We start from the raw sequence: 114,479 nt of genomic DNA, 5'->3' as shown, positions 1-114,479 counted from the left end.
CAATTGGGTTGAAGGACAAGGGCAACGGCAACATGCAGGTCTTGCATCGCCTCTACCTCACCCTGTTTCACGGCGACGGGATCAATCTTCGGGCGGTGTCGTTGAGCGTCACCGCGATCGTGGTGGCCGTCGCCCTCCGCAGGCTGGTCACGCGGTTCGGCTGGCCGCAGGTCGACCTGCTGAGCGTACTCATCGTCACCGGCCTCATCGCGTTCTTGGCGGGCTGGTCGATCCCCGGAGCCGACGGCAAGTCCGCGGTCGCGGTCGCCGCCAAAGTTCCGCAAAGCCTTCCCACGCCGCACATCCCGGCACTGGACGTCGGCTCGCTTGCGCAACTATCGGAAGGCGCGTTGGCGATCGCCTTCATCGGCTTGATCGAAGCGCTGTCGATTGCCAAGGCGATCGCCCATCAGTCGCACCAGAAGATCGACTACAACCGCCAGATCCTCGCCGAGGGGCTGGCCAACATCACCGGCGGATTCTTCCAGGCCGTCCCCGGGTCGGGTTCGCTGTCCCGGTCGGCCATCAACTTTCAGGCGGGTGCCGCGACCCGATTCTCCGGCATCGTCTCTGCCGCTACGGTGGCAATCGCACTCCTCCTGTTCGCACCGCTGCTGCACTACGTTCCGACGGCCGCGCTGGCAGGGCTGCTACTGGTCACCGCTGTGCGCCTCGTCGACTTCCGGCGGCTGCGCGCGACGGTGAAGGCTTCGCGATACGACGCCGGACTCGTCGTGATCACCGCGCTGGCTGGCGTGCTGTGGGATTTGGACAAGGCCGTGCTGCTCGGCATCGCGCTGTCGATCCTGTTGTTCGTTCCGCGCGCGGCGAAGCTGAAAGCCGCCGAACTGACGATCACCCCGGAACGCGTCGTACGCGAACGCCTTCCGGACGATCCGGCAGACCCGCGGACCGTCATCGTCGACCTCGAAGGCGAGTTCTTCTTCGGCGCAGCCCCCGAACTGGACCGCTACTTCGACGCCCTGAGGAGCCGCATCCACGACGACGGTGTCCAGTTCGTCATCCTGCGCCTCAAGCGGGTACGCGATCCCGACGCCGTGTGCATCGAGCGTCTCGAACACTTCCTCCGCGAGGAGAACGGCCACGGCGCCACCATCCTGCTCGCAGGGGTTCGGCCCGACACGCTGAAGGTGTTGAGCAACATCGGGTTCCACGAATGGTTTCCGGCCGAGCAGGTGTTCCCCGAGGAGGACCAGGAGTACTCGGCCACCCTCCGCGCGGTACGATACGCCCGCACCAGACTCGGGCTCGACGAACCCAGCCCTCGAGCCGTCCCGGTCGAACGGGGCGAGGATCCGCTCTACTACCTGGTCTGACATCCGGTCCCTGGCCGCTGCTGAGAACTCATGGTTGACCTTTGCCGAAACTAGGGCGACCATGGCTCGCATGCGCTATGTCGTTACCGGCGGTACCGGGTTCATTGGCCGCCGCATCGTGTCGGAGATCCTGGCCAAACACGACGACGGTGAGGTTTGGGTCTTGGTGCGCCGCGAGTCGCTGTCGCGGTTCGAGCGGCTCGCCGTCGACTGGGGCGAGCGCGTGAAACCCTTGGTCGGAGATCTCACTTCGGCCGACCTGGGCCTCACCGACGCCGACGTCGCCCAACTTGGGTCCGTCGACCACGTCGTGCACTGCGGCGCCGTCTACGACATCACGGCAGACGACGAGTCCCAACGGGCCGCCAACGTCGACGGCACGAAGGCCGTAGTCGACCTGGCGTCACGGGTCGGCGCCACCCTGCACCACCTGTCGTCGATCGCGGTGGCCGGCACCTTCCCCGGCGTGTTCACCGAAGACGACTTCGACGTCGCGCAGGACCTGCCGACGCCGTATCACCAGACCAAGTTCGAGGCCGAGATGCTGGTGCGGGCAGCACCCGGCTTGCGGTACCGCATCTACCGGCCCGCCGTCGTCGTCGGCGACTCCCGTACCGGCGAGATGGACAAGGTCGACGGCCCGTACTACTTCTTCGGACTGCTCGCCAAGTTGGCCGCGCTGCCCCGATACACGCCGATCATGCTGCCCGACACCGGACGAACCAACGTCGTGCCCGTCGACTACGTCGCCCAAGCCGTCGTCGCGATCATGCACGTCCCCGACCGCGACGGCCAGACGTTCCACCTGACGGCACCGAAGTCCATGGGGCTCAAGCACATCTACCGCGGCGTCGCGAAGGAAGCAGGCCTGCCCCCGTTGCGCGGCTCGTTGCCGGGATCGCTCGCGGCTCCAGTCCTAGCGGCGACCGGGCGCGCCAAGGTGCTGCGCAACATGGCCGCCACCCAGCTGGGCATCCCCGCGGAGGTCCTCGACGTCGTCGCCCTGGCGCCAACGTTCACCTCCGACAACGCCGTGGAGGCGTTGCAGGGCACCGGGATACGGGTGCCGGAGTTCGCGTCGTACGCGCCACGGCTGTGGCGGTACTGGGCCCGGCACCTCGACCCGGACCGCGCCCGCCGCGACGACCCCGCCGGAGCACTGGTGGGTCGGCACGTCGTCATCACGGGCGCGTCCAGTGGCATCGGTCGGGCCTCGGCGATCGCGGTCGCCGAACGCGGAGGTCGGGTGTTCGCGTTGGCACGCAACGCCGAGGCGCTCGACGAGTTGGTTGCCGAGATCCGCGACGCGGGCGGCGAGGCCTACGCATTCACCTGTGACGTCACCGATTCGGCGTCGGTGGAGCACACCGTCAAGGACATCCTCGGGCGTTTCGGTCACGTCGACTACCTGGTGAACAACGCGGGTCGCTCGATTCGGCGGTCGGTGTCGGCGTCGACCGACCGGCTGCACGACTACGAACGCGTGATGGCGGTGAACTACTTCGGGTCGGTGCGGATGGTGCTTGCGCTGCTGCCGCACTGGCGCGCACGTCGGTTCGGGCACGTCGTCAACGTCTCGAGCGCGGGCGTACAGGCCAGCAGCCCGAAGTACAGCGCCTACGTCCCGAGCAAGGCAGCACTGGACTCGTTCGCCGAAGTGGTTGGCAGCGAGACGCTCTCGGACCACATAACCTTCACGAGCATCCACATGCCGTTGGTCAAGACGCCGATGATCGCGCCGTCGCGCAAGCTAAACCCGATGCCGGCCATCACCGCCGACCACGCCGCGGCGATGGTGATCCGCGGACTCGTCGACAAACCCGCCCGGATCGACACGCCGGTCGGCACGCTGGCCGAGGTCGGGCACTACGTCGCCCCGGGTTTGTCTAGGCGCATCCTGCACCAGTTGTATCTCGGCTATCCCGATTCGCCGGCCGCGCGCGGTGTGGCGACCCCATCCGACGACCGGACGGGTCACCCGCCGGCGCGACGGCCGAGACGGCCCGCACGCGTGCTGGGTCCAGGGCTCGTCCATCTGCGGACCCCGGGCCCGATCAAGAGGGCCGTTCGACTGGTACCTGGTGTGCATTGGTGAACCCCCCGCCCTAGGGTTGGCGGTGTGACGAACGGTGTGGGTACGGGTTCGAACGTGACGACGCGCGTGCCCGTCTTTGCCGACGTCGACACCGGTGTGGACGACGCGATGGCGCTGGCCTACCTGCTCGCCAGCGACGACGCCGACATCGTCGGCATCGCCTCGACCGCGGGAAACGTTCCCGTCGACCAGGTCTGCGTCAACAACCTCGGACTGCTGGCCTTGTGTGGGGTCGACGACATCCCGGTGTCGAGGGGTTCCGAGCGGCCGCTGGCCACTCCCCTGCGCACCGCGGAGGACACCCACGGCCCGGAAGGACTCGGGTATGCGCAGCTACCCGTCGGGGATCTCCGGCTCACCGACTACGACGCGGCCACCGCATGGGTCCGGGCGGCCCGCGAGCACCCGGGTGAGCTGGTCGGCCTCGTCACCGGACCTCTGACCAACCTGGCGCTCGCCATGCGCATCGAGCCGGGCCTGCCCCGACTGCTTCGGCGTCTGGTCATCATGGGCGGCGCATTCGACTACCGCGGCAACACCACCCCGGTGGCCGAATGGAACATCAGCGTGGACCCCGAGTCGGGCTCGGAGGTGTTCACCGTGTGGGGTGCCGCGTGGGGGCTCGACGAACCCGCCCATCTGCCAATCGTATTGGGGCTCAACCTGACCGAGCACGCCATGATGACACCGGCGATCCTCAGCCGACTGGCGGCGGCCGCCGGGTCGGCCACCACTCCCATGAGCGTGCTCGACGACCGCGGGACCAGGTCGGCGGCGGCCAATCCGCTGATCCGCGTGCTCGAGGACGCGATGCGTTTCTACTTCGAGTTCCACTTCGATCAGGGCGAGGGCTATCTGGCCCACCTTCACGATCCGCTGGCCGCCGCGGTCGCCTTGGACCCCGACTTGGTGACCTACCGGCAGGCGACGGTGGACGTGGAACTGACGGGCACCCTGACCCGCGGGATGACGGTCGCCGACTGGCGGGGGCACTGGGGTCGACACCTCAACGCGCACATCGGAGTTGGCGTCGACCCGGAGGTGTTCTTCGACCGGTTCATCACGCGGGTGGGGCCCTTCGCCGCCGCCCTGGGGTGAGCGTCAGTCGTCGGTCACGACGAGGGTGACGTCGATGTTGCCGCGGGTCGCGTTGGAGTAGGGGCACACCTGGTGGGCCTTCTCCGCCAGAGCCTGGGCGGTGGCGTGGTCGACGTTGGGCAGGGTGATCTCCAGTTCGACCGCGAGGCCGAAGCCGCCGTTGTCGAGCGTGCCGATCGACACCCGCGAGCCCACGGTCGAATCCGAGACGTCTGCCTTCTCCTGCCGGGCAACCAGCCGCAAGGCCGAGTGGAAGCACGCGGCGTACCCGACGGCGAACAGCTGCTCGGGATTGGTGCCGTTGCCGCTGCCGCCCATTTCCTTGGGGATGGCCAGCTGAAAGTCCAGCCGGCCGTCGGAGCTCCTGGCCTGCCCGTCGCGGCCCTCGCCGGTGGCCAACGCCTCTGCGGTGTACAAGGTCTTCATCGTGATTCCTTCCTAGTGCGGGCCTGACTGGCCCGTGGGTCATTCCTGGGTGGTTCGAGGACCCCGTGACGACGCGGTGAGCGCGTCGGCAAGCTGCCGTACCGCGTCGCGCAGATTTGCGGCGTCGCCCTCGGTCATGCCGGTGGAGGAGAAGAGGCTCTCGGGAATGCACTGGGCGCGCGCCTGCAGCTCGAGTCCGCTCTCGGTGAGGGTGACCTCGACGAGCCGCTCGTCGGCCTGCGATCGCCGGCGGCTGACGAATCCGTTGGCCTCCAACCTCTTCAGCAATGGGGAGAGCGTTCCGGAGTCGAGGTGCAGACGTTCGCCGAGGTGGCTCACGGTGACCCCGGCCGCGCCGCCTGGACCCGCGTCGTCAGAGGCCTCGGCGGCCTCCCACAGCACCAGGAGCACCAGGTACTGCGGGTAGGTGAGGTTCATCTCCGTCAAGACCGGTCGATACGCGGCGGTCATCGCCCGTGACGCCGAGTAGAGGGCGAAGCACAGGTGCTGATCGAGGCTCAAGACCGCCATGTCCGAACCGTAGCTCACAATTCAATTGTGTACAACCGTTACGCCAATCCCTACTCGTAGACCCCCTCCAGAAACCACTGCCGCTGCCGGTAACACAGCAGCATCGCCCGGTCGACGACATCTCCCCGACCCCGGGGTTCCTCCACCAACACCTGCACCCGCGCCGTCCGCCCGGCCCTGCCCGACTCCTGCGGGTCCCACCACCTCTCGTCCACCGCCCACGGACCGGCCCACCACCTCAACCGGCCCGGTTCGCGACCGTCCCCGGTCAGCCGCGCCGGATCCGCCGAGAACAACCCCCGCCCCGTCACCCGAACCGGATTGCCCTCGGCGTCGAGCAGTTCCACCGGATCGTCGAGCAGGACGGCCGGTGACGGCTCGGGGAGCTGCCCGGGCCAGGGCTGTCCCGGGTCGGCCCGGGGCACGGGTTCGTCACCCAGTGGCGTGAAGGTGATGCGCTCGGCGGGGCCACGGCCGCCGCTGAGCACCGGAACCTGCACCGAGTCCGGCCCCAACAATCCCTGCACACGGACCAGCGCCCGGCGGGCCCGCAACCGGTCGTCGTCACCGGAGGAACCCCACAGCGGCAGCTGCAACGCCGAGGCCGACACCACCTCCACCGGGTGCAGCCGCAGCATCGTGATCGGGCCACCCAGCCCCGTCTGACCGCCGTCGCGCCGACGGTTGAGCCAGCCGTCGAGCTGCCAGCGCACCCGGTCGGCGGTGGCATCCTCGGTCAGCGGCTCGGCGCACCGCCACACCCGGTGCATCTCCTCACCGTTGGCGGTGACCGCGTGGATGCCCAACCGCGTACAGCCGACCCCCGCCGCCTCCAACCGACGATGCAACTCGCCGGCCAGCGAGCGGCCGGCGAAGGCGGCGGCGTCGACCCGGTCCACCGGCGGGTCACAGTCCATGACCGCGTCGAGCTCCGGCGGCGTGTCCCGACCCGAGGGCCCGCGCATGGACTCCCCGCGGGCGAACCGGTGGGCCGAGACCGCATCGGCGCCGAACCGGGAGGCCACGTCGGTCCGGGAGAGGGCGGCGAACTGCCCCATGCTGCGAATTCCCATGCGCCACAACAGGTCGGCCAAGTCGTCACGACCCGGTGCCGACAAGCTCGGCTCGGTGGCCAACTGCCGGATCGACAAGGCCGCGAGAAAGGCGGCGTCGCCGTGGGGTTCGACGATGCACCCGGCCCGCGCGGCGAAGACCGCGGTGGCCAACTGGTCGGCGATGCCGACCTGACACTCCGCGCCCGCCGCGGCGACCGCGTCGACCAACTTCTCCGAGGCCGACTGCTCCGACCCGAAGTAGCGGGCCGCACCTCGCACCGACACCACCAGCAGGCCGGGCCGCAGCACCTCCGCCCGGGGCACGACCTCGTCGACGGCCGCCGTCACGCCCTCGAAGTGCCTGGCGTCGCGGCCGGGGTCGGCGGTGACCACGTGGACACTGGGGCAGCGCGCCTGGGCCTCCCGACGCCGCAGCCCCCTGCGGACACCGGCCGCACGCGCCGACGCCGAACACGCCACGACGCGATTGGCCAGGGTGACCACGACGGGATCGGTCGCCGGCAGACCCGTCGCGGCCGCAGCGGCCACCGCGGGCCAGTCCATGCACCAGATGGCCAGCACTCGGCCCGGCACGTCATCCGCCCGCTACTCGGGCGAGACCGACGCAGCGACCTGAGGCCTTGGTGGTCAACCGCACCCGGTTTATTCGTCCGCATCCCGGCACGGGCGCGCCGGTACCCGCACCGGTGACCTCGAAGCCGCTGACCCTGGACTCCATTCGTGCCGAGGCGCCGTGCCAGTCGCCGTCGACGACCAGCAGGGTGCATCCCTTCTGCCGCGCCCGGGCCGTCACCGCCCGCGCCCTGGTCGGTGCGACCGACCGGCCGCCCAGACCGAGCACCACCAGATCCAGTCCGTCCATCAGCACCGCGGCCACCTCCACCGGATCGGCACCCGGGTCGGGGATGACCGCAAGCCTGCTCAGATCGGCGCCCATCTCCACCGCGGCGAGCAGGCCCACGTGTGGCTGACCCACGATCGCCGCATGGCCACCGGCCGCCGTCACCGCGGCCACCAATCGCAGCGACAGGGAACGGGCCCCCGACAGCACCGCGACCGAACCCCTGGGCAACGAGTCCGGAAGCAGTTCCGACAGCGATTCCGGTACTGGCAGCAAATTTTCCGAGGCCGGAATCGAGGCCCGGGATGGCATGGAACCGCGGTGCGTCGAACCCGCCGTGGGCGACGTGCGTCCCGACACCTCGGCCATCTTGCGCCGGAGGTGTTCGACCTGTTCAGCACGGCTTTTCCCGGACTGAGTCACATCCATCACGACTGCCACGAGAACACCTTCCGCACCATCCGACTCGTTACCTCATTCGAAAATATGTTCGATTGGACGAGTAAACACTCACCCACCGACACCGTCAAGCAGTCGACCCCGACGGGAAGGCACCACTACGCCCCCAGTGAAATAGCCGGGTGCCCACACCCGTGGTCAGCTAGAGTTTTGGCACCGGAACCCGCTTCGGAATGGGGCTGGTGCGCGCGTCAAGCACCCCGGACGCCGCGGAATCGCCACGCGATTCGCCGAAGACGAGCGTTGGCAATTCGGGGATTAGTGAGGACGGCATCATGACAGCCTCACGAACCAGGCACTCCACGACCTGGCCCTGGCTGCTGCCCGTCATCATGCTCGCCGTGCTGGCCCTGGCCTCCGACCTGAGAGTCACCCCGGGCACCCAGTCGCCCAACGTCATCGACGGACCGTTCGCCTCCCTGCTGGCCGCCTCCGTTGACCTGGGACCGTCCCACGACGAGCACGTCCAACTCACCGCGATGCTGCGCGACGACCGTCGTCCCGCGGCGCTGATGGACTGGGCGAGCCATCACGGCCTCGCCGTGCAATGGCGAGACGACGACAGTTGGGCCGTGCTGGAGGGTCCGCCAGACCACGTGGCGGCCGCCTTCGCCGTCGAGGTCCACGACTATCGCGGTCAACGCGGACAGCAGTTCTACGCCTCACCTCAGCAGCCGCAGGTCCCCGGGCCGCTCCAGGGGGAAGTGCGACAGTTGGGCCGAATCCTCAGTTACACACCACATCACGAATCGCGGCCCGACTTCGTGCCCCTCGACGTTCCCGACCGCGGACTGACGCCCGACGCCCTGCTCAACACCTACAACGCGGCAGGCCTGGCGCGTAGCGGCTTCACCGGCAAGGGCACCACCATCGTCATCTTCGCGTTCAACGGGTTCGCCCAGTCCGACCTCGACACCTTTTCCACCCAGAACGCACTTCCCACGTTCACCCCCACCGTCGTCGGCGACCAACTCAAGGAGCCGTACGGCGAGACCACCATGGATCTCGAAGTCGCCCACGCGATTGCGCCCGACGCCAAGCTGGTCGTCGTCAACGCCCGCCCGACCGTCCAGGGGGACGGTGCGTTCCAGAAGATCGGACAGATGCTCGAGGACACCAATCGCCAATTCCCCGGCGCCATTTGGAGCCTCTCGATCGGTTGGGGGTGCGACAAGCTGCTCACCGCAGCGGATCTGGAGCCGGTGCGCTCCGCACTCGTCGACGCCCACGAGAACGGCACCACGGCATTCAACGCCAGCGGCGATCTCGCCGGCCTGGAATGCAAGGGCGGTGACGACTGGGACTCCCCACCCGGACCGGCCGACGTCGGCCTGGATTCCATTGCCTCCCTTCCCGAGATGACCAGCGTGGGCGGCACCACCCTGTCCACCGACGCCAAGGGCAAGTGGCTCGCCGAGCAGGCCTGGTTCGACGTTCCGCTGTCCCAAGGCACCGGCGGCGGCGTCTCGACACTGTTCGACCGGCCGCCGTGGCAGCAGGTCGCCTCGGGACAGATTCCCGCCGACCGCAACACCGGCAAGCGACTGACACCCGACATCTCCGCCGTCGCCGACCCCTTCACCGGCGTGAAGATCGTGCTCAACGGCGACAACGTCGTCGGCGGCGGCACCTCGCAGTCGGCACCCATCTGGGCGGGACTGACCGCGGTGATGACCCAATTCCTCAAGGAGAACGGCGGTCGCGAGATCGGCGACATCAACCCACTGCTGTACCGGATGGCCCAGGGCGCGCCCCTGCCCGCCTTCCGGGACGTGACACTGGGCGGCAATGCCGTCGACACCGCGGGACCGGGCTACGACCTGGTGAGCGGCCTGGGCACCCCCGACGTCGACAACCTCGCCCGCAATCTGCTGACCATCCAGAGGATCATCCAGTGAGGACCGAGGCATGAGTACCGAGAGCGACGTCGGCAGCCCCACTCCGGGCATGGTCGAGTGCCAGGTGTGCAAGGTCGAGGTACCCGAAGGCGAATTCTGCGGACTGTGCGGCATTCCCCTCAGCGAGCACGACGCCGGCGGGCCAGGGTGGCTGCGGGCCACCGCCTACAGTGCGTCACCACGGGAACACCTCTTCCGCCCCAACATCGTCAGCTCGCTGTTCCCCCACCTGTCCCCCGGATCCCGCATGCCGTTCCTCGTCGGCCTCCTGGTGATCTTCGGCGCGCTGCTGGCCACCAGCATCCTTCGGCTGCCGGCCGCGCTGATCACCGTCGCCGCACTGGGTTTGCCGCTGTTGTTCCTGATCTATCTGCAAGAGTCCGACGTCTACGACGACGTGCCCACCGGAACCCTGGTCGCCACTGCGGGTTTGGGCATCGGCCTGGGTGTGGGGTGGGTGCTGCTCACCGGCGCCGTCGTCGCCCAGGCCTACGACGTCGGCCTGGGCATGGGCATTGCCGGATCCCGCATCCTGCGCGACGGACTCGGCGTCCCCATCGGCGGGGTCGTTCTGATGCTCGTCCCCGTCGTGGTGGTGAGACTGGTGCGGCCCGGATCGCGAGAAGCCCTCGACGGCTTCGCCATCGGCGCACTCGGTGCGCTGATGTTCACCGCCGCGGCCCAGATGACCCGGCTGTCACCACAATTCGCGGGCGGCATGATCGCCAGGTCGCGACCCATGAACGGGCTGATCGTCGAGGCCGGCATTCGCGGAATCGCCGTGCCGCTGACCGCGGCAGCCGTCGGCGGTCTGATCGGCACGGCGCTCTGGTTCACCCGCCCGGAGAACAAGAAGCACCAGCACCGCAACTACGTCCGCCTCGTGGTGGCGGTCTTCGCGCTGGTGGTCCTCGTGCTCTACGCCGGTCTCGGCCTCGTCGACGTGGCCAGGATGCCCCAGCTGCTGCAGCTCACCCTGCATCTCGCCGTGGCCGCGGCCGCATTGCTGGCACTGCGCGTCGGCCTGCATCTGGCGCTGCTGCACGAGGCGCACGACGAAATCCTGTCCGACCACCCGCTGCTGTGCCCGCACTGCGGACACGTCGTGCCCGACATGGCGTTCTGCGTGGCGTGCGGAGCCGCCACCCGGGCGTCGTCACGGTCATCCCGACAAGCCCGGCGTGACACCAGGCCCGTGCGGGTCGACGCCGAGGACGAAACCGGGTCCGACGACGCATGACCACGATCGTCCAGGGCTACTCCACCCACGCGGGTACCTACACCGCGCCGGCGCTCCACAAGACCTCGCACCGCCGACTCCTCGTCGTCTGGGTCGCCGCCATCGGCTTGGTCGCCGCGGGCTTGGTCGCCATGTCGGGCGCCCTGGAGAAACCGTCCGCCCGGTACGTGTGCCCACCGGACTGCGGGCGGCCGCCGCTGGGCCTTCCGGTGACGGTCAACCCCCGATACACCGCGCCCGACGGCGCATTCTCCGTCGCCTATCCAGCGGAGGGCACGGCCTACAACGTCACCACCGGCGACCACGGCGTCACCGCCGACCTCCTCGCAGGGGACGGCGGCACCCTGCGGTTGTTCAGCGAGCCCGCCGGCGGCCGCACGCCGAAGGACATCGCCAACGCGCTGGTCAAGAAGACCTTTCCGGACACCAAGATGGCCTACGAGATTCCCAACGCGATGGTCGGATACCAACCGGGCTACGGCCTGGTCGCCGACTGCTGGCCCCAGGGCTCCAACGCCAGTTACAGCCGGATGCGGTTGGTCGTCATGGTCGCGATCAAGAACGACCTCGCCCTGGTCGCTGGCGCGGTCGGTCCGTATCACGCGTTCGGGCCCGACTTCGGTTCCGGCAAACCGTCGGCGGCCAATCTGCAGATAGCCCTCGACATGGGTAAATACGTCAACAGCTTCCTCTGGCGCGGCGACCCGCTGCGCTGACTCAGCCGTGAGAACCGGTGCGGGCGGAGTCTCCGACGGCAAAAGGTGACATTGACAAATGTCACCAATGGTTGGTGTACTTTCGTCGTGATCATCGACACCATGCCGAGGCGGGGTTCCCGGCGGTCGCGGGCCGCCGCTGCGGTGAGCGGCTTGACCTTGCGACAGATCAGCGCGGTGTTACCGCCCGAGCGCGCCTGGGGATTGTGGACGTCGCGGCGGATCGTCGAGCGGATCATGGACACCTTCGGGCCCTCGCTGGCCGGCACGGAGGTCGACCGGGTCGACGTCCGCCTCGACGACGGACGTCGCGTCGTCGGCGAGTGGGTCAGGGGTGCCGGGGTCACCACCATGTCCGACCAGTGCGTGTACTTCCTCCACGGCAGCGGCTTCGCGCTGTGCTCACCCCGCACCCACCGCAGGCTGACGGCCTGGCTGTCGCGACTGACCGGGCTGCCCGTGTTCTGTCTGGACTACCGACTGGCCCCGCGCCACCGGTTTCCCGCCGCCGCCGACGACGCCCGCGCCGGTTGGGAATGGCTCTGCACCACAGAGGGATTCACGCCCGAGCGCGTCGTCATCGCGGGCGACTCGGCCGGTGGGCACCTCGCCGTCGACCTGCTGCTGCAACCCGACGTCGCGCACCCTGCCGGACTCGCCCTGTTCTCCCCCTTGCTCGACCTGACGTTCGGCCTGGCACGCGCCCGAGAGGAGCTACGCCCAGACCCTGCCATCCGGGCCGTCGACGCCGCGAAGCTCATCGGACTGTATTGCGCCGGAACCGACCTCACGCATCCCCGGCTCACCCTCGACGTCGCGGGTGGCCGGCGGATGCCGCCGACCCTGGTCCAAGCCGGCGGCGGTGAAATGCTGGTGTCGGACTCCCGACGTCTCGCCGCCGACATCACCGCGGCGGGAGGTGACTGCGAATTGCAGGTCTGGCCGGACCAGGTGCACGTCTTCCAAGCCCTCCCGCGGCTGACCCCCGAGGCTGCACCGGCGATGCGGGACGTGGCGGCGTTCATCGCAGAATCGTTGCGGGGCAACGCGGCCGAGCGGGCAGTCGGGTGATCAGGATCATTCCGTTCGCCTCATCCCCTGCGGACCGCCCATCCTGGTGATGGACGACGCTTGGGACGGCATCGAGCACCACCTGGACGTGCGGGCCGAGGCTCAGCACCGTCACGAGGAGCGCCTGACAGCGGTCGGATTCAGCGCCTCGATGCACCCAGGGGTCGCCACGCAGTATCTTCGAGGGATGCGCGACTTCACGCTCGACGACTACGAGGCGGTACCCTCGGGTCCCGGCGTGACCGGGGAGCCCTCGCGGCGGGACGCACCCGTCGTGGGAATCGGTTCGTCGGCCTGACGTGCCGCCCGCCAAGCCGCCGCGGCAACAAGCGGGCGCAATCTCGACGATCCTCAACGGGCTTCGCCGGGCGCCGCGGCAGATTCGGCGGGGTTCGCGCGACGTCATCGAGAACGCGGTGTCGCAGTTGTTCGACGCCGCCGTGCAACCCCATGGCGTCGCGGCGTCGGGTGAGTACCGCATCGACGAGCTGGCGCGGCTGGCCGGCACCACCACACGCAACATTCGGGTGTACCGCGACCGTGGCCTGCTGCACCCGCCGCTTCGGGTCGGCCGCATCGCCCTGTTCAACGACACCCACCTCACCCGGCTGCGGCTGATCACCTCGATGCTCGACCGGGGCTACAACATCTCCCACGTGCACGAGATGCTCAGCGCCTGGGAGGACGGCAAGAACCTCGGCGACATGCTGGGGTTGGAGTCGGCGATCGCGGGCAGCTGGGCCACCGAGAAGCCCGACCGGATGCCGCTCGACGACGCCAAGGCCCTCATCGGCGACGACGCGGCATTCGACCGGATGGTCGGACTCGGCGTCGTCACCGTCGACGACGACGTCGCAACGGTGGTGCGGCCCAAGCTGATCGAAGCCTTCAACGAGATCAAGCAGTATGGCGTCAGCACCGAGAAACTCGTCGACATCCACGAGCAGACCGAACCCCTGATCGACGAGATCAGTGCCATCTTGGTGCAAGCGGGGGTCGAGCACGTCCTCACGCGCATCAACCCTGGCGCGGCCCTACCGCCGGATACCGAAGTGGCAGAACTGATCACGATGCTGGTGCGGTTCCGCACCCAAGCCGTCGCCGCCGTGTCGGCGACCCTGGCCTTCTCGATCGAGTCGACGATCGAGTCCTCCGTCAGTCAGATCCTGGGCGACCTGATCGAGAAGTCCGAAGACCTCTGAGGGCCTACTCCCACTCGATGGTGCCCGGCGGCTTGCTCGTCACGTCGAGGACGACCCGGTTGACCTCGGGTACTTCGTTGGTGATTCGCGTGGAGATTCGTTCCAGCACGTCGTAGGGCACTCGGGTCCAGTCGGCGGTCATCGCGTCCTCACTGGAGACGGGCCGCAGCACGATGGGGTGGCCGTAAGTCCTGCCGTCGCCCTGCACGCCCACCGACCGGACGTCGGCCAGTAGCACCACCGGGCACTGCCAGATCTGGTCGTCGAGGCCGGCCGAGGTCAGTTCCTCCCGGGCGATCGCATCGGCGCGGCGCAGCGTGTCCAACCGGCTCGCGGTCACCTCGCCGACGATGCGAATGGCCAGCCCGGGACCCGGGAAGGGTTGCCGCCCAACGATTTCCTCGGGCAGGCCGAGTTCACGGCCCACCGCGCGCACCTCGTCCTTGAACAACAGGCGCAGCGGCTCGACGAGCGTGAACTTCAGGTCGTCGGGCAGTCCGCCGACGTTGTGGTGACTCTTGATGTTGGCCGCTCCGGTGCCCCCACCTGACTCGACGACATCGGGGTACAGCGTGCCCTGAACCAGGAAGTCGACGTCGCCACCGCCGTCCTCGACCAGCGTCCGCACCGCGCCCTCGAACGCCCGAATGAACTCGCGCCCGATGATCTTGCGCTTGCCCTCCGGGTTGGTCACGCCCGACAGGGCCTCGAGGAACCGGGCCTCCACGTCGACGGTGACGAGGTTCGCCCCGGTGGCGGCGACGAAGTCGCGCTGCACCTGCCCCCGCTCCCCCGCGCGCAAGAGCCCGTGGTCGACGAAGACGCACGTCAGCCGGTCACCGACGGCGCGCTGCACCAAGGCCGCGGCCACCGCGGAGTCCACGCCGCCGGACAATCCGCACAGGGCCCGGCCGTCGCCGATCTGCTCGCGGACCTGCTCGACGAGCGCGTCGGCGATGTTGGCGGGAGTCCACGTCGAGTCGATGCCGGCGAAGTCGTGCAGGAACCGGCTCAGCACCTGCTGGCCGTGCGGGCTGTGCATGACCTCGGGGTGGTACTGAACGCCGGCGAGCTTGCGGGACCTGTTCTCGAACCCCGCCACCGGCGCACCTGCGCTGGTCGCGATGACGGTGAAGCCGTCCGGTGCCTCGGTCACGGCGTCACCGTGGCTCATCCACACGGGTTGGCTCTCCGGGAGGTCGGCGTGCAGCTCGCCACCGGACACCTTGAGGTCCGTGCGGCCGTACTCGCTGGTGCCGGTGTGGGCGACGGTGCCACCGAGCGCCTGGGCCATCGCCTGGAATCCGTAGCAGATCCCGAACACGGGGACGTCGAGGTCGAACAGAGCCGGGTCGAGTTGCGGTGCGCCGTCGGCGTACACGCTCGCAGGCCCGCCGGAGAGCACGATGGCGGCCGGGTCCTTGGCCTTGATCTCGTCGACGGTCGCCGTGTGCGGGATGACCTCCGAGTAGACGCGGGCCTCGCGGACGCGTCGGGCGATCAGCTGCGCGTACTGCGCTCCGTAGTCGACCACCAACACGGGCCGGGGTGATGCCGTTTCCACCCGCTCAGTCTAGTGGCGCACGCCCGCGACCTCGTACCAGCGCCTAGGGCGACCCTGCCCGCCACAGCACCGACACGCCCTCGTCGGTGACGGCGATCGCCCGGATGAACTCCTCGTTGTCGAAACCCGGCAGATCCTGCAGTTCGGCCAGCAGGTCCTGGGCCTCGCCGACCGGCACCGACGTCGTGCGGCCGTCGTGATAGGTCAGGACGAAGAACGCGTCGTCGTCCCCGGTGCCGCTGGACGTGGTCATCAGCGACACCTGGGCGAGCCCGTCGGACGTTTGGGTGTTGGGTTGGGCCGCACGGTGGGCCTCGAGCAGGTCGTCGACCTCACGGCCGAAGGGCTGAAGGACCGCGGGCTCGCGGCCGGGCAAGGTGAATCGGATGGCCCGGTACACACCGAGCTGAACCGGCCCGACCATCCGCTCGAGACTCTCCTCCTCCAGGGTGGTCTGGTTGAGCGGCCAGGATCCGACCAGTCGTTCACCGCGGTCGGGTTCACCGGCGTCGGACTCGACGACGAACAGCCGCGTCGCACCCGCGCCGATCAACGTCCACACCGGCATGCCACCGGCAAGGTCCTGACGACCCGACGCACCAGCCTGCGAGCCCATTCCGGTGCCCACCCAGGTGAAGTTGGCGACGGCAGTCAGCGGCTCGTCGGCGAACGGCTGCGCCCGTTGGATCAGCAGCCGTGCACGGCGGCGCTGAAGGTAGTTCACCGCGTCATTGTCTCAGGATGGGCGCTGAAGCTACAGCGATGTCGGTCACCACACCGCGTCGGTCACCCGGCCGAGGTCACCGGTTCGATCGGCAGGCGCCGCAACGCCGCAGGTGCGTGGGCCGGCACGACGGGATTGCTCGGCGGGATGGGTTCCAGACGCTCATACGGTTGCCCCTGCGCGGGCCGCTGGTCGACCTCACCCTTGTTGGGCCACAGCGACGCCGCCCGCTCGGCCTGCGCGGTGATGCTCAGGGACGGGTTGACGCCCATGTTGGCCGAGATTGCCGCGCCGTCGACGACCGACAGCGTCGGATAGCCGTGCACCCGGTGGTATGGGTCGATGACGCCGTGCTCGGCGGTGTCGCCGATGACGGCGCCACCCAGGTAGTGGGCGGTCAACGGAATGTTGAACAGCTCGCCCCAGGTGCCGCCGGCGACGCCGTCGATCTTCTCCGCGATCCGCCGCGTGACTTCGTTGCCGGCCGGGATCCAAGACGGGTTCGGCTCGCCGTGACCCTGCTTGCTGACCACGCGACGGAAGCCCAGCTTGCTGCGCTTGGTGTAGGTGGTGATCGAGTTGTCCAAGTGCTGCATGACCAGCGCAATCATGGTGCGCTCACTCCACTTTCGCGGGTTGAGCAGGCGCATCGTGCCCCTGGGGTCGGATTGCGCGGCCTGAATGAGCTGCTTCCACCGCGGAACGCCGGTCCCGTCGGGCAGCAGACCGTCGGTCATCAGGGTCTGCAGCAGACCCATCGCGTTGGAGCCCTTGCCGTAGCGGCAGGGCTCGATGTGGGTGTCCTCCGTCGGGTGGATCGACGAGGTGATCGCCACGCCGTGCGTGAGGTCGAGGTCGTCCTTCACGCGCAGCCGGCCCGCTCCGACGATCGACTCGGAGTTGGTGCGGGTGAGGACGCCCAACTTCTCGGACATCTTGGGCAGGCGGCCGGTGTCGCGCATCTTGAACAGCAGCTTCTGCGTACCCCAGGTGCCGCCGGCGACGATGACCTGCTGAGCCGTGTAGGTGGTCTTCTTGCGGCGCAGCTTGCGGCCGGTGCGGACGGTGTGCACCTTCCACGATCCGTCGGCCTGCGGCTCGAGGTCGACCACGGTGGTCATGGGGATGATGTCGGCGCCCGCCGTCTCGGCCAGGCCCAGGTAGTTCTTCAGCAGGGTGTTCTTGGCGCCGTAGCGGCAGCCCGTCATGCAGGACCCGCACTCGATGCACCCGGTCCGGGCCGGGCCCACGCCGCCGAAGTACGGGTCGGGCACAGTCTTCCCCGGCGTCTTCTCGCCGTTCTCTCCGAAGAACACGCCGACCGGGGTGTGCACGAACGTGTCGCCGACGCCCATGTCGTCGGCGACCTCCTTGAGGATGCGGTCGGCGTCGGTGAAGGTGGGGTTGGTGACGACCCCGAGCATGCGCTTGGCCTGCTCGTAGTGCGGCATCAGCTCGGCGCGCCAGTCGGTGATGTGGGCCCACTGCGGGTCGTTGAAGAACGGCTCGTTGGGCACGTAGAGGGTGTTCGCGTAGTTGAGCGACCCGCCGCCGACACCCGCACCGGCGAGGATCATCACGTTGCGGAGCAGGTGGATGCGTTGAATGCCGTACATGCCGAGCTGGGGCGCCCAGAGGAACTTCCGCAGATTCCACGACGTCTTGGCCATGTCCTGGTCTTCGAACCGCCGACCGGCCTCGACGACGCCGACGCGGTAACCCTTCTCGGTCAGCCGCAGTGCGCTCGTGCTGCCACCAAAACCCGAACCGATGATCAAGACGTCATAGTCAGCAACCATTTGCCCATTATGAACTTACCGGCAGGTAACCCGCTAGACAGGAGACCCTAACTTGTAAAGCAGTCGGGTCAGGACCCGACCGTCAAGCCCACCTTTTGGAACTCCTTGAGATCGCAGTACCCGGCCTTTGCCATCGACCTGCGCAAGCCTCCGACCAGGTTCAACGAGCCAAACGGATCGTCGGACGGTCCGGTGAGGACCTGCTCGAGTGACGGGCGCTCGCCGCGTGCGATCTGCAGCATCGCACCACGTGGCAGCGACGGGTGCGCCGCCGCCGACGGCCAGAACCAACCGTCGCCAAGCGCTTCGGCGGCCGTCGACAACGGGGTACCGAGGACGACCGCGTCGGCTCCGCAGGCGATGGCCTTGGCAAGCTCGCCGGAGGTGTGGATGTCACCGTCGGCGAGCACGTGGACGTAGCGGCCACCCGTCTCGTCGAGGTACTCGCGGCGGGCCGCGGCCGCGTCGGCGATGGCGGTGGCCATCGGGACGCTGATGCCCAGCACCTCGTCGCTGGTCGTCACCCCGGAGGTGGAGCCGTACCCGACGATGACGCCTGCCGCACCCGTGCGCATGAGGTGCAGCGCGGTGCGGTGGTCGAGCACGCCACCGGCGACCACCGGCACGTCGAGCTCGGAGATGAAGGTCTTGAGGTTCAGCGGTTCACCGGACCCGTCGCGGTCTCGTGCGACGCGCTCTGCGGAGATGATCGTGCCCTGGATGACGAGTAGGTCGATCCCGGCGGCGACCAGCGCCGGCGTGAGGGCCTGGGCATTCTGCGGGCTGACCCGCACCGCGGTGGTGACGCCGGCCTCGCGGATGCGGGCGACCGCACTGCCCAACAGATCCGGATCCAGGGGCGCGGAGTGGAACTGTTGCAGCAGCCGGATCGCCGCCGACGATTCGGGCTCCTTCGCCGCCGCCTCGACCACCTGGGCGACCTTGGCCTCGACGTCGGCGTGGCGGCCGATCAAACCTTCTCCGTTGAGCACCCCGAGGCCACCGAGCCTGCCCAACTCGATGGCGAACTCGACCGACACCAGCGCATCGGTGGGATGCGCGACGACGGGCACCTCGAATCGGTACGCGTCGAGCTGCCACGCCGTCGACACGTCCTGCGACGACCGGGTGCGACGCGACGGCACGATGTTGATGTCACGGAGTTCGTAGGTCCGGCGGGCGGTTCGGCCCATGCCGATTTCGACCATGTCACGCATATGTCAGATCGTCTCTCTTCGCGCGAGCGCTCATCGGCGACTCCCTAGCGTGCGTAGTAGTTGGGGGCTTCGGTCGTCATCGTGATGTCGTGCGGGTGGCTCTCCTTGAGCCCGGCCGCGGTGATCTGGACGAACTGCGCCTGCTGAAGGTGCTCGATGGTAGGCGAACCGGTGTATCCCATCGCCGCCCGGAGCCCGCCGGTGAGCTGGTGGATCACCGTCGACAGCGGGCCGCGGAACGGCACCCGGCCCTCGATGCCCTCGGGGACCAGCTTGTCCTCGCTGAGCACGTCGTCCTGGAAGTAGCGGTCCTTCGAGTAACTCTTCTGCTCGCCGCGACCCTGCATGGCACCCAGTGATCCCATGCCGCGGTAGCTCTTGAACTGCTTGCCGTTGACGAAGATCAGGTCGCCGGGGGCCTCGGCGGTGCCGGCCAGCAGCGAACCCAGCATCGCGGTCGACGCCCCCGCCGCCAGCGCCTTGGCGATGTCTCCCGAGTACTGCAGCCCGCCGTCGGCGATGACCGGCACGCCGTGGGGTGCGCAGGCGGCGACGGCCTCGAGGATGGCCGTGATCTGCGGGGCGCCGACACCGGCGACGACGCGGGTGGTGCAAATCGAGCCGGGCCCGACGCCGACCTTGACGGCGTCGGCTCCGGCCTCCACCAGGGCCAGGGCCGCGGCGCGGGTGGCGACGTTGCCGCCGACCACCTCCACGCGGTCGCCGGCGACGGTCTTGAGCCAGTGCACCATGTCCAGCACGCCACGGTTGTGGGCGTGGGCGGTGTCGACGATGACGACGTCGACGCCCGCGTCGACGAGGGTCATCGCCCGCTCCCGGGCGTCGCCGCCGACGCCGACCGCGGCGCCGACCAACAAACGGCCGTCGCTGTCCTTGGTGGCCAGCGGGAACTGCTCGGTCTTGACGAAGTCCTTGACGGTGATGAGGCCGGTCAACTTGCCGTTGCCGTCCACGATCGGCAGCTTCTCGATCTTGTGGCGGCGCAAGAGGCCAAGGGCCGCGTCGGCCGTGACGCCGGATTGCGCGGTGATCAGCGGGGCCTTGGTCATCACCTCCGACACCGGCTTGCTGGTGTCGACCTCGAAGCGCATGTCGCGGTTGGTGATGATCCCGACCAGGGAGCCGTGTGCGTCCACGACGGGCAGCCCGGAGATGCGGAACCGCGCGCACATGGCGTCGACCTCGGCCAGCGTGTTCGTCGGCGAGCACGTGACGGGATCGGTGACCATGCCGGCCTCGGAGCGCTTGACCGTCTCGACCTGTCCGGCCTGCTCGGCGACCGGAAGGTTGCGGTGCAGCACGCCCATGCCACCGGCGCGGGCCATGGCGATGGCCATCCGCGATTCGGTGACGGTGTCCATCGCCGAGCTGACCAGCGGCACGCGCAGTCGGATCCGCCGGGTCAACTGGCTCGAGGTGTTGGCGTTGGCGGGTACGACGTCGGACGCCGCGGGGAGCAGCAGAACGTCGTCGAACGTCAGCCCGAGCATTGCGATCTTGGTGGGATCGTCCCCTCCGGTGGACACCGGTACGGCAACGGGAAGGTCGCTTTCAGCGATCGACATGGGTGGGGCCTCCAGGTGGCGCAGGACTAAGGGACCATCCTATCGGGGTCCCGGGCGGAGCTTGGCGTACACGCACCGTTGGCAACGCGGTGGCAACACTCGCGCATCCCCGAAAAGTGCCTGGAATACGGTGCGGACGGCTGGCGCGACACCCGACGTGCTGAGTAGTGTGGAACCGTGCGTGACCATCTGCCACCGGGTTTGCCGCCCGACCCCTTCGCCGATGATCCGAGCGACCCCACCGCGGCGCTGGACGCACTGGAACCTGGCCAGCCGCTCGACTCCCAGGAACGCATTGCCGTCGAGGCCGATTTGGCCGATCTTGCCGTGTACGAAGCTTTGTTGGCCCACAAGGGCATTCGCGGGCTGGTGGTTTGTTGCGACGAGTGCCAGCAGGATCACTATCACGACTGGGACATGCTGCGGGCCAACCTCCTGCAGCTGCTGGTGGACGGCACCGTACGGCCGCACGAGCCCGCCTACGACCCCGAGCCCGACGCCTACGTCACGTGGGACTACTGCCGCGGCTATGCCGACGCCTCCTTGAACGAGGCGACGACGGAGTCGGACGGATATCGCTGAGGGCTTAGCCCTCCCTCGTCACACCACTTACCCGCGCGCCGGTCATCCCGGCGGCACGATGGTCGTCGTCGTGGTGCTCGGCGCGGCGGGGGCCGTCGTCTGCGTGCTGGGCTGAGCCGCGGGCGCCGGGGCCGGTCGGGCGGATTCCACCGGCGGTGCCGCGGGTGCGACCGCTGGAGGCGGGCTCGTCGTCGACTGTCGCGTCACCGTCGTCGTCGTGCTCGGCGCGGTGCTGGAGGCCACCGGCGTGCTGGTGGCCGCCGGCGTGCTGGTGGCCGCCGGCGTGCTGCCGGGGGCTACCGAACTCACCGGGGCGGCGGAGCTCGACGGCGCCGGGGTGCTCGTCGGTGTCGTCGCAGCCGCGGGTGACGTGCTGGTCGCCGTCGGCGCCGAGGTGGACAGGACCGTCGACGACGACGGGAGGGCCGACGGGCTCGACGACGGCGTCGCGGAGGAGCTGTCCGAGGGCGGCGTCGTACTGCTCGACGCCGAGTCGGTCGGCGAGGTCGGCGAGGTCGGCGAGGTCGGCGAGGTCTCAGTGTTGGACGGCGACGTCGTCGTCGACTCGGACGTCGAGGCGTCCGAACCTTGGGTGGTGGTCGTGTCGGAGCTGGGGCTGCTCTCCACGACGGGCACCGGCAGCCAGGTCAGCGGCGAGGACGGCAGGGCGGGCAACGGCTCTCCCGGCGGCGGCAACGTCGCGGCGGGGTCCTGCTCGACGACCTTGTAGGTCAACGCATTCCACTGCTCGACGAGCTGCTGCTTCTGCTCGACCGGTCCGACGTCCTGCACGGTGCTGCTGACCGCGACGAGCTTGCTCTGCGCCTCTTCCCACTGCCCGTCGTCGATGAGCTGCTGGACTTGCTGCAGTTGCGCCGACGCCAGCGACACCTGATCGTCGCGGGTTTGCTCGTGCTGACCGAACAGGGCGGTCCGCATGCCGTAGAGGCTGTCGCCCGGGCCGGCGCCGTAGACGGCCGTACCGAAGCCACCGATGCAGAGCATCGCGGCGGCCACGGATCCGACGACGGCCAGCGATCGGCGCGATCCCCGGTCCTTGGCAAGACCGCCGTTGAGCGCGTCGACCGCGGCCCCCAGCGAGACCGGAGAGGTGATGGGTGCGTCGCGCACGTCGTCACGCAGCTCGGAGAAGAGGAAGGCGAGTTCTGCCTCGGCGTGGTCGGTCGGGTAGGCGGGCTGTTTGGCGGCCAGCGCCTCGAAGAAGCGGTCGGCGCGGTTGATCTCGTTGAGCGAGGGGTCACCGCCGTTGTTCCACCGGCTGGAATCAGGCATCGGCGTGCCTCGATCCGTTCAGTTCGCCTTTGAGTCGCGCAAGCGCCCGGTGCTGAGCCACCCGCACGGCGCCGGCGGTGCTGCCGACGGCCTCGGCGGTCTCCTCGGCACTCATGCCGACCACGACTCGCAGGACCAGGATCTCGCGCTGCTTCTCGGGCAGGATCGCCAGCAACTTGTTCATCCGCTCGGCGGCGTCGGAGTCCATCGCCATCTGTTCGGGACCGGCCTCCAACGAGGGTCGGTCCGGAAGAGTGTCGGTCGCGTCGGCCCGGTTGCGTCCCTGGGCGCGATGAGCGTCGGCGACCTTGTGTGCGGCGATGCCGTAGACGAAGGCCAGGAACGGTCGTCCCTGATCCTTGTAGCGCGGCAGCGCCGTGATGGCGGCCAAGCACACCTCCTGAGCCACGTCGTCTGCTGACAGACCACTGCGTTCCGCTGACCCGACCCTCGCCCGGCAATACCGGAAGACGATCGGCCGGATGGTCTCCAGCACTTCCCGGAGTGCATCTCGATCGCCATTGACCGCTCTGGCCACGACACCATCGAGACTGTCTCCCGAAATTGTCATCGTGGGCAGTATCTCCAGCGTTACGGATGGGGCGGATGTCGGCGGGTGCGCCAGCTAAAGAGTAGTGATCGCTCACTGTCTCGCAGCCTCACCGCGCCGACCATGCACCGCCCCGGTGTTCGACGAGGTCCGCCGACGCATCGCGAACTGCGGCGATCCGTGACGGCGGGTGCACTGAGCTTCCGATGTCGGCGAGCAGGCAGGCCACGGCCCACCGCAACGGCACCAGCCCGTGGCGATCGGTGGCCGCGAGGGCGTCGTCAGCCTGCGCCCGGGAGCCCCCGAGGTCCCCGGCGGCGCACAGTGCGGCGGCCAACACGATCCGCGACTTGGTGTCGTGGCGTACCGAGCCCAGGCCCGTGGCCAGGCCGACCGCGCGTCGGGCGTGGTCGACCGCGGCCGCGCCGTCTCCGGTGAACATGGCGTGTTCGGCGCGTACCCAGGCCAGTCGGACCGGCAGCCGGCCCTCGCGGACCGCGGCTCGGCCCACGACGTCCTCGGCGCGGGCCAGGAGCCGGGCCGAGAGGGCGTAGCGGCCGACACCCAACGCGTCGGCCGCCAGCCCGGCGAGCGCGTCGGCTCCCGCGGTGGCGTCGTCCCCGGCGGTGGCCCATGCCCGGGCGTCCCACCCCCGCGCAACGGTGTGCCCGCCGAGCTGACGGAGGAACGACGCCCGGGTGCTGGCGGCGAGAGAGGCGAGCGCACCGGGAGATCTGGTGCGCTCGAGTGCATCGAGGTCGGCCAGCGCGGCACCGTAGCGGCCCTGACCGCCGGCTGCCACGGCGCGGAGCCACAGCTGCGTCGGGGTGCTCGCCCCTGGCAGGGGCCAGCGGCCGGGTCGGGACCCGAACGCGGCATCGGCGAATTCGGTCATCAGCGGGGACGCTATCAACGCCGCACACTGGTTTCCGCAGGCCCGTCGGCGTGGTCAGACCCGGCGTCGAGGCGAAGTTCCGTTAACAGTGAGTGGTCGCCGCGTTACGTCGACGTCAACCGAGTCGGCGGCGCCCTCGGGCCGAGCTACGCCGCGTCGAGGCACGAGCAGCGCAAATGCGCAGTGACGCCGATCCAGGCGCGAAGTCGAGTAAGCGGTCTCGTTTCGCCCGCGTCGCATGGATGAACGTGATGTAAATTCTCGGCCTGCCGTTATGTGGTTGAGCACATGCGCGGGCTATTGACCCATGTTCACGAGCCCTTCTAGTTTGTGTGCACGAGTAGTCATCGGCGACACGTGCTCGGATCGGTTATACGACTCACGCTTTCGATCGTTCGCGAAAGATGCGCGTAGAGAGGGGTTTTCCTCATGCCACAGCCGCAGCAGTTGCCCGGGCCCAACGCCGACATCTGGGATTGGCAGATGTCAGGACTTTGCCGGGGCGTCGACTCTTCGATGTTCTTCCATCCCGACGGGGAGCGTGGACGGGCTCGCGCCCAGCGTGAAATGCGTGCCAAGGAAATGTGCCGGAGCTGCCCGGTGGTGACTCAGTGCCGGTCACACGCCCTTGCGGTGGGTGAGCCCTACGGCATTTGGGGTGGCCTTAGCGAGTCCGAACGTGAGCTTCTGCTCAAGCGGGGCATTCGCCGCAGCGCCTAGCTAGGACTGCCGTTTGAGGGCGCGGTCGACGGCGTGCGCGGGGTCGACGAATGGGGTGGGCTCGTCTGATCCCACAGTGCGCTGTTGGCTCAGCTTGCGTTCCTGCAGCCGACGCTTGCGCACCTTGAACGAACTCCACTCGCCCAGCGTGACGCCCGCCGCGAGTGCGGTGCCGATGGCCATCGCGCCCAACACCGAGGCGAATCCGACGGCGTGCTGGTCGTTGAGGATGGCGTAGATGCCGTGCAGCAGGGCCAAGCCCGGCAGCAGCGGGACGATGCCCGCAATGGAGACGACCAGCGGCGGCGCCAGGTTGCGACGTTCCATGAGCCTGCCGACCAAGCCGATCGGCACCGCGGCGGCGAAGGAGGCCACCACCGCACCCAGGCCGGCACCCTGCGCCAGCAGGAACACCACCGTGCCCGCGGCTCCGCCGAACGCCGCGGCTACCGCGGAGGTGCGTTCGGCGTAGCAGGCCAGTGCGTAGGCCGCCGCGCTCGCGGCACCGAAGGCCACGCGTGCCGGCACCTCGGCCAAGGCGGGCGGGGCGTACCCGCTGATTGCGACGAACGGCGCGCCGAACTGGCCAGCCAGGTGCAACACCAAGGCCACCCCGGAGATGGTGGCCGCGGTCATCATGACCAATTCGAAGAATCGGGCCGCGGCGGTCACGGGCGCCCCGGTGATGACGTCGCCGACCGAGCCGACCAAGGACAGCCCGGCAAGCAGCACGACAAGGCCTGCGGCAATGGCGACCGTCGGCTCGAAGTCCAGGCCCAGCTTCGGGCTGAGCCAGTAGAGCACCAACGGGGGCGCGGTCGCGATGGCGCCACCTACTGCGTACTGGAAGAAGAACGGCAGGCCGTGCTTGTTCAGCTGGCGGTTCACCCGGTCGATCGTCATGGCGCTCAGCGCGCTGACGAGGCAGGCCAGCAGGCTGGCGCCGAGTGTTCCCGCGGTGGCGAAGGCCAGCGCACCCCAGGCCAGGGTGGCGATCCACCGCTTGTAGGGGTGCGGCGCGGTGGTGATGGCGTCGAGTTCGTCGCGAGCGGTGCTCGGTGACAACTCCCCCGCCCGGATGCGCGTGATGAGACGGTCGACGGCGGCCAGCCGGCTGAAGTCCATCGACCGCGACTGCACGATGTGCAGCGTGCTGGCCGGCGCCGCCGTGGGGCCGCGGTAGGCGGAGACGTGGATCGTGGTGTTGATGACGTCGACTTCGCAGCGTTCCAGACCGTAGGCGACGGTGATCGCGGTGACGTTCTCCATCGTGGCGGTGGCCGGCATTCCGGATGCCATCAAGATCGCGCCGATCGACCCGGCGAGGTCGAGCACCTCGCCGACGCGCGCACTGTAGGCGGCGTCGAGCTTGCGGCTGCTCTCGGTGATCCGGGGCAGGCTGCCGGTCGGGGGGTCGGTCTCGCGAACGATGCGGCTCAGCAGGTCGCGCTGACGCGCCCGCCACTGCTGGCCCGCGTGGGTACGGGGCATGTTCACTGCACTGATCTCCTGTTGACGACTACTCCGACCATTCGTAAAGGCGTTAGTCAGGAGCAAAAGCGATTTTACTCATGGCACCACGAATTTGGCGATTAGCCGCTCGTGAGAATGGGCACATCATGGTCACGAAACGCGTTTTCTAAGCCATCTATTAGGTTGGCTTCCTACTTTGAGGGGCATCCACTGCTCAACGCTTGAGCTCACCGGAAAGGCATCGACGATGACGTCCACGATCGAAGTCGGCACCACGCACTGCCCTAGCTGCGCGGCCCCCCTCAATTTCACCCTCGATGCCGTCGAGGGCGGTGGCCTGCGCTACGACGTGACGTGCGCGCCGTGCCAGCAGGTGTACTTCCACGTCAGCACGGAGGCACCTCAGCTGCCCGCCGCGGCAGCCGCCTGACCCTTCATCCGCTCAGTGCACGCATGTTGACGTGCCGTCTCGACGTTCGAGTTCACCACACGTGCACTCGGCACAACGACGAAAGCGCCCCCGGCCACGAGGCCGGGGGCGCTTGTCGTACAGGTCGAACTAGTGCGAGTGGCCGTGATGCCCGTGGCCGTGTCCGTCGTCCTCGACCGGAGCCGGCTTGTCGACGATCGCGGTCTCGGTGGTCAGGATCATCCGCGCCACAGACGCCGCGTTGAGCACGGCGGAGCGGGTCACCTTGACGGGGTCGACGACACCGTCGGCCAGCAGGTCGCCGTAGGTCAGCGTGGCGGCGTTGAAGCCCTGCCCGGCCGGAAGTTCGGAGACCTTGTTGACCACGACCGAGCCGTCCAGCCCGGCGTTGGTGGCGATCCAGAACAGCGGCGAGGACAGCGCGGAGGCGAACACGCCGACGCCGAGTGCCTGATCACCCGAGAGCGATTCGCGCAGCGCCGGGAGAACGGACCCGGCCTGAACCAGGGCGCTGCCACCGCCGGTGACGATGCCCTCCTCGACGGCCGCCTTGGCCGCGGACACCGCGTCCTCGACGGCTTCCTTGCGCTTCTTCAGGTCGGTCTCGGTGGCCGCGCCGACCTTGATGACCGCGACGCCGCCCGACAGCTTCGCCAGCCGCTCCTCGAGCTTCTCGCGATCCCAGTCGGAGTCGGTGGCCTCGATCTCGGACCGCAGCTGAGACTTGCGGGCCTCGATCGCGTCCTGAGTGCCGCCGCCGTCGACGATGACGGTGCTGTCCTTGCTGACGACGACCCGCCGGGCGGTGCCCAGCACGTCGAGGCCTGCCTCGCGCAGGAGCAGTCCGACGTCGGGGTTGACGACCTGGCCACCCGTGACGACGGCGAGGTCGTCCAGGAATGCCTTGCGACGGTCACCGAAGAACGGCGCCTTGACCGCCACGGCCTTGAGCGTCTTGCGGATGGCGTTGACGACCAGGGTCGACAGGGCCTCGCCTTCGACGTCCTCGGCGATGATCAGCAGAGGCTTGCCAGCCTCGGCGACCTTCTCCAGCAGGGGCAGCAGGTCCGGCAGCGAGCTGATCTTCTCGCGGTTCAGCAGCACCAGCGCGTCTTCGAGGACGGCTTCCTGGGTGTCGAAGTCGGTGACGAAGTAGGCGGAGGTGAAGCCCTTGTCGAAGCCGACGCCCTCGGTGACCTCGAGTTCGGTGTTCAGCGTGGAGGATTCCTCGACGGTGACGACGCCGTCGTGGCCCACCTTGGTCATGGCCTCGCCGACCAGTGCGCCGATGACCTCGTCGCGCGAGGACACGGTGGCGACCTGCGCGATGCCGTTCTGATCGCTGACGGGCGTGGCGGCCGACAGGAGCGCCTCGGACACCGCGTCGGCGGCCTTGGCGATGCCGAGGCCCAACTCGATCGGGTTGGAGCCGGCGGCCACGTTGCGCAGGCCGGCCTTGACGAGCGCCTGGGCGAGCACGGTGGCGGTGGTGGTGCCGTCACCGGCTACGTCGTTGGTCTTGGTGGCGACGGACTTGACCAGCTGCGCCCCAAGGTTCTCGAACGGATCCTCGAGGTCGATCTCGCGGGCGATGGTGACGCCGTCGTTGGTGACGACCGGGCCACCGAAGGCCTTGGCCAGCACCACGTGCCTGCCGCGCGGTCCCAACGTCACGCGGACCGCGTCGGCGAGCTTGTCGACGCCGGCCTCCATGGCCCGGCGCGCAGTCTCGTTGAACTCAATCTGCTTGCTCATGATGGTTCTTTCTGTCTACGTAGATGAGACGCAACGCATGCCGCCCCGGACATCACCCGCGTTGACGGGGATCTCCGGGGCGGAATGGGTGATGCTTACTTGGAGACGACTGCCAGCACGTCACGCGCCGACAGAATGAGGTACTCCTCGTTGTTGTACTTGATCTCGGTGCCGCCGTACTTGCTGTAGATGACGGTGTCGCCCTCGGAGACGTCCAGGGGGATGCGCTTCTCGCCATCCTCGTCCCAGCGGCCGGGGCCAACTGCGACGACGGTGCCTTCCTGCGGCTTTTCCTTGGCGGTGTCGGGGATGACCAGACCAGAGGCGGTCGTAGTCTCGGCCTCATTGGCCTGAACGAGGATCTTGTCCTCGAGTGGCTTGATGTTCACGGCCACGATGGAGCCCTCCACATTGATAGGGGTGCGATCCGGGACGATTCCCGGACCTTCACGGATTTCCTGCAGTTGTCGTGTTGTTCGGCATGCGTCCTGGACCTCGACACCGTCGTCGCGGGAGCCGGAGCGGGGTTTGGCCGTCTGCCACTTAGCACTCTATACACGCGAGTGCTAGTACCTCAAGGGTGGGTGCACGGTGATTCGAATCTAGATCATCGCGGCCCTCAGGGGGGCCGGAGACGTCGGTAGCCTCGGCGCCATGCTGGTGTGGATCAACGGCGCGTTCGGTGCGGGCAAGACGCACACCGCCCACGAATTGCACCGCCGATTGGACGGCTCGCGGGTCTCCGATCCAGAACTGCTGGGGTTCGCGCTGCAGAAGATGCTGCCCGCGGCCGCGCGCGGCGACTTCCAGGATCTGCCGCAGTGGCGGACCGCCGGCGCGGCGACGCTGCGGGACGCGGACGCCGCCTCCGGAGGCCCGGTGATCGTGCCGATGACGTTGGTGCGCGACGACTACTTCGACGAGATCATCGGGGGGTTGCGCGCCGACGGAGTCGACGTGCGGCACTATGCGCTGCTCGCGTCGCCGGAGACGCTGCGGCGACGCCTACGGGCCCGGCTGGCCTACGTCGGCGGGCGCCTGGTCGGCCGGGACGAAACGTGGGCCATGCGGCAGATCGACCGCTGCGTGGCGGCCCTGTCCGATGCTCGCTACGCGACGCACGTGCCCACCGACGACCGCAGCGTCGACGAGGTGGTCGAGACCATCGCCGCCGACGCCCAGCTGGAGCTGACCCGGGGGCGCCTGTCGCCCGTGCGCTTCCAAATTCGCCGACTGGGCGTGGCGGTCCGCCACATCCGGCTCTAGTGGCGGTCCGCCACATCCGGCTCTAGGCGACCTGTCCTCGCACGACCGGCAGCCCCGGATCGGTTGCCGCGGTCAGCGACGACGGCGAGGCTCCCGCGGCGATGAGATGCGCGGCGAACGAGGCGATCATCGCGCCGTTGTCGGTGCACAACCGCGGCCTTGGCACGCGCAGCGTCAGACCAGCTGCGGCACAACGCTCTTCGGCGAGCTCGCGCAGCCGCGAGTTGGCCGCCACGCCGCCGGCGATCAGCAGCGTCGACACGCCGAGCGCGTCGGCGGCCCGAACGGCCTTCTTGGTCAGCACGTCGGCGACGGCCTCCTGAAAACCGGCCGCGACGTCGGCCGTCGCGGCCCCGGGATGGGACTCGACGTAGCGTGCCACCGCAGTCTTGAGCCCCGAGAAGCTGAACGCGTAGGGATCGTCCCGCGGACCGGTCATCCCGCGGGGGAAGACGATCGCATCACGATCCCCGGTGCGGGCCAACTCGTCGAGCACCCTTCCCCCCGGGTAGCCGAGGCCGAGTAGCCGGGCGATCTTGTCGTAGGCCTCGCCTGCGGCGTCGTCGACGGTGCTGCCGATCTCGTCGATTGGCTGCCCCAGCGACCGCACGTGCAGCAGGTTGGTGTGCCCACCGGAGACCAGCAGGCCGACACTCTCGGGCAGCGGACCGTGGTCGTAGACGTCGGCGGCGAGGTGGCCGCCGAGGTGGTTCACCCCGTAGAACGGCACCTCCCAGGCAGCGGCGTACGCCTTGGCCGCCGCCACGCCCACCAGGAGCGCACCGGCCAGGCCGGGGCCAATGGTGGCGGCGACGACGTCGGGGCGAGACACCGAGGCCGCGGACAGCGCGCGGCGCATGGTGGGGCCGAGCGCCTCGAGGTGCGCACGGGAGGCGATCTCGGGGACGACGCCGCCGAAGCGGGCGTGTTCGTCGACGCTGGAGGCCACCTCGTCGGCCAGCAGCGTCACCGTGCCGTCGTCGTCGAGTCGGCAGATGCCGACTCCCGTTTCGTCACAGGAACTCTCGATGGCAAGGATGATCATCGAACTCCTCCCCCGGTCGCCTTCTGGGCGTCGCGGCGCATCGTGTACGCGTCGGCGCCGCTGACCCGGTAGTACCGCTTCCGAACACCCATCACGCTGAAGCCGACGCTCTCGTACAGGGCGATCGCCGCAGCGTTGTCGGTCCTCACCTCGAGGAAGACGATGCCCCCGTCGGCGATGTCCAGCAGTCGCTCGAGCAGCACGCGACCGATGCCGCGACCCTGACACCGGGGGTCGACGCCAATGGTGTGCACCTCGTATTCGAACGGGGGTCTGCGGCCCAGCCGGCTCACGCCCGCGTAGCCGACCAGTTCGCCGTCCTCGCGCGCCGCCACGTAGTGGTTGTGCGCGGAGTCCAGCTCCCGGATGAACGCCACGGCGGGCCAGGGGTCGTCGCCGGGAAACAGCTGGGCCTCCAATTCGGCGCAGCGGTCGGCGTCACCGACGGTCAGCGGACCGTACTCCACGGTCATGGTCGCGCCCGCGGTGGCGTGGCGTCCGGACGCCGAAGGTACAGCGGCAGAAGGGGTTCGGGCTCCCTGGCCCAGTCGGCGGCCCGCACCAGACCCGACGCCGTCGGCTGCGTGACCTCCAGCCGGGGCAGCTCGAACAGCGCCGCGTGCTGCGGGGAGCCTGCGACCGCGGACGCGTCGGCCGGCACGTCGGCCGGGGCGTTCACCGCCGGACCGTCGACGCGGACGCCGTCGCGGTAACGCGCCCAGTACACCTCGCGACGGCGGGCATCGGTGACCACCAGCACGTCGCCGGTGGTGTCCACGCCGATGGCGTCGAGGCTGCACACGCCGAACACCGGCACGCCGAGGGCATGCCCGTAGGCCGCGCCGGTCGCCATGCCCACACGCAGCCCGGTGAACGGCCCGGGGCCGCACCCGACGACCACCGCGCCGAGGTCGGCCATTCGAAGACCGGCATCGGCCAGGGCGCCCAACACGTTTGGGGTGAGCTGCTCGGCGTGGGCGCGAGGGTCGACGGTCACCCGCTCCCCGAGGACGTCGACTCCGGACGGGGTGCGACGGACGACACCCGCGGTGACGGCGGGCGTGGCGGTGTCGACGGCCAGGACGATGGTCACGGGCGCGGATCCTCGGCGTCTCGGTGCCACGTCCAGGTCGCGATGCGGACGTCGGTCTGGCCACCGCGCTCGAGCCGGATGTCGAGATGACGCTCCGACAACCGCTCGGCGAGCCCCTCCCCCCATTCGACCACCACGACGGCGTCGTCGAGATCGGTGTCCAGGTCGAGCGAGTCGAGTTCGGCGAGCAGATCAGCCCCGGCGTGGTCGAGCAGGCGGTAGACGTCGACGTGGACCATGGCGGGCGCTCCGCCCCGCCGGGCCGGATGCACCCGCGCCAGCACGAAGGTCGGCGAGGTGACGGCACCCTCGACGTCCATGGCTCGGGCGATTCCCTTGGCCACCACGGTCTTTCCGGCACCCAACGGTCCGGACAGGACGACGACGTCACCGGCGACGAGGTCGGCGCCCAGCCGGGCACCAAACGCCAGGGTGTCCTCGGCGGTGGGCAACTCCGCGGTGCCCGCGAGAAGCTCAGCCATGAGTGCGCACCCGTTCCCGCAGGCGGCGCGTCATCGCGACCAGTTTCGACGGCGTCGCCCGCTGGACCAGTCGCACCAGTGCGTCGTCGACGATCTCGGGCTGCTCCAGCTCGACGAGATGGCCTGCGCCGCCGACGATGACGAGTTCGGACTTCGGCAGTTCCGCCGCCATGGCCTCGGAGTACTCGTGCGGGGTCAGCAGATCGTGGTCGCCGCAGACGATCAGCGACGGCACCTTCGCCAGCACCGGCAGCGCGGCAGTCTCGTCGTGCACCTCGAGGGCATGCAGGAATCCGACCAACGTGGCGATCGGGGTGTCGTGCATCATCCGCTCGGAGAACGCCACGACGCTCTGACTGATCTTGTCGTCGCCGTAGGACGCGGCCCGTAGCACCGGCCCGATCACCGAACTCGCCGCGCCGCGAGTGCGGTGGACGGTCTTGGGTGCGTAGCGCACGGCGAATCGGGCGGCCTCCAACACCGGGTTCTTCAAGACCTCGCCCAGCGGTGATCGCGAAACACCTTCGGCGGCAGAGGAAATGAGGGCGACGCCGACGATGCGGCTCGGATAGTGCTGCGGATACTGCCGGGCGTGGGACAGCACCGTCATGCCGCCCATCGAGTGCCCGACGAGGACCACCGGGCCGCGGGGAGCCATCACCGACAGCACGGCTTCCAGGTCGTGACCCAACTGGGGGACGGTGTAGGTGTGCGGGGACGCCTCACCCGACTGACCGTGACCCCGCTGGTCGTAGAACACCATCCGGACCTGCGAGCCCCACTGTTCGGTGAGCCGCGCCCGCTGAAAGTAGAAGGCCCCCATGCGCAGACAGAATCCGTGGGCGAACACCACCGTCAGCGACGCGTCCTTCGGTCCTACTTCGCGAACCGCGAGCGGCACGCCGTCCGACGTCGTCACCACGCAGCCGCGGTCGGCGTCGAGCAAATCGAAGTCCTCGTCCCGGTGTGGATCCACGTCGGCGACCCGCCGGGTGAGGGAACGCACGACGGTGGTGCCTGCGAGCCCACCGACGGCGGACAGACCCGCGAGGCCGGCCAGCCACTGTCCTCTGCGCTTGCGGCTCAACGGCTTCCACCAGACGAGTCGACATAGGTCCGTGACACCCGCCCGCGCGGGCTGGTGACGACCTCGTAATTGATGGTGCCCAGCGTCGTCGCCCAGTCCTGCGTGGTGGGTTCGCCACGTTCGCCGGGACCGAAGAGGACGGCGTCGTCACCCACGCCGACGTCGACCGGACCCGGCCCCAGGTCGACGACGAACTGGTCCATGCAGATGCGGCCGACGTTCGGCCGCAGGCGCCCGTTGACCAGAACCGACATCCGGCCGCTCAACCCGCGGAACACCCCGTCGGCATATCCCAACGGAATGAGGGCGACGGTGGTGTCGCGCTCGGCGATCCAGGTGTGGCCGTAGGAGACTCCGTCCCCGGCCCGGAGCCGGCGCACGGCGGCCACGGGGCACCTCAACGTCATGGCGGGACGCAACCCCATGTCCCCCATGGCCGGTATCGGCGTCTGGCCGTACACCGCGATGCCGGGCCGAACCAGATCGAAGGCCAGGTCCGTGCGCGTCATGGCGGCCGGCGAATTCGCCAGGTGATGGACCTCGAACGTCACGCCGGCCTCGAGGGCTCGTCGACGCATCTCGGTGAAGCGCTGCGCCTGGCGGTCGTTGACCGGGCTGGTCGGGTCGTCGCCACACGCCAGGTGCGACATCAGGCCGCGCAACCTGATGGCCTCGTCGGAGACCGCGTTGCGCAGCGCGGCCAGCAGGTCGGGGAACTCGGCGGCGCTGGCGCCGTTGCGGCTCAGCCCGGTGTCCACCTTGACGGTGACGGTGGCCGGACGGCCCGTGCGACGGGTGGCCTCGAGCACCTCGTCGAGCTGCCGAATGGAGGAGATCCCGATCTGCACGTCGTTGGTCAGCGCAGGAACGAAGTCCGTTCCCGGCGGGTGCAGCCAGCACAACACCGGGGCGGTGACGCCGTCGCGGCGCAACTCCAGCGCTTCGCCGACGGTCGCGACGCCCAGTTCGGCGGCGCCGGCCTCCACGGCGGCCCGACCCACCTGAGCTGCACCGTGACCGTATCCGTCGGCCTTGACCACGGCCATCACCTCGGCCGAGCCGGCCAGCTCGCGCAGGAGGCGCACGTTGTGCCGGACCGCGCCGAGGTCGACCACCGCCGTCGGCATGGCGGTCGTGGTCGCTGAGTCGGTCGGATGCACGGTCATGTCGTCTGCGATTGTCTCAGAACGGCCGCGGATGCCGCCGGACACCGGCCTCCCGCCCTAGTGGGCGAAGGGTTGCACCCCGTCGAAGTGGCCGTCGGGCTTGAGCTCGTCGAGGGTCTTGAGGACCGTCAAGGTGTCGTCCTTCAGCGCCCTGGCCAGATCGGTCGAGAAGCCCTCGCGGACCACGATCCGCAGCACCGTGACGTCGGTGGCGTCGTCCGGCATCGTGTAGGCGGGCACCTGCCAGCCGTAGGCGCGCAACGCGTGCGAGACGTCGAACTCCGTGTAGCCGCGGGTGCCCTTGAGCTTGAAGGCCACCACCGGGATCGCCGAGCCGTCGGAGATCAGCTCGAAGTGCTCGCTCATCCGCAGTTGATCCCCGAGCCACCGCGCGGTCTGCGACAGGCAACTCATCACCTGGCCGTATCCGGCCCGGCCGAGCCGCAGGAAGTTGTAGTACTGGCCGATGACCTGGTTGCCACCCTTGGAGAAGTTCAGGGTGAACGTCGGCATGTCGCCGCCGAGGTAGTTGACACGGAAGACCAACTCCTCGGGCAGGTGTTCGGCGTTGCGCCACACCACGAAACCGATGCCGGGATAGGTCAGGCCGTACTTGTGGCCGCTGACGTTGATCGACACCACGCGGGGCAAGCGGAAGTCCCACACGACGTCGGGGTGCAGGAACGGGACCACGAACCCACCGCTGGCGGCGTCGACGTGCACGGGAACGTCCACTCCCCCCTTCGCGGCCAAATCGTCCAGGCAGGCACAGATCTCGGCGACCGGTTCGAGTTCACCGGTGTAGGTGGTACCGAGGATGGCGACCACGCCGATGGTGTCCTCGTTCACCGCGTCCAAGACCTGCTCCGGGGTGATGACGTAGCGACCCTCCTCCATCGGCAGGTAGACGGGCTCGACGTCGAAGTACCGGCAGAACTTCTCCCACACCACCTGAACGTTGGAGCCCATCACCAGGTTTGGCCGTCTGCTCCGCCAGCCGTCCTTGCCGTCGCCGACCTTGCTGCGCCATCGCCAGCTCATCGCCAGACCGGCCAGCATCACCGCTTCGCTCGAGCCGACCGTGGAGACGCCGACGGCGCTGTTGGGGTCGTCGTCGCGAAGGTTCTCGGCGTGGAAGAGGTCGGCGACCATGCACACGCAGCGCTGTTCGATGGCCGCGGTCGCCGGATACTCGTCCTTGTCGATCATGTTCTTGTCGAACGTCTCGGCCATCAGCTTCTCGGCCTCGGGGTCCATCCACGTCGTGACGAACGTCGCAAGATTCAGGCGCGAGCTGCCGTCGAGCATGAGCTCGTCGTGGATGAAGCGGTAGGCGGCCTGTGGGTCCATCGAGTCCTCGGGCATCCGCAACGTCGGTACGGGAGACGTGGACAATCGGCCGGTGTAGGCCGGTGCGATCGAGGCCGACGGGCTGAGCCTGGGTGACATCTGGTGACCCTTCTAGAGATTGGCGACGGACGAACGAATGTGGCCGAGGATTCCGGACGCCGAGGTGGGCGCCGGTCGCGGTCCGGGGCTCTCGGCCGACAAGCCCGCGGCACGCGCGTGGACGAAGGCGGCCATCGCGGCGGCCTCACAGCTGGGCAGCCCGGCGGCCAGAAGGGATCCGATCACGCCGGACAGCACGTCACCCGAGCCCGCGGTCGCCGCCCAGGACTGACCGGCGGGGTTCAGGTAGACCCTGTCGGCGCAAGCTTCCGCGACGACGGTGACGTTCCCCTTCAGCAGCACCGTCGCGCCGTACTGGTCGGCCAACGCGCGCGTCGCGCCCACCCGGTCGTCCCCGGGCGGGTGGCCGGCCAACCGGGCGAACTCACCGGCGTGCGGCGTGAGCACCGTGGGCGCGGTGCGTCCGTGCAGGAGGTCGGGATGGGCGGCCAGCACCGTCAGTGCGTCGGCGTCGACCACCACCGGAAGGTCGGTGCCCAGTGCGAACCGCAGGGCACCCTCCCCGGCGTCGTCGGTGCCGATCCCTGGGCCGACCACCCACGCCTGCACACGGCCGGCGTCCTGCGCCGAGGACGTCGCGATGACCTCCGGCCAATGCGAAACCACCTCGGCGTCAGCGGTTCCCGCGTAACGCACCATGCCGGAGGTGGCGGCGACGGCGGCACCGGTGCACAGGATCGCCGCGCCAGGGTAGGTAGCCGAGCCGGCCAGCACGCCGGTGACGCCCTGGGTGTACTTGTCGTCGTGCGGCCCGGGTGTCGGCCAGCGTCCGGCGACGTCGGCGGCCTCCAGACTGACCAGGTCGGAGTCGGGCAGGTCCAGACCGATGTCGACCAGTTCGACACGGCCGCAGTCACCAAGGGCATGCACGGGTTTGCGACCGCCGAAGGTGACGGTCAGGGCGGCCCGTACGTGGGGTCCGTCGGCGGCGCCGGTGGCGACGTCGACCCCGCTGGGCAGGTCGACGGCCACGACGGGGATGCCCGCGGCCTCGACGGCGGCGAACACCGCCGCGGCGTCCGGGCGCAGGGGGCCGGTCGCGGAGATGCCGACGACGCCGTCGAGCACCAGATCGGTTGACGGCGGGACGGTTTCGACGACTCGGCCGCCGGCGCGACGGAAGGCAGCCAAGCCCTCACCGTGTACGCGCTGAGGGTTGAGCACGATCGCCGAGGCCGAGACGCCACGGCGCCGCAGGAACGTGGCGGCCCAGAGGGCGTCGCCGCCGTTGTCACCGGACCCCACGACGGCACAGACGTGGCGGCCCGCGACGCCGCCGGTACGGGCGTGCAGTTCACGGGCGACCGCACCCGCGAGACCGTGGGCGGCGCGGCGCATGAGGACGCCGTCGGGCAAGCTGGCCAGCAGCGGCGCCTCGGCCGCGCGGATGACATCCGCGGAGTAGTAGTGCCGCACCCGGCCCACGTTACGTCGTCATCCTGGACGGCAACCGTGGAACGCGTCGGCGGCGCGGATGCCGTCTCAATCCATGCCGACACGACCGGGCGTCCAGAAGGGCTTGGTGACGACGTGGCGCCGATCCCAGCCCCGTTCCTCGACCAGAATGCTGCGAAGGCGCTGGACGGTCCGAGCCTCACCGGCGAGGTACGCCACTCCGGGATGGCGGGGCAGACGAAGCCCGCGCACGGCGTCGGCCAGTACCGCGGAGTCGGCGGCCGTTCCGGCGCGTTCGACGTGAGTCAGGTGACGGGACAGGGGTAGCGGGGTGGCACCCGACTCGCCCTCGATGACACCGTGCACCTCGGCCCCGGCGGGCAGCGCGCGCAGCATCGCGGCGAACGCGACCGACGCCGTCTCGTCGCCCGCGAAGACGTGGTGGGACGCGTCCGGGCGGACCACGAACTTGCCCTCGGGGCGGCCGAAGGTCACCTCGTCACCGACGGAAACCCCTGCTGCCCAACGCTTTGCCGGCGTCGAGGGATGGGCGTGATCGAACATCACAATGTCGAGAGTGCCCTCGTCGGGGTCGGCCTGGTAGATCGAGTAGGTGCGCAGCGTGTCCCGCACGCGCAGTCGAATCAGCGACTCGCGAAAGCCGGCCACCTGCACCCTGACGTGTTGACCGGGCGTCCAGGTCAGCCCTTCCAGCCGGGGCCCTCGCAGTCGAATGCGACGCATGGTCGGGGTGAGATGGTCGACGGCGTCGACCCTGGCGGCCAGGACGAGCGCATCGCGCACCGCGGCGTAGAACGGAATCGCGTTGGCGAGTGTGGCCATCGATTCAGGCCGTCCGCACGGAGAGTTCGTTGCCGCGGCCCGCATCGAACGGCAGCGCGACCGAGCGGTAGCCGTTGCGTGGGTCGCGGACGTATCGCAGGTAGTCACCCGAGGCGTTCTCGCCGACCACGAGCGCACCGGGGCGCAGTCGATGTTCGAGTCCGTGGAGCACCGGCAGGTAGAGGCTGAACGCCCCGTCGAGCAACACCAGGTCCACCTCCTCGATGTCGTCGCGCAGCGTCTCCAGGGCGTCTCCGACGCGGACATCGACGAGGTCGGCCAGTCCCGCGGCGGCCAGATTCTCCATGGCCCGCCGGGCCTTGGTGGGCTCCAACTCGGTGCCGACGAGGCGACCGCCGCCGTTGTCGCGCAGCGCTGCGGCGAGGTAGATGGTCGAAATGCCGAAGGACGTGCCGAACTCCACGACGTTCCTGGCCTGCCTGGCCCGCGCGCAGACGTAGAGGAACTGCCCGAATTCAGCCGAGACGTTCAGGTAATTGGCGGCGAATCCGTGGTAGAGCCCGCGGTAGTCGACGGCCTCCCTGGCCAATATCTCGGCCACGGGATCACCGTCACCCCATCCGTCGGCGACCTGCGCCATCAGCGCCCCGTCGGCGGTTGCAGCCTCGTCGAACAAGCGGGTCAACACACCGGCCACCGGGGCCAAGTCGAGAGTGTCCATGCCGTCGCCTCCATCAAGTTAGGTGACCCTTACTTGACGGGACCCTACGCGCCCAGGCGGCCCGCCAGAGGGCTACGTCGGTGGGCTACGTCGCCTTGCCCGCGGCCCGCCCGTAATGGCGCCGCGCCTTCATCCGGTTGCCACAACTGGTCATCGAGCACCACCGGCCGGTGCCGCCACGGCTGCGGTCGAGCAGGAACAGATGGCATTCGCCGTTGGCGCAGGGCCGCAGCCGGCCGGGCATGGTGGACTGCAAGTTGCCCCAGGCGAGGACCATTCGCGCTTCCCAGCTGGCGTCGAGGCGCCACGTCACGACGTCGTCGACGATCTCGGGCGACTGGGTGACGCCGCGCAATCGAGAGCCGAGGACCGTGCCGGCGGCCTCGCCGCGCACCACTTGCTGCAGGTCGTCGCGAAGAGCCCGCACGTCCTGCACACGCCGCGCGGCAGCCCCGTGGGCACGCAGCCAGGCGCCGTCGAGCGTGTCGGTGGGGACGCCCTCGACGACGGGCGTGGTGTTCAACAACTCGAGCAACGCCTCTGACCAGTCCATCTCCATCTAACCATCATAGACGACTTGACAGGTTAGGTCGAGGCGCGTTCACTCTCCCATAACCGGTAAAGACAATCGAAGGGGTTAGACATGAGCAGTTCGGCTTACCGCACGCACCACCGTTACGCCGAAATCGCCGGGCGCCAAATCTTCTATCGCGAGGCTGGCTCACCCGAAGCACCGGCCATCGTGCTGTTGCACGGCACGCCGGCCAGTTCGCACATGTACCGCAACCTCATCCCGGCCCTGGCCGACCACTATCACGTCATCGCACCCGACTACCCGGGCTTCGGGCAGTCCGACCGGCCCACCGTCGACGAGTTCGACTACACCTTCGACGCGCTCGCCGACCACGTCGACGCGCTGCTCGACCACGTGGGCCTGACCCGCTACGCGCTCTACGTGCAGGACTACGGCGCACCCGTCGGATGGCGGCTGGCGTTGCGCCACCCTGAGCGCGTCGCCGCCGTCGTCACCCAGAACGGGAACGCCTACGTCGAAGGGTTCGTCGGCGACGCCATGGAACCGCTGTTCGCCTACGGCCGCGACCGCTCGCAGGCCAACGCCGACGTGCTGCGCGGACTCATCAGCCCCGAGGGCCTGAAATGGCAGTACACGCACGGTGTTTCGGATCCAACCGTGGTCGACCCCGACTCGTGGACCACCGCACACGCCGCGGTCGCCGACACCGAGGACGCGATCGCGATCCAGCTCGAGTTGTTCGCCGACTACATCACCAACGTCGAGCTCTACCCACGGGTGCACGAGTACTTCCGCACCTCGCGGGTGCCGGTCCTGGCCGTATGGGGCCGCAACGACGAGATCTTCGGACCGGCTGGCGCACTGGCCTTCACCGGCGACCTACCCTCGGCCGAAGTCAACCTGCTCGACGGCGGGCACTTCCTGTTGGAGAGCCAGCTCGACGCCGTCGTGACGCTGATGCGGCCGTTCCTGGCCACCCACCTGCGCTAGCGGATCTCCGAGGCGGCAACCCATTCCGTCGGCCGCAACAGGATGATCTCGGGGATGACGCACGCTTTGGACACCCTGGTGGTGAACCGGATGGCCTCGGCGACGTCGTCGGGACTGATCATCTCGACGGCGCCACCGGCTCGATACGGGTCGGCCATCGGGGTGTCGACGAGGCCCGGGCAGATGGCCGTCGCCTTGATGCCCTCGCCGGCCAACTCGTCGTGCAGGGCCTCGGTGTAGCCCACCACCGCGGCCTTGGTCGCGGAATACGTAGCGAGACCGGCTTCTCCGCGCTTGCCCGCGTTGGAGGCGGTGTTGACCACCTGCGCGCTGCCACGGCGGCTCGCGGCGCTGCGCAACATCGGCAGGCACTTGTCGGTCAGCAGGATGACCGCGCGGATGTTCGTCGTCAGGTGCTCGTCGACGAAGTCGGCGGTCTGCTCGCCCACCGGCCGACTCTCCGCGATGCCTGCGTTGTTGACGAGCAGGTCGAGCGATCCAAAACGCGCCGAGTGACGCTCGACGATCTCGTCGAGGAAGCCCTCCTCGGACAACGATCCCGACAGCCAATGCACCTCGGGCCCACCGGGTTCGACGAGGGAGTCGGCCACCGCGCGGAGCTTGTCCGCACTTCGGCCGACCATCGTCACGGCGAAGCCCTCGTCGACCAAGACGCGGGCGATCGCCCGTCCGATGCCCCCGGAGGCTCCGGTCACGACGGCGCTACGCACGTCACTGGACACCGGCAATCCCCTATTCGACGGTGACGGACTTGGCCAGATTGCGCGGTTTGTCGACGTCGTAACCGCGCGCCTGGGCCACCCCGGCGGCGAACACCTGCAGCGGGATCGTCGACAGCAGCGGCTGAAACAGCGTGGAGACCGCAGGCATCTCGATGAGGTGATCGGCGTAGGGCCGCACGGTGTCGTCGCCTTCCTCGGCGATCACCACGGTGACCGCGCCGCGTGCCTGAATCTCGCGAATGTTGCTCAGCAGCTTGCTGTGGAGCATCGCGGCGTTCTTCGGCGAGGGCATCACGACGATGACCGGCAGATCGTCCTCGATCAGCGCGATCGGTCCGTGCTTGAGCTCACCGGCCGCGAAGCCCTCGGCGTGCATGTACGCCAGCTCCTTGAGCTTGAGCGCACCTTCGAGCGCGACGGGGTAGCCGACGTGGCGACCGAGGAACAGCACGGTCTGCGACTGCGCGAAGCGGTGCGCCAGCGCCGTCACCGGCTCCATGCACGTCAGCACCCGGCCGATCAGGTCGGGCATGGCTTCGAGTTCGGCGAACTCCCTGGCCACCTCGTCGGGGTACTTGGTGCCGCGGGCCTGAGCCAACGCCAGCCCGACGAGGTAGTTGGCGGCAACCTGCGCCAGGAACGTCTTGGTCGACGCCACGCCGATCTCCGGTCCGGCCCGGGTGTAGAGCACGGCGTCGCATTCGCGTGGGATCTGGGAGCCGTTGGTGTTGCAGATGGCCAGCACCTTGGCCTTCTGCTCCTTGGCGTGGCGCACCGCTTCCAGCGTGTCGGCGGTCTCGCCGGACTGCGAGATCGCGATCACCAGCGTGCTGCGGTCCAGCACCGGGTCGCGGTACCGGAACTCGCTGGCGAGCTCCACCTCGACAGGCAGCCGCGTCCAGTGCTCGATGGCGTACTTGGCCAGCAGCCCCGAGTGGTACGCGGTGCCGCACGCGACGATGAACACCTTGTCGATCTCACGCAGTTCCTGATCCGAGAGGCGCTGCTCGTCGAGCACGATACGACCGTCGGCGAAGTGCCCCAGAAGGGTGTCGGCGACCGCGGCGGGCTGCTCGGCGATCTCCTTGAGCATGAAGTACTCGTAGCCGCCCTTCTCGGCGGCCGAGAGATCCCAGTCGATGTGAAACGGGCGAGCCGCGGCGTCGTCGCGGTGGCCGTGGAAGTCGTAGATCTCGTAGCCGTCGGCGGTGATCACCACGGCCTGGTCCTGGCCCAGTTCGACGGCCTCGCGGGTGTGCTCGATGAACGCGGCGACGTCGGAGCCGAGGAACATCTCCCCGTCGCCGACACCGACCACCAGCGGGGTGGAGCGCCGAGCCGCCACGATGGTGCCCGGATCGTCGGCGTTGGCGAACACCAGAGTGAAGTGCCCCTCCAGCCGCGGCAGGACGGCCATCACCGAGCCGGTGAAGTCGCCCGCGGTCGGGCCGTGGTGGTACTGCCAGGACACCAGGTGGACGGCGACCTCGGAGTCGGTGTCGCTGGCGAACTCGACGCCCCGGGCCTCCAGCTCGCTACGCAGCGACGCGAAGTTCTCGATGATGCCGTTGTGGACCACGGCGATCTTGCCTGCGGCGTCACGATGTGGGTGGGCGTTGCGGTCGGTCGGCCTGCCGTGGGTGGCCCAGCGGGTGTGGCCCATTCCGGTGCTGCCGGTCAGCCCGTCGGAATCGGCTTCGGCCAGCGCCGACTCCAGGTTGGCCAGCCGACCGGCCCGCCGGCGCACCTCCATGCCGCCGTGCCCGTCGAGCAGGGCTACACCCGAGGAGTCGTAGCCCCGATACTCCATCCGACGCAGCGCGTCGACGACGATGTCTCGGGCAGGACGCTGTCCGACGTAGCCGACGATTCCGCACATGACTGTTCAGGGTAGTGCAAGACGTCCTGCCGACCTGGTGTGAGCTACGGTCATCGGGTGGCCAAGACGAAGAAGCTCTTCGCTGCGTTGACCCGCCGGGGACCGCACCGCGTGTTGCGCGGCGACCTCGCGTTTGCCGGTCTGCCAGGGCTGGTCTACGCCCCCGAGAAGGGGATGAACCTCCCCGGTGTGGCGTTCGGGCACGACTGGCTGGTCGCCGCAGACCGGTACGCAGGAACCCTGGAACACCTGGCGTCCTGGGGCATCGTCGCCGCCGCACCCAGCACCGAGACGGGCTTCGCGCCGTCGGTGCTCAACCTGGCGTACGACCTCGGGACGACGCTGGACATCATCTCCGGCGTACGCCTGGGACCGGGTCAGATCAGCGTGCATCCCACCAAGCTGGGGGTCGCCGGCCACGGTTTCGGCGGCTCGGCGGCCGTATTCGCCGCGGCCGGGATGTCGGGCCGGGTCAAGTGCGCCGCGGCGGTGTTTCCCACCGTCACCAAGCCTGCGACCCAGCAGCCCGCGTCGTCGCTGCGGGTACCCGGCCTGATCCTCTCCGACCCGGGTGATCCGATGTCGCTGCGATCCAACGCCGTCGAACTGGCCAGGGCATGGCGACCCGCGACGCTGCGCCAGGTCGACAAGGTGACCGCGGGTGGTTTGGTCGAGGGCCGTCGCGTGGCCCGGGCGTTCAAGCTGCCGGGCGCCGACAAGGGCACCCAGAAGATCGTGCGTGCCCTGCTGACGGGTTACCTGTTGCACGAACTGGCCGGCGACAAGGCCTACCGCGACTTCGCCGACCCGCAGGTCGCGCTACCCAAGGCCGGCGTCCTCGACCCGTTCGCCGACGATCCGGTGGAACTGGAGAACAAGGTCGTCGCGCTGCTCAAGCCGTAGCAATAGCACTCGGTACCGGCATTTGCGGGCGCTTGGCCGGGGTTGTCCACAGTCCGGCGTTCATCCACAGAACGCCTGTAGCAGAACGCTTTTCGTCGTACCCGCGCCGTAAACTGGGTTCATGTTCGACGACCTGGTGGACGCCACGACCGGCACCCGCGGTGCCGGGGCGCTGTCGACGTGGGCACGGGTGGAGAACGCGGCCTGCGCCCACCGGGTGGCGACGATGGCCGCCATGCTCGACGAGGCACATGCCGCCTCCGGGTCCGCCGACCGCGACCAATGGTGCCTCGACAACCTCGACGCCGTCGCCGCCCACATCGGCGCCGCACAAAACATCACCCCCGGCACCGCCACCCACCAACTGTTGATCGCGGTCGCACTGCACGACCGGTTCCCGAAAGTGGCCGCGGTGTTCGCCGAGGGCCTCATCACCTACGCGTTGGTGAAGACCGTCGTGCACCGCGGCGCCCTCGTGATTGACCCCGACGCACTGCGGGCGTTGGACGGCCTGCTGGCGCAGGCGTTCGGGGACTGGGAGCCGCGGTCGGTCGACAAGACCGAGAAGGCCATCGACTTCTTCGTCCACCAGGTCGACCCGCAGGCCCTCCGACGGGACGAGACCAAGGCACGGGGTCGCTCCGTCGACGTCAGGATCGAGGAGGACGGCAGCGGCCTGGCCACCATCTTGGCCACCCTGTTCGCCCACGACGCCAAAGCATTCCAGACACGACTGAAGAACCTGGCCGCCACCGTCTGCCCAGCCGATCCGAGGACCGCCGACCAGTTGCGTGCCGACGCCATCGGGGCCATCGGGACCGACCGGATGGCCTGCCTGTGCGGCAAGGACGACTGCCAAGCGGCGCAGAACCCGCCCGCCACCGGCGTGGTGGTCTACGTGATCGCCAGCGACGAGACGCTGGCTGAGCCGACCGCGACGCCGGAGCCCGAGCCGCCTGCGTCGAGGCCAGAGACACCGGCGCCGCCACGGGACGACGTACCGAAGGATGATGGTGAGCCCGAGGTATCTGACCAGACTGCAGGCGACGGAGTCGATTCCTTGCCCGTGTCCGCTCAAACCGCGCCGCGACGTGAATCACGCGCAGCTGCGCCTGCTTCCCACGCCGAGCGTGACGCCATCGACGGGGACGAGCCGCCGCTGTTCGACAAGCCCCTTCGCGACCTCACCCTCACCGAGGCGATGACCCCAGCTCCCGCCCGGCTGGCCTCACTGCGCCCCGCGGCGATGATGGGCGGCCAATTCCTGCCCGGTGCCGTCGCCTGCCGCGCCGCCGTCGGGGCGACCATCACCCGCATCGTGCACCCCGGGCAAGCCCCACCAGAGAATCGGTACCGACCGTCGAAGAAGCTGGCCGACTTCATCCGCTGCCGCGACATGACGTGCCGCTTCCCGGGCTGCCGTGTGCCCGCCAGCCAGACCGACGTCGATCACACGATTCCGTGGCCACACGGACCGACCGCGGCCTCCAACCTCAAATGCGTCTGCCGTCGACACCACCTACTCAAGACGTTCTGGGGTGGTGAGAATGGTTGGCGAGACAGGCAACTGGACGACGGCACCGTTGCCGTCGACACCACCTACTCAAGACGTTCTGGGGTGGTGAGAATGGTTGGCGAGACAGGCAACTGGACGACGGCACCGTCATCTGGACCGCACCCGACGGCCAAGAGTTCGTCACCACGCCGGGCAGCCGACTGCTGTTCCCCGAACTGTCCGCACCCACCGCCACGGTCACGACGACCGGACGACCCACACCGCACACCGCCGGGCTCACCATGCCCCGCCGCAGAACCACCCGCGCCCAAGATCAGGCCCATCGCATCGCCGCCGAACGGCAACTCAACGAGACCTGAGGTCTGAGCGAATACGCCCGTGCCGGCGCCGATCAGAGACCGCTGCCCCCGACCGGTGCCGTGCTACCCGCGGGACCGTAGGGACCGTTCTGTGGCCCCGGGTCTACCTGGGGAGGTGTGGCCACGATTGCGGCGCTGCCACCGTCGTCGCACACGGTGACAGTCGGATCGGGGTTGCACGATCCGTCGTCGGCACTGGCCAACGGCGCCATCATCACGGGTGCAACGGCCGTGGTCGCGAGGGCCGCGAGCGCTGCGAGGAATTTCTTGGACATGGTTCTTCTCCATTCGGAACACAGGAATTGGCGCCTCGGGCAAATCGCCGAAGGTGACGATTAGATATCCACATCCCCCGTGGGCCAAACCGCATCGCGACGGCGCGTAATAGTTGGGAAATGGACGGAGGCATCGGAATCGTATTGACGGTGAATGCAATTCACGGCCGTCTGTTCTCGAGCTGACAACCGACTCACAGCTCCGTTGGCGTACACGCGTGCCGTCCGGTTCGGGCACGCCGGATGAGACGACACGAGTGGCAAACGACGAAACGGTCGGCGGCTGGCACGCTCGGCGAACCAGGAGCGCTACTCCGCCAAGCCGATCTGCCGCAGGACGTACTCGCCGAGCAACTCGTTGGCATGCGTGGTCATGTGCTCCGCAGCGGCGAACACGTAGGTGCGGTCGGCGTCTGGGGACTTCATCTGCGATGCGTCGCAGTAGTCCTGATCGGGCTTGGCGCACGCGTCCTCATTGGCACCGTGGGTGAACCCGTAGCGGTCTGCGTTCTGCAGCAAGTCGTTCACGAACGCCTCGGTGTCGACGATCTGGATTCGCGGATCGGGTGGCAACGACGCCAGCAATGTCTGGTTGTACACCGCGCCGAGCTCGCCGACGTACCGGCGGGCCGCGTCCGTGCGGAACCACGGGTCCAGGCTGGTGTCGAACAGCTTGAACACCAGGAGTCGGTGCGCACCGTTGTCGAGGATCGTCCTAGCGGTCTGCGCCTCGTCGACGGCCGCGGTCTGCACCCGCGCCCGTGCACTGACCATGACGTCCTCGCCAGCAGACACGTCGTCGCGCAGGGACTGCGCGAGTTCCGGGTTCTTGGTCGGGTCGTAGTCGTAGGCCACGTCGTTGGTGCCGACGTAGAGGGTGACCACCTGGTTCGGCGTGAACGACCCGTGCTGTCGCATGTAGCGGTCGACCTGCACCACCGTCGAGATCGGCGTGCCCTCGGGATCGTCCGACACCGTCGAATAGGCGCTGTTGGCCCGCGCGCCACCCTCGGCGTAGTTCAACCCGCCCGGCCCTGGCAGACCCGGCTTGCCCTGGTAGACATCGCCATACGAGGTGACGTGCTCGTTGGGCTCCTCTGATTGGCCGAGCCGCTCCGCGACGTGCTGCGCCCACGTCCTCCCCGGCATCGTGGTGAACCGGAAGCCATATGTGCCCGCGTCAGTCAGGCTGTCGCCGAAGAACACCGCCTGGGTGATCGCGGGTCCATCCGCCGTATCCGCATGCGCCTCCGATGGCACCGCACCGGCCGCCAGCAGTACCGCGCTCGCGCCTGATGCCAACGTGCGCCTGATGATCGAACTGACCATGTCCCCGCCCCCTCTAAAGATGTTGTCGCCAAACGATACCGGGATGACCCGCGTGATTCGGGCTTCACTGTGTGCACCCTGCCAGGTGAGGCTTGCACGGATTGCGCCTTACAGTCCGACGACCGGCTCGACAGGCTGATGTCATGGCATCCTTGGGATTCAAGGTCGACGCACGCCCGGCAGACGACGTGATGGCGTTGAGCCGGTTGGTCGAGGCCGCCCGCTTCGACGAGCTGTGGTTCTGCGAGGACTTGGGCCTGGCGGGGGGCATCGCCCAGGTCGCCGCGGCTCTCGCCGTCACCAACCGGGTCGAGGTCGGTCTCGGCATCGCTCCCGCCGCGGTGCGCAACCCGATGTACCTCGCCATGGAGTTTGCATCACTTGCGCGCCTGTCCGGCAACAGATTCCATGCCGGCATCGGTCACGGCATGCCGCGGTGGCTACGTCAGGTAGGTCAGCATCCCGACAGCCTCATGACATGCATGGCCGAGGTGTCCGAAGCAGTGCACGAGCTTCTCGCGGGACGTCGCGTGAGCGTCGACGGCCGCCACGTACACCTCGACGGGGTGCGTCTCGACCACCCACCTCTGGTGACGCCCCCGCTGAGTCTCGGCGTTCGCGGCCCACGGGGCGTCGAACTGGCGAAGACGCTCGGGCTCGGCGTCATCCTCGCCGAGGGGTCGTCTCCGGGCTACGTCGCGCAGGTACGCGAGACGCTCGGACCCGAGCTGCCGATCACGGTGTTCACCTGGTGCAGTCTCGACGACGACGATCCTTCAGCCGCATGCGACCGCATCTGGCCCACGGTCCACACCGCACTAGGCAAGCCGTCGATGGCCCACCAACTCGGTGACCGGTTCCAGAATTCGCCGCCCCGGGAATCGATCTCAGAATTGAGCGTGTCGGGCGACGCGGCGACGTGTCTCGAATCGATTCAGCGGCTCGCCGACGGTGGCGCAGACCGTGTGGTGCTGCAACCCGTCCGAGGGCGAGAAGAGGACCAAATCGCGCAGTTTGGCGCCCGAGTCCTCCCCCATCTGATGGCGCGTTCCACGACACGCGTGGCGCCACGGGAAGCACGTCGACGATAGGAGAAACATGGGTCAGCTCAACGGCAAAGTCGCCTTCATCACGGGTGTCGCACGCGGACAGGGTCGGTCTCATGCGTTGACCCTTGCGCAGGAGGGAGCCGCGATCATCGGGCTCGACCTGTGCGCCAAGCCGACCTCGACGGCGTATCCCGGCGCCTCCGAGGACGACCTACGGGAGACGGTCCGTCTGGTGGAGGAGATCGGCGGCGAGATCTTCGTCGACGTCGCCGACACGCGGGACTACGAACAGGTGCGCGACGTCTTCGACAGGGGTCTGGAGCGATTTGGTCGGGTCGACGTGGTCATCCCCAACGCGGGCATCTGCTCGGGTGCCAAGACCTGGGAGATCAGCCCACGGGATTGGCGGGAGATGGTCGACATCAACCTCAACGGCGTCTTCCACACGGTCAAAGCCGCCATCCCACAGCTCATCTCGCAGGACGAGGGCGGCAGCATCGTGTTCATCGGTTCCACCGAGGCACTCAAGGGCGCGGAGAACATCTCCTCGTACGCGGCGTCGAAGCACGGGGTCACGGGATTGATGACCTCATTGGCTCGAGAATTGGGACGTCACCGAATCCGTGTCAATTCGGTCAATCCCACCTGCGTCGACACCCACATGATCAACAACGACTTCGTCTACGGGCTGTTTCGACCCGATCTGGAACGACCGACACGTGACGACGTCATCGGCACGTTCGCCGACACCCATCTGTTGCCGGTTCCGTGGATCGAACCACGAGACGTCAGCAATGCGATCCTCTATCTGGTGACCGAACCCGGTCGCTACATCACGGCCACCACGCTGGTCGTCGATGCGGGGTTCATCGTCAAGTCCTAGGTGGTCGAGGAACGGCAGTCCTCCCGCTCGGTGCGGGAGGGCTGCTTGCGCGTTGCGTCACAGTGGTCTTGGCACACCGAACGGCGCCGTCCGGAGGGGACTCCGAACGGCGCCGACGGTCGTGCGACTATTCGACGGCCGTGGCCTGCCGGCTCGGCTCGGCCAGCGGCACCTGCTCGGCGGCCTGCGCCGTGTCGTGCTTGGCGCGGTGGTCCCGAAGGATGTCGGCGATCTCGACGGCGTCGCCCTCCGGGGCGCTCGAGTGCCGGTAGGGCTTGGCGACCACCATATAGACCAGACCCACACCCGCCACGATCAAGAATCCGATCAGGGCAATCCACCGGTCGAAGAAGGGCAGGCTGGTGTCCCCGTTGGGGCGGGCCAGCACGATCATCGACAGCACGCCGTAGACCAGCGCACCGATGTTGACCGGCCAACCCCACTTGCCCAGTGTCCACGGGCCACCTGGCTTCCAGCCCTTGGCCTTCGCGCGCAGCGACGCGACGACCACCATCTGAAAGGCGAAGTAGCCGGCCAAGATCTGGAAGGCCGCCACGCGAAACAGTGCGTCGGGCATGAAGTACAGCAGGACGAAGAGCACCAGCGGCACGGCGGTCACGATCAGAAGCGCGTTGAACGGCACCTTCTTGGCCGAGATCTTCTTGAAGATCGCGCTGCCGGGGAACATGTCGTCGCGGGCGAAGGAGAAGATCAGCCGGCTGCCCGCCGCCTGCTGTCCCATCACGCACGCCAAGAACGAGGTAAGGGCGATGACGAGGAAGACCTTCGTGCCTACGACGCCGAACGTGGCCGTCAGGATGGCGGTGATGGGGTTGGCCACCTCGCCGTCGACGATCTGTTGCAGGTTGGGTGCGGCCAAGATGTAACCGACGAAGGCGAATAGCGCTGCAACGCCGCCGAGTACGACGGTGAGCATCATCGACCGAGGGATCGACCGCGCTGGATTCGGGGTTTCCTCCGCGACCTCTCCACATGCTTCGAAGCCGTAGAACAAGACGAGGCCGACGATTGCGGCGGTGACGAAGGCGCCTAGGTAGCCGCCCTCTCCACCGGTGCCAAAGGTCTGGAACAGCACCGAGAAGTCGTTCTTGCGGGCGAAGATCAGAAGGTAGACACCAACCACGATGATGCCGGCGAGTTCGGCCGCCAGGCCGACCTTGGCGATCGTCGCGAGGGTCTTCGAGCCAGTCGAGTTGAGTGCCAGGCAGATCAGGATCACCACGGTGGCGACGATCAGCCGCTCCAGCGGGGTCGAGGAGATGTTGGAATCGGAACGTATCAGGGCCAGAACGAAGTCCGCGCTGAACATGGCGGTGGTGGTGCACCCGATGATGACACCCGCGATGTAGATCCACGACATGATCCATGCGTACTGCCCGTTCCACAGACGGCGCGCCCACTGGTACAGGCCGCCGGCGATCGGGAACTGCGAGACGATCTCACCGAAGGTCATGGCGACCAGAAGCTGGCCCCCCATGGCAATGACCAGCCACAGGATCGACGGCGGACCGGCCGTCGTAAGGGCCTGGGTGAACATCGACAGCACGCCGACGAGTGGGGACAGGTAGAGAAAGCCGAGCGCGAAGTTCGACCACAGGCCGATCTTTCGGTCGAAGTCTCCCTCGTACCCGAGGACGCGGAGGTGGGCGTCGTCGCCGGTGAGCGACTTACCCCCACCATGTGGTGTGGTCATCTTCTTCTCCTCGTGAATGGTTCGGCCGAAGTCGGCGAGTGACGGCTGCCACACCTGAAGTCTGATTGAACTGCGAGCCCGTCGACAGACTCACTCCGTGCAGCCCAACACTGGGTGGTTTCACGCCTTGCACAGGACGAGCTGCGGTTATGTTGCCCGGAGATGACGATGGCGGCGGACGTGTAACGTCCGCCGCCAGCCACCCGCCACCGGCTCAGTGTCGGGCCGCCCACGCGATGCCCTGCTTGGTCAGTCGGCGTACGTCCGCGCCAGCCAGGTCGGCCGTCGAGTGACCAATCGAGTGGTAGAACACCCGGCCCGCACCCCACTGCCTGACCCAGGCAACTGGGCTCGTAAGACCGTCGAGCCACGCGAGGTGCTGGCCGTCGAAGGTCGTCTCCGCGAGTACGCGATTGTTCGGGTCCACGCTCATGTAGTACTGCTCGGAGGCGACCTCGAAGTCGCCGACACCCTTGCTCGCGTCGTGGTTGCCGTCGACGATGCGGACTTGGTACGGATGCGGGAATCCCTCACCAGCCGGGTGGGCGAGGAAGTCACCGCCGAGCATCAGGTGGTACCGAAGGCTGGAACGAAAGGCCGCGGCTGCACCGTGCCAGGCTGCAATTCCCGTGCCTGCCTCCACGGCCGACAAGAGGTGATCCTCCTGGCTGTCGGAGAGGTCCTCGGTGGTGAGTGCATTGTTCCAACCGAGGATGATGAGGTCGTATCCGGTGAGGTCCCGGTCGAGGGTGAAGACGTCCTGAGACTCCTCGACGTCGAAACCGAGTTCGTCGGTGATTCCCTTGGTCCAGCCGGCGACGTCGTACGGGCTGTGCCCGGGCCAACCGCCGTAGAGGTAGAGCACGTTGGTCATCGCGGAGTGTTCCTTCCCGTCATGGTGAACAGCGGTTCGCGCGGTCCGATGAGCATGTCCGGCTGCAGCAGCGCGGCCACCTGCTCGGAGGACAGTAGCCTCTCGGCGACCACCAGATCGGGGATCGACCGGCCGCTGCGGAGCGCGTCCTTGGCGATCCTGGCCGACTCGGCATACCCGAGATACGGTGCCAGCGCAGTGATGACGCCGATCGAGTTGGTGACCGACTCGAGCAGCCGCTCTCGGTTGGCGGTGATGCCGAGGACGCATCGCCGAACCAGGGTGCGACACGCGGCCGCAAGATGGGACGACGAGGTGAACAGGCAGTGCGCGATCACCGGCTCGAAGGCGTTGAGCTGCAACTGCCCGCCTTCGGCCGCCATTGCAATGGTGACGTCGTTGCCGCAGACCTGGAACGCCACCTGGTTGACGACCTCGGGGATCACCGGGTTCACCTTGCCTGGCATGATGCTCGAACCCGCCTGCACGGCAGGCAGATTGATCTCGTTGAACCCCGACCGCGGGCCAGAGGACAGCAGTCGCAGATCGTTGCACACCTTGGACAGCTTGAGCGCGGTCCGCTTGAGCACCCCGGACACGGTCACGAACGCACCGACGTCCTGAGTGGCCTCGACGAGGTCGGGTGCCGTGGCGAGGTTGAAACCGGTGAGTTCGGACAGCCTGCCGCACACCAGCTTCGCGTAATTCGGATGGGAGTTGAGCCCGGTGCCGATCGCGGTGCCGCCGAGATTGATCTCGGCGACCAGCATCGCGGCTTCCCGCAGGCGTGCCGCGTCCTCTGCGACCATGACCGCGTAGGTGCCGAATTCCTGTCCCAGGGTCATCGGCACGGCGTCCTGCAGTTGCGTGCGCCCCATCTTGAGGACGTCGCGAAACTCGACGGCCTTGTCGCGGAACGCATCGGCGACCTCGAGCAGGGCCGCGTGCAGGTCGGCGAGTTGCACCTGAAGCGCGACCTTGACGGCGGTGGGGTAGACGTCGTTGGTGCTTTGGGATTGGTTGACGTGCTCGAGCGGGTGCAGCACCTCGTAGTCGCCCTTGGCCGCGCCCAGCACTTCCAGGCCACGATTGGCGATCACCTCGTTGGCGTTCATGTTCGTCGACGTGCCGGCACCGCCCTGTATCACGTCGACGGCGAAGCTCGAATGCAGTGCACCGGAACGGATTTCATTGCAGGAGGTGACGATGGCGTCGCACCGTGCGCGATCCAGCGTCCCGAGTTCGTGATTGGTCAGGGCGGCAGCCTGCTTGACCACCGCCAGTGCGTTCACGAAGTCTGGATGCGTCGACAGCGGGATTCCCGAGATGGGAAAGTTCTCCAGCGCCCGCAGCGTATGCACACCGTAGTAGGCGTCGGCGGGTACGGCGACGCTACCGAGCGAATCGTGTTCGAGGCGGACGGCGGACACCGCGTCGATCGTCACCGCCACGTCTCGCTGGGTGGCGCGACGTTGGCGCCCGGGAGCCCGTCGTAGAACCCACCGGAGCCGCAACTGGTCATTTCCAATTGCATGCCCCACGGGGTCTTGAAGTAGAACCATCGTTGGCCGGCCACCGGTGCGGAGGGGTCGACGTCGTTGGGCCCTTCTTGGACGACGACGCCGGGTATGGACGCGACGTAGGCGTGCGCCGCGTCGATGTCGTCGGCGTAGAACGCGAGATGGTGCCCGCCGGCGTCGCTGTTGCGTGGATGAGTCCCAATCTGGTCCAGGGATTGGTATTCGAACAGCTCGACGTTGTGATGCCGACCAAGCCGAACCATCGCCAAGCGGCACGTCGCCGCCGGGTCGACGTCGAGCCGGCGGCGCATGGCGTCACCCGACCCGTCGGCGAACGGGCCGTCGGTGAAGATCAGCTCGCCGCCGAAGTGCTCGACGAAGAACGCGACGGCCTCGTCGAGATGGGGGACGGTGTAGGCGACGTGGTCGACCGCCCGCATCGTGGGGACCCTGGGAACGGAAGTGTCAGTCACGAGCTAATCCTCCGCCGCGGCCGACGCCGCCGTCCGGCGAAGACCGTGATCGGACCACGGCAGGTCGTCGCCGCCGTACTTGGCTGCGCGGACGTCGGCGCTGCGGGCATGTCCCTCGAAGTTCTCCAGGCGAGCTGCTCGGGCACTGATGCGACCCATCTCGGCGGCGGCGGCGTCGTCGGTGATCTCCTGGTAGGTGACGGTCTTGAGGAACTTGCCGACCCACAATCCACCGGTGTAGCGGGCGGCACCGAGGGTGGGAAGCACGTGGTTCGTGCCGATTGCCTTGTCCCCGAAGGACACACAGGTCCTCTCACCGAGGAAGAGGGCGCCGTAGTCGCGCATCTGCTCCAGTGCCCGGCGTGGCTCGTTGGTGAGGATCTGCACGTGTTCGCTCGCGTAGTGGTCGGCGAGGGCGAACGCGTCGTCCATGTCGTCGACGAGGAGCACCTCGCCGTGGTTCTGCCACGACACCGCGGCGATGCCGTTGGTTGGCAAGTTGGACAGCTGACGGTCGACTTCCGCGACGGTCTCGCGCGCTACCCGCTCGGAGGTGGTGACCAAGACGACCGGCGAGTCAGGTCCGTGCTCGGCCTGGCTGAGCAGATCGGCGGCGACGACGAAGGGGTCTGCGGTGTCGTCGGCGACGATGAGCACCTCGGTGGGCCCTGCGAACAGGTCGATGCCCACCTCGCCGAAGAGTTGCCGCTTCGCCTCTGCCACATAGGCGTTCCCTGGTCCCGTCAGGAGGTTGACGGGGTCGATCGTCTCCGTGCCGAGCGCCAGCGCGCCGATGGCCTGGACGCCGCCGAGTACGTAGATTTCGTCGGCGCCGGCGAGGTGCATGGCCGCGACGCTGATTGGCGGCGGTGCACCGACGTTCGGCGGCGTGGTGGCCGCCACCCGTTGCACCCCGGCGACCTTCGCGGTCACGACCGTCATGTGTGCCGACGCGGTCAGGGGGTAGCGGCCACCGGGCACGTACGCGCCGGAGGCGGTCACCGGAACGTGGCGGTGGCCCAACGTGACGCCCGGCATCGTCTCGATTTCGACGTCCAGCATCGAATCACGTTGCGCCTGCGCGAAGTTGCGCACCTGGCGCTGGACGAATCGCAGGTCGTCGACGACGGTGGTCGGCAAGCCCCTGACGATGTCGGCGACCTGCGCCTCGCCGAGCCGAAACGACGGGGGCGTCCAGCGGTCGAACTCCTCGGAGTACTTGGCCACGGCCGCGTCCCCGTGGGACCGGATGTCGTCCAGCACCCGTGCCACCACGTCGACCACCGCCGGATTGCTCTTGTGGGGCGTACCGCTCGAGGCCGCCACCGCCGCCTTGACGACGACGGGGGCCTTCGAATTGACCGACACGATGGTTCTCCTCGCACTGCAGGCGTTGGTGATGACGCGTCGGCGGCGGTGTTCCCGCGCGACGTGCCTCCAGTCTGTGCGGTGGGCGCGAGCGGCTACAGACTCACTTTGTGCAAGGATCGGACGAACCGCTGCGCAGTTTCGCAGTCATGGCCGGCGCCTCGTCACTGCCGACCGCACGTGCACCCAGGGCTGCCATCGCCACCGCGACCAGCGGCAGCAGCAGGGCGAGGTTCAACGTCACCAACTCCGAGAGCCATCCGATCAAGGCCGGGCCGGCGAGGAGGGCGACGTATCCGCAGCCGACCACGCGGGAGAAGTCGGTGCCGGTAGCCCCGGCCACGTTTCCCGCCGCGGTGAACACCTGCGGCAGAGTCCCGGACAGGCCGAGACCGAAGATCACCCAGCCCACCATCGTCAGAGGGAGCACGGGCGAGACGATGACGATGCCAATTCCGAGCACGGCCGCCGCGCCGCCGTAGCGGACCACCCAGACGGGGCCCTTCCTGCCGCTGACCAGGTCCGCGGTGAACCGACCGACCGTCATCGCGGTGACGAACCCGCCGAATACGAGGGCACCAAGGGAATTGGAGACTGCCAACCGCTCTTGAGCGTGCAGACTGCTCCAGTCCATCGCGCACCCCTCGGAGAGCAGGAGCAGGAATGCCAGCGCTCCGAGCAGCACGAGGCGGCGGCGCTTGCTCGTCGCCGGGACCGGGCCCCCTTCCGCGATCGCACCGACACCCGTTCGCGGATCCTCTCGAACGAAGAGCAGATTCGGTGCGACGATCAGCACCAGCAGCAGGCAGCCGCCGGACATGACCACGGTGGTCGACGGCAGGCTCCACTCGGCCGCCAGCGTGCCCGCGCCGATCAAGGAGCCGACGACGCTTCCGACGGAGAACACGGCGTGGAACGCCGACATGATCGGCGTACCGACTCGCTTCTCGACGGCGACTGCGCGCGCGTTCATCGCGACGTCGGTGATGCCCGTCGCGCCGCCGAAGATCAGCAGGGCGGCGCCCAGCATCGGGGGCGTCGGCGCGTTGAGGGGAAGCGCCAGAGTCGCAGCCATGGCTGCCACGCCGACGAGCGCGACCCGCGCGCTACCCCACCGGTTGATCAGCGGGCCGCACGCCTGCATGCCCACCAATGCCCCGGCGCCGTGCATGAGCAGCAACGTGCCCAGCGTGCCCGTCGACACCCCGGTGCGTTCCTGGACGGACGGGATGTGCACGGCCCAGGTGGAGATGCACAGTCCGAAGACGGCGAAGACCACGAAGACCGCGGTGCGGGACCACTTCAGTGACGTCACGCGTCGGCGAGTACCCGCCGCGCGACGCGTTCTCCCTCGTGCACGGCCTCCATCATGGTCCTACTGGCCACCGCGTCGCCAATTCGCTCCACCGGCGCGCCAAGACGCTTGAGTGCGAAGTAGAGCTCCGTGACCGGGCGGTGCCATCCGGCGAGCACGACGGTGTCGACGCCGCCAAGCATCCCGGGCGTACCCCTCTCCACGACGTCGAGCCTCGGGCCGTTCACGCCGGTAAGGGTGGTGAACGGGTGGGTGATGATGCCGGAGCGGTGAATTCGCGGCACGGCCAGGTTGGCGGTGAACGCGCCGAGCTTGCTCCCGACGTACGGCAGCGGCGTGAGGAAGTCGACGTGGTGTCCGGCGCCGGCGAATTGCAGAGCCAAGCCAATGCCCTTCCACCCGCCCTCACCGTCGTCGACGACGGCCACGTGCCGCCCGACGGGTGCGCCGTCCTCGAGGACGTCCCACGTCGTGAGCACGTGATCCTGGTCGAGGCCCGGGGTGACGGCGATGCCTTGGGCCAGGTTCCCGACGATGTCCGAGCCGGGCGCCGAACCCGTGGCCACGATGACGTGGTCGGGCCGCAGGGCCATGACCTCGTCTGCCGTCGGCGCCCAGCTCAATCGGACGTCGACGCCGTACTTGGCGGTCATCGCGTCGAGATGGTCGACGACACCGCCGATCTCGCCTCTACCCGCGATCGCGGCGGCGATGCGCAACTGCCCGCCGGTGCGGGAGCGCCGCTCGACCAGGATGACCTCGTGACCTTGGCGAGCGGCCGTTTCAGCCGCCTTGAGACCCGCGGGTCCGGCGCCGATCACGACCACTCGCCGTCGCACGGTGGCCGTGCGCAGGGTGCCGATGCCCAATTCGAGTTCGTAGCCCGCAGCGGGATTGTGGACGCACGACGAGTGGGTCACGGCAAAGAGTCGGTCGATGCAGCCCTGGTTGCAGCCGATGCACGGCCGGATCTCGTCGAGTCGGCCCTCGGCGATCTTGGCGACCGTCTCCGGGTCGGCGATGTGCTGTCGGGTCATCGCCACCAGGTCGGCGTGTCCGAGGGCAAGCACCTCGGCTGCGTCGTGCGGGTCGTTGATCCGTCCGACGGCGATGACGGGCACGTCCACCACCGCCTTCACCGCGGCGGCGAGGCCCTCCCACAACCGCTTGGGATGCTGCATGTCCGGGACGTTCTGATGAGCTTCGTGATACGTGGCCGCCTTCACGCACACGTAGTCGATCTTGCCCGTGGCCGTGATGCTCCGGGCGATCAGTTGGGCGTCGGAGACCTCGAGTCCGCCGGGGCTGAAGTCGTGGCCCTGCAAGTTGATGCCGACCAGGAAGCCCGGCCCGACTTCGTCGCGGACGGCGTCGACGACCCGGTGCACGATGCGCATCCGGTTCTCGAGCGTGCCGCCGTACTCGTCGGTACGGTGATTGGAGAACGGTGAGAGGAACGACGCGAGCAGATATCCGCCGTAGCCCGAGTGGATTTCGACGCCGTCCATGCCGCCCTGTTTGGCGTGCCGGGCGCCGATCGCGTGGGCCGCGACGATTTCGTCGACGTCCTCGGCCTCCATCTCCTTGGGCATCTCGAGGTTGAACGGGCAGGGCGTGTTCGACGGACCCCACAGCGCACGTTCGGTGAACGTCGAATGCCCCTGTCGGTGGGATGGATCTGCGGGAACGCCATGCCGATCAGTCCGACTCCCCCGATGGCACGCTCGCGGTAGTAGGCGACGTGCTGATCGGTGGGCAGGTAGTCCTTCGCCATCCCGGTGCCGTGGCCGGTCATCACCACGCGGTTGCGGATCTCGACCGTACCGAGGGTGATGGGCTCGAACAGCTGCGCAAGAGAGGCAACGGCCGGCGTCGTCACGCTCACGTGGTCAGCGCCCCCGAATGCCCCAGCCGCAGCGCCAGAGCGGCCACGGTGATGGCCGGGTTGACCGCGGCCGAGGACGGGAACGGCGAGCTGTCGGCGATCCAAAGGTTGTCGACGTCATGGGCCTTGAGGTCGGCGTCGACGACGCTGGAGGCGGAATCGATGCCCATTCGGGCGGTACCGCACTGGTGTGAGGTGGCCTCGACGCCGAGGCTACGGGTCAAGACGACGGGGAAGCCGGCCTTGCGGACGACCTTCTTCATCCGTCTGATCAGCTCGTGATGCGAGGCCAGGTTGGTCTCCCGGCGAGTGACCGTGACGTTCCCGGCTCGGTCGAGCCCGATCCTGTTCTCCGACAACGGAAGATCTTCGGTCTGGATGAACATGTCAAGCGTGTACTTGGTGACCTCGTCGAGGATCGACATCGGCACCCAGGGCTTGCCCTGCTTGGCCTGCTGCCCGTGCAGCTTGCCAAGACCCTGGACGTTGCCGAGCGGGAAGGGGGTCGACGGACCCGCCGAGTACCAGTCGTTGATGCCGATCGTCTTCTGGTAGACGGCCTCGTTCTTGTGCCGCGGGTCGACGGCGAGGAAGAACGTCGTCACGTGGGCCATGTAGTTGCGCCCGACCTGGTCCGACGAATTGGCCAGTCCGCCAGGGTGCGAGCCCGACGTCGAGCGCAGCAGCAGCGCCGCGGTATTGGCGGCCCCGCACGCGACGACGAAACGCTCTGCGCGTACCTCGATTTCGCGTCCGCCTGCGTGTCGAATCCTGGCGGCCGTGACCCGTCGGCCGGACTCGTCGGTGTCCAGCCGCAGCACCTCGGCGTTGGTCAGCAGTTCCACGTTGCGCGAGGTGGCTCGAAGCGCCGGCCGAACGGCGGCGACGTCGGCGTCGCCTTTCGCGTCCACCATGCAGGCGAACGAATCGCACGTCTCGCACAGGACGCAGCCCCCGCCGGGGCGCCAGTCGACCGACTGCGGAGCCGCGAAGGGGTGCAGGCCCTGCCGTCGAGCGCTCTCGACCAGCCTGGCCATGGCGCCCTCGTGCGGAATGCCAGGGAAGGGGTAGTCCGCCGAACGCCAGGGATCGGTGGGATCCTCGCCCTTGTTGCCGTGCACCCAGAACATGTTCTCGGCCTCGGTGTAGTGGGGTTCGAGGTCGGCGTACCCGATGGGCCAGGCGGGCGAGACACCGTCGACGTGGTGCACGGCGCCGAAGTCGCTCTCCCGGAAGCGCGGCAAGGTTGCGCCGTAGAGCTTCGTGCTGCCGCCGACGTAGTGGTAGTTGCCAGGGACGAACTCCTTACCCGCGACGGTGTCGTACCAGGGCGCCGAGTTCTTGTAGCGGCCCTCGGTGTGAACGGCGTCGAATGACCAGTTCTCCCGCTCGACGGGCAGGAAGTCGCCCTGCTCGACGATGAGGACGCGCACGCCGCTGTCGCGCAGGGCGTAGGCAAGGGTGCCACCACCCATGCCCGAACCTATGACGGCGACGTCGGTGTGGATGACTTCGGGCGGATCGGTGACGATCTGCGACTGGAGTGCAGCCAAGGCAGCGGACACGGGAAACTCCTCCGGGCTGAGAGGACGGCTGGACGCCCCGACGGGCGGCTACGTCCAATGTAGGAAGGCCGCGCGATCGAAACGAGGCGCACAGTGGGCAGAGCCTGCGGCAACGGTGTTCACATAGTGTGCAACCCTCAGCGAGAGTCCTGGCGCTGCAACAGGTCGTGCCCGCGCACCGCGAAGATGAGTGCCTGCCGAGTGTCGGGATCGTCGAGCGGCCGACCCAGCAAGCTGGTGATCCGTTCGAGTCGGTAGTAGAGGGTGCGGCGTTGAACGAAGAGCTGTTGGGCGGCGTGCGACTTGTTGCCGTCGCACGACAAATACGTACGCAGGGTGGGCAGCAGTGGGTTGGTCGCGTTGGCGTCGTGCTTGAGCAGGGGCCCCAGCTCGTCCTCGATGTACCGGGCCAGCTCCGGACCGCCCGCCAGGGAGGCGAGCAGTCGCAACACACCTAGGTCGTCGAACCGGTGCACTGCCTTGTCCGGCTTCGCCACTGCGACCGACGCCGCGCTCCTGGCCTGCTCCACGGCGGTGGGGAGTTGGTTCGCGCTCACGGGCCGGCTGATGCCGGCCCGAACGTTCAACGCGGTGAGGCGTTCGACGACGCGCTTCTCCGACCCGTTGCGGGTCAGGCCCATGATGACCAGCGTGTGCTCCCCCAGATCGGCGACGACGGCCGGCAAGTGCAGCGTCCGGCACATCTCCTCCATCGCGTCGTCGCTGGTGGGTCCGGCAGGCGTCTCCTTGCAGACGAAGACCGCGACCAGTGGGCGGTCCCGCAGGTCGCGCCCGATGCGTAGCGCTCGCGTGACGAACGAGTCCCCGGAAATGTCACCGAGGAGTAGGCGGCTGACCAAGGCGTTCTGCCGTTGAGCCGACTTCGCACCACTCTCACGGGCGCCGAGCAGGGCGATGGCAATGCCGTCGGTCGCGCGGTCGAGCGCGTATCCCGCTGTGCCGGCTACGGATTGGCCGTCATGCAAGACGTGCAGCCATCCCCAGCGCTCGCCACGCAGCACGACCGCCCGCCTGGTGCAGTTGCGCGCGTCGTTCGCCGAGTGCAGGTCGCCTCCGACGACGTCGTGCTCGATGCGCGAGTGGTGTTCCCATTCCGACAGGATCTGATCACCGGTCGGTGAGGCTCCCGAATAGGCGACTATTTGCCGCGTCGCATCCTCCAGGACGACGGGTTGGCCGACCTCGTCGGCGAGCGCATCGGTGAACGTCACCGGGTCGCGGCCCGCCAGCAGAAGCTGCATGAAGGTGGCGTTGAGCCGTTCGTAGGCGCTGAGATCCAGAACGCGTTGGTCGACGATCGATTCGTGCACTTGAGCCGAGACGGCGACGAACGGCACTTCGCCGTCGAGGCCGACCAGTGGGAAGTTGCGTTCCCTGGCCGCCTCCACTAGCGCTTCGGGCATCTCCGAGAATGCCCGTCCGCTCAGCTCGATCACGAGCACGGCGGCGTCGGCATCGGCGATGTCGGCGATGTACTTGCGCTGGCGTTCCGGGGTCGAACCGATGCCGAGACCGGCCGTCAGCAACATCTCTCCGCCGCTGAGAAACTTTGCGATGTCGGCAATCTCAGTGGGATGGACCCACCGGATGGCGCGCCCGAGACTGCTCTGCCCTGCGTACACTTCGTACGCAACGCGACTGAACACCTCGAGGCGCAGAGCTGCCTCGACGGTCATGGCCACGGCAGCCCTCCCCTCACTGGACACACTGTGCAGCGAAATCGGGATCTGCTGCGCAAAACGAGTCTAACGACGTATGTCGGGAATGGGCACAATCGACGGTAACGCTTCGTCAACACGTGAGGTCACGCGACCTCGTCACGAAAGGACAGTCGCATGCCACGGTTGAACGGTGGGCAGGTCATCGCCCGCATCCTCAAGGAGTACGGCGTTCCTTACGTGGCAGGCATTCCCGGCCATGGCATTTGGGGCCTGATGGACGCCTTCAACGAGGACGAGTCGAAGATCCCGTTCATTCAGACCTACCACGAGCAGAGCGCAGTGCACCTGGCCGACGGTTTCTACCGGGTGTCGGGTACCCCGATGGCGGCAGTCACCTCGATCGGCGCTGGCGCGTCCAATACCGTGCTGGGCCTTGCGACGGCCTACAGCGACTCCACCAGCGTCTTGGTGATCACCGGCGGTCCGCCGCGCCACATGCGAGGGCGCGGGGTACTCCAGGAGCTAGAACGCCAGAAGGACAACGGATTTCCTCAGGTCGCCGAAGCGGTATCCAAGCGAAGTTGGGTCGCCAACAGCATCGAAGATCTGCCCTTCATCCTGCACAGGGCGTTCAGCACCATGCTCACCGGGCGGCGGGGACCCGCGCACATCGAGGTGCCGTGGGATCTGCATGCCGAGACCGCCGAGGTCAACTTCCACGATCTGGCGCGTCGACTACCGGTCGGCCTGCAATACCCCGATCCCGAGGCCATCGAGCGAGCCGTCGACCTGCTGGCGACGGCCAAGCGACCCGTGATCGTCGTGGGCGGCGGCGCCATCAGCGCCAACGCCACCGACGAGGTACGGGCGCTCGCCGAGGGTCTCGACATTCCCGTGGTGACCACCTGGAACGGCAAGAGTGCCTTTCCCGAGGATCACGACCTCTTCATCGGAAGCGTCGGCCAGACCGGCACCATCCATGGGAATCACCTTGCCGCCAATGCCGACGTCGTGGTGTCGGTCGGCTGCCGTTTCACCGACTGGTCGTCATCGAGTTACGCCAAGGGTCAGTCGTTTTCGTTCCCGCCTGCCAAACTCATCCACGTCGACATCGACCCGCACGAGATCGGAAAGATCTACCCCGCGGAGGTCGGCATCCTCTCCGACGCCAAGCCGGCGGTGGCCGCCATCGTGGCCTCGCTGCCCGCCAAGCCGGACCGCAGCGAATACCTCGCCGAGGTCGCCGAACGCAAGGCGGAATGGGAGGGCGAGCTCGCCACCCGTCGCGATACCGATCGCTTTCCGTTCACGTTGCAGCGGCCGCTCGGAGCGTTGCGTCAGGTGATGGACCGTAGCGGCATCGTGTTGGCGGGGTCTGGCAACACCCAGGGTGCCGTCAAGCAGACATTCCCCGTCTACGAGCCACGGACCCACCTCACCACGGGTGGGTTCTCCTCGATGGGGTGGCCGGTGCCGGCCGCGCTCGGCGCGAAGCTCGCTGCCCCCGAGCGACAGGTCGCCTGCATCACCGGTGACGGTGACTTCCTGATGACGGCCCAAGAGATTGGGGTGGCGATTCAGCACGACATCGCCGTGGTGTTCGTGGTGCAGGACAATTCGGGCTACATCTCGATCCGCGGCGGTCAGCGCAACGCAACCGACCGCATCATCGGCACCGAGTTCAACCGACCGGACGGCACTCCCTACAGTCCCAGTTTCCAAAGCCTGGGCAAGGCGTTCGGCTTGGAGTCGTTCCGCGTGGAATCTGCATCGGACCTGGAGCCGACGTTCAAGCGTGCCTTCGACGCCAAGGCACCCGTGCTGGTGGAGATTCCCACGGATCGGGACCTCGCGAGCCCCTTCGTTCCGGGCTGGCTGGACTTCCCTCCGCTGCCACACATCACGGACGAGCGCGCCGCGGAATACCGTGCGCGGCGAACCAGCGAGCAGCACCAGTAACGCCGGTCGTCGCCCCCGTCGCCAGGACGGCGTCGGGGGCCGTGACGTCACCTAGACCGGCGTCGGTGCGTCGTCGCGAAGAAGGTTCGCGTCCCGAAGGGCCTGCCACAGGTCCTGCGGCACATCGGTTGCGGCCAACTCTGCGTTGCGCTGCTGCTGCTGCTCGTTGCGGGAGCCGACGCACACGCTCGTCACGACTGGATGGGCGTAGGCGAACTGCAGCGCAACGGCCGGGAGTTCGACGTCGAATGAAGCACAGACATCCTGCAGGGCAACCACTTTGGACATGACATTCGTCGGCGCCGCGGCATAGTCGAAGCGCGCGTCACGGACTGGCCCCTTCGCCAAGATTCCGCTGTTGTAGGCACCACCGAGGACGATGCCGACGCCGCGCTCCTCGCACAGGGGAAACAGCGTGTCGAGTGGCTCCTGCTCCAGCAGCGTGTACCGGCCGGCCAGCAGACAGAGATCGACGTCGACGGCCTTGACCGCGTCGATCATGACGTCGGTCTCGTTCACGCCAAATCCGATGGCCGTGACGACCCCTTGGTCACGCAGCGATTCCAACGCCGGAAAGCCGCTGACGACCGCTTGCCGAAAGTACTCGGGTTGAGACGAGCCGTGTGTGTAGCGGTCGCAGTCGTGGACGAAGAGCGCGTCGAGATGGTCGACGAGCATCCGCTGCATGCTTTGTTCGACCGCACGCATCACGCCGTCGTAGGAGTAGTCGAAATCGACCGCCATCGACGGCAACTCCACGTACTGCCCGTTCGAGGTCGCAGCGCCCCGCCTCGGGGTCACGGTCCTGCCCACCTTGGTCGAGAGCAGGAAGTCGGTCCTGTCGCGTCGACGCAGTGCGTGACCGAGCCGGTACTCGCTCAACCCGTTGCCGTAGCCAGGCGCGGTGTCGAAGTAGCGGACGCCATGACCCCAGGACTGGTCGACGTGTCGGCGCGCCTCGTCGTCGGTGACGGTCCCGTTGAAGTTGCCGATCGGTGCACCGCCGTAGCCAATGGCGCTGAACTGCAGGCCGGTTCGCCGATGTGTGCGGACGTCCGACGTCTTCATGGTCTCCCCGTTCCGGCGTCGTTGCGCGGCGCATCGTCGTTGACTCGAGCGTAGGAAGCCATCCCGAGGCTGGGGGGACGCACGATGGGCAACGGTTCGCGCCGTCGCTGCACGGTCTGATCACACCAGCAGGATGCCGCCCTCGACGGTGAGCACCGTGCCGGTGCTGAACTCCTGCTCCATGCAGTAGACGTAGGCCCGCGCGACGTCGGCCACTTCGCCGACACGTCCGAGTGGTACCCGTCGAGCGTCTTCGTCGTAGAGTTCCTGACGCTCGGCCTCGGGCACGGCGTCCCACAGCGGGGTGCGGATCAGTCCCGGGGCGACGGCGTTGACCCGGATGGGTGCGAGCTCCACCGCCAGGGCGGCGGTCATGGCGTTCATCGCACCGCACAGACTGGAGGGCAGGACACCGTAGCCCGGACTCCACGCGGCCGTGCCGCTGGTGAGCGTGATCGAGCCACCGGCGCGTAGCCGAGGCCCGAACACCCGGACCGCACTGAGGGCGCCGATGAAGCGGGTCGACAGGAAGCCCACGACCGCGTCGGGCGTCAGGTCGGCCAACGCCGACATCTCGAGGGGCTCACCGGCGGTGTAGACCAGGTGATCCACCTCGCCGACCTCGTCGACGAGCCGGTCGAGTGCCCCCGGGTCGGCGAGGTCGACGGTGGTGCCGCGGGCGCCGGCGGGGAGTTCGGCCAGGGCCCGGTCGACGCTGGAGCGGCGCCGGGACGCGACGATCACGGTGGCACCCCGGTCGGCCACCGCACGGGCGACGCCCAGACCGATTCCCGAGGTGCCGCCGATGACGAGGACGGTCGTGTTCTGCACGGTCATGGCTCCACGCTCCACCGGTCGCGGTCGTCCGTCCAAGACTCTTTCCGTCGCCTGGCGATACCCTGACGGTATGAGCGCTCCAGATCTCGACTTGCGCAAGCTGCGCTACTTCGTGGCCGTCGCCGAGGAGCTCAACTTCGGGCGCGCCGCCAAGCGCCTTCACATCGCCCAGCCGGTGCTGTCGCGCCAAATTCGAGCCCTGGAAGACGACCTCGGCTTTCGGCTGCTGACCCGTGACACCCGTGGCGCCACCCTCACCGACGTGGGCAGCCAGCTGCTGCAGGATGCCCGCTTCCTGCTGTCGGAGTCGACGGCGTTGCGCGAGAGGCTGTCTCGGGCCGCCACACCCACACGGGTCGTGCGGGTCGGCGTGATGCCTGGACTGTTGGCGACCGCTGCCGTGCGGACCTTCGAACGGGCACACCCGGCCCACCGCGCGGAGGTCGTCGCGATCGGGGCGCCCGAACAGTTGGAGTCGGTGCGCAACCGCACGCTCGACGTGGTCTACGCCCGTGAGCCCGTCGACCATCGCGGGCTCGGCACCGCCGCGCTCTTGGAGGAACCACGGGTCGCACTGCTACCCGCCGACGACCCCTTGGCCCGCCGGGAGACGCTCCGGTTGTCGGAGCTGGCGTCGCACCGCCCACTGCAGGATCCGGCCATCGTGCCGGAGTGGTACGCCGTCGCGACGCCCGAACTCCGGCGTGCCACGCACCGCGTCGCGTCCACCATGGAGGAGAAGCTCGAGCGCGTCGCCGCGCACGAGGGGTTCGCGATCCTGCCGCGGTCGGCGACGGCGTTCTACCGGCGGCCCGACGTGTGCGTCGTGCCGATCGAGGACATCCCGCCCGGCCGCGTCACGCTGATCTGGCACGCCGCCACCGCGGATCCCGTGCGCGACGAGTTCGTCGAGGCGGCGCTGGCCTGCCGCGATCAGACGGTCTAGGCGCGCGACCACGAGCGAAGATGGTCGGGTGCCCAGCTCGTTCCCGCCCGCCCTGCCGACGGGCTCGTTCTCCTCGTCGGAGCACCCGCGGCTCACCGTCGACGAGAGCGCCGTCATGAGACCGTGGCTCCCCGACGACGCCGCCGCGCTGGTCGCGGCCTTCGACGATCCGGCGATCCGGCAGTGGCACGTCAGCCGGGCCGACACCGAAGACGAAGCGCGCGAACTGATCACGCGCTGGCGGCGGGGTTGGGCCGCCGAGTCCGAGTTCAACTGGGCGATCGTCGGAGCCGACGACACCCTGCTGGGCCGCATCGCCCTCAAGGGCGTCGACCTGTTCGACGCCGCGGCCGAGGTCGCCTACTGGACGTGTGCCGCCTCGCGCGGGCGCGGACTGTGCACCCGCGCCGTGCTCGCCCTGTCGGCGTGGGCCTTCACCGACGCCGGCTTCCATCGCTTGCAGCTGCACCACTCGACGCGCAACGTGGCGTCGTGCCGGGTGGCGACCAAGGCCGGGTTCCGCGACGAGGGCACGCGCCGCGGTGCGGCGTTGCACGTCGACGGGTTTCACGACATGCACGCCCACGCCCGCCTCAGGAGTGACACCGCCCTACTCGCCGACCTGGGGTAGCTCGTCGGCCGCGATCTCGCACGGCGTCCGGGCCCCGTCGTCGGCGAGCGGCTCCGCGGCGACGGCCGGCGGTGGTTCGGGCGGCGGTGGTTCGGGCGGCGGTGGCACCGGATCGGGGACCGCATCGGGTTCCGCGGGCACGCCCTCGCCCTCCGCGATGGCAACCTCCTCGGACGGCGGAGCCTCGAGCTCGTCGTCGGCGAGCACGTCGTCGGGGGCGCCGTCGTCCTCGTCCTCGTCATCCGGATCGTCATCCGGGTCCTCTTCCGGATCGTCCTCCGGTCCGTTGCCGTCGCCTTCGGGGTCTCCGCCGGCCAGATCGTCGTCCAGATCGGTTGTCTCGTCCGGTGTCTCGCCAACACCGCCGTCGGACGAGCCGAGTAGCCCTTTGATCAGGTCCGCCAGCTGTTGCCCAAGACCCCCGACCCCCCCGAAGCCGGAACCCATGCCGCCGCCGGAGCCCATCGATCCCGCCGACCCCGGCGGGAGACCGCCTGCACCGAGATCGCCCGACGGTGGCATTGAAGGTGGTTGCGCCGCAACGGGTGTCGTGCCCGGTGGCGCGGCCGACGCCTCGGGGCCCGACCATGCCGCCTCGGGGCCCGACCATGGCGCGGCACCGAAAGGTGCCGACCCGGCGGCGGCCGCGGGAACGGTGTGGACCGGTGTCTGATGCGTCCGGACGGCGGACGCCAGGACGGGTTCCGGCGTGACCGCGGCGACCCCGTCGACCCGCGGGCCGAGGACGCCGGGCACTGCGAACACGACGGTCGGCGAGGCCGTCGCGGCGATCGCCGCGTCGTAGGCCGCGTCGACCGCGGCCGCAGCCTCGCGCATCGCCGCCACCCAGCCCGAGGCCACGGTCAGCTCGACGAACGGTCTGACCCGTTGGTCGACCAGCTCGCTGGCCGCCGCCACGTCCCCTCCGCCGGTGGTCACCGTCGTGGCGGCGGCCAACCACTCACCGCGCTGCGGGCGCTGCCCGTCGTCGACGGTCTGCGTGGCGCGCACCTTCGCGTCGACGGCCCGCCACAGCGAATCTCGCAGCGTCGCCGTGGCATTGGCGGCCGCTCGCACCGCAGCACTGACGACCGTCGCGGACTGGATGCTGCGCCACAGGAATTCGCGCGCTGCCGCCGCGCCCCGGCCCGACCACGCCGCGTCGAGGTCGGTCATCAGGTCGACCTGCATGCCGACCGCGTCCTCGGCGGCCGCGGCGGCGGCCAACAGCGCACCGTGGTCGGCGTCCAGCGCGCGAAGGTCCAGACCGTCCTCGCTGCCGTACCACTCGCGCGCCTGCGCGGGGTACGTCGTCAAGTCCCGGTGGTGGTAGCCCAGGCGTTGGGCGGCCGCCACGTACTCCTCGATGTCGGCGACCGTGGGGGAACCCTCCGCAAGGCGGCCCGCGACGTCGTACGCGTCGGCCATCGTCAGCCCAGCCGCGCCACGCCGCGCGCGTCGACGTCGACGTAGCGGGCACCGGAGACCCGCAGCGACGCGGCGATCTCGCGCATGGCTCTGGCCCACGCCGCGGTGTGGTCGACGATCTCGTCGACGCCGCGGCGTACCCGGTCCCCGCCGGCCACGTGGTCGCGCCCGGCGACGGCGCCGTCGAAGGCGAGGCGGCTCAGCGCGCCGCGGGTCAACCCGTCGACGGCGTCGGCGATGGCGTCGCAGCGGCTGGCGGCGGCGAGAAGCGCGCCGACGTCGACGCGTGCGGATTCGATGTCTCCCATGACCGTGTAGGACGCGCAGCGCGTCCGTCCGGTTCCCGTGGGGTCAGGCCAGATCCAGGTCGAGCCCCGCGAGGTGGCCGCGGGCGCGGGCCTGCCCGACGGATCCCGGGCCGGCGCCGTCGTGCAGCAGCCGCCAGCCGTCGCGGTCGTCGCGTCCCTCCGGAAGGTCCAGCCACCGCCGCAGTACGGCCAGGTCACCGGTCGCGATGACCGCGGTGCGCAGGCTGGTGCTCAGTTCGGTGCGTAGGCGCGCGATCGCCGGGGACATCGACTGTGGCAGCAAGGCCCCCGGGTAGACGTCGAGCGCGGCGGCGACGCGGCCGGACCGCAGTTCGTCGAACACCTGGGTGACGTCGCTGAGCACCGGCTCGACGAGCCGGTACGGCCGCGAGCCCACCACGACGGGCTTGATGACTCGGCGCAGGCGCGACATCTCCGCCCGGACCGTGACGACGTCGAGATCCTTGTCGTCGAGCATCATCGCGAGGTGGTCGGCGCTGAGGCCTTCGGGGTGCTGGCTGAGCAGCACCAGGATGTCGGCGTGGCGCGGCGTGAGACTCACCGACCGGCGGATCCCGCGTTCGTCGGTCACCTGCCAGCGCGGCCGACCCGCGCCCAGCACCCGGAACCGCGCACCGACCGGGTCGGCCACGGGCGCGCTCGCCGGCTTGGTGAGCCGCAGCAGCGCCAGGTGGTTCTCGACCGCGACGGCGGTGGCGCGCACCAGCGCCAGCGCCTGTGCCGAGGCGACCTCGACCCCGCCGGTCAGGTCGATCGCACCGAGCAAGTCGCCGGTGCCCGGGTCGTGGACGGGTGCCGCGGTGCAACTCCACCGCTGGGCGACCCGGGAGAAGTGCTCGGAGCTGCGGATCTGCAACTCGCGATCCAGGGCGAGCGCGGTACCGGGGGCATTGGTACCGACGCGGCGTTCGCTCCAGTCGGCCCCTGGGACGAAGTTCATCGACTCGGCCCTGCGCAGCGCCTCGGGGTCGCCCTCCACCCAGAGCAGCGTGCCGTCGGCGGCGGTGACGGCCACGACGACACCGGTGTCGCGGGCGTCGTCGACGAGCAGCCGCCGAATCACCGGCAGGGCCGACGCCAGCGGGTGTGCGTCGCGCATCCGCGCCAGGCGCAGCGTGGCGTCGGAGGATTCCGCACCGTCGACGTCGGGGTCGACGCCCTTGGCCAGGCTGCGGCGCCAACTCTCGGCGACGACGGGGCGAATCGAGGTGGAGTCGAGGTAGGTCGCGTCGACTTCCCCGGCGACGAACAGATCGTGGACCGCATGCAACGCCGTCGACGGCGGCCATGACGGCGTCCGGCCGTCCAGCGCCTTCGACGAGACCACCCGTGACCACGCTCCTCGTGCCGGAGAAATTCGCGGTCTGCGAGCCTCGAGGCCACACCGCTCCCGCTCGGGTCCACAGTAGTCCTCCTGCCTGGCTGCGTAGGGAAACTCGTCTCGAACGTGCACGCGCCGCTCGTGTGAGCGCGCGGGTTCCCAGTACGCGTCCAGCCGATCGGCACGGGGGGTGGTTTATCATCGTTTTGCGCTTGGCTTACAGGAATCTGGTGCAAACCCAGAACGGACGCGCCGCTGTGAACACGACTGGTGAAAGCCGGTGTGTGAGTCAGATGTTGGGCCAAGAGCATCCTGAATCGACGGGGTCGCGAAACGCCCCGAAAGGAACCCAGATGACGAAGCACCACGGCTCACCCGCCAAGTCACCGCGCGTACCGGCCCTCTGATGGACTTTCCCGCCGTGCCGGCGCCCGACACCGACGCCGAACACGCCGCCCGGTCCCGCCAGGACAGCCTGACCAAGCCCAAGGGTGCCCTCGGCCGCCTCGAGGAGCTGTCGATCTGGGTGTCGGCCTGCCAGGGCACGTGTCCGCCACGACAGTTCACGCGCGCCCGCATCGTCGTCTTCGCCGGCGACCACGGCGTCGCCAAGGCGGGGGTCTCGGCCTACCCGCCGGAGGTGACCGCCCAGATGGTCGCCAACATCGACGCCGGCGGCGCCGCGGTCAACGTGCTCGCAGGCAATGCCGGGGCCACCGTCCGCGTCGTCGACGTCTCCGTCGACTGCGACGAACCGTGCTCCGAGCAGATCGGCGCGCACAAGGTGCGTCGCGGCAGCGGTGACATCTCGGTCGAGGACGCGATGACCGCCGAGGAGACGATCGCCGCGGTCGAGGCGGGCCGGCGCATCGCCGACGAGGAGGTCGACGCCGGCGCCGATTTGCTGGTCGCGGGCGACATGGGCATCGGCAACACCACGCCGTCGACGGCACTGATCGCGGCGCTGACGAGCAAGGAGCCGGTCGCGCTGATCGGCAGGGGCACCGGCGTGGACGACGCCGGCTGGATGCGCAAGACGGCAGCGGTGCGCGACGCGCTGTACCGCACCCGCGGGCAGACGGCAGATCCCCTTGCGCTGCTTCGCATTTGCGGTGGTGCCGACCTGGCGGCGATGGCGGGGTTCTGCGCTCAAGCCGCCGTCCGACGGACGCCGGTCCTGCTCGACGGCGTCGTGGTGACCGCGGCGGCGCTCGTCGCCGAGCGTTTGGCGCCCGGTGCCAGGCAGTGGTGGCAGGCGGGCCACCGGTCCACCGAACCCGCGCACACCGCCGCGCTGACGCATCTGGGCCTCGATCCCGTCGTCGACCTCGGCATGCGGCTCGGCGAGGGATCCGGTGCCGCGGTGGCACTGCCGCTGGTGCGCGCCGCCGTCGCCATCCTGTCGTCGATGGCCACCTTCGACGAGGCCGCCGTGTCGGATCGCGACGACGCCGACGACCGGTCGGCGGCCAGCACGTGACCGGCTCGCACGGCAAGCTGTGGGCCGTCGGCATTGGGCCCGGCGACAGTGAGCTCGTCACGATCAAGGCCGCCAGGGTCATCGAAGCCGCCGACGTCGTGGCATTCCACTGCGCCCGCCACGGGCGAAGCGTGGCGCTGTCGGTCGCCGAACCGTATCTACGCGACGGCCAGATCCACGAGCGGCTGACCTACCCGGTGACCACCGAGACCACAGACCACCCGGCCGGCTACCGCGGCGCACTCGACGACTTCTACACCAGCGCAAGCGAAGTGCTCGCCGCGCACCTGCGGGCGGGCCGTGACGTCGCACTGCTCGCCGAGGGCGACCCGCTTTTCTACAGCTCCTACATGCACATGCACAAGCGGCTGGCCCACCGGTTCGACACCGAAATCATCCCCGGCGTGACGTCGGTCAGCGCGTCGGCCATGGCCGTCGGCAGTCCGCTGGTGGAGGGCGAGGAGACGCTCACCGTACTGCCCGGCACGATGCCCGCCGACGAACTGGTCCGCCGACTGCGCGACGGTGACGCCGTCTCGATCATGAAGCTGGGCCGCACCTTTCCCAAGGTGCTCGCCGCGTTGGAGACGGCAGGCGTGGCCGACCGCGCCTGGTACGTGGAACGCGCGTCGACGTCGACGCAGCGCGTCATGCCGGTCCGTGACGTCGACCCGGTGACGGTGCCGTACTTCTCGATGGTCGTGGTGCCCGGCCCGCTGAACAATCCGGCGCCTGCACCGAGCGGGCCGACGATGGGCGAGGTCGTGGTCGTCGGTCTCGGGCCCGGCGCCGACCGGTGGACCACTCCGGAGGTGCACGGCGAACTGGCCAGGGCCACCGACGTCGTCGGCTACAAGACGTATCTGGCGCGCATCTCACCGCGACCGGGGCAGCGGCTGCACTCCAGCGACAACCGTGTCGAATCCGAACGCGCATGCATGGCGTTGGATCTGGCGAAGAACGGCGCCCGGGTCGTGGTCGTCAGCTCTGGTGACCCCGGGGTGTTCGCGATGGCCGCCGCCGTGGTCGAGGTCGCCTCCGAACCCGCCTGGAGCGACGTGCCGGTGCGCGTCGTCCCGGGGATGACGGCTGCCAACGCCGTCGCCGCCGCCGTCGGGGCGCCGCTGGGTCACGACTACGCCGTGATCTCGCTGTCGGACCGGTTGAAGAGCTGGGACGTCATCGAACGCCGCCTGCACGCCGCGCTGGACGCCGACCTGGTGATCGCCATCTACAACCCCGGCTCGGAGAGCCGGCGCTGGCAGGTGAGCGCCCTGAGGGACATTCTCGTCCAACGACTTCCGGACGACCGGCCGATCGTCCTCGGCCGTGACGTCGGCGGGCCCGAGGAGCGCGTCGTGGTCACCACGGTGGCCGCCTTCGACCCCGACGTCGTCGACATGCGGACCCTGCTCATCATCGGCTCGTCGACGACGACGGTCGCCGACCGGGCCGCGGGCCGCGCGGTGTTCACCTCGCGGCGTTACGAGACTCCCGCCGGCTGAGCCAGCCGCTCACGAAAGCCGTTCGGCGCGAAGGGGTATGCCGACCACGATGCGGGCGGCGTCGTGTCCGAGGCTGCGCGCGGTCCCCCCGTCCGCGGGCCCGGAGGAGTACAGCTCGGGCAACGGGTCGGGAAGCTTGTCGTGCTGCACGCACACCCGACCGCCGGCGTCGATCCCAACTCCGACGGCCAGCGACGACCGGCCGGCGGCCGTCGTGGCGAGAGTGATCGCGTCGTCGTCGCCGTGGCGTGGGCGCTCCACCACCGACGGCACGCCCTCCTCCTCCATGCCCGCCAGCACCTCGTCCTCCACCGGTCCGGCTGCCACGCTCAGCACCAGGATGGCCGGCCGCTCGGGCTGACCACCCTCACGCACGAGGACCCACCAGCGACGCCACGTAGGACGCGACCAGACCCGAGGCGACCGCGTTCCTCGGCCCCTCGGTGCCGCGCACGTTGCCTGTGCCGCAGACGATTCCGAAGGGGGCGACGGCGGTGGCGATCAACTCCGGAATCTCGAAGTCCAGCGCGCACCCGCCCAGCAGCACCACGAAGCCGATCTGCCGCAGATCCCCACCGGGGGCGATACCGCGCAGCGCCCGAAGCGCATTCACCACGAACACGCGTTCCTTCGCCGTGCGGCGCACCATGCGGATGCGCTCCAGGGAGTGCCTGGTGGGAATCGGGGACATCGCGCCCTCGACCTCGCTCAGCGTGACCACCCGGGCGAAGGCAGTGGCGGGCAACGGCTTCTCGAAGAACTGCACCGTGCCGTTCTCCAGCCGCACGTGAAAGAAGCTCTCCGCCTTGGCCAACGGGCAGCGCTTGATCTCCTCGGCCAGCTCCAGGTTGTCCAGGCCCAACTCGGCGTCGATCAGCTTGGTGACGAGGTCGCCGGCGCCGGCCAGGTGGGTGGCGTCGGTGTGGCCGTCGACGCCGATCACCGCGGCGTCGGTCGACCCGCCGCCAAGGTCGAGCACCACCAGCGGCTTGTCGGTCCCCGGCGTGGTGAGTGCGCCCAGCACCGCCATCTCGGCCTCCACCCCGCCGACGACGACGTCGACCCCCGCGGCACCGGCGTCTCGCAGGTACCCGGCGACGGCGTCGGCGACGGCCTGCATGCCGCTCTCCTTGGTGCGCACCATCGCCGCCAGGGCGACCGCGTTCTCCAGTGCGACCTCACCGGCGACCCCACCGCGAACCTCCTGCGGCACCAGGGTGTCCACCGCCAGCAGGTCCTTGATGCGGACGTCGGCGAGCTCGTGGGCCGACAGGTCGGCCATGCTCTGACGCACGTTGGCGATCATGCCGCCGGTGTTGGTGCCGGCCTCCCCCCCCACGTCGACCAGCGGGCTCACCCGCTCCACCTCGGCCATGATCTCGGCCGCGCCGCGGGACACGTCGACCTTGCCACGCTTGGTGCCGCCCTCGAGGTCCAGTGAGCCCGCGGGGATGGTGCGGTCGGCGACGTCACCCGACGGCGTCCGCACCACCACCGCGGACCGGTTGCCGGTCAGGGCCCGCGCCACGGGCGAGACCACCTTGGTCTGTTGGGAATCCAGGTCGAAGATCGTCGCAAGACCATAGGCGTTGGACAGCGTGCGGATGGACTGACCGGGCCCGGCGACCTCGACGGCGGCGGTCATCCCCCGCGGGACCGCGTCGATGCGCGACACCTCGTCGACGATCGGAATCTTCGCGTTCAGCCGGTTGGCGACCAAGACGGCGTCGTCACCGCACAGAATGGCCCCGGTGATCTCGACGCCGCGGTCGCACGCCGCGTTGATTCTCCGTGCGGCGTCGTCGAAGTCGACGCCGCGCGGCACCACGACGATCGACGGTGACCCCGTCGCCACCTCGTCGAGTGCCTCGAAGTCGACGATGGTGCCGACGCCGAGACCCCGCCCGCCGGGGGTTCGCGGGTCGTGACCGATCATCGTCGACTCGGTGATGATCGTCTCGGTGATGGTCTCCATTGCCAGCCCGCTGATCACCGGTGTCGCCTCGTTCAGCAGGATCAGGTCCAGCTCGGCCAGGCGCACGCCGGCACCCTCGAGCGCCCACGTCACCGCCTTGGCCACCCCGTCGACGTTCTTGGGAGTGCCCTTGACGCCCGTCGTGCGCGTCAACGCCGCCCCCACGTAGGACACCGCACCGTCGGAGTCGATCCTGGCGACGCTCGCCTCGGTGGTCGAGTTGCCGATGTCGACTCCGACGACGGTGCGCACCACCTGCGTCACCCCGCGGTCAGTCGACGGTCGCCGCGGCGAACTCCGGCGCCACCTCGACCGGCTTGACCCCCTTGCGCACCAACTCGGTCTCCTTGAGATGCAGCAGCGCCGCCTTGGCTTGCCAGCGGGGGCGCGCCATTTGGTCGTTCAGCGTCGGAACGGGTTGCGGTGACTCGCCCTTGGCGTACTGGGCGGCGTTCGACCCGATGGAGCGGTAGGTCTCCAACGTCAGCAGCGGGCACTGCGGGAACAGCTCAAGGCTGGAGAGCCGGGGAAGATCGCGCTGGTGGATCATCGACGTGCCACGCCCGAGGATGCCGATGCCGATGCCCGACCCGGACAGCTTGGCGGCGGTGTGAGCCATGTAGGCGAGGTCGGAACTGTTCTGCACGCGGATGATTCGGGCGCTGGCCTCCTGCTCCTCGATACCCGCCAGGATTTGCCGGATCACCTCGGCGTGGGGCAGTCCGACGATGGTCTGGGTGAACAGCCCGCCGAACCCCGGCGAGATGGCGATCACCACCTCGTCGGTCTTCTTGCCCCGCTCGGCGGGTCCGATCTCGGTGAACGACAGCGATCGCGGAGCGTCCTGCGTGGTCGACACGGTCATTCCACCTCCAGTTCGGGATTGGACGCGCTGGTCACGTGTCGCAGGCGTTTCATCTCCTCCCAGCGGGCGCCCGACGGCCGGTACCCCGTCCCGGGGCCCGCGTAGTCGTTGGCGTCGTTGACCGCCGAGAGCACCGCGAGCGACGGCGTCATGATGGCCGAGGTCTGCAACAGGTCACCCGAGATGCGTTGGCGCAGAATGACCAACAGGTTCTCGGCCATGTCGGTGAAGCCCGTCGACTCCAGCGCCTTCACCAGGTCCAGACCCGTGATGTTGCGGTCCATCACCTGCTGGGCGCCCTTGAGGTCCTCGAGCACGTCGCGCGGCAGCAGTTCGCGACTGCCGTTGGCGTAGACCGCGGCGTCGATCTCGGCGTCGGTGATCGGGGGCAGGTCCAGGTATCGGAACACCGCCTGAAGCGCCTTGCCCGCCCTGGTCCGCACGGCGAGGATGTCGGACTCCTTGACGTGGCGAAGCCCGCCGTCGATTTGGAGGTCACGCTGGATGGTGTTGAAGTCGTCGAAGTCGTCGCTGTCCAGATTGGATCCGGCGAACATGTTGTCGTAGTTGGGCACTGCCGAGTAGCCGGAGCACACGAAGTCGGTGCCCGGCATCATCTGCGGCATGAGCCGTGCGGTCCTGCGCATCGCCGAATGCGAGAACGACTGGTCGTTGCCCGAGGCGCATTCGAGGTCGACGGCGGAGGCGATGAGGTTCTCCGCGGCCACCGCACGGATGCCGGCGGGCACCGCACCCGGCACGCCGATGCACGAGATGGAGCCGTTCTGCAGACCCTGGACGCCGGCGCCCTTGGCGATCAGGATGCAGCGAATCTCCAGGTACAGCATGGACTTTCCCTGCGCGTTGCCCATCTGCACCTCCGACCCGGTGCCGGAGGTGAAGCGCATCTTGATGCCGCGGGAGGCGTACGCGGCGGCCAGGAACGCCTTCGACCACGGGGTGTCGTCACCGTCGACGAAGACCGGTTCGGTGCCGTAGACCGAGATGGTCTCGGCGTAGCCGGTGATACCGCGCATGCCGAGGTCGAGCTCGGTGGCCTCCTCCAGCGCGCACTGCGTCAACGGCCCACCCGGGTTGACCTGGCTGCCGATCTGTAGGGCCATGGCGACCAGCGGTGCGTATCGCACGACGCCGAGAGTCGTTTCCACCTCGGCGAATCCGCGGATCGCGGCCTCGGCGGCCTCGCAGGCGACCTGCACGGGGTTGTCCCTGGCGCTGGTGCAGTGCGCCTGGTTCGCCGGCGTGCGCCGCGCACGCATCTTCTGCATGCCCATCATGATTTCCACGATGTTGAGGTTCTTCGCCACGGCCAGCAGCTTGGCCGGGGTCAGCCCTCCGGTGACCGCGACGACCTCCTTGCGGGTGACCCGCGGGTCGACCAGCATCCGGGCGATCTCGTCGGCAGGCAGCGCCATCGACTGCTCGGTGGTCTCGACGTCGAGGGCCTTGTCGGCGATGAACTGGTCGATGAAGTCGAAGTCGGCGCGCGCGACGCCGTCCATCTCCACGATCACGCCGTTCTCGACGCGCACGCTCGGCTCGGGATCGAACGCGCTGTCCATCGCGACCATGCCCACCTCGGGCCATTCCTCGACGAAGCCGTCGAGGTTGACCGGGCGGTCCTCGAGGAGCTCGGTTCGTGCGGAGTGTCGCACGCCGCGTGCCGCGGGGTGAAGTGCCTCAGCCGTCATCGTCGTCTCCTATTCGCTCGTCGCCAGGATGTCGCGCCGCTCGTAGACGTCGGCGGCCTCACGCACCAACTCCGCGAGAAACGTCGCGTCGTACTGCGATTCGAGTTCGGTGGCGATCGCCTCGAGTTCGTCCTTCGTCGACGCGTTGGGGCGCAGCGCGTTGTAGATCTCCAGCACCCGCTCGTCGCTGATGGCCGTCATCTCCGCCGCCCGGTGCAGGTTGGCACCGAGCTGCTTGCGGCCGTCCTTCTCCGCGATCTGCGCCTGTAGACGCAGGGTGTCGGGAGTGATCCGCAGGTCGGTGGCCTGCACGTCACCGGAGACCACGGCGTCCATGGTGATGTCGTCGATGGATCGTCCGGTGGGGGTGAACAGCAGGTCCCGTCGGTGATCGCTCAACGGATAGTCCACCGCGGGGTCCAGATTGGGTTGCGTCATGCAGAGCTCTCCATCAGGTCGAGGCGCGTTCACGTGATGTGTGTCGGTCACGTGCCGCCATTGTGGCTGACGTCACGTTGCAGCAACGTTGCAGCGATTCGACCGGCTAGCTTGGGGACGATGAACGGCACTTCGGCCCCCTACGACGGCGCCGCGATGCTGGCCGCAACGGCGGCACTCGGGGGGTACTTCGCCCTCCCGACGATCGACGACGGCGAGGACCTCGCGACGTTGCTGACCGCCGATGCGGTGCTCGGATTCGTCGAGCGCACCCACGCGGCGATCGCCGCGTCGACCGGCGGCGACCGACGCCAGCTCCCGCTGCGGGTGGCCGCGTCCTCGTTCCAACTCGACCTCGCCGCGCGGCTCCTGTCTCCCGCCGTCGGCGCGGCCACCCTGCACGGCGCGGTGCCCGTCCTCGGCCCGACGTCGGTGCGCTGGGCGTCCACCGAGCACCATGCACCCCGGCTCGGAACGTCCACTCTGGACTGGCTTTCCGCTCCGACACCGAGCCGCGCCGCCAAGTCCATCTCGAACACGTTGCTCACCAACGTGTTCGGCCCGCTCGCCGAGACCCTCCGGGCGACCACGGGGCTCTCTACCCAGATCAGTTGGGGCAATGTCATCTCCGCGACCAACGGGGCGGTGACGGTGATGGCGGCGTCTCGACCCGACCTGGCTCCGGCGGGTCGGGAGTTGGTGCGCGCGCTGCTGGGCACCGGGCCGCTCGCCGGCAGCGGTCACGTCGTGGACGGCCGCTTCGTCCGCCGCAGCTGCTGCCTGTTCTACCAAGCGCCGGGGGCGGGCCTCTGCGGGGACTGCGTCCTCGATGCAACGCAACTGCAACGCACCAGACGTTAGCATTCGCCCGCTGACCGGCAGGACGGAGTCAAGGATGGGTTGGTCTCGACCGCACTACGCACCGAGTCGTCCCGGCACGCGCGACATCGCGGGCGCGCGAACGGTTTTCGTCATGGACGACGAGCTGCTGTTGCACGGACTGGTTCACCTGCTCGGCGAGGTCGACGGCATTCGCGTCGTCGGCGACCTTCGCCACGACGGCGACCTCGTCGAGCGGCTGGCGCGGGCGGCCCCCGAATTGCTGATCGTCGACGCCGGGCACGGACTGCAGTTGGCCGCACTGCGCAGGCACCTCGACCCGGTGCCCAGGATCGTCGTCGTGATGGACGGCGAGGAGTCACCCGGTCACGCGCTGGACCTCGTACGGGCCGGTGCCGACGCACTCGTCGACCGCCGGTCACCGTCGGTCGAGGTACTCAGTGCCGTTGCCCGGGTCCTGGACGGGCAGACCGCGCTCGACCCGCACAGCGCCTCCACCCTCGTCGACGAACTGCGCGCCCAGGCCACGCCTGCCGAGCACGACTCCGCGGGCCTGCTCACCCGTCGCGAAAAGGAGGTGCTGGCCCTGTTGACCGAGGGATTGGACAACCGCGCGATCGCCACCGACCTGTTCATCTCCGAGGCCACGGTCAAGTTCCACCTGCACAACATCATGGACAAATTCGGCGTGCACAAACGGGCGGCGTTGGTCTCGGCGGCGTTGCGAGGCCGGGCACGGGGAGGCGTCGGTGGCCATCGGCCCGCAGCACGCACCCGCTGACCCGACACCGACGATCTCGCTCGACCTGCCCGTCGCAGGCCGGGCGGTGACCGTCGCAGGGGCGACGAGCCGGGCGATGGCCGCCACCGACGCGCTCCTCGCGGCCGGCGCCGTCGTCACGGTCGTGTGCCCCAATCCCCCTGCGCACCTGCGTGACCTCGCCGAACACGGCCGGCTCAGCCTGCACCGCCGCGGGTTCGCCGCCTCCGACCTCGCCCGGGCCGCACTGGTACTCGCCCACACCGGCGACGCCGCGACCGACGCCGCGATCGCCGCCGCCGCCCGTCGGCGCGACGTGTTCTGCGTGGTGGATCGCCCCCGGCCGCCGGCTTCCCCCACCGGACGCGTCATCCTGGTCGGCGGCGGCCCCGGGGACCCCGGGCTGCTGACCGTCGCCGGTCGCGACGCGATCGAAGGGGCCGACGTCGTCGTCACCGACCGGCTGGCGCCGATCTCGGCCCTGGCCGAGCTCGCCCCGCACGCAATCGTCGTCGACGCCGCGAAGTTCCCCGGCGGGCGACGGATGGAGCAGCACGACATCAACGCACACCTGATCCGGCATGCACTCGCCGGTCGAACGGTGGTGCGCCTCAAAGGCGGTGACGGATTCGTCTTCGGCCGTGGTGGCGAGGAGATCGACGAATGCGTGCGGGCCGGCATCACCGTCGACGTGATTCCCGGGGTCAGTTCGGCGATCGCGGCGCCCGCGTCGGCTGGAATTCCCGTCACCCACCGCGGCCTGACGCAGGGCTTCACGGTGGTGTCCGGTCACGTCCCGCCCGACCATCCCGACTCGGCGGTGAACTACGCCGCGCTGGCGCGCACCAACACGACGATCGTCCTGATGATGGCCGTGGCCAACCTCGACGCGATCGCCCGCGCGCTGGTCGACGGCGGCCTGAGCGCCACCACCCCGGCCGCGGTGATCGCCGACGGCAGCATGTCCAGTCAGCGCGAGGTCCGCGCGACTCTCGGCACCATCGCCGACGCCGCCCGGCGCGCCAAGGTGGGGCCGCCGGCGACGACCGTCATCGGGGCGGTGGCCGGCTTCGTGGCCGGCCGGATGGCCCGGCAACGGACCGCCGAACTCCACGTCGGCTGACCCCGCCAACCCCTCACGCGGCTACATCACCAGCAGGCCCAAACCAGCGGCCAGGGCCGCGCCAAGCAGCGGGCCGAACACCGGCACCCAGGAATAACTCCAATCGGGACCGGCCTTGCCCTTGATCGGCAGGAACCAGTACGCGATTCGGGGGCCGAGATCGCGAGCTGGGTTGACGGCGTAGCCCGTCGGCCCGCCGAGTCCGAAGCCGATCGTGATGATGACGAACGTGACGGCGCCGTAGCTCAGCGCCCCGTTGGCTTGCGGATTGGTCAGGATGAAGAAGACCAGCACGAAGGTGGCGATCACCTCGGTGGCCATGTTCCACGGCAGACCCTTCACGAACGGCGTGGTGCAGAAGATGCCGCGGGTACCCGAGTTGTCGTCCATGTTGTCGAATTGAAGTTTGAACGCCGCCCAACACAGGGATGCTCCCGCGATGCCGCCGAGCATCTGCGCCGCCCAGTAGACGGGCAGCGTCGACCACGGGATGCCACCCGAAATCGCCACGGCCAGAGACACTGCCGGGTTGATGTGGGCGCCGGACGGGGCGGCGATGCTGGCCCCGGCGAAGACGCCGAACCCCCAGCCAAGCACGATGATGATCCAATCACCACCGGTGCCGTGGGAGTACGAGTTCTTCAGTACCACCGCGGCCACCGAGCCGTTGCCCAGCAGGCACAGGATCGTGGTGCCCAAGAATTCCCACATGAACACGTCAACGTTGGACACCGACTACGACCTCTCCGAAGTGTCCCTTCAGTATTTTCGGATGCGCACCGCGGTTGGCGGCTTTCACGAGCGTCCCGCCCGACTACTGATCCGACGGACAGTCTTTGGTTAGTCTTCGCGCGCCGGAACGGCCGAACGCCGACGAACGAGCATGACACGCCTGTACGGTCGACCATGCGTCCGGCCGACCAAAGGCGTTGCCGCATCGATGATTAGAAAGGCCACCCATGAGTGCCATCACCTTGCCCGTCGCCACCACCGTCGTGGAGGCCGCCGTCGAGAAGGCGCGCGAGATCGGTCAGCCGATGAACATCGCCGTCGTCGACGACGGCGGGCACCTGGTCGCGTTCGCCCGCATGGACGGCGCCATCAAGGCCAGCGTCGACATCTCGATCCGCAAGGCGCGCACGTCGATCCTGATGAACGCGCCCACCAGCGCCCTGACGCCGCTGGTGCAACCGGGCGCCGAACTCTACGGTCTGGAGCAGCTCAGCGGCGGCCTGGTCATCTTCGGCGGCGGCATCCTGCTGACCGATGGGGACCACGTCATCGGCGCCATCGGCGTCAGCGCGGGCAGCGTCGAGCAGGACGTGTCCGTCGCCGAGGCAGGCGTGGCCGTACTCGGCTCGTGAGGGCCGGTGCGGCAACGCCGTTGCGCTAGGCGCCCTTTGAGCTAGGAGACGTCGACCCAGTCCAGAGTGCGCTGCACGGCCTTCTGCCAGCCCTCGTACCCGGCCGCACGCTGGTCGTCGCTCCAGGACGGCGTCCAGCGCGTGTCCTCCTGCCAGTTAGCCCGCAGATCGTCGGGGTTGTCCCAGAACCCCACCGCCAACCCGGCCGCGTAGGCGGCACCCAGCGCCGTCGTCTCCGCCACCACGGGCTTGACCACGTCGACGCCGAGCACGTCGGACTGAATCTGCATGCACAGATCGTTGGCGGTGATGCCGCCGTCGACCTTCAGAACCTCCAGGTGCACACCGGAATCGGCTTCCATCGCGTCGACCACGTCACGGCTCTGGTAGCAGATCGCCTCCAGCGTGGCGCGCGCGACGTGGGCATTGGTGTTGAACCGCGACAGCCCGACGATCGCACCGCGGGCGTCCGAGCGCCAGTACGGCGCGAACAATCCGGAGAACGCGGGGACGAAGTACACCCCGCCGTTGTCCTCGACCTGCCTGGCCAGCGACTCGCTCTGCGCGGCACCGCTGATGATGCCCAGCTGGTCGCGCAACCATTGCACGGCCGACCCGGTCACGGCGATCGAACCCTCGAGCGCGTATACGGGTTTCGCGTCACCGAACTGGTAGCAGACGGTGGTCAGCAACCCGTTCTCCGAGCGCACGATCTTCTCGCCGGTGTTGAGCAGCAGGAAGTTTCCGGTTCCGTAGGTGTTCTTGGCCTCACCGGGAGCCAGGCACACCTGGCCGACCATCGCGGCCTGCTGGTCGCCGAGGATGCCCGTCACCGGCACCTCCCCGCCGAGCGGACCGGTGTCGAGGGTGGTGCCGTACGGCTCCGGTGAGGACGACGGCACGATCTTCGGCAGCATCTGGCGCGGGATGTCGAAGAACGACAACAGTTCGTCGTCCCAGTCGAGGGTCTCCAGGTCCATCAGCATGGTCCGGCTGGCGTTGGTCACGTCGGTGACGTGAACGCCACCGCGCGGACCGCCGGTCAGATTCCACACCACCCAGCTGTCGCTGGTTCCGAAGATCGCGTCGCCGCGCTCGGCGGCCGCACGGACGCCGTCGACGTTCTCCAGAATCCACTGCACCTTGCCTGCCGAGAAGTACGTGGCCGGCGGCAGACCGGCCTTGCGCCGGATCACGTCACCGCGACCGTCGCGGTCCAGCGCGGTGGCGATGCGGTCGGTACGGGTGTCCTGCCAGACGATGGCGTTGTAGTACGGCCTTCCGGTCTTGCGATCCCACACCAGGGCCGTCTCGCGCTGGTTGGTGATGCCAAGCGCGGCGAGATCCTCGGTTTGCAGGTTGGTCTTGTTGAGCACCGAGGTCAGCACCGAGGCGGTGCGCTCCCAGATCTCCACCGGGTTGTGCTCGACCCAGCCGGCCTGCGGCAGGATCTGGTCGTGCTCGAGCTGGTGGCGACCCACTTCGGCGCCGTCGTGGTCGAAGATCATGGCGCGGGTACTGGTGGTGCCCTGGTCGATCGCGGCGACGAACTTGGTCAACGGTGCTCCTTTGCCTGCCGGCCACCGCCGACGCACGTGTGTCTGTCGTCACACAACCTAGGCGGTCCACCGTTGCAGCGTGGTTGCAACGCCGGACCTCAGCGCTGTTGGCTGACCGAATCGGCGACCCGCGCGGCCAGCAGACGTGCGGTGTCCTCGTCGGCGGCCTCGACCATTACCCGGACGACCTGCTCGGTTCCTGAGGGCCGCAACAAGATTCGGCCGGTGTCGCCAAGCTCGGCCTCGGCCTCGGCGACCGCGGAGCGCACCGAGGGCGCCTCGGCGACGGTGGCCTTGTCGGCGACCTGAACGTTTATCAGCACCTGCGGCAAGGTGTGCATCGGCGCCGACAGTTGGGCCAGCGTCGAGCGGGTTTGCGCCATCCGCGCCATCAGGCGCAGCCCGGTTGCGATCCCGTCCCCGGTGGTGCCCAGCGACGGCATCACGACGTGGCCGGACTGCTCGCCGCCCAGCGCGTAGCCCCCCGCCCGCAGTTCTTCCAGCACGTACCTATCCCCGACCGCGGTGGTGCGCACCTCGATTCCCGCGGCGCGCATCGCGATGTGCAACCCCAGGTTGCTCATCACCGTGGCGACCAAGGTGTTCGACGTCAGATCGCCTGCGTCGCGCATGGCCAGCGCGAGGATCACCATGATGGCGTCTCCGTCGACCACCTCCCCGGCGGCGTCGACGGCCAGACACCGGTCGGCGTCCCCGTCGTGCGCAAGGCCCAGATCGGCCCCGTGGGCTACGACGGCCTTCTGCAGCACGTCCATGTGCGTCGACCCGCAGCCGTCGTTGATGTTGAGGCCGTTGGGTTCTGCGTTGATCGCGATGACGGTGGCGCCCGCGGCGCGATAGGCCGCCGGGCCGGCCACCGACGCGGCGCCGTGTGCGCAGTCGACGACGACGGTGAGGCCGTTCAGGGGTGTGGGGGCGGCGGTCGCGACGTGCCGCAGGTAGCGCTCGAGTGCGTCGTCGGCGTCCAGGACGCGACCGATGGCGGCGCCGACGGGACGCTCGCCGGGTCCGGCGCCGAGCAGCTCCTCGATGCGGTCCTCGGCGTCGTCGTCGAGCTTGTGCCCGCCGGGACCGAAGATCTTGATGCCGTTGTCGGGCATGGGGTTGTGCGACGCGGAGATCATCACGCCGAATTCGGCGCCGTAGACGCCGGTCAGATGGGCGACGGCCGGGGTGGGCAGCACACCGGCGCGCAACACGTCGACGCCCTCGCTGGTGATGCCGGCGATGACGGCCGCCTCGAGCATCTCACCGCTGGCGCGAGGATCACGGCCGACGACGGCGACCCGTCGCTTGCCGACGGACGTGCCCAGTCGGCGGGCGGCGGCCGACCCGAGGGCCAATGCCAACTCGGCGGTCAGATCGGTGTTCGCGACGCCGCGGACACCGTCGGTGCCAAACAGGCGACCCATGCTCCTCCTAGAAAAGCCGAGAGCGTGCGCGCCTTGTACAGACGCGCACGCTCGCGGATGAACCGTGCTGAGGATCAGCGCTTCGAGTACTGAGGCGCCTTACGGGCCTTCTTGAGGCCGTACTTCTTGCGCTCGATGGCGCGGGGGTCACGCGTGAGGTAGCCGGCCTTCTTCAGCGGCGGCCGGTCCTCGGGCTGGACGATGATGAGCGCACGGGCGATGGCCAGACGCAGGGCGCCGGCCTGTCCGGACGGTCCGCCACCGTCGAGGTGGGCGAAGACGTCGACGGTGTCGAGCCGGTCGACGAGCACCAGCGGCGCCTTGATGAGCTGCTGGTGCACCTTGTTCGGAAAGTACTCCTCCAGGCTGCGGCCGTCGAGGATGAACTTGCCGGTGCCGGGGGTCAGGCGCACCCGCACCACGGCCTCCTTGCGGCGGCCGACGGTCTGCACGGGGCGGTCGAAGATCAGCGGCTCACGGGCCGGGGCGTCCTCGGTCGCGTCGGTCTCGACGGATTCGGAGACGTACCCGCCTTCGGGCACCTCGACCTCGGTCACGTCGTCAGTCGTATCGGTCACTGGGCCACCTGCTTGATCTCGAACGGAACCGGCTGCTGCGCGATGTGCGGGTGCTCGGCACCGGCGTACACCTTGAGCTTCTTCTGAACCTGACGGCTCAGCTTGTTGTGGGGCAGCATCCCGATGATGGCGTTCTCGACGACCTTCTCGGGGTTCTTGGCCATGATCTCGCCAATGGTGCGCCTGCGCAGGCCGCCGGGGTAACCCGAGTGGCGGTAGGCGAACTTGGTGTTCAACTTGTCGCCGCTGATGGCGACCTTGTCGGCGTTGATGATGATGACGAAGTCGCCACCGTCGACATTCGGCGTGAACGTCGGCTTGTGCTTACCGCGCAGCAGAGTGGCTGCTGCAACGGCGAGCCGGCCGAGGACCACGTCCGTGGCGTCGATGACATGCCACGTCCGCGTGGTGTCACCCGCCTTCGGCGTGTACGTAGGCACAGCGCTACCTTTTCTTTCTCTCGGGTTTCCCGGATGAACCGGGGTGTCGGTCAGGCACGGGATGGAAGTCCTCGGCGACCGACGTAGACCCGAGGACCCACGGAGCCAAAGCTCACCGCGCGCCAACCGAGCAGCCTACCGGGCGTCGTCGCCGCAGGTCAAAACGCCTACCCGGGCTCCCTGGCGAACCCTCGCATCCAGTGTGCAGCCAGATCCCGATTTCGCGCCGTCGGACGATCTCACCGCACACGCGATGCGGGTGACGGGGCCGGGCGCGACTGTGCGGTCCCGCCCGGGCCTCTCCTCCGGTTGGGACCGCACAGGGTCTGAGGTGCCGCGCGCCTAGAAGCCCCAGGCGCCTGCCGCGCGGCGGTCGGTGTCGGCGACGTCGTCGGCGCCCTCGCGGACCGCGTTGCCGAGGGCGATCAGCATGTCGTTCAGCGCGGCCGCCGACTGATCCCACCTGGCCTGCTCGACGCGGTAGGCCTCGGCGGCCTCCCGCGTCCACACCGCCTGCAGGGGCGCTATCTGGGCCCGCAAATCGTCCAGCGCCGCGTTGAAACGCGCGGAGGTGTGGTGAATCTCCTGGCGGACGGTGTATTCGATTTCGTTGAAGTCGTAGGACAGAACCGGTTCCACGAGTGCTCCATTTCGGTTGAGGAGGAAGGGGTCAGCGGACGTCGACCGAGGCAATGCGATGCGAGTGCTGGTCGGCGGCCTCGCGCAACGTCCGCTCGTTGACCCGGATGGTCTCGGAGATCCGTTGCAGCGACTGGTGCAACGCGAGGGACTCGGTGTTCCAGCGGTCGACGACGTCGCGGAAACGGGCGGCCGCCGCACCACCCCACACCGACGCCGGAACGCTGCTCATCTGGCCGATGAACGTCCGCAGCATGGCCCCGGTCTCCTCGTTGCAGGTGTCGATCTTGCCTGCGACGGTCGACATCAGACCGAAGTCGGTGTTCAGCGCTCCACTGGTCATTGCAATCCCTCCACGTGCGATCCCATGCTTGTTTCGACGCACCGATCCACACTTCGGTTCCGTTGTGCATGAATCACTTTCGCGTCACTGCGTGCGCCGAGCGGATGGCGCGGTCACACGCGTCACCGGCGCCCTGACAACCGATGGCGATCCGCACGCCCCCGTCGAGCAGCACGGTCCAGTCGACCCGCCGGTCGGGCCGCACCTCCCGATAGGAGACCGCGCGGCGACCAGCCCGCTCGCCACTGGCGGTGAAGTCGACGAACACCCCGTCCGGTTGGCGCGTGAGCACGGCGGCCAACGCCGCCCCGGTGGAGTCCAGCGTCTCGGTGTCGGGCACCCGGGACTGCGTCACGTGGATCACCTCGGAGTCCCCGCCCGGCGAGCTCACTTGCACCCGCGCCGAACCCGGCCCCGAGGTGACCCTGTCGACGGTCCATCCCACGGGCACCTCGACGGCCACGCGACCCTCCACCACCCAGGACGCGTCGACGGCGACCGCCGACCCGACGGGGCGCCCGCCGACGGTCACCGCGGCGAACACGAGTCCGCCCGCCGTCAGCGTTGCCGCGACCAACCCCGAGGTGCGCGCCGGCACGGGCCACCTGAACGCGCGGCGGGCGTTCGCGCCGACGGCGGCGGTCATCGTCCGGTCGTCCCGCTGCGCGACGTCGACGCCACGGCCGCGCAGTGCGCGAACGAGATCGGCGCCCAGCAGCGCCAGTCCGGCCGGAACATCGACGGTCACCTCGGGCTGCCCGTCGAGATGGGCTACCACGGCCGCCACGATCCCGCCCCCGTACGTGGCCCGCGCGATGGCATGCCGTCGCCCGTCGGCGTGGACGACCACCAGCTCGGGTCCGAGTTCCACCACGGTCGTGGCGGTGGACCACACCTCGGCGCGCGGGAGCACGACGACGTCGTCGCACCACTGCCTGCCCGCCGCCAGGACGCGAGCCAGGCGCCGGGAGCCCCACCACGACGGGCAGATCAGCGCCAGCCGTGGGCACCTACCGCCGAGGGCCGAACCGACGACGTCGCGCCACAGGTCGTCGACCTCGACGACGCGGTCGTCGACGAGCGCGTGGTCGTCGTCGACGCACTCCAGGGCGGTCGTCGCCAGATCCGGATCAACGGCGTGTCGGCCGACGACCTCCTTGGGCCCCACCACCACGACCTGCCGACTCACTGCGGGTCGGTCCACGAAACCTGGACGAGTTGGTCGGAGTGGCCACGACGGATCAGCGTCCCCCGCCCCGGCGGCAGCGGGGTCGGGCGCACCGAGCCGAGCAGCACGCCCTCGTCCGCGCTCGCGCTCATCATCAGCCCCGTGCACCCAAGGTCCCTGGTGCGAGCCAGGATTGGGTCGAACATGGCGCGCGCCGCACCGCCGGAGCGCCGGGCGATCACCAGGTGCAGTCCCAGATCTCTGGCGTGCGGCAGCAGATCCAGCAGGGGCAGCAGCGGGTTGCCGGACGTGCCTGCCACCAGGTCGTAGTCGTCGACGATCACGAACACCTCCGGCCCCGACCACCACGATCGGTCCCGGAGCTGCTGCTGGGTGACGCGTTCGTCGGGCAGCCGACCGGTCAACAGAGCGGCGGCCGTGGTCACGTGGGCGTCAGCCGCAGCCGCGGACATCGCATAGCCCTGCAGGCGCTCGTCGTCGACGACGCCCAGCAGCGTGCGGCGGAAGTCGACCACGAGCAGGCGGACGCCACCGGGTGCGCCGACGCGCACGATCTCCCGGCACAGAGTGCGCAGCGTCGCGGTCTTCCCGCATTCGGTGTCACCAAGGATTAGCAGATGAGGGTGGGCCGCGAAGTCTAGGACCGTCGGCGCCATGTCGTCCTCCCCCAGCCCGATGGCGACCCGCCCGCCGGCTCGATCGACGACCTCGGCGTGGGGCACCAGCGCCGGGAGCAGACGCACGGCAGGCGCACCGCGGTCGGTGAACCGGGCGGCCACCTCCGCCACGTCGGTTGCGTCGGGACAGGGCAGGGCGGTCACGAATTCCAGCCCCTCCCTGGTGATTCCGTGCCCGGGTGGACGGACTCCCAGAAGGCGAGCCCGTTTACGGTCCATCTCGGAGTCGGCCGGGTCGCCGAGGCACAGTTCGATGCGGGTACCCAACTGATCCTTCAGCGCCGGCCGCAGTTCCGCCCATCGCGTGGCGGTGAGCACGACGTGCACGCCGAGGGCGAGGCCCTGCGCGGCAATCGCGGTGACCGCCTCCTCCATCCCGTCGAACTCCTGGCGGGCGACCGCCCAACCGTCGACCACGAGGAACACCGCCGGACGGTCGGCGACCCGTGCTTCGCCGTCCGGTCGACGCGTCTCCCGCTCCCGCACGACGCCCTGCACGTACGTGACGATCCGCCGGGCGAGGTCGCGCTCCTGCCTGCCGGCGAACGCGCCGACGTGCGGCAGCCGACCCAGCGAGGAGGACGATCCGCCCCCGAAGTCGAGCCCGTAGACGTGCATTGCCTCGGGGTGATGGGTCGCCGCCAGAGCGACGACCAGGGCGCGCAGCGCCGACGTCTTGCCCGACCGTGGACCACCGACGATCGCCACGTTTCCGCCCGCGGCGCGCAGGTCCACCATCAGCGGATCGCGTCTCTGCTCGAAGGGGTTGTCCACCAACCCGATCGGCACCATCAGCGGCGGCAGGTCGCCGATGCCGTCGACGAGCTCGTCGAGCCGCGGCGGCGCGGCCAGCGGTGCCAGCCACACCCGATGCGCTGCCCGTCCTCGGTCGGCGAGACGGTCCACGACGACGTCGAGCAGCGCGCGCGACGGGCGGGGCGCTACTCGCACGATTTGCTCGGCGTCGGCCGCGGTGAAACGCCGCGCCACCTCCGGTTCGTCTGCCGCTATGGTGCCGACCGGTCCCGAGACGAAGGCGCTGCGAAAGCGGACGAGCTCCCCGGCGGCCGTCTTCAGGATCGCCGCCCCCGGGGTGCCGGGCAGCTCGTAGGCATCGGCGGTGCCGAGCACCGCGCGGGACTCGCTGGCGGAGAACGTCTTCAAGCAGATCCGGTACGACAGGTGTGTCTCCAGACCGCGAAGCCGACCTTCGTCGAGCCGCTGACTCGCCAACAGCAGGTGCATTCCCAGGGACCGGCCGAGCCGGCCGATCGCGACGAACAACTCGGCGAAGTCGGGGTGTTGACTGAGGAGTTCGGAGAATTCGTCGACGACGATGAACAGCGCAGGCAAGGGCGCCAGTTCGGCACCGCGAGCGCGGGCGGCGTCGTAGTCGCCGATCCCGGGAAAGCCGCCGGCGGCACGCAGCACGCGTTGGCGGCGCGTCATCTCCCCGGCGAGCGCATCCCTCATCCGCGTCACCAGGTGGGCCTCCTCCGACAGGTTGGTCACGACGGCCGCCACGTGTCGCAGGCGCTCGAGTCCGAGGAACGTCGCCCCGCCCTTGAAGTCGACGAGCACCACGTTGAGGGCATCGGGATCGTGCGTCGCGACGAGCCCGAGGACCAGGGTGCGCAGGAACTCCGACTTGCCCGAACCCGTTGCCCCCACGCACAACCCGTGCGGTCCCATGCCTCCGCGCGCGGCCTCCTTGAGGTCGACCCGAACCCGCTGGCCGTCCTCGGTCACACCGATCGCCACCCGAAGGCGCTCGGTTGCCGACCGTGGCCGCCACGTGCGGTCGGCGTCGACCGCGGTCGCGTCACCGACGCCGACCAACTGCGCCCACTCCGCATCGCGGGCAGCGACCGCGGACGCCGCTCGGAACGGCGCGAGCGTCCTGGCGCAGGCGAGCGCCTGCGCGGTGGTCACCGAGTCGGGGCGTGGCAACGGTCCGGTGCCGTCGAGGGTCACGCTAAGACACTCACCATCCAGCGCACCGATCGAGATCGTGGTGTCGGCGCCGGGGGTACCGTCGACCCCGCCGTCGACGATCACGACGTGCCGAGCCCGAGGTGACCCTTCCCGTGGACGACCATGATGCGGAAGCCATTTCAGCCAGTCCCAGTGTGCGTGGGCATGGTGTCCCGTTGCGGTCACTCGTACGGCGTCCGGGCCGTGCAGCACGGTCAGCTGGCAGATCATCGCCCGCACCACACCGCGGGCGTCCTGCGCCGGTCCCAGCACTGCCACGCGCGCATGGGTCTGCAGGTCGACGACGACGGGCACGTCGAGCACCGTCGACCGGTCGGCGAGCAAGCGGTCCACGGCCTCCTCGAGCACCGGATCGCGCGCGTCGGATGCGTCAGGTGCCACCACCGTGGTCGCCAACGGGCGGGGACCGGTGCCGACGCGCACGTGGCAGAAGTCCTCGTCGCCCGGACGACGCTCCCACATGCGGGCAGTGCCGACCAGGGTCCACGCCGCCGCCGGGTCGGGGTGACTCCAATGCGATGAGTCGTGTTGCGCCTCGGCGGTTCTCGCGAGCGTCTGGTCGAGCTCGTCCAGATAGCGCAGGTAGGCGCGGCGGTCGTCGTCCAGTTCGGCACCCCGGCGCGCACCCCGGGACTGGTACGCCACCGATCCGAGCACCGAGACCAGCATCATCACCGGCAGGAACAGGAAGACCGGACTGCGCGACGACGCGGCACCGGAGGTGACGTAGAGCATCGTCATCCCACCCATCGCGAGCAGCATCACCACCGGGAGCACCTTGGCGACCAGATTGGCCGGTGGGTCCTTCGGCATCGCGGGTGCAGCACGCATGACGAGCTCGCCGTCGTCGAACGGCGGCGGGTGCAGGCGGCGCTGATTCGAGGGGCCCATCGTCTGAAAGGACGCGCTGCACGGCGGTTTGGTTCCACTCGGGTGACGGCGACATTGCCGCGGCCAGTGCCGCTTCCGGACCGCTAGCGTCGGTGAGATGTCGGTGTCGAGGGTTCGTGTGCACGCCGACCGCGACGGCGATCCCGTGGCGGTCGACCTGGCGCTCCCGTCCAGTGCCGCGGTCGCCGAGCTGTTGCCCACGATCGTGGAACTGGTCGGTGTCGGCGGCGGCTCGGACGGCGCCGCCCAGCGGTGGCGACTGCGGCGCGTCACCGGGGCCGAGCTGGACGAGTCGACGTCATTGCAGTACAACGACGTTCGCGACGGCGAGCTGCTCGTCCTCGAGCGCGGTGAGGTGGCCACCATGGGACCGCTCCGGTACGCGGCCACTCGTCAGGTGGCCGACTCGCGTCCGGCGCGCGGTCTCCTGGACGGATGGCTGCCGGACGCGGTCGCGGCATGCGCGACGACGTGGGCCGCCGCGATGCTCGCCGGCAGCGCGGGATCCGACGACGCCGTCGTCCACGCCGTCGCCGCCGCCGTTGCGGCGGCGGCGGCCGCGGTGCTGACCGTCGCCACCGGGTATTCCTGGGCGGCCAGCCTCGGCACGGTCGCCCTAGCGGCCGCGGCCGGTTTCCTCGTCGTCCCGTCGGCCCCGGCCGCGCCGAATGCGTTCCTGGCCGCGGCGGCCGCGGCGTCGGCCTCGTTGGTGCTGTTGCGCCTGCGTGGACAGCCCTCCACGACCATGGTTGCGGTGTTGGCACTTTCGGCGCTGGTGGCGCTGGTCACCGTCGCCGCACTGCCGGTGGCGGTGGTGGGCGCGGCGCTGGCGACCTCGGGGGTCGTGCTGTTGGCGCTGGCGCCCCGACTGTCGATGCTGGCCTCCGGTCTCGGGCCCGATCGCGGACACGGAGATCTGACGGTCGCGGCCGCCACCGGGCACGTCGTCGTGAGCGGGCTGGTGGCGGGCGCGACGGCGGCGGTCACCGCGGGCGCCGTGGTCGCCATCTCGTCCGGGCAGGCCGGTGCCGCTCCCTTCGCGGGGTTGGTGGGCGTCGTGCTGCTGTCGCGCAGCAGGACCCACGTCGACGCGGATCGCCGAATCGTCTTGGTGACCGGTGGTGTGGTCGCACTCGCCGCCGGCGGCTGGGCGCTGGTGAGCACTCGGCCCGAGGTCCTCGGCCCGGTGGCCTGCCTGGTGGTCGTCGCCGGCCTGGCGACCGCGCGCCGGCCCCGGATGCGGCCCACGGTGGCGCGCCTGCTCGACCGCGCCGAATACTGCGCGCTGGTCGCCGTCATCCCCGCCGCCTGCTGGGTTGGTGGTGCGTTCACCGCCATCGAAGGATTACTGCCGTGACATCCCGCATCGCGCTAGCCGTGGGGGTCGCCGCGGCCGTGTGGTCGGCGCCCGTTGCCGCCGCGGTACCGCCCCCGACGGTCGACGACGCGGGCTTACCCCCGGCCCGGCCGCCCGCACCGCGATCCCCGACCGAACAGACAGACCCGTGCCGGGTCGGGCCAGCCGTTCGCGGCGACGCGGCATTGGCCTCCAAAGCTGCTCAGCTGCAACCTGTGTGGCGACTGACCAAGGGCGCCGGACAGACCGTCGCGGTGATCGACACCGGTGTCGCCCGGCATCGACTACTCCCCCACCTGCTGCCCGGCGGCGACTACGTGTCGACGGGTGACGGCACCCAAGATTGCGACGGGCACGGCACGATCGTCGCCGGCATCATCGGGGCGGCGCCGACCGGTCCGACCGAGACGGCCTTCAGCGGTGTCGCGCCCGAGGCGTCGATCCTCTCGATTCGCCAGTCCAGCAACGTGTTCAGGGCCACTGAGGGCGCCGACGGACCGGGCGTCGGCGACGTGGAGACCTTGGCCGCGGCGGTCCGCACGGCGGCCGACGCCGGCGCGACGGTCATCAACGTCTCCTCCGTCGCCTGCGCGGCGGCCGACCACGAACTCGACGACCGATCCCTTGGTGCCGCACTCGCCTACGCCGTCGACGTCAAGAACGCCGTCGTCGTGACGGCGGCCGGCAACGTCGGCGGGTCTGGCCAATGCCCACGTCAGAATCCGACTCCCGACCCCAAGCTCGCCGGGCAACCGGACTGGGACGCCGTCGAGGTGGTGGTGAGCCCGGCGTGGTACGACGACTACGTGCTGACCGTCGGTTCGGTCGACGCCGCGGGCCGGCCGTCGTCGTTCACCCTGTCCGGGCCGTGGGTGGACGTCGCCGCGGCCGGCGAGGACGTCGTGTCGCTGAGCCCCGACGGCGACGGCGTCGTCGACTCCGTCGTGGGGTCGACCGGGCCGGCACCGATCTCGGGGACCAGTTACTCGACGCCGGTGGTGGCCGGGATCGTCGCCCTGGTCCGCTCGGCCGCACCGCAACTCACCGCGCGGCAGGTGATGCGCAGGATTACCGACACCGCGCACCATCCGGCTGCCGGGTGGGACCCGTGGGTGGGCCACGGCGTCGTCGACGCGTTGGCCGCCGTCACCGCGGGCGGCGCCCCGGCACCGGCGCCGGCGCGACCACCGGTCTCGCGGACGGCCGACGCCACACCGCCGGCCCAGAGCTCCGCGCGGAGAATCTCACTGCTGGGTGCGGCGGCCTGCGTCGCGGTGGCCGCCACCGCGGGGAGCGTGTCGGTGGACCGGCTACGACGCCGCAGGAAGTCCGTCGCGGACGACTGACGCAGCCTCGACGCTGAGCTCGGGCCCCCGCGGCAGGTGCGCGAGGACGGGCCAGGGCGCCGCCTGCGGGGCACCGCTCAGGCCGAGGAAGGTCGCCGCGTCGTCGTCGTGCACCCCGAACACCACGCCCGCATCGGTGACGAGGAACCGGGTGCCGCTCGCACCGTCGTCGCCGACGACGCGCGCCGACCGGACGTAGGCCGCGCCGCCGCCCGTCATCGACACGGCGTCGACGCCGGGGCCGGGCCCGTCGGCCTGAGCGAGCGCCGTCACGCGAGCCCCTGGCGAGAAAGGTGAAATACCCATGAGCACATCGGTATTCGACGACGTACGCGCCGCCGTACCCGGGTGCCACCTGGCGCAGACCGCGTATCCATCGGCGGCCCCGACGGGTGCGCGTGCCTGCGACGGGAAGGAGTCGACGGGCAAGTCGTCGGCGAGGGGCAGCGCCGCGACCGCCGCGGGGGCGACGCTCACCGACGGGCGACCCGCGGTGTCGTAGGCGTAGCCGATGAGGTCGGCCGCGACCTCGCCAACGCGCTGCAGGCCGTCGCGCAGCACGACGTACCGCTCGGTGTCGTCGGCGCGGTGGACCGTCACGATCGAACCGATGGGCGCACCCGCGAGCGAGGCGGGCCCCGGCGCGCCACGCTCGGCGATCGGGGGCGGCGCGATCCGCGGCACCTCCGGCACGACGTCGAGCAAGGTCCGCGACACGGGCACCGGCACGACGCCGTCGAGTCGCAGCGCCCGCACGACGGCGAGGTCACGTAGGTCGACTGCCGCCCGCTGACCGTCGTACATCAGGAAGGTGGTGGCTGCGCCTTCGCCGCGCGCGGCGACCAGGACGGGGCGGGCGGAGTCGAGATGGTCGACCTCGGAGCGGCCGACGGCGACCACCGTGCGGTCGTCGTCGCACACCGTCCACACCGGGTCGAGCAGTGGCTCACCGATGGACGCAGGCGCACCTGGAATGCCCATCAGCGGCCCGCGCCTGAGCGCCGAGATCGACGCCTCCGCCGCCGGGACCGGGTTGGCGGGCGCGCGTGCAACGAGTCGCGCCGAGGCCAGGTTCAGCACGGGATGCAGGGTGTCGCCCACGCGGACGTAGAGGGCTCCGCTGCTGCGGCCCATGACGATCGACGCGGAGTCGGGTACGCCACCGCCCCGCATCAGGCCCACCGCGGTTCCCACCGCGACGACGAGGCTCGCGACGATCGCGCCGACTGCGAGCGAGATCGACTGTGCCCGAAGCGGATCGTCGTGCATCGACGCATCTCTGCGCACCAGCGCGTGCATCATGCGGCGAGCCAGGAACCGCCGCCCGCTGAGTTGTGACCGTGTCGTCGGTTGCCGAACCATGTGCCCCCCGTATTCGAGGGTAACGGCGCGACCACGGGTGCCGGAGCACCGATTTCGGTCAGGCGGGATCCTCGTGGGCTCGGCGTTCACGGTAGGCCGCGACGTGTTGACGATTGCCGCAGTTGCCGGTGTCGCAGAACATCCGGGACCGATTGCGCGAGAGGTCGACCAGGACGGCCTCGCAGTCCGGTGCGGCACAGGTCTTGAGCCTGCGTAGCTCGCCGGCGCGGATCAGGTCGGCCAGCGACATGGCCATCTCGGCACCCATCCGCTGCCACAGCGGATCGTGAATGGACGCCAGATGCAGATGCCACTCGGGCATCTCGGCGTGCCGGGTCAGCCACGGCGCGGCCCGGGTGTCGCTGAGCAAGGCGTTGACCTGTCCGACGACGCGCTCCTCGTCTTCGGCGTGGGTCCAAATCTTGCCGATCCTGGCCCGCAGCGTCTTCACGGCGTCCAGCTCGGCGGCGTCGCGATCGCGTCGCCCCGTCCATCCGAAACCGTCGAGATACTCGTCGAGGGCGGCCATGCCGTCGAGTCGCTCCCCGTCCACCCGAGTGGTGTTGACGAGGACGCATGCGGCACGGAGGGTCAGTTCCGTGTCATGACTGAAATTCAATTGACTCATGACTCCTGTCGCCGGTAGCGTCACGACCAACAATCATTTTACTCATTACACGCCAGGGAGGTGCCGCATTACCGCCACGACCGACGTTCGCCCCGCCGCCGATCAGTTCCGAGCGGGCCTCCTGCTGGCCCTTGGCTCGGCCTTCGCGTTCGGCATGTCCGGGCCACTTGGCAAGTCGCTCATGGAAGCCGGGTGGAGCCCGACCGCCGCGGTCACCGCCCGCCTGGCCGGCGGCGCCCTCGCCATGGCGGCATTCGCCACCGCGATGAATCGGACCTGGGTTCGCGAGGCCCTCGCACACTGGCGCACGGTGCTCGCCTACGGCGCCGTCCCCATCGCCGGCGCCCAGTTCTGCTACTACAACGCCGTCTCGCACCTGTCCGTCGGCGTGGCACTGCTCATCGAGTACACCGCGCCGATCCTCGTCGTCGGCTGGCTGTGGGCCACGACGGGCCGCCGGCCAGCCAGCCTCACGCTGGCCGGGGTCGCACTCGCCGTCGCCGGAATCACGTTGGTGCTCAACGTGTTCTCCGACGCTCACATCAACCTCACCGGAGTCGGGTGGGCAATGGTCGCCGCGGTGTGCGCGGCCTGCTACTTCATGATGTCCGACGAGGTGAGCACCGAGGAGGGTGGGCTGAATCCCGTCACCTTGGCCGCCGGGGGTCTGATCGTCGGAGCCGTCGCCGTCGCGCTCCTCGGAGCGTCGCGCGTCATGCCGATGACCTTCACCTCCGCCGACACGATGGTCGCCGGGATCGCGACGCCGTGGTTCGTGCCGGTGATCGCAATGGCGTTGATCCCCACCGCGATCGCCTACACGCTCGGCATCATGGGCGTGGCCCGCCTGCGTCCCAGGTTTGCCTCGCTCGTCGGACTGTCCGAGGTCATGTTCGCCGTGTTGACGGCCTGGGTGCTCCTCGGGGAATCTCTGGCGGCCGTTCAAGTCGTCGGCGCCGCAGTCGTTCTCGCCGGCCTGGTGCTGGCCCGCCTCGGCGACCGCACCGAACGGTTGGCCCCGGCTGAGCCACCTATGTGAAGATGAGCTAGTGACCTTGCTCAGGATGCCGGCCCGGGCCGCTGCGATCGCTCCGGCCGTCGCCGCCACCGTGGCGACGCTGATGGCCGCCCCCTCGGCGTCCGCGGAGCCCTGCCCCGACGTCCAGCTCGTATTCGCGCGCGGCACCAGCGAACCCCCGGGCATCGGCCGGGTTGGCCAGGCCCTGCTCGACGCGCTCACCCCGCAGCTCGGCGGTCGTTCGATCGCTGCGTACGGCGTCGACTACCCGGCCACCTACGACTTCCTGGCCGCGGCCAACGGCGCCACCGACGCCACCAACTTCATCAGCTCACTGGTCGCCCAGTGCCCGGGCACGCGGATCGTGCTCGGTGGATATTCCCAGGGTGCGGCGGTGATGGACATGCTCGCCGGCATCCCGCCGCTTGGCAACAAGATCGGTGAAGTGGGCTCGGCGCCGCCGCTGCCGATCGCGCTAGACCCCAGCATCGCCGCGGTTGCCGTGTTCGGCAATCCGTCGACGAAGTTCTCGATTCCGATCACCAACTCGACGTTCGGGGGTCGCGCCATCGACCTGTGTGCCGACGGCGACCCCATCTGCTCGCGGGGCCGCAACCCGTTCGCCCACACCCATTACGAGACCTCCGAGTTCATTCCACAGGCCGCCAATTTCGTCGCAGGACTTGTTTAGCCGATTTAGGCGTTACCATTCGGCGTGACCTTCGATCTCGTGAGAAGAGTGACCGTCGCCGTTGCTGTGGCGTGCCTCGCCGTCATCGCTCCCGTCCTGTCCAGCGGACCGACCTCGGGCCTAGGCCTGGCTCCGGCGTCCGCCGACGGGTGCCCCGACATCGAGGTCGTCTTCGCCCGCGGCACCAGCGAGGCGCCTGGCCTGGGTCTACCTGGCGGATCCTTCGTCAGCGCATTGCGGTCCAAGGTGGGCGGCCGGTCCGTCGGCAGCTACGCCGTCGTCTACCCGGCTGACTACGACTTCCTGGCTGCGGCGGCAGGCGCCAATGACGCCAGCGCGCACATCCAGTACATGATGGGCGCCTGCCCCAACACCAGGCTGGTGCTCGGCGGCTACTCCCAGGGCGCAGCCGTGATGGACGTCATAGCCGCCGTGCCGTTCCCGGCCATTGGGTTCAACAACCCGCTGCCGCCCAACACCCCGGACTTCGTCGCCGCTCTGGTCGCCTTCGGCAACCCGTCGGCGAAGGTCGGTCTGCCGCTAACCTCGAGCCCCATCTGGGGCGGCCGATCCATCGACCTCTGCAACCCCGGTGACCCCGTGTGCACGAGCGGCGAAGACGTCGCCGCCCACCGCGCCTATGCCGGCGGGCCGGCAAACGACGCCGCGAACTTCGTCGCCGGCCTGGTGTAACGAATCCAATGAGCTCGTGGATGACGTCTAGGTGAGTCTCATGTCAAAGCGCGCGGCCCGCCGGGTGATGTCGGCGACGCTCGCGGCCACCGGCGTCGCGACCGCCGTGGCGTACGCCGCCTGCAGTCCGATTGCTTCTGCCGCACCGTGCCCGGACGTCGAGGTGCTCTTCGCGCGCGGTACCGACGAAGCCCCCGGTCTCGGCGGGGTCGGAGACGCCTTCGTCTCGGGTCTGCGGGAACGAACGGGCCGGGACATCGCGGCGTCGGCGGTCAACTATCCCGCTACCCAGAAGGACATCGGCCCCGGCGTCGACGACCTGCACGGCCAACTCGCCTCGCTGTCGGCCCAGTGCCCGAACACCAAGATCGTCGTCGGCGGCTACTCCCTTGGCGCCGGCGTGACGAACCGGGTCCTCAACGATCCGCTGCCGCCTGGCGTGGCCGACCACGTGGTCGCCGTCGTGCTCTTCGGCAACGCCAGCCGCCTTCTCGACGTCCCCGTCACACCGGGACCGGCCTTCGGCGGCAAGACGATCGACATGTGCAACCCGGGCGACCCGATCTGTTCTGGTGGCCCCCTGGCGCTCTCGCACCTGCAGCTCGCCTACGTGGCGGGGGGTGGCGTCAACGCTGCCATCGAGTTCACGATGACCAAGATCTAGGGCCGTCGACTAACATCCGAGCGGTGACCGCCTCTCAGCATCTTCGCAGGTTCGTCGCCGTCGTCCTGTCGACCGTCGCCACCGCGACCGCCATGGTGGCGATTCCCGCGGTGACCACGGTCGGCGTCCCGACGGCCTCGGCGGCGTGCCCTGCGGTCGAGGTGATCTTCGCCCGCGGCCGCCTCGAACCTGCCGGCCCCGGGCAGATCGGCAACGTCTTCGTCAGCGCGCTGCGGAAGAAGAGCGGCAAGAACGTCAACCTGTACGCGGTGCGCTACCCCGCCGACAACCAGATCGACGTCGGAGCCAACGACATGAGTGCCCGCGTCCAATCCACCATGGCCAGCTGCCCCGACACCCGGATCGTGCTCGGCGGGTACTCGCTCGGCGCGGCCGTCACCGACGTCGCGCTCGCGGTGCCGTTCGCCTTCTTTGGCTTCGACGAGCCGCTCCCCCCGGATGCCGAACAGCACATCGCCGCGGTGGCGTTGTTCGGCAACGGCAGCGCGTGGGCCGGCCCGATCGGAACGTTCAGCCCGGTGTACCGGGAACGCACCATCGAGATGTGCCACGGCGCCGACCCGATCTGCAATCCGGCCGACCCCAACACGTGGGAGAAGAACTGGACCGACCACGCTGCGAAGGCCTACATCGACGCCGGGATGGTCAACGAGGCTGCCGACTTCGCCGCCGCGCGGGTCTAACGACCGGGGCGGTCCACCTCGTCGGCGGTGCGCTTGTCGCGGGCGACCCTGATCCTGGCTTCCAGTTCCTCGTCGGCCGGGTAGTCCACCCCGACGAGGGTCAGACCTCGCGCCGGAGCGGTGCTGAAATCACTCGACCGCCGGGTAGAGGTCAACAGCTCTGCGCACCAACGGGATTGACGTCGGCCCTCTCCCACTGCGAGGAGTGCACCGACCAGCGACCGCACCATCGACCAACAGAACGCGTCGGCGGTGACACGGCAGATGATCGTGTCCCCGTCGCGCGCCACGTCCAAGCGCTGCAGGTCGCGGATGGTCGTGGCCCCCTCGCGATGACGGCAGAACGCCGCGAAGTCGTTGAGTCCCTCGAGTTCTCGCGACGCCGCCCGCATCGCGTCGACGTCCAGGGGGCGGGGCCACGGGGTGACGAACCGCGCGTCGCGTGGCCGCACTCCGAACGGGGCCGTCGACAACCGGTATTCGTAATGTCGCCGCAGTGCGGAGAACCTGGCGTCGAAGCCCGCCGGGGCCCGGACGACGTCGAGAACCCGCACGTCTTCGGGCAGCAACCGGCCAAGGCGCCGCACGAGTGGCTGGAATTCCGGTTCGTCGCGTGGGGTGCGCGGATAGGCAAGCGGAACCGCCTCTGCGGGGACGTCGACGTGGGCGACCTGACCGGTCGCGTGCACACCGGTGTCGGTCCGCCCGGCGGCGCGGGTGAGCACCTCCGTGCGGAAGATCGTCGAGAGCGCCTCGTCGACGGCACCGGCCACCGTGCGCTGATTGGCCTGCGTCGCCCAGCCGGCGAAATCGGTGCCGTCGTAGGCGATGTCGAGCCGCAGGCGGACCTGGGCGAGCGGAGCGACGGGAGATGGAACCTGGGCGAGCGGAGCGACGGGAGATGGACCCTGGGCGGGAGATGAGACGAGCCCGCCATCGGAATCGATGGCGGGCTCGTTCATTGGTCGACTACTTGGCGTCGTCGGCCTTCTCGTCTTCTGCAGCCTCGTCGGCGGCAGCCTCGGTCGAGGCATCCTCAGCCGAGGCGTCCGCGACCGTGGTGTCCTCAGCCGTGGTGTCCTCGGCCTCGTCGGTCGGACCGACGGCGGCTTCGGGCTCGACCGCGGCCTGCGGCGCAGCGGCAGCGGCCACCTTCTGCGAAGCATCCGCACGACGCGCGCGGTTGGCTTCGGACGTCACCGTCTTCTCCTGCACCAACTCGATGACGGCCATCGGGGCGTTGTCGCCCTTGCGTGCCTCCACCTTGATGATGCGGGTGTAGCCACCCTCGCGCTCGGCGAAGTGCGGCCCGATTTCGGCGAACAGCGTGTGCACGACGTCCTTGTCGCGGATCTTCTTCATCACCTCACGCCGGTTGTGCAGCGTGCCCTTCTTGGCATGGGTGATGAGCTTCTCCGCGTAGGGCCGCAGGGCCCGCGCCTTGGGCTCGGTCGTCTTGATGCGACCGTGCTCGAACAACGACGTGGCCAGGTTGGCCAGGAGCGCCTTCTGGTGTGAGGACGACCCGCCGAGGCGAGCACCCTTCGTGGGCTTGGGCATTGCGACTATCTCCTAATGTGGCCGGCCCCCGTATCAGGTAGGGCCGGGACGGTTTGAACTGTGGTTAGAGCTGTTCGGTTTCGGCGTAGTCCTGGGTGTCGTCCAGGTCGTAGCTGGCATCGCTGTTCCAGGTACCGGTGGCGACGTCGTACCCGGCCACCTCGGACGGGTCGAACGTGGCCGGGCTGTCCTTGAGCGACAGACCCAGCTGGTGCAGCTTGATCTTCACCTCGTCGATGGACTTCTGCCCGAAGTTGCGGATGTCCAGCAGATCGGACTCCGTCCGCGAAACGAGCTCGCCGACGGTGTGCACACCCTCGCGCTTGAGGCAGTTGTACGACCGGACGGTGAGTTCCAGGTCGTCGATCGGCAGCGCGAAGCTGGCGATGTGATCCGCCTCGGCCGGTGACGGCCCGATCTCGATGCCCTCGGCTTCGACGTTAAGTTCCCGTGCCAAACCGAACAATTCGACCAGCGTCTTGCCGGCTGAGGCCAGCGCGTCACGCGGGGTAATCGAGTTCTTGGTCTCGACGTCGAGGATCAGCTTGTCGAAGTCGGTGCGCTGCTCGACGCGAGTCGCCTCGACCTTGTAGGTCACCTTGAGCACCGGCGAGTAGATCGAGTCGACCGGGATGCGGCCGATCTCGGCACCCGAGGCCTTGTTCATGACGGCGGGCACGTATCCGCGACCACGCTCGACGACGAGCTCGACCTCGAGCTTGCCCTTGTCGTTCAGGGTCGCGATGTGCATGTCCGGGTTCTGCACCGACACGCCCGCGGGCGGCACGATGTCACCGGCGGTGACGGCACCCGGGCCCTGCTTGCGCAGGTACATGGTGACCGGCTCGTCCTCCTCCGAGGACACGACCAGGCTCTTGAGGTTCAGGATGATGTCGGTGACGTCTTCCTTCACCCCGGGAACGGTGGTGAACTCGTGCAGCACGCCGTCGATGCGGATGCTGGTGACCGCCGCGCCCGGGATGGACGACAGCAGCGTGCGCCGAAGCGAGTTGCCAAGGGTGTAGCCGAATCCGGGCTCCAAGGGCTCGATGACGAACTTGGACCGGTTCTCGGCGAGGCTCTCTTCGGACAGGGTGGGGCGCTGAGAAATCAGCATTTTCTATCTCCTTCTCGACATCCGCTATTTGATGCCGTCTTGGTGACCCGGCCCCACGATGATGTGGGACCGGGGTCCTTCATTACTTCGAGTAGAACTCGACGATCAGCTGCTCGGCCAGCGGCACCTGGATCTGCTCGCGAGTCGGCAACTGGTGCACGAGGATGCGCTGACGCTCGCCGACGACCTGCAGCCACCCCGGGATGGGGCGCTCACCGGCGGTCTGACGCGACAGCTCGAACGGCAGCGTGTTCAGCGACTTCTCGCGAATGTCGATGATGTCGTACTGCGACACCCGGTAGCTGGGGATGTCGACCTTGTTGCCGTTGACGGTGAAGTGACCGTGGCTGACCAGCTGACGGGCCATCCGGCGCGTACGAGCGAGCCCGGCGCGGTAGATGACGTTGTCGAGGCGGCTCTCCAGGATCTGCAGCAGGTTCTCGCCGGTCTTGCCCGAGTGCCGGTTGGCCTCCTCGTAGTAACGGCGGAACTGCTTCTCCATGACGCCGTAGGTGAAGCGGGCCTTCTGCTTCTCCTGCAGCTGCGTGCGGTATTCGCTCTCCTTGATCCGCGCGCGACCGTGCTGGCCGGGCGGGTAGGGACGCTTCTCGAAGGACTGATCTCCACCGACGAGGTCGACGCCGAGACGACGCGACTTGCGGGTGACGGGTCCGGTATAACGAGCCATCTTCTAAATCTCCTCTAGACCCGGCGCCGCTTGGGCGGACGGCAGCCGTTGTGCGGCTGCGGCGTGACGTCGGAAATGGCGCCAACTTCGAGGCCGGCTGCCTGCAGTGAACGGATCGCGGTCTCGCGGCCCGAACCCGGGCCCTTCACGAAGACGTCGACCTTCTTGACACCGTGCTCCTGCGCCTTGCGGGCAGCGTTCTCGGCAGCGAGCTGCGCGGCGAACGGGGTCGACTTGCGCGAACCCTTGAAGCCGACGTGGCCCGACGACGCCCAGGCGATGACGTTGCCCTGCTGGTCGGTGATCGAGACGATCGTGTTGTTGAACGTGCTCTTGATGTGAGCGGCGCCGTGCGGGACGTTCTTCTTTTCCTTGCGGCGGGTCTTCTGACCCTTCTTGGCGGCGGTGCCGCCCTTCTTGGCTTGTGCCATCCGGGGTTACCTGGCCTTCTTCTTGCCGGCGATGGTGCGCTTCGGGCCCTTGCGGGTGCGCGCGTTGGTCTTGGTCCGCTGGCCACGCACCGGAAGGCCGCGGCGATGCCGCAGACCCTGGTAGCAGCCGATCTCGATCTTGCGTCGGATGTCGGCCTGAACCTCACGGCGCAGGTCACCTTCGACCTTGATCTCGGAGTTGCTTTCGATGTAGTCGCGCAACTGCGACACCTGATCGTCGGTCAGGTCCTTGGTACGCAGATTGAAGTCGATGCCGGTGGCCGACAAGATTTCCTGCGAGCGGGTACGGCCGATGCCGTAGATGTAGGTCAGCGCGATCTCCATGCGCTTGTCGCGCGGGAGGTCGACGCCCAGTAGACGTGCCATTAGGCAGTGATTCCTTTTCGTTTCGGAGGTCTGGTCCCAGTCCGTTCCCCGTGTGGGGTCCGGCCTCCGTGCCGGACGTAGCCAAGCGACCCATTCGCTCGGTGGTACTGAGATTTCGTCATTCAGTTGTGTCGTGCAGCAGCACCTGCGGAAGACTCAGCTGTGTCGTCTGGTCTTCGCGCAGGCGCTCAGCCCTGCCGCTGCTTGTGGCGCGGGTCAGAGCAAATCACCATGACCCGCCGGTGGCGACGGATCACCCTGCACTTGTCGCAGATGGGCTTGACGCTCGGGTTCACCTTCACGGCGGTCGATCCTGTCTTGGTTGTTCGGCGACCAGGGCGGGCCCTGCTCGCGGTCTAGTTACTTGTAGCGGTAAACGATGCGGCCCCGGGTCAGGTCGTAGGGCGACAACTCCACCACGACGCGATCCTCGGGCAGAATGCGGATGTAGTGCTGCCGCATCTTGCCGCTGATGTGCGCGAGCACCTTGTGTCCGTTCTCCAGCTCAATGCGGAACATCGCATTGGGCAGGGGCTCGACCACGCGGCCCTCGACTTCGATGGCACCGTCTTTTTTAGCCATGTCCTCCGTAATTCCCTGTCTGGCGCGGCAAGCACCGCCTCCGACTTCAAGACGTGGGCCGGATTCAACTGAAATTCCAGGACAGGGCACGCAAGGAGCCGGCGCGGAAGCCGCACCGTTGTTCGATGGTACCCGCTCGTGTGCGCTGCCCAAAATCGCCGTCACCAGCAACGGCCTCGGGATGGCAAGATCGGTCGGGGGTCGGCGGCGAGCGCCGGCGGGGCCCGCGGCTACGACGGTATACGAGCGCTTGGGGGAACGTGTGACGGCTGCCTACCTCGTGGCATTCATCGTCGGCGGGATAGCTCTGCTCTCGGCACTGCTGCTCGTCGACGTCGGCCACGGCGCCGGCCACGACGGCTTGCCCTTCCTCAGCTTGACCGGACTCTCGGCCGCCCTGCTCGGAGCGGGCGCCGGCGGCCTGATCAGCTCCTGGGCCGGTCTGGGTGGCGTCGGCTCCGGCCTGGTCGCCGCCGGGGCGGCCGTCGCGCTGGTGTTCGCCTGCCAGGGCCTGCTGCTCCCCTATCTACGCCGGCAGGAGTCGAACTCACAGCAGTCCCGGTCGTCCTACATCGGCTTGCTCGGCACGGTCACCCTCGACGTTCCCACGGGCAGCTGGGGCGAGGTGGCGTTCGTCGACGCCGACGGCAACCGCGTGCGGGCCAAGGCGATCACCGAGGAGCCCGAGACCCTGGCGAAGAACACCAGCGTCTACATCGCCGACGTCGACGCCGACTATCTGCACGTCGTCTCAGTTCCCGACCACTAGCCGCGCCCACCCACCCGAACGGAAGGCACCCCAGATGTCCACTCTCCTCATCGTCGCGATCGCGGTCATCGCCGGGCTGCTGCTCCTGGTGGTGCTCCCCCTGATCTACGTGAAGAACTACATCAAGGTCCCGCCCAACGAGGTTGCGGTGTTCACCGGTCGCGGCCACCCCAAGGTGGTCCGCGGCGGGGCCCGTTTCCGCGTGCCCGGCATCGAACGCGTCGACATCATGTCGTTGGAGCCGTTCAACGTCAGCATCAACCTGCAGAACGCCCTGTCCAACAACGGCGTCCCCGTCAACGTCGAAGCCGTCGGTCTGGTGCGCATCGGCTCGGCCGACGAAGCGGTGCAGACCGCCGTGCAGCGCTTCCTCACCTCCGACCTCAGCGAACTGCAACGCCAGATCAACGAGATCCTTGCCGGAAGCCTTCGCGGCATCACCGCGACCATGACCGTCGAGGACCTCAACTCCAACCGCGACACCCTGGCCCGCAGCGTGGTCGAGGAGGCGGGCAGCGACCTGGCTCGCATCGGCATGGAGGTCGACGTCCTCAAGATCGCCGGGATCAGCGACGCCAACGACTACCTCAAGTCCCTCGGCCAGCGACGCATCGCCGAGGTCAAGCGTGACGCCACCGTCGGCACCGCCGAAGCCGAACGAGACGCACAAATCCAGTCGGCGAAGGCCCGGCAGGCCGGGTCGGTCGCGCAAGCCGAGGCCGACACGGCGATCGCGATCGCCAACCAGAAGCGCGACGTCGAACTTGCTCGGTTGCGCGCACAGACCGAGGCCGAGAACGCCCAGGCCGACCAGGCGGGGCCGTTGGCCAACGCCCGCGCCCAGAAGGACGTGGGCATCGCCACAGAGCAGGCAGAGGCGGCACGCATCCAGGCCCGCATCGAGGTGGAGCAGCGCCGTAGCGAGCAGGCCCAGGCCGCCCTGCAGGCAGACGTGATCGCGCCGGCGGAGGCGCAGCGCCAGGCCGACGTCGCCCGCGCCGAGGGGCAGCGCCGTTCGGTGATCCTGGCCGCGGAGGCGCAGGCCGAGTCCGCCGTCCGCGCCGGGCAAGCCCAGGCCGACGCCCGCAAGGCGGCCGCCGACGCACTCCGCGTGGAGAAGCAGGCCGAGGCGGATTCGCTGCAAGCCAAGCTGGTCGCCGAGGCCGCGGGCAAGAAGGAACTGGCGGACGCCTCACGGGTCGAGCAGCTCGCCGAGGCCGCCGGCATCGAGGCCAAGCTGGTCGCCGAGGCGACCGGTAAGAAGGAGATCGCCGCGGCGCTCAACAGCTATACCGCCGAGGCGGCGCGCATGCTGATGCTGCCCGACGTGCTGGCCTCGGTGGTTAGGGCGACCGAGGCGGCCGCGGCACCGCTGGCCGAGATCGACCGGTTGTCGATCATCGGCGGATCGAGTGACGCGCAGGACGCGATGGGCGGTCTGCTGGGCGTCAGCCCGCTGGCCGTGGCCAAGATCGTCGAGGCGCTGAAGACCTCCGGGATCGACGTGGCCGGGATGCTCAACCGCTTCGGTACTGAGGCCGTTACACCCGTGGAGGCTCGGTCGAACTCGCATCCGATTCCGCCGTCGGAGTAACCAGCGCACCTCGAGGTCCGTCAGGGTGATATCGGCTGGACGACCAGCGCATAATTGATCACGATGACCGGACCCACTTCGCAGCCCCGCCATCCCGTGATCCTCACCGTGGACGACGACCCCGCCGTGTCGCGCGCCGTGGCGCGCGACCTCCGCCGCCATTACGGCGAGCGGTACCGCATCGTCCGGGCCGAGAGCGGGCCCGACGCGCTGGCGACCCTCAAGGAACTCAAGCTCCGCGGCGACACCGTTGCGGTGCTCGTCGCCGACTACCGGATGCCGCAGATGAGCGGCATCGAGTTCCTAGAGAAGGCCATGGACCTGTTCCCGCTGGCCAAGCGCGTGCTGCTGACGGCCTACGCGGATACCCACGCCGCCATCGACGCCATCAACGTCGTCGACCTCGACCACTACCTGCTCAAGCCGTGGGACCCGCCGGAGGAGAAGCTCTACCCGGTGATCGACGGGCTGCTCGAGGAGTGGCGCGCCGTCGGCGACCGGGCGATGCCCTACACGAAGGTGATCGGGCACCGCTGGAACCAGCGGTCCTGGGAGGTGCGTCAGTTCCTGGCCCGCAACCAGTTCCCGTTCCGGGCATACATGGCCGACGAACCCAAGGGTGAGCAACTGCTCGACGCCGCCGGCCTCGACGGTCGCGACCTACCCGTCGTGATCACCGAGAAGGGCGAGGCGATCGTCGAGCCGACCGACGGCCAGCTCGCCGAGCTGCTCGGCCTGTCGACCGAACCGTCGCTGCCGATGTACGACCTCGCCGTCATCGGCGGCGGCCCCGCGGGGCTTGCGTCGGCGGTGTACGGCGCCTCCGAGGGGCTCGAGACCGTCCTCATCGAACGCACCACGACCGGCGGGCAGGCCGGCCGGAGCTCGCGCATCGAGAACTACCTCGGGTTTCCGATCGGCGTCTCCGGTGCCGAGCTGACCAACTCTGCCCGGCGCCAGGCCGAACGGTTCGGCGCCGAGGTCATCACCACCCGCGACGTCGTCAAGCTGCACGTCGGCGAGACCGCGCCGACGATCGAGTTCGAGGACGGCAGCACCATCGGCGCCCGGTCCGTCATCCTTGCTACCGGCGTCGAATACCAGGAGCTCAAGGTGGTCGGCTGCTGGAACGACCCGTCGGATCCGGACGGCTGCAACTACGTCGGCCGCGGTGTCTACTACGGCGCTTCGGTGTCCGACGCCGAGGAGTGTCGCGACGAGGACGTCTACATCGTCGGCGGCGCGAACTCGGCGGGTCAGGCCGCGATGTTCATGTCCAAGACCGCCAAGTCGGTGACGTTGCTGGTACGGGGCCCCTCACTGGAGGCGTCGATGTCGCACTACCTGATCGAGCAGATCGAGGCGAACGACAAGATCGCGGTCCGTACCTGCACCGAGGTGGTCGACACCGTCGGTGAGGACGGACACCTGTCCGGGCTGGTCCTGCACAACCGGCAGTCCGGCGAACGGGAGACGGTGCCCTCCGGACGGTTGTGCTGCTTCATCGGGGCGAGCCCGCGCACCGAATGGCTCGACGGCGTTCTCGCCCTCGACGAGCGTGGCTTCGTGCTCGCCGGACCAGACCTCAAGGACGTCTGCGGCTGGAACCGGGAACGTCCGCCGCACCACTTGGAAACAAGTGTGCCCGGTGTGTTCGTTGCAGGAGACGTGCGCTCTGAATCCGCGAAGCGGGTGGCGGCCGCCGTCGGTGAAGGGTCGATGGCCGTGATGCTGGTGCACCGCTACCTGGCCGAAGCGTGAGTGTCGGCACCGCCGGCGAAAGCCTAGAAAGGACCATCCCGATGGGCGAAACCTGCCTGCCCGACGAGCTCCGCACGCTGTTCCTGTTCGAGAAGTTGTCCGACCGCCAGCTCGAGTCGCTGTGCGCGCACGGCCACCTCGCGCGCTTCGAGCCGGGGCCCATCTGCATCGAGGGTGAGGCCGCGACCTGCTTCTACGTCCTCGTCGAAGGCGAGTTGGTGATGTCCAAGCGCTCCGGCGGGGCCGACATCGAGACCAATCGGACGTCGCAGCGCGGCGTGTACTGCGGCGCGTGGAGCGCGTTCGTCGACGGCGTACCCCAGGTCTACGAGTCGTCGGTGAGGGTGACCAAGCCCTCGAAGTTCTTCGTGCTCGACGCGGCGGCCTTCGGTGACTTCGTGCGGGCCGAACTCCCGATGGCGGTGCACCTGCTCGAGGGTCTCAAGGTCGGCGGGTTGCGCCAGCGCCAGATCATCGACCAGCGCGAGAAGCTGTTGGCGCTGGGTCAGCTGTCGGCGGGTCTGACCCATCAGCTGAACAACCCCGCGGCCGCGGCCGCGCGCGCGGTGAGCGACCTTCGCGAGAAGATCGCGGGCATGCGCCACAAGCTGGCGATGCTGGCCGACGGCAAGTTCAGCCCCGAGGGGTTGCGGGTCCTGGTCACCTTCCAGGAGGAGGTAGCCGAGCAGGTCGCCAAGGCCAAGGCGCTCGAGCTCACCGCACTGGAAGCCTCCGATCGGGAGGATGCGATCGGCGACTGGCTCGAAGACCACGGCATCGCGGCGGCGTGGGACTACGCGCCGACGTTCGTCGAGGCAGGGCTGGACATCGACTGGCTCGAGCGCATCTCCGCCTCGGTCGACGAGGTCGACGCCACCGCGTCACTGCAGGGGGCGATCGGCTGGCTGCGGTACACCATCGACACCGAGCTGATGATGAACCAGATCGCCGAGGCCAGCAGCCGCATCTCGGCACTGCTGGCCGGTGCCAAGCAGTACTCGCAGATGGACCGCGCGCCGTATCAGAGCGCCAACGTCCACGAACTGCTGCGCAGCACCATCATGATGTTCGGCGAGAAGCTGGGCAAGGACAAGCCGGTGAAGCTGGTCAAGGAACTCGACAAGACGCTTCCCGAAATACAGTGCTATCCAGGCGATCTCAACCAGGTCTGGACCAACGTCATCGACAACGCGATTCAGGCGATGGGCGGGCACGGCACGCTCACCATCCGGACCTCCGCAGTCGGCGAGGACGCCATCAAGGTGGAGATCTGCGACGACGGCCCTGGCATCCCGCCCGAGGTCGTCGACCGCATCTTCACGCCGTTCTTCACGACCAAGGCCTTTGGCGAGGGCACCGGGCTGGGGTTGGACCTGGCCTGGCGCATCGTCGCCCAGAAGCACCACGGCAACATTCGGGTGGAGTCCAAGCCCGGTGACACCCGCTTCATCATCGTGCTGCCGCTGGTGGCGCCGAAGCCCGAGGAATCACCTGCCGACGTCGCGGACTAGAGCAAGGGTTCGGCTCGGGCGGATCGTGACGGAATAGCCGCCTCGTCCAGAGGGGTTGACCCGGGAATGGCGAAACCACAGCTCGGGAAGTTCGGCGTCTTCGGTCACTACTCGCAGTGGCAGCAGCTGCCGCCCGACCAGCTTCGCGAGATCGAAGCGCTCGGGTACGGCGCGCTGTGGGCCGGTGGATCGCCGCCCGCGGACCTCGAATGGGTCGAACCAATCCTGGGTGAGACCGAGCGGCTGACGCTGGCCACCGGCATCGTGAACATTTGGACCGCCGCGGCAGGTCCCGTCGCCGAATCGTTCCATCGCATCGACGCGGCCTACCCCGACCGCTTCCTGCTCGGCATCGGCGTCGGCCACCCCGAGGCCCAAGCCGAATACAAGAAGCCGTACGACGCCCTCACCGAGTACCTCGACGAGCTCGACCGCCTCGGCGTGCCGAAGGATCGGCGCGTGGTGGCCGCCCTCGGGCCCCAGGTGCTCAAGCTGTCGGCACGCCGCAGCGCCGGCGCCCACCCGTACCTCACCACCCCTGAACACACCAGGCAGGCACGGGAATTGGTTGGCCCGGAGACGTTCATCGCCCCCGAGCACAAGGCCGTCTTGACCACCGACGCCGAGCAGGCCCGCGCCGTGGGCCGCCAAGCCCTCGAGATCTACCTGAACCTGGCGAACTACCTCAACAACTGGAAGCGGCTTGGTTTCACCGACGCCGACGTCGCGAAGCCCGGCAGCGACGCGCTGGTGGACTCCGTCGTCGCCCACGGCACGACGGACGCCGTCGCCGCGCGACTGGCCGAGCATCTCGCGGCGGGTGCCGACCATGTTCCGGTTCAGGTGTTGACGGGTACTGACAAGCTGGTGCCCGCGCTCACCGAGTTGGCTGGACCGCTCGGGCTGCAGTGACCAACCCACTGGAAAGGGACAGTTCCACGCATGACTGACGTCGCCGATCTCAAGCCCAACCTCGGACGCTTCGGCGTCTGGACCGCCGGGCCCGTCACCCCCGAACAGGCCAAGGAGATCGAGAGGCTGGGGTACGGCGCAGTCTGGGTCGGCGGCTCCCCCGCCGCCGATCTCGCGTTCGTCGAACCCCTCCTGGAGGCCACCACCACGCTGCAGATCGCGACCGGCATCGTCAACGTGTGGTCGGCGCCTGCCGCCGAGGTCGCCGCGTCCTATCACCGCATCGAGGCGGCGTATCCGGGTCGCTTCCTGCTGGGTGTCGGCATCGGACATCCGGAGCACACCGACGAGTACCGCAAGCCCTATGACGTCCTCGTCGAGTACCTCGACGCACTCGACGTGGCGAACGTCCCGACCAGCCGTCGCGTCCTGGCGGCGCTGGGCCCGAAGGTGCTCAAGCTCTCCGCGCAGCGCAGTGCGGGCGCCCACCCCTACCTGACGACGCCCGAGCACACGGCTCAGGCGCACAACCTGGTCGGCAACGCGGTGTTCCTCGCACCCGAGCACAAGGTCGTCTTGGCCAGGGATGCCGCCAAGGCCCGCGAGATCGGCGGGCAGACCGTCGAGTTCTACCTGGACCTGAGCAACTACGTGAACAACTGGAAGCGTCTGGGCTTCACCGATGCCGACGTGCAGAAGCCCGGTAGCGACAAGCTGATCGACGCCGTGGTCGCACACGGCACGCCCGACGACATCGCTCAGCGCCTGCAGGAGCACCTCGACGCGGGCGCCGACCACGTGTGCATTCAAGTCCTCGGCGGCCAGGACGCGCTGATTCCGACCTTGACCGAATTGGCCGGTCCGCTGGGGCTTTCGACCGACTGACGGACCGGGTGGACCAGCTAGGGTTCATCACCATGCGTCTGCTGGTCACGGGTGGTGCCGGTTTCATCGGTGCGAACTTCGTGCACGCCACGGTGCGCGATCATCCCGAGGCTCGCGTGACCGTGCTCGACGCACTGACCTACGCGGGTAGCCGGGAGTCCTTGGCGCCGGTCGTCGACGCCGTGCATCTGGTGCACGGCGACATCGGCGACGCCGAGCTGGTCGGGAAGTTGGTCGCCGAGTCCGACGCGGTCGTGCACTTTGCCGCCGAGACGCACGTCGACAACTCGCTGACCGACCCGGAGGCGTTCCTGCGCACCAACGTCGTCGGCACGTTCACCATCCTGGAAGCGGTTCGCAGGCACGGCATCCGGCTGCACCACGTATCCACCGACGAGGTGTACGGCGATCTGCCGCTGGGCGAGCCCGTTCGGTTCACCGAGGCCACGCCGTACAACCCGTCGAGCCCGTACTCGTCGACGAAGGCGGCCTCGGACATGCTGGTGCGCTCGTGGGTGCGCTCCTACGGCGTGCGGGCGACGATCTCCAACTGCTCCAACAACTACGGGCCGTATCAGCACGTGGAGAAATTCATCCCACGTCAGATCACCAACGTGCTGACCGGGCGACGCCCCAAGTTGTACGGCGAGGGTGCCAACGTCAGGGACTGGATTCACGTCGCCGACCACAACCGCGCGGTGTGGCGCATCCTCTCCGACGGCGAACCGGGCCGGACGTATTTGATCGGCGCCGACGGGGAGCGTGACAATCTGACGGTGATGCGCACGCTGCTGCGTCTGATGGGCCGCGATCCCGACGACTTCGACCACGTCGCCGATCGCGCCGGGCACGACCTGCGGTATGCGATCGACCCGTCGGCGCTGCGCGACGAGTTGGGCTGGGCGCCACTGCACGACGACTTCGAGTCGGGGCTCGCGGCGACGATTCAGTGGTACCGCGACAACGACTCGTGGTGGCGCCCACTCAAGGACGCGTCGGAGGCGACGTACGAGGAGCGCAACCAGTGACGTTCCGGGAGCTGTCGATCCCGGGCGCCTGGGAGATCACCCCGACGGTGCGCCCCGACGCCCGTGGCCGGTTCTTCGAGTGGTTCAGCGACGCCGAATTCACCGCCATGACGGGGCACGCCCTCGACCTGCGGCAGGCCAACGTGTCGGTGTCGGCCGCGGGCGTGCTGCGCGGTCTGCACTTCGCCCAGCTGCCGCCGAGTCAGGCCAAGTACGTCACGTGCGTGCGGGGTGCGGTGTTCGACGTCGTCGTCGACGTTCGGGTGGGGTCGGCGACCTTCGGCCGGTGGGATTCGGTGCTGCTGGACGACCGCGATCATCGCAGCGTCTACCTGTCGGAGGGCTTGGCGCACGGTTTCCTCGCGCTGGAAGACGATTCGACGGTCAGCTACCTGTGCTCGGCGGGCTACTCCCCCGAGCGCGAACACACCATCTGCCCCACCGACCCGGCCGTCGGCGTGGACTGGCCGCTGGTCGACGGCGTGGCGCCCACCCTCTCGGA

109 protein-coding genes and 2 pseudogenes (2 of these 111 running past the window's edge) are annotated in these 114,479 nt (G+C 68.9%); 42 read left to right on the top strand and 69 right to left on the bottom strand.

Going from position 1 to position 114,479, the window contains the following annotated elements; genetic code table 11:
* The 3 genes from H7K45_RS14595 to H7K45_RS14585 all read left to right on the top strand — a co-directional run.
* Window positions 1-1,337, top strand: partial view of a SulP family inorganic anion transporter gene (locus H7K45_RS14595; RefSeq protein WP_263996504.1) — the 3' portion only. The gene continues 433 nt to the left of window position 1, outside the view; only the last 1,337 of its 1,770 coding nucleotides appear in the window; its start codon lies beyond the left edge, outside the window; it ends in the stop codon at window positions 1,335-1,337.
* A 70-nt stretch (window positions 1,338-1,407) separates the two neighbouring features.
* Window positions 1,408-3,432, top strand: a complete 2,025-nt coding sequence (locus H7K45_RS14590; RefSeq protein ID WP_263996503.1) for an SDR family oxidoreductase — start codon at window positions 1,408-1,410, stop codon at window positions 3,430-3,432.
* A gap of 66 nt (window positions 3,433-3,498) precedes the next feature.
* On the top strand, window positions 3,499-4,530 hold the full coding sequence (locus tag H7K45_RS14585; protein ID WP_263997015.1) for a nucleoside hydrolase: 1,032 nt from the start codon (window positions 3,499-3,501) through the stop codon (window positions 4,528-4,530).
* A 3-nt stretch (window positions 4,531-4,533) separates the two neighbouring features.
* Here the strand turns inward: H7K45_RS14585 and H7K45_RS14580 are convergent, their stop codons facing one another.
* The 4 genes from H7K45_RS14580 to imuA' are packed head-to-tail and all read right to left on the bottom strand — an operon-like array spanning window position 4,534 to window position 7,845.
* Window positions 4,534-4,956 carry an organic hydroperoxide resistance protein gene (locus H7K45_RS14580; RefSeq protein WP_263996502.1) on the bottom strand — a complete coding sequence of 141 codons (423 nt, stop codon included), beginning with the start codon at window positions 4,954-4,956 and terminating at the stop codon, window positions 4,534-4,536.
* A 39-nt stretch (window positions 4,957-4,995) separates the two neighbouring features.
* The gene (locus tag H7K45_RS14575; RefSeq protein WP_263996501.1) at window positions 4,996-5,487 is read right to left on the bottom strand and encodes a MarR family winged helix-turn-helix transcriptional regulator; all 492 of its coding nucleotides are present in this window, start codon (window positions 5,485-5,487) and stop codon (window positions 4,996-4,998) included.
* A gap of 50 nt (window positions 5,488-5,537) precedes the next feature.
* Window positions 5,538-7,106 carry a DNA polymerase Y family protein gene (locus H7K45_RS14570; RefSeq protein ID WP_263997014.1) on the bottom strand — a complete coding sequence of 523 codons (1,569 nt, stop codon included), beginning with the start codon at window positions 7,104-7,106 and terminating at the stop codon, window positions 5,538-5,540.
* 31 nt (window positions 7,107-7,137) lie between these two features.
* Complete coding sequence (gene imuA' / locus H7K45_RS14565) at window positions 7,138-7,845, bottom strand: DnaE2-dependent mutagenesis accessory factor ImuA' (protein WP_372512545.1); 708 nt, start codon at window positions 7,843-7,845, stop codon at window positions 7,138-7,140.
* A 293-nt stretch (window positions 7,846-8,138) separates the two neighbouring features.
* Between imuA' and H7K45_RS14560 the strand changes: the two genes are divergently transcribed.
* From H7K45_RS14560 to H7K45_RS14535, 6 genes are all read left to right on the top strand, one after another.
* On the top strand, window positions 8,139-9,761 hold the full coding sequence (locus tag H7K45_RS14560) for a S53 family peptidase (protein WP_263996500.1): 1,623 nt from the start codon (window positions 8,139-8,141) through the stop codon (window positions 9,759-9,761).
* Between the two features lie 10 nt (window positions 9,762-9,771).
* Window positions 9,772-11,001: a zinc ribbon domain-containing protein gene (locus H7K45_RS14555; protein WP_263996499.1), complete on the top strand. Its 1,230-nt coding sequence runs from the start codon at window positions 9,772-9,774 to the stop codon at window positions 10,999-11,001.
* Entirely contained in the window at window positions 10,998-11,717 is a 720-nt protein-coding gene (locus H7K45_RS14550) for a hypothetical protein (RefSeq protein ID WP_263996498.1), read from the top strand. The genes H7K45_RS14555 and H7K45_RS14550 overlap by 4 nt, the downstream gene beginning before the upstream one ends.
* 90 nt (window positions 11,718-11,807) lie before the next feature.
* Window positions 11,808-12,788, top strand: a complete 981-nt coding sequence (locus H7K45_RS14545) for an alpha/beta hydrolase (protein ID WP_263997012.1) — start codon at window positions 11,808-11,810, stop codon at window positions 12,786-12,788.
* A 49-nt stretch (window positions 12,789-12,837) separates the two neighbouring features.
* Window positions 12,838-13,086, top strand: coding sequence for a hypothetical protein (locus tag H7K45_RS14540; protein ID WP_372512544.1), 249 nt, complete (start codon window positions 12,838-12,840; stop codon window positions 13,084-13,086).
* Between the two features lies 1 nt (window position 13,087).
* Window positions 13,088-13,990 (top strand): MerR family transcriptional regulator, encoded by a 903-nt coding sequence (locus H7K45_RS14535; protein ID WP_263996497.1) that lies wholly within the window; start codon window positions 13,088-13,090, stop codon window positions 13,988-13,990.
* A gap of 4 nt (window positions 13,991-13,994) precedes the next feature.
* Here H7K45_RS14535 and guaA read toward each other — a convergent pair whose 3' ends face one another.
* The 5 genes from guaA to guaB form a co-directional block, all read right to left on the bottom strand.
* A complete protein-coding gene (guaA, locus tag H7K45_RS14530) occupies window positions 13,995-15,554 on the bottom strand; it encodes a glutamine-hydrolyzing GMP synthase (protein WP_263996496.1) in 1,560 nt (519 codons plus the stop codon).
* Window positions 15,555-15,597: 43 nt separating this feature from the next.
* Complete coding sequence (locus H7K45_RS14525; RefSeq protein WP_263996495.1) at window positions 15,598-16,278, bottom strand: hypothetical protein; 681 nt, start codon at window positions 16,276-16,278, stop codon at window positions 15,598-15,600.
* A 62-nt stretch (window positions 16,279-16,340) separates the two neighbouring features.
* Window positions 16,341-18,077 (bottom strand): GMC oxidoreductase, encoded by a 1,737-nt coding sequence (locus tag H7K45_RS14520; protein WP_263996494.1) that lies wholly within the window; start codon window positions 18,075-18,077, stop codon window positions 16,341-16,343.
* Between the two features lie 68 nt (window positions 18,078-18,145).
* A complete protein-coding gene (locus H7K45_RS14515) occupies window positions 18,146-19,285 on the bottom strand; it encodes a GuaB3 family IMP dehydrogenase-related protein (protein WP_263997011.1) in 1,140 nt (379 codons plus the stop codon).
* 53 nt (window positions 19,286-19,338) lie between these two features.
* Complete coding sequence (guaB, locus tag H7K45_RS14510; protein WP_263996493.1) at window positions 19,339-20,880, bottom strand: IMP dehydrogenase; 1,542 nt, start codon at window positions 20,878-20,880, stop codon at window positions 19,339-19,341.
* Window positions 20,881-21,057: 177 nt separating this feature from the next.
* Here guaB and H7K45_RS14505 point away from each other — a divergent pair, with 177 nt between their 5' ends.
* Window positions 21,058-21,462 carry a DUF5319 domain-containing protein gene (locus H7K45_RS14505; protein ID WP_056556921.1) on the top strand — a complete coding sequence of 135 codons (405 nt, stop codon included), beginning with the start codon at window positions 21,058-21,060 and terminating at the stop codon, window positions 21,460-21,462.
* Between the two features lie 42 nt (window positions 21,463-21,504).
* On the opposite strand, the gene H7K45_RS14500 is transcribed toward H7K45_RS14505, so the two are convergent.
* The 3 genes from H7K45_RS14500 to H7K45_RS14490 form a co-directional block, all read right to left on the bottom strand.
* Complete coding sequence (locus H7K45_RS14500) at window positions 21,505-22,755, bottom strand: anti-sigma-D factor RsdA (RefSeq protein ID WP_263996492.1); 1,251 nt, start codon at window positions 22,753-22,755, stop codon at window positions 21,505-21,507.
* Window positions 22,748-23,326 carry a sigma-70 family RNA polymerase sigma factor gene (locus H7K45_RS14495; RefSeq protein WP_263996491.1) on the bottom strand — a complete coding sequence of 193 codons (579 nt, stop codon included), beginning with the start codon at window positions 23,324-23,326 and terminating at the stop codon, window positions 22,748-22,750. Before H7K45_RS14495 ends, H7K45_RS14500 begins: the two co-directional genes overlap by 8 nt.
* Before the next feature lie 88 nt (window positions 23,327-23,414).
* Complete coding sequence (locus H7K45_RS14490) at window positions 23,415-24,200, bottom strand: hypothetical protein (protein ID WP_263996490.1); 786 nt, start codon at window positions 24,198-24,200, stop codon at window positions 23,415-23,417.
* A gap of 429 nt (window positions 24,201-24,629) precedes the next feature.
* Here H7K45_RS14490 and H7K45_RS14485 point away from each other — a divergent pair, with 429 nt between their 5' ends.
* On the top strand, window positions 24,630-24,920 hold the full coding sequence (locus tag H7K45_RS14485; RefSeq protein WP_056556934.1) for a WhiB family transcriptional regulator: 291 nt from the start codon (window positions 24,630-24,632) through the stop codon (window positions 24,918-24,920).
* Here H7K45_RS14485 and H7K45_RS14480 read toward each other — a convergent pair whose 3' ends face one another.
* Window positions 24,921-26,411, bottom strand: coding sequence for a threonine/serine exporter family protein (locus tag H7K45_RS14480; protein WP_263996489.1), 1,491 nt, complete (start codon window positions 26,409-26,411; stop codon window positions 24,921-24,923). It lies immediately after the preceding gene.
* A gap of 229 nt (window positions 26,412-26,640) precedes the next feature.
* Between H7K45_RS14480 and H7K45_RS14475 the strand changes: the two genes are divergently transcribed.
* On the top strand, window positions 26,641-26,823 hold the full coding sequence (locus H7K45_RS14475) for a hypothetical protein (protein WP_263996488.1): 183 nt from the start codon (window positions 26,641-26,643) through the stop codon (window positions 26,821-26,823).
* A 129-nt stretch (window positions 26,824-26,952) separates the two neighbouring features.
* Here H7K45_RS14475 and groL read toward each other — a convergent pair whose 3' ends face one another.
* Together groL and groES are read right to left on the bottom strand one after the other, a co-directional pair.
* Window positions 26,953-28,578 (bottom strand): chaperonin GroEL, encoded by a 1,626-nt coding sequence (gene groL, locus H7K45_RS14470; protein ID WP_263996485.1) that lies wholly within the window; start codon window positions 28,576-28,578, stop codon window positions 26,953-26,955.
* Between the two features lie 95 nt (window positions 28,579-28,673).
* Window positions 28,674-28,976: a co-chaperone GroES gene (gene groES, locus H7K45_RS14465; RefSeq protein WP_149480186.1), complete on the bottom strand. Its 303-nt coding sequence runs from the start codon at window positions 28,974-28,976 to the stop codon at window positions 28,674-28,676.
* A gap of 256 nt (window positions 28,977-29,232) precedes the next feature.
* On the opposite strand from groES, the gene H7K45_RS14460 reads away from it, so the two are divergent.
* Window positions 29,233-29,844 (top strand): AAA family ATPase, encoded by a 612-nt coding sequence (locus tag H7K45_RS14460; protein WP_263996484.1) that lies wholly within the window; start codon window positions 29,233-29,235, stop codon window positions 29,842-29,844.
* A 22-nt stretch (window positions 29,845-29,866) separates the two neighbouring features.
* Here H7K45_RS14460 and tsaD read toward each other — a convergent pair whose 3' ends face one another.
* The 11 genes and pseudogenes from tsaD to H7K45_RS14405 form a co-directional block, all read right to left on the bottom strand.
* Window positions 29,867-30,889, bottom strand: a complete 1,023-nt coding sequence (tsaD, locus tag H7K45_RS14455) for a tRNA (adenosine(37)-N6)-threonylcarbamoyltransferase complex transferase subunit TsaD (RefSeq protein ID WP_263996483.1) — start codon at window positions 30,887-30,889, stop codon at window positions 29,867-29,869.
* A complete protein-coding gene (gene rimI / locus H7K45_RS14450) occupies window positions 30,886-31,362 on the bottom strand; it encodes a ribosomal protein S18-alanine N-acetyltransferase (RefSeq protein WP_263996482.1) in 477 nt (158 codons plus the stop codon). Before rimI ends, tsaD begins: the two co-directional genes overlap by 4 nt.
* Window positions 31,359-31,982 (bottom strand): tRNA (adenosine(37)-N6)-threonylcarbamoyltransferase complex dimerization subunit type 1 TsaB, encoded by a 624-nt coding sequence (gene tsaB, locus H7K45_RS14445; RefSeq protein ID WP_263996481.1) that lies wholly within the window; start codon window positions 31,980-31,982, stop codon window positions 31,359-31,361. The genes rimI and tsaB overlap by 4 nt, the downstream gene beginning before the upstream one ends.
* Complete coding sequence (tsaE, locus tag H7K45_RS14440; protein ID WP_263996480.1) at window positions 31,979-32,464, bottom strand: tRNA (adenosine(37)-N6)-threonylcarbamoyltransferase complex ATPase subunit type 1 TsaE; 486 nt, start codon at window positions 32,462-32,464, stop codon at window positions 31,979-31,981. Before tsaE ends, tsaB begins: the two co-directional genes overlap by 4 nt.
* Window positions 32,457-33,551, bottom strand: coding sequence for an alpha/beta fold hydrolase (locus H7K45_RS14435; RefSeq protein WP_263996479.1), 1,095 nt, complete (start codon window positions 33,549-33,551; stop codon window positions 32,457-32,459). The genes tsaE and H7K45_RS14435 overlap by 8 nt, the downstream gene beginning before the upstream one ends.
* The gene (gene alr / locus H7K45_RS14430) at window positions 33,548-34,717 is read right to left on the bottom strand and encodes an alanine racemase (protein ID WP_263996478.1); all 1,170 of its coding nucleotides are present in this window, start codon (window positions 34,715-34,717) and stop codon (window positions 33,548-33,550) included. Before alr ends, H7K45_RS14435 begins: the two co-directional genes overlap by 4 nt.
* Window positions 34,718-34,774: 57 nt before the next feature.
* Window positions 34,775-36,186 (bottom strand): annotated as a pseudogene (gene gad / locus H7K45_RS14425) (glutamate decarboxylase).
* Window positions 36,179-37,603 carry an NAD(P)H-hydrate dehydratase gene (locus H7K45_RS14420; protein WP_263996476.1) on the bottom strand — a complete coding sequence of 475 codons (1,425 nt, stop codon included), beginning with the start codon at window positions 37,601-37,603 and terminating at the stop codon, window positions 36,179-36,181. The pseudogene gad and the gene H7K45_RS14420 overlap by 8 nt, the downstream one beginning before the upstream one ends.
* A 66-nt stretch (window positions 37,604-37,669) precedes the next feature.
* Window positions 37,670-38,425 carry a siderophore-interacting protein gene (locus tag H7K45_RS14415; protein ID WP_263996475.1) on the bottom strand — a complete coding sequence of 252 codons (756 nt, stop codon included), beginning with the start codon at window positions 38,423-38,425 and terminating at the stop codon, window positions 37,670-37,672.
* A 4-nt stretch (window positions 38,426-38,429) separates the two neighbouring features.
* Entirely contained in the window at window positions 38,430-39,107 is a 678-nt protein-coding gene (locus tag H7K45_RS14410) for an O-methyltransferase (RefSeq protein ID WP_263996474.1), read from the bottom strand.
* A gap of 85 nt (window positions 39,108-39,192) precedes the next feature.
* Window positions 39,193-39,666 (bottom strand): CGNR zinc finger domain-containing protein, encoded by a 474-nt coding sequence (locus tag H7K45_RS14405; protein WP_263996473.1) that lies wholly within the window; start codon window positions 39,664-39,666, stop codon window positions 39,193-39,195.
* 84 nt (window positions 39,667-39,750) lie between these two features.
* On the opposite strand from H7K45_RS14405, the gene H7K45_RS14400 reads away from it, so the two are divergent.
* The gene (locus H7K45_RS14400; protein ID WP_263996472.1) at window positions 39,751-40,632 is read left to right on the top strand and encodes an alpha/beta fold hydrolase; all 882 of its coding nucleotides are present in this window, start codon (window positions 39,751-39,753) and stop codon (window positions 40,630-40,632) included.
* On the opposite strand, the gene H7K45_RS14395 is transcribed toward H7K45_RS14400, so the two are convergent.
* Together H7K45_RS14395 and glmS are read right to left on the bottom strand one after the other, a co-directional pair.
* On the bottom strand, window positions 40,629-41,375 hold the full coding sequence (locus H7K45_RS14395; protein ID WP_263996471.1) for an SDR family NAD(P)-dependent oxidoreductase: 747 nt from the start codon (window positions 41,373-41,375) through the stop codon (window positions 40,629-40,631). The two genes, H7K45_RS14400 and H7K45_RS14395, sit on opposite strands and share 4 nt — an antisense overlap.
* A gap of 10 nt (window positions 41,376-41,385) precedes the next feature.
* Window positions 41,386-43,254: a glutamine--fructose-6-phosphate transaminase (isomerizing) gene (glmS, locus tag H7K45_RS14390; RefSeq protein WP_263996470.1), complete on the bottom strand. Its 1,869-nt coding sequence runs from the start codon at window positions 43,252-43,254 to the stop codon at window positions 41,386-41,388.
* A 57-nt stretch (window positions 43,255-43,311) separates the two neighbouring features.
* On the opposite strand from glmS, the gene H7K45_RS14385 reads away from it, so the two are divergent.
* Together H7K45_RS14385 and H7K45_RS14380 are read left to right on the top strand one after the other, a co-directional pair.
* A complete protein-coding gene (locus H7K45_RS14385) occupies window positions 43,312-44,157 on the top strand; it encodes a dienelactone hydrolase family protein (protein WP_263996469.1) in 846 nt (281 codons plus the stop codon).
* Between the two features lie 121 nt (window positions 44,158-44,278).
* Window positions 44,279-46,039: an HNH endonuclease signature motif containing protein gene (locus tag H7K45_RS14380; RefSeq protein WP_308206408.1), complete on the top strand. Its 1,761-nt coding sequence runs from the start codon at window positions 44,279-44,281 to the stop codon at window positions 46,037-46,039.
* A 25-nt stretch (window positions 46,040-46,064) separates the two neighbouring features.
* Here the strand turns inward: H7K45_RS14380 and H7K45_RS14375 are convergent, their stop codons facing one another.
* Both H7K45_RS14375 and H7K45_RS14370 read right to left on the bottom strand, forming a co-directional pair.
* Entirely contained in the window at window positions 46,065-46,307 is a 243-nt protein-coding gene (locus H7K45_RS14375) for a hypothetical protein (RefSeq protein WP_263996468.1), read from the bottom strand.
* Between the two features lie 309 nt (window positions 46,308-46,616).
* Window positions 46,617-47,636 carry an SGNH/GDSL hydrolase family protein gene (locus tag H7K45_RS14370; protein ID WP_263996466.1) on the bottom strand — a complete coding sequence of 340 codons (1,020 nt, stop codon included), beginning with the start codon at window positions 47,634-47,636 and terminating at the stop codon, window positions 46,617-46,619.
* A 143-nt stretch (window positions 47,637-47,779) separates the two neighbouring features.
* Here H7K45_RS14370 and H7K45_RS14365 point away from each other — a divergent pair, with 143 nt between their 5' ends.
* Together H7K45_RS14365 and H7K45_RS14360 are read left to right on the top strand one after the other, a co-directional pair.
* Window positions 47,780-48,727 (top strand): LLM class flavin-dependent oxidoreductase, encoded by a 948-nt coding sequence (locus tag H7K45_RS14365; RefSeq protein ID WP_263996465.1) that lies wholly within the window; start codon window positions 47,780-47,782, stop codon window positions 48,725-48,727.
* A 7-nt stretch (window positions 48,728-48,734) separates the two neighbouring features.
* A complete protein-coding gene (locus H7K45_RS14360; RefSeq protein WP_263996464.1) occupies window positions 48,735-49,568 on the top strand; it encodes a mycofactocin-coupled SDR family oxidoreductase in 834 nt (277 codons plus the stop codon).
* Between the two features lie 127 nt (window positions 49,569-49,695).
* Here the strand turns inward: H7K45_RS14360 and H7K45_RS14355 are convergent, their stop codons facing one another.
* The 10 genes and pseudogenes from H7K45_RS14355 to H7K45_RS14315 all read right to left on the bottom strand — a co-directional run bounded on the left by H7K45_RS14355 (window position 49,696) and on the right by H7K45_RS14315 (window position 61,979).
* On the bottom strand, window positions 49,696-51,282 hold the full coding sequence (locus tag H7K45_RS14355; protein WP_263996463.1) for an APC family permease: 1,587 nt from the start codon (window positions 51,280-51,282) through the stop codon (window positions 49,696-49,698).
* Between the two features lie 214 nt (window positions 51,283-51,496).
* Complete coding sequence (locus H7K45_RS14350) at window positions 51,497-52,156, bottom strand: ThuA domain-containing protein (protein ID WP_263996462.1); 660 nt, start codon at window positions 52,154-52,156, stop codon at window positions 51,497-51,499.
* Window positions 52,153-53,586: an aspartate ammonia-lyase gene (locus tag H7K45_RS14345; protein WP_263997010.1), complete on the bottom strand. Its 1,434-nt coding sequence runs from the start codon at window positions 53,584-53,586 to the stop codon at window positions 52,153-52,155. The genes H7K45_RS14350 and H7K45_RS14345 overlap by 4 nt, the downstream gene beginning before the upstream one ends.
* An 11-nt stretch (window positions 53,587-53,597) precedes the next feature.
* The gene (locus H7K45_RS14340; protein ID WP_263996461.1) at window positions 53,598-54,149 is read right to left on the bottom strand and encodes a VOC family protein; all 552 of its coding nucleotides are present in this window, start codon (window positions 54,147-54,149) and stop codon (window positions 53,598-53,600) included.
* Between the two features lie 3 nt (window positions 54,150-54,152).
* A complete protein-coding gene (gene hisD / locus H7K45_RS14335; protein WP_372512542.1) occupies window positions 54,153-55,517 on the bottom strand; it encodes a histidinol dehydrogenase in 1,365 nt (454 codons plus the stop codon).
* A gap of 103 nt (window positions 55,518-55,620) precedes the next feature.
* On the bottom strand, window positions 55,621-56,832 hold the full coding sequence (locus H7K45_RS14330; protein ID WP_263996460.1) for an MFS transporter: 1,212 nt from the start codon (window positions 56,830-56,832) through the stop codon (window positions 55,621-55,623).
* Window positions 56,829-58,424 (bottom strand): oxidoreductase, encoded by a 1,596-nt coding sequence (locus tag H7K45_RS14325; RefSeq protein ID WP_263996459.1) that lies wholly within the window; start codon window positions 58,422-58,424, stop codon window positions 56,829-56,831. The genes H7K45_RS14330 and H7K45_RS14325 overlap by 4 nt, the downstream gene beginning before the upstream one ends.
* Window positions 58,425-58,483: 59 nt before the next feature.
* A pseudogene (locus H7K45_RS31685) lies at window positions 58,484-58,711 on the bottom strand (oxidoreductase); the annotation flags it as partial.
* A gap of 2 nt (window positions 58,712-58,713) precedes the next feature.
* A complete protein-coding gene (locus tag H7K45_RS14320; RefSeq protein WP_263996458.1) occupies window positions 58,714-60,282 on the bottom strand; it encodes a GMC oxidoreductase in 1,569 nt (522 codons plus the stop codon).
* A 137-nt stretch (window positions 60,283-60,419) separates the two neighbouring features.
* Window positions 60,420-61,979: a PucR family transcriptional regulator gene (locus tag H7K45_RS14315; RefSeq protein WP_263997008.1), complete on the bottom strand. Its 1,560-nt coding sequence runs from the start codon at window positions 61,977-61,979 to the stop codon at window positions 60,420-60,422.
* Window positions 61,980-62,138: 159 nt separating this feature from the next.
* Between H7K45_RS14315 and H7K45_RS14310 the strand changes: the two genes are divergently transcribed.
* Window positions 62,139-63,923, top strand: a complete 1,785-nt coding sequence (locus H7K45_RS14310) for a thiamine pyrophosphate-binding protein (protein WP_263996457.1) — start codon at window positions 62,139-62,141, stop codon at window positions 63,921-63,923.
* A gap of 51 nt (window positions 63,924-63,974) precedes the next feature.
* Here H7K45_RS14310 and H7K45_RS14305 read toward each other — a convergent pair whose 3' ends face one another.
* Both H7K45_RS14305 and H7K45_RS14300 read right to left on the bottom strand, forming a co-directional pair.
* Complete coding sequence (locus H7K45_RS14305) at window positions 63,975-64,991, bottom strand: aldo/keto reductase (protein ID WP_263996456.1); 1,017 nt, start codon at window positions 64,989-64,991, stop codon at window positions 63,975-63,977.
* Between the two features lie 120 nt (window positions 64,992-65,111).
* Complete coding sequence (locus tag H7K45_RS14300) at window positions 65,112-65,828, bottom strand: SDR family oxidoreductase (RefSeq protein WP_263996455.1); 717 nt, start codon at window positions 65,826-65,828, stop codon at window positions 65,112-65,114.
* 70 nt (window positions 65,829-65,898) lie between these two features.
* Between H7K45_RS14300 and H7K45_RS14295 the strand changes: the two genes are divergently transcribed.
* On the top strand, window positions 65,899-66,774 hold the full coding sequence (locus H7K45_RS14295; RefSeq protein WP_263996454.1) for a LysR family transcriptional regulator: 876 nt from the start codon (window positions 65,899-65,901) through the stop codon (window positions 66,772-66,774).
* 28 nt (window positions 66,775-66,802) lie between these two features.
* A complete protein-coding gene (locus H7K45_RS14290; RefSeq protein WP_263996453.1) occupies window positions 66,803-67,405 on the top strand; it encodes a GNAT family N-acetyltransferase in 603 nt (200 codons plus the stop codon).
* Here H7K45_RS14290 and H7K45_RS14285 read toward each other — a convergent pair.
* Genes H7K45_RS14285 through H7K45_RS14275 form a run of 3 tightly spaced genes read right to left on the bottom strand, consistent with a single transcriptional unit; the run spans window position 67,385 to window position 70,489 of the window.
* Window positions 67,385-68,833 (bottom strand): hypothetical protein, encoded by a 1,449-nt coding sequence (locus H7K45_RS14285; protein WP_263996452.1) that lies wholly within the window; start codon window positions 68,831-68,833, stop codon window positions 67,385-67,387. The genes H7K45_RS14290 and H7K45_RS14285 overlap by 21 nt on opposite strands.
* Window positions 68,834-68,835: 2 nt before the next feature.
* Window positions 68,836-69,141, bottom strand: a complete 306-nt coding sequence (locus H7K45_RS14280; RefSeq protein ID WP_263996451.1) for a type VII secretion target — start codon at window positions 69,139-69,141, stop codon at window positions 68,836-68,838.
* A gap of 43 nt (window positions 69,142-69,184) precedes the next feature.
* Entirely contained in the window at window positions 69,185-70,489 is a 1,305-nt protein-coding gene (locus H7K45_RS14275) for a helix-turn-helix domain-containing protein (RefSeq protein ID WP_263996450.1), read from the bottom strand.
* 400 nt (window positions 70,490-70,889) lie between these two features.
* Between H7K45_RS14275 and cobT the strand changes: the two genes are divergently transcribed.
* Both cobT and H7K45_RS14265 read left to right on the top strand, forming a co-directional pair.
* A complete protein-coding gene (cobT, locus tag H7K45_RS14270; RefSeq protein WP_263996449.1) occupies window positions 70,890-71,963 on the top strand; it encodes a nicotinate-nucleotide--dimethylbenzimidazole phosphoribosyltransferase in 1,074 nt (357 codons plus the stop codon).
* Entirely contained in the window at window positions 71,960-73,468 is a 1,509-nt protein-coding gene (locus H7K45_RS14265) for a precorrin-2 C(20)-methyltransferase (RefSeq protein ID WP_263996448.1), read from the top strand. The genes cobT and H7K45_RS14265 overlap by 4 nt, the downstream gene beginning before the upstream one ends.
* 9 nt (window positions 73,469-73,477) lie before the next feature.
* On the opposite strand, the gene H7K45_RS14260 is transcribed toward H7K45_RS14265, so the two are convergent.
* From H7K45_RS14260 to H7K45_RS14240, 5 genes are read right to left on the bottom strand one after another with little or no spacing between them, the layout of a single operon-like run.
* Entirely contained in the window at window positions 73,478-73,843 is a 366-nt protein-coding gene (locus H7K45_RS14260) for a glycerol dehydratase reactivase beta/small subunit family protein (RefSeq protein WP_263996447.1), read from the bottom strand.
* Window positions 73,836-75,707 (bottom strand): diol dehydratase reactivase subunit alpha, encoded by a 1,872-nt coding sequence (locus tag H7K45_RS14255; RefSeq protein WP_263996446.1) that lies wholly within the window; start codon window positions 75,705-75,707, stop codon window positions 73,836-73,838. The genes H7K45_RS14260 and H7K45_RS14255 overlap by 8 nt, the downstream gene beginning before the upstream one ends.
* A gap of 7 nt (window positions 75,708-75,714) precedes the next feature.
* Window positions 75,715-76,308, bottom strand: coding sequence for a propanediol/glycerol family dehydratase medium subunit (locus tag H7K45_RS14250; protein ID WP_263996445.1), 594 nt, complete (start codon window positions 76,306-76,308; stop codon window positions 75,715-75,717).
* Window positions 76,305-78,020: a propanediol/glycerol family dehydratase large subunit gene (locus H7K45_RS14245; RefSeq protein ID WP_263996444.1), complete on the bottom strand. Its 1,716-nt coding sequence runs from the start codon at window positions 78,018-78,020 to the stop codon at window positions 76,305-76,307. Before H7K45_RS14245 ends, H7K45_RS14250 begins: the two co-directional genes overlap by 4 nt.
* Window positions 78,021-78,029: 9 nt before the next feature.
* Entirely contained in the window at window positions 78,030-78,458 is a 429-nt protein-coding gene (locus H7K45_RS14240) for a diol dehydratase small subunit (RefSeq protein ID WP_263996442.1), read from the bottom strand.
* 120 nt (window positions 78,459-78,578) lie between these two features.
* On the opposite strand from H7K45_RS14240, the gene H7K45_RS14235 reads away from it, so the two are divergent.
* From H7K45_RS14235 to cobA, 3 genes are all read left to right on the top strand, one after another.
* A complete protein-coding gene (locus tag H7K45_RS14235; RefSeq protein WP_263996440.1) occupies window positions 78,579-79,319 on the top strand; it encodes a (2Fe-2S)-binding protein in 741 nt (246 codons plus the stop codon).
* A gap of 112 nt (window positions 79,320-79,431) precedes the next feature.
* Window positions 79,432-80,079, top strand: coding sequence for a response regulator transcription factor (locus H7K45_RS31280; RefSeq protein WP_276069885.1), 648 nt, complete (start codon window positions 79,432-79,434; stop codon window positions 80,077-80,079).
* Window positions 80,048-81,181, top strand: coding sequence for a uroporphyrinogen-III C-methyltransferase (cobA, locus tag H7K45_RS14225; protein ID WP_263996439.1), 1,134 nt, complete (start codon window positions 80,048-80,050; stop codon window positions 81,179-81,181). The genes H7K45_RS31280 and cobA overlap by 32 nt, the downstream gene beginning before the upstream one ends.
* Before the next feature lie 21 nt (window positions 81,182-81,202).
* On the opposite strand, the gene H7K45_RS14220 is transcribed toward cobA, so the two are convergent.
* Window positions 81,203-81,913, bottom strand: a complete 711-nt coding sequence (locus H7K45_RS14220; RefSeq protein ID WP_263996438.1) for an MIP/aquaporin family protein — start codon at window positions 81,911-81,913, stop codon at window positions 81,203-81,205.
* Between the two features lie 227 nt (window positions 81,914-82,140).
* Between H7K45_RS14220 and H7K45_RS14215 the strand changes: the two genes are divergently transcribed.
* Window positions 82,141-82,545: a GlcG/HbpS family heme-binding protein gene (locus H7K45_RS14215; RefSeq protein WP_263996437.1), complete on the top strand. Its 405-nt coding sequence runs from the start codon at window positions 82,141-82,143 to the stop codon at window positions 82,543-82,545.
* Window positions 82,546-82,586: 41 nt separating this feature from the next.
* Here H7K45_RS14215 and glpK read toward each other — a convergent pair whose 3' ends face one another.
* The 8 genes from glpK to eccCa all read right to left on the bottom strand — a co-directional run bounded on the left by glpK (window position 82,587) and on the right by eccCa (window position 92,289).
* Complete coding sequence (gene glpK, locus H7K45_RS14210) at window positions 82,587-84,140, bottom strand: glycerol kinase GlpK (protein WP_263996436.1); 1,554 nt, start codon at window positions 84,138-84,140, stop codon at window positions 82,587-82,589.
* Between the two features lie 62 nt (window positions 84,141-84,202).
* Window positions 84,203-85,537, bottom strand: coding sequence for a phosphoglucosamine mutase (glmM, locus tag H7K45_RS14205; RefSeq protein ID WP_263996435.1), 1,335 nt, complete (start codon window positions 85,535-85,537; stop codon window positions 84,203-84,205).
* A 74-nt stretch (window positions 85,538-85,611) separates the two neighbouring features.
* Entirely contained in the window at window positions 85,612-86,007 is a 396-nt protein-coding gene (rpsI, locus tag H7K45_RS14200; RefSeq protein ID WP_263997006.1) for a 30S ribosomal protein S9, read from the bottom strand.
* Window positions 86,008-86,111: 104 nt separating this feature from the next.
* A complete protein-coding gene (rplM, locus tag H7K45_RS14195; RefSeq protein ID WP_263996434.1) occupies window positions 86,112-86,555 on the bottom strand; it encodes a 50S ribosomal protein L13 in 444 nt (147 codons plus the stop codon).
* Between the two features lie 342 nt (window positions 86,556-86,897).
* Window positions 86,898-87,194 (bottom strand): WXG100 family type VII secretion target, encoded by a 297-nt coding sequence (locus H7K45_RS14190; protein WP_263996433.1) that lies wholly within the window; start codon window positions 87,192-87,194, stop codon window positions 86,898-86,900.
* A gap of 31 nt (window positions 87,195-87,225) precedes the next feature.
* On the bottom strand, window positions 87,226-87,537 hold the full coding sequence (locus H7K45_RS14185) for a WXG100 family type VII secretion target (protein ID WP_263996432.1): 312 nt from the start codon (window positions 87,535-87,537) through the stop codon (window positions 87,226-87,228).
* A 73-nt stretch (window positions 87,538-87,610) separates the two neighbouring features.
* Complete coding sequence (locus H7K45_RS31510; RefSeq protein ID WP_263996431.1) at window positions 87,611-88,726, bottom strand: type VII secretion-associated protein; 1,116 nt, start codon at window positions 88,724-88,726, stop codon at window positions 87,611-87,613.
* Window positions 88,723-92,289: a type VII secretion protein EccCa gene (gene eccCa / locus H7K45_RS14175; protein WP_263996430.1), complete on the bottom strand. Its 3,567-nt coding sequence runs from the start codon at window positions 92,287-92,289 to the stop codon at window positions 88,723-88,725. The genes H7K45_RS31510 and eccCa overlap by 4 nt, the downstream gene beginning before the upstream one ends.
* Window positions 92,290-92,386: 97 nt before the next feature.
* Here eccCa and eccD point away from each other — a divergent pair, with 97 nt between their 5' ends.
* Window positions 92,387-93,646 carry a type VII secretion integral membrane protein EccD gene (eccD, locus tag H7K45_RS14170; protein ID WP_263996429.1) on the top strand — a complete coding sequence of 420 codons (1,260 nt, stop codon included), beginning with the start codon at window positions 92,387-92,389 and terminating at the stop codon, window positions 93,644-93,646.
* Window positions 93,634-94,992 (top strand): type VII secretion-associated serine protease mycosin, encoded by a 1,359-nt coding sequence (gene mycP, locus H7K45_RS14165; RefSeq protein ID WP_372512563.1) that lies wholly within the window; start codon window positions 93,634-93,636, stop codon window positions 94,990-94,992. The genes eccD and mycP overlap by 13 nt, the downstream gene beginning before the upstream one ends.
* On the opposite strand, the gene eccB is transcribed toward mycP, so the two are convergent.
* Both eccB and H7K45_RS14155 read right to left on the bottom strand, forming a co-directional pair.
* Window positions 94,957-96,354: a type VII secretion protein EccB gene (gene eccB / locus H7K45_RS14160; RefSeq protein WP_263996427.1), complete on the bottom strand. Its 1,398-nt coding sequence runs from the start codon at window positions 96,352-96,354 to the stop codon at window positions 94,957-94,959. The genes mycP and eccB overlap by 36 nt on opposite strands.
* A gap of 58 nt (window positions 96,355-96,412) precedes the next feature.
* A complete protein-coding gene (locus H7K45_RS14155; protein ID WP_263997005.1) occupies window positions 96,413-96,973 on the bottom strand; it encodes a CGNR zinc finger domain-containing protein in 561 nt (186 codons plus the stop codon).
* 7 nt (window positions 96,974-96,980) lie between these two features.
* Here H7K45_RS14155 and H7K45_RS14150 point away from each other — a divergent pair, with 7 nt between their 5' ends.
* The 5 genes from H7K45_RS14150 (at window position 96,981) to H7K45_RS14130 (ending at window position 100,752) form a co-directional block, all read left to right on the top strand.
* Complete coding sequence (locus H7K45_RS14150; protein WP_263996426.1) at window positions 96,981-98,021, top strand: EamA family transporter; 1,041 nt, start codon at window positions 96,981-96,983, stop codon at window positions 98,019-98,021.
* Window positions 98,022-98,046: 25 nt separating this feature from the next.
* Entirely contained in the window at window positions 98,047-98,691 is a 645-nt protein-coding gene (locus H7K45_RS14145; RefSeq protein ID WP_276070077.1) for a cutinase family protein, read from the top strand.
* An 84-nt stretch (window positions 98,692-98,775) separates the two neighbouring features.
* Window positions 98,776-99,384, top strand: coding sequence for a cutinase family protein (locus tag H7K45_RS14140; RefSeq protein WP_372512562.1), 609 nt, complete (start codon window positions 98,776-98,778; stop codon window positions 99,382-99,384).
* Window positions 99,385-99,424: 40 nt separating this feature from the next.
* The gene (locus H7K45_RS14135; protein ID WP_263996423.1) at window positions 99,425-100,048 is read left to right on the top strand and encodes a cutinase family protein; all 624 of its coding nucleotides are present in this window, start codon (window positions 99,425-99,427) and stop codon (window positions 100,046-100,048) included.
* Between the two features lie 92 nt (window positions 100,049-100,140).
* Window positions 100,141-100,752: a cutinase family protein gene (locus tag H7K45_RS14130; RefSeq protein WP_263997004.1), complete on the top strand. Its 612-nt coding sequence runs from the start codon at window positions 100,141-100,143 to the stop codon at window positions 100,750-100,752.
* Here H7K45_RS14130 and truA read toward each other — a convergent pair.
* From truA to infA, 8 genes are all read right to left on the bottom strand, one after another.
* Window positions 100,749-101,714, bottom strand: a complete 966-nt coding sequence (gene truA, locus H7K45_RS14125; RefSeq protein WP_263996422.1) for a tRNA pseudouridine(38-40) synthase TruA — start codon at window positions 101,712-101,714, stop codon at window positions 100,749-100,751. The genes H7K45_RS14130 and truA overlap by 4 nt on opposite strands.
* 7 nt (window positions 101,715-101,721) lie before the next feature.
* Window positions 101,722-102,312, bottom strand: coding sequence for a 50S ribosomal protein L17 (rplQ, locus tag H7K45_RS14120; protein WP_263996421.1), 591 nt, complete (start codon window positions 102,310-102,312; stop codon window positions 101,722-101,724).
* Window positions 102,313-102,376: 64 nt separating this feature from the next.
* The gene (locus H7K45_RS14115) at window positions 102,377-103,429 is read right to left on the bottom strand and encodes a DNA-directed RNA polymerase subunit alpha (protein ID WP_263996420.1); all 1,053 of its coding nucleotides are present in this window, start codon (window positions 103,427-103,429) and stop codon (window positions 102,377-102,379) included.
* An 82-nt stretch (window positions 103,430-103,511) separates the two neighbouring features.
* Window positions 103,512-104,117, bottom strand: coding sequence for a 30S ribosomal protein S4 (gene rpsD, locus H7K45_RS14110; protein ID WP_263996419.1), 606 nt, complete (start codon window positions 104,115-104,117; stop codon window positions 103,512-103,514).
* Window positions 104,118-104,131: 14 nt separating this feature from the next.
* Window positions 104,132-104,548, bottom strand: a complete 417-nt coding sequence (rpsK, locus tag H7K45_RS14105; protein ID WP_263996418.1) for a 30S ribosomal protein S11 — start codon at window positions 104,546-104,548, stop codon at window positions 104,132-104,134.
* Window positions 104,549-104,554: 6 nt separating this feature from the next.
* Window positions 104,555-104,935: a 30S ribosomal protein S13 gene (gene rpsM, locus H7K45_RS14100; RefSeq protein WP_056557107.1), complete on the bottom strand. Its 381-nt coding sequence runs from the start codon at window positions 104,933-104,935 to the stop codon at window positions 104,555-104,557.
* A gap of 188 nt (window positions 104,936-105,123) precedes the next feature.
* On the bottom strand, window positions 105,124-105,237 hold the full coding sequence (gene rpmJ, locus H7K45_RS14095) for a 50S ribosomal protein L36 (RefSeq protein ID WP_079925868.1): 114 nt from the start codon (window positions 105,235-105,237) through the stop codon (window positions 105,124-105,126).
* A 58-nt stretch (window positions 105,238-105,295) separates the two neighbouring features.
* Window positions 105,296-105,517, bottom strand: a complete 222-nt coding sequence (gene infA, locus H7K45_RS14090) for a translation initiation factor IF-1 (RefSeq protein WP_005140011.1) — start codon at window positions 105,515-105,517, stop codon at window positions 105,296-105,298.
* Window positions 105,518-105,779: 262 nt separating this feature from the next.
* Between infA and H7K45_RS14085 the strand changes: the two genes are divergently transcribed.
* The 8 genes from H7K45_RS14085 to rfbC form a co-directional block, all read left to right on the top strand.
* Window positions 105,780-106,286, top strand: coding sequence for an NfeD family membrane protein (locus H7K45_RS14085; RefSeq protein ID WP_263996416.1), 507 nt, complete (start codon window positions 105,780-105,782; stop codon window positions 106,284-106,286).
* Between the two features lie 34 nt (window positions 106,287-106,320).
* Window positions 106,321-107,880, top strand: a complete 1,560-nt coding sequence (locus H7K45_RS14080; protein ID WP_263996415.1) for a flotillin family protein — start codon at window positions 106,321-106,323, stop codon at window positions 107,878-107,880.
* Window positions 107,881-107,943: 63 nt separating this feature from the next.
* A complete protein-coding gene (locus H7K45_RS14075) occupies window positions 107,944-109,641 on the top strand; it encodes a response regulator (protein ID WP_263996414.1) in 1,698 nt (565 codons plus the stop codon).
* A 41-nt stretch (window positions 109,642-109,682) separates the two neighbouring features.
* The gene (locus H7K45_RS14070; protein ID WP_263996413.1) at window positions 109,683-111,152 is read left to right on the top strand and encodes an ATP-binding protein; all 1,470 of its coding nucleotides are present in this window, start codon (window positions 109,683-109,685) and stop codon (window positions 111,150-111,152) included.
* A 66-nt stretch (window positions 111,153-111,218) separates the two neighbouring features.
* Complete coding sequence (locus tag H7K45_RS14065; RefSeq protein WP_263996412.1) at window positions 111,219-112,064, top strand: LLM class F420-dependent oxidoreductase; 846 nt, start codon at window positions 111,219-111,221, stop codon at window positions 112,062-112,064.
* Window positions 112,065-112,094: 30 nt separating this feature from the next.
* Window positions 112,095-112,949 carry an LLM class F420-dependent oxidoreductase gene (locus tag H7K45_RS14060; protein ID WP_263996411.1) on the top strand — a complete coding sequence of 285 codons (855 nt, stop codon included), beginning with the start codon at window positions 112,095-112,097 and terminating at the stop codon, window positions 112,947-112,949.
* Between the two features lie 32 nt (window positions 112,950-112,981).
* Window positions 112,982-113,977 (top strand): dTDP-glucose 4,6-dehydratase, encoded by a 996-nt coding sequence (rfbB, locus tag H7K45_RS14055; protein WP_263996410.1) that lies wholly within the window; start codon window positions 112,982-112,984, stop codon window positions 113,975-113,977.
* On the top strand, window positions 113,974-114,479 hold the 5' portion of the coding sequence (gene rfbC, locus H7K45_RS14050) for a dTDP-4-dehydrorhamnose 3,5-epimerase (protein ID WP_263996409.1). 106 nt of this gene lie beyond the right edge of the window; 506 of the gene's 612 nt are visible here — the first part of the coding sequence; the start codon lies at window positions 113,974-113,976; its stop codon lies beyond the right edge, outside the window. The genes rfbB and rfbC overlap by 4 nt, the downstream gene beginning before the upstream one ends.

It is taken from the genome of Mycobacterium yunnanensis (assembly GCF_025823185.1).
Taxonomy (GTDB): Bacteria; Actinomycetota; Actinomycetes; order Mycobacteriales; family Mycobacteriaceae; genus Mycobacterium; species Mycobacterium yunnanensis.
This window is presented reverse-complemented; position numbering and strand designations above follow the sequence as displayed.

Excerpts from the sequence above, each read along its gene's own strand:
- H7K45_RS14590 (WP_263996503.1), top strand. The coding sequence starts at position 1,408 with ATGCGCTATGTCGTTACCGGCGGTACCGGGTTCATTGGCCGCCGCATC.
- H7K45_RS14580 (WP_263996502.1), bottom strand. The coding sequence starts at position 4,956 with ATGAAGACCTTGTACACCGCAGAGGCGTTGGCCACCGGCGAGGGCCGC.
- H7K45_RS14575 (WP_263996501.1), bottom strand. The coding sequence starts at position 5,487 with ATGGCGGTCTTGAGCCTCGATCAGCACCTGTGCTTCGCCCTCTACTCG.
- H7K45_RS14570 (WP_263997014.1), bottom strand. The coding sequence starts at position 7,106 with ATGGACTGGCCCGCGGTGGCCGCTGCGGCCGCGACGGGTCTGCCGGCG.
- H7K45_RS14560 (WP_263996500.1), top strand. The coding sequence starts at position 8,139 with ATGACAGCCTCACGAACCAGGCACTCCACGACCTGGCCCTGGCTGCTG.
- H7K45_RS14555 (WP_263996499.1), top strand. The coding sequence starts at position 9,772 with ATGAGTACCGAGAGCGACGTCGGCAGCCCCACTCCGGGCATGGTCGAG.
- H7K45_RS14550 (WP_263996498.1), top strand. The coding sequence starts at position 10,998 with ATGACCACGATCGTCCAGGGCTACTCCACCCACGCGGGTACCTACACC.
- H7K45_RS14540 (WP_372512544.1), top strand. The coding sequence starts at position 12,838 with ATGGACGACGCTTGGGACGGCATCGAGCACCACCTGGACGTGCGGGCC.
- H7K45_RS14520 (WP_263996494.1), bottom strand. The coding sequence starts at position 18,077 with ATGGTTGCTGACTATGACGTCTTGATCATCGGTTCGGGTTTTGGTGGC.
- H7K45_RS14515 (WP_263997011.1), bottom strand. The coding sequence starts at position 19,285 with ATGGTCGAAATCGGCATGGGCCGAACCGCCCGCCGGACCTACGAACTC.
- guaB (WP_263996493.1), bottom strand. The coding sequence starts at position 20,880 with ATGTCGATCGCTGAAAGCGACCTTCCCGTTGCCGTACCGGTGTCCACC.
- H7K45_RS14500 (WP_263996492.1), bottom strand. The coding sequence starts at position 22,755 with ATGCCTGATTCCAGCCGGTGGAACAACGGCGGTGACCCCTCGCTCAAC.
- H7K45_RS14495 (WP_263996491.1), bottom strand. The coding sequence starts at position 23,326 with ATGACAATTTCGGGAGACAGTCTCGATGGTGTCGTGGCCAGAGCGGTC.
- H7K45_RS14490 (WP_263996490.1), bottom strand. The coding sequence starts at position 24,200 with ATGACCGAATTCGCCGATGCCGCGTTCGGGTCCCGACCCGGCCGCTGG.
- H7K45_RS14485 (WP_056556934.1), top strand. The coding sequence starts at position 24,630 with ATGCCACAGCCGCAGCAGTTGCCCGGGCCCAACGCCGACATCTGGGAT.
- H7K45_RS14480 (WP_263996489.1), bottom strand. The coding sequence starts at position 26,411 with ATGCCCCGTACCCACGCGGGCCAGCAGTGGCGGGCGCGTCAGCGCGAC.
- H7K45_RS14475 (WP_263996488.1), top strand. The coding sequence starts at position 26,641 with ATGACGTCCACGATCGAAGTCGGCACCACGCACTGCCCTAGCTGCGCG.
- groL (WP_263996485.1), bottom strand. The coding sequence starts at position 28,578 with ATGAGCAAGCAGATTGAGTTCAACGAGACTGCGCGCCGGGCCATGGAG.
- H7K45_RS14460 (WP_263996484.1), top strand. The coding sequence starts at position 29,233 with ATGCTGGTGTGGATCAACGGCGCGTTCGGTGCGGGCAAGACGCACACC.
- tsaD (WP_263996483.1), bottom strand. The coding sequence starts at position 30,889 with ATGATCATCCTTGCCATCGAGAGTTCCTGTGACGAAACGGGAGTCGGC.
- rimI (WP_263996482.1), bottom strand. The coding sequence starts at position 31,362 with ATGACCGTGGAGTACGGTCCGCTGACCGTCGGTGACGCCGACCGCTGC.
- tsaE (WP_263996480.1), bottom strand. The coding sequence starts at position 32,464 with ATGGCTGAGCTTCTCGCGGGCACCGCGGAGTTGCCCACCGCCGAGGAC.
- alr (WP_263996478.1), bottom strand. The coding sequence starts at position 34,717 with ATGACCGTGCATCCGACCGACTCAGCGACCACGACCGCCATGCCGACG.
- H7K45_RS14415 (WP_263996475.1), bottom strand. The coding sequence starts at position 38,425 with ATGGCCACACTCGCCAACGCGATTCCGTTCTACGCCGCGGTGCGCGAT.
- H7K45_RS14410 (WP_263996474.1), bottom strand. The coding sequence starts at position 39,107 with ATGGACACTCTCGACTTGGCCCCGGTGGCCGGTGTGTTGACCCGCTTG.
- H7K45_RS14405 (WP_263996473.1), bottom strand. The coding sequence starts at position 39,666 with ATGGAGATGGACTGGTCAGAGGCGTTGCTCGAGTTGTTGAACACCACG.
- H7K45_RS14400 (WP_263996472.1), top strand. The coding sequence starts at position 39,751 with ATGAGCAGTTCGGCTTACCGCACGCACCACCGTTACGCCGAAATCGCC.
- glmS (WP_263996470.1), bottom strand. The coding sequence starts at position 43,254 with ATGTGCGGAATCGTCGGCTACGTCGGACAGCGTCCTGCCCGAGACATC.
- H7K45_RS14380 (WP_308206408.1), top strand. The coding sequence starts at position 44,279 with ATGTTCGACGACCTGGTGGACGCCACGACCGGCACCCGCGGTGCCGGG.
- H7K45_RS14375 (WP_263996468.1), bottom strand. The coding sequence starts at position 46,307 with ATGTCCAAGAAATTCCTCGCAGCGCTCGCGGCCCTCGCGACCACGGCC.
- H7K45_RS14370 (WP_263996466.1), bottom strand. The coding sequence starts at position 47,636 with ATGGTCAGTTCGATCATCAGGCGCACGTTGGCATCAGGCGCGAGCGCG.
- H7K45_RS14365 (WP_263996465.1), top strand. The coding sequence starts at position 47,780 with ATGGCATCCTTGGGATTCAAGGTCGACGCACGCCCGGCAGACGACGTG.
- H7K45_RS14360 (WP_263996464.1), top strand. The coding sequence starts at position 48,735 with ATGGGTCAGCTCAACGGCAAAGTCGCCTTCATCACGGGTGTCGCACGC.
- H7K45_RS14355 (WP_263996463.1), bottom strand. The coding sequence starts at position 51,282 with ATGACCACACCACATGGTGGGGGTAAGTCGCTCACCGGCGACGACGCC.
- H7K45_RS14350 (WP_263996462.1), bottom strand. The coding sequence starts at position 52,156 with ATGACCAACGTGCTCTACCTCTACGGCGGTTGGCCCGGGCACAGCCCG.
- H7K45_RS14325 (WP_263996459.1), bottom strand. The coding sequence starts at position 58,424 with ATGCCCAAGGAGATGGAGGCCGAGGACGTCGACGAAATCGTCGCGGCC.
- H7K45_RS14315 (WP_263997008.1), bottom strand. The coding sequence starts at position 61,979 with ATGACCGTCGAGGCAGCTCTGCGCCTCGAGGTGTTCAGTCGCGTTGCG.
- H7K45_RS14310 (WP_263996457.1), top strand. The coding sequence starts at position 62,139 with ATGCCACGGTTGAACGGTGGGCAGGTCATCGCCCGCATCCTCAAGGAG.
- H7K45_RS14305 (WP_263996456.1), bottom strand. The coding sequence starts at position 64,991 with ATGAAGACGTCGGACGTCCGCACACATCGGCGAACCGGCCTGCAGTTC.
- H7K45_RS14300 (WP_263996455.1), bottom strand. The coding sequence starts at position 65,828 with ATGACCGTGCAGAACACGACCGTCCTCGTCATCGGCGGCACCTCGGGA.
- H7K45_RS14295 (WP_263996454.1), top strand. The coding sequence starts at position 65,899 with ATGAGCGCTCCAGATCTCGACTTGCGCAAGCTGCGCTACTTCGTGGCC.
- H7K45_RS14285 (WP_263996452.1), bottom strand. The coding sequence starts at position 68,833 with ATGGCCGACGCGTACGACGTCGCGGGCCGCCTTGCGGAGGGTTCCCCC.
- H7K45_RS14280 (WP_263996451.1), bottom strand. The coding sequence starts at position 69,141 with ATGGGAGACATCGAATCCGCACGCGTCGACGTCGGCGCGCTTCTCGCC.
- cobT (WP_263996449.1), top strand. The coding sequence starts at position 70,890 with ATGGACTTTCCCGCCGTGCCGGCGCCCGACACCGACGCCGAACACGCC.
- H7K45_RS14250 (WP_263996445.1), bottom strand. The coding sequence starts at position 76,308 with ATGACCGTGTCGACCACGCAGGACGCTCCGCGATCGCTGTCGTTCACC.
- H7K45_RS14245 (WP_263996444.1), bottom strand. The coding sequence starts at position 78,020 with ATGACGGCTGAGGCACTTCACCCCGCGGCACGCGGCGTGCGACACTCC.
- H7K45_RS14240 (WP_263996442.1), bottom strand. The coding sequence starts at position 78,458 with ATGACGCAACCCAATCTGGACCCCGCGGTGGACTATCCGTTGAGCGAT.
- H7K45_RS14235 (WP_263996440.1), top strand. The coding sequence starts at position 78,579 with ATGAACGGCACTTCGGCCCCCTACGACGGCGCCGCGATGCTGGCCGCA.
- H7K45_RS31280 (WP_276069885.1), top strand. The coding sequence starts at position 79,432 with ATGGACGACGAGCTGCTGTTGCACGGACTGGTTCACCTGCTCGGCGAG.
- H7K45_RS14215 (WP_263996437.1), top strand. The coding sequence starts at position 82,141 with ATGAGTGCCATCACCTTGCCCGTCGCCACCACCGTCGTGGAGGCCGCC.
- glmM (WP_263996435.1), bottom strand. The coding sequence starts at position 85,537 with ATGGGTCGCCTGTTTGGCACCGACGGTGTCCGCGGCGTCGCGAACACC.
- H7K45_RS14185 (WP_263996432.1), bottom strand. The coding sequence starts at position 87,537 with ATGACCAGTGGAGCGCTGAACACCGACTTCGGTCTGATGTCGACCGTC.
- eccCa (WP_263996430.1), bottom strand. The coding sequence starts at position 92,289 with ATGGGCCCCTCGAATCAGCGCCGCCTGCACCCGCCGCCGTTCGACGAC.
- eccD (WP_263996429.1), top strand. The coding sequence starts at position 92,387 with ATGTCGGTGTCGAGGGTTCGTGTGCACGCCGACCGCGACGGCGATCCC.
- eccB (WP_263996427.1), bottom strand. The coding sequence starts at position 96,354 with ATGGTTCGGCAACCGACGACACGGTCACAACTCAGCGGGCGGCGGTTC.
- H7K45_RS14150 (WP_263996426.1), top strand. The coding sequence starts at position 96,981 with ATGACTCCTGTCGCCGGTAGCGTCACGACCAACAATCATTTTACTCAT.
- H7K45_RS14145 (WP_276070077.1), top strand. The coding sequence starts at position 98,047 with ATGCCGGCCCGGGCCGCTGCGATCGCTCCGGCCGTCGCCGCCACCGTG.
- H7K45_RS14135 (WP_263996423.1), top strand. The coding sequence starts at position 99,425 with ATGTCAAAGCGCGCGGCCCGCCGGGTGATGTCGGCGACGCTCGCGGCC.
- H7K45_RS14130 (WP_263997004.1), top strand. The coding sequence starts at position 100,141 with ATGGTGGCGATTCCCGCGGTGACCACGGTCGGCGTCCCGACGGCCTCG.
- truA (WP_263996422.1), bottom strand. The coding sequence starts at position 101,714 with ATGAACGAGCCCGCCATCGATTCCGATGGCGGGCTCGTCTCATCTCCC.
- rplQ (WP_263996421.1), bottom strand. The coding sequence starts at position 102,312 with ATGCCCAAGCCCACGAAGGGTGCTCGCCTCGGCGGGTCGTCCTCACAC.
- H7K45_RS14115 (WP_263996420.1), bottom strand. The coding sequence starts at position 103,429 with ATGCTGATTTCTCAGCGCCCCACCCTGTCCGAAGAGAGCCTCGCCGAG.
- rpsD (WP_263996419.1), bottom strand. The coding sequence starts at position 104,117 with ATGGCTCGTTATACCGGACCCGTCACCCGCAAGTCGCGTCGTCTCGGC.
- rpsK (WP_263996418.1), bottom strand. The coding sequence starts at position 104,548 with ATGGCACAAGCCAAGAAGGGCGGCACCGCCGCCAAGAAGGGTCAGAAG.
- rpsM (WP_056557107.1), bottom strand. The coding sequence starts at position 104,935 with ATGGCACGTCTACTGGGCGTCGACCTCCCGCGCGACAAGCGCATGGAG.
- infA (WP_005140011.1), bottom strand. The coding sequence starts at position 105,517 with ATGGCTAAAAAAGACGGTGCCATCGAAGTCGAGGGCCGCGTGGTCGAG.
- H7K45_RS14080 (WP_263996415.1), top strand. The coding sequence starts at position 106,321 with ATGTCCACTCTCCTCATCGTCGCGATCGCGGTCATCGCCGGGCTGCTG.
- H7K45_RS14075 (WP_263996414.1), top strand. The coding sequence starts at position 107,944 with ATGACCGGACCCACTTCGCAGCCCCGCCATCCCGTGATCCTCACCGTG.
- H7K45_RS14070 (WP_263996413.1), top strand. The coding sequence starts at position 109,683 with ATGGGCGAAACCTGCCTGCCCGACGAGCTCCGCACGCTGTTCCTGTTC.
- H7K45_RS14065 (WP_263996412.1), top strand. The coding sequence starts at position 111,219 with ATGGCGAAACCACAGCTCGGGAAGTTCGGCGTCTTCGGTCACTACTCG.
- H7K45_RS14060 (WP_263996411.1), top strand. The coding sequence starts at position 112,095 with ATGACTGACGTCGCCGATCTCAAGCCCAACCTCGGACGCTTCGGCGTC.
- rfbB (WP_263996410.1), top strand. The coding sequence starts at position 112,982 with ATGCGTCTGCTGGTCACGGGTGGTGCCGGTTTCATCGGTGCGAACTTC.